Source organism: Saccharothrix sp. NRRL B-16348 (genome assembly GCF_001280085.1).
In the GTDB taxonomy this organism is placed as follows: domain Bacteria; phylum Actinomycetota; class Actinomycetes; order Mycobacteriales; family Pseudonocardiaceae; genus Actinosynnema.
Genome location: NZ_LGED01000046.1, coordinates 54133 through 169475, shown reverse-complemented (window position 1 = coordinate 169475; position 115343 = coordinate 54133). Strand labels below are relative to the sequence as shown.

Sequence of the window (115343 nt, the reverse complement as noted above, 5' to 3'; positions counted from 1 at the left end):
AGCCGGAGATCCCCAGCGTCGGCGATTACGGCATCCCCATCACCGACGAGCTCGACCTGGAACGTTGGGTCGCGCCGCGCTAGTTGTCCACAGGCCCCAGCCGGGCTGTCCACAGGTTGTGCACAGCCTGCCGCGTCATCTGCTGGGCAGCGGGCTGAACACCTCGTCCCACGCCGCCGCGACCTGCCGGGCGCAGGTGGCGGGCGCGACGCCGCCGACACCCGTGCCGAGGCCGGGCATGGCGATCGTGCGCACGACCCGGCGCAACGGGCGGCCGTCGTCCAACCGGCCGCCCAGCCACAGCCGCAGCACGGCACGCGCGGCCAGGTACGGGTGCACGGTGTCCTCGGGCAGCAGCTCGCCGGGCTGCCGCATGGTCGGCGCGCTGATCAGCCACTCGGGCTCGGACTCGCCGGTCGGCACGACCAACGCCTCGCCCACGGGCAGCTCGCCGCCGTGCAGGCCGAGCACGGCACTGCGGACGTTGCCCTCCACCAGCGGGAACGCACGCGCGTACACCGCGTCGATGCCCCCGCGCATCCAGCCGGAGGAGTTGGCGGGGCTCACCACGGCCTCGGCGACGATGTCGAGCACCGAGCCCCGGTGCACCTCGACGCCGCTCCGGCCGTCGGCCACCGCGAGCCAGGCACGGGCCAGCGGTTCGTCGACGGCGCACAACACCAGACGGGGAACTGCTACCGGAGCGTTGATCTCACCCTCCGTATCGGCGGCGGACACGTGACCAGCATTCCAGGAGAACCCGTTGGTGCGGAACGGGGGCGGGCACCCACCTGGCGGGTGATCCTCGCCTCAACGGCGGTCACTGGACGTGGTCCTCGTATCGTTGCGGCCGTGCTCGCCTACTTCGGACCGCAGGGAACGTTCACCGAGCAGGCCGCACGCGGCTTCGCCTCTCCGCAGCAGGAGCTGGTGCCGTTCGACACGGTGCACGCCGCCCTGGCCGCGACCCGCCGCGGGGAAACCCGGTCGGCGTGCGTGCCGGTGGAGAACTCGGTCGAGGGCGCGGTGCCGGCGACGATGGACGCGCTGACCGAGGGCGAGCCGCTGGTCGCGGTCGCCGAGGCGGTGCTGCCGGTGCGGTTCAGCGTGCTGGTGCGGCCCGGCGGCGAGCCGGTGCGCACGGTCGCCAGCCACCCGCACGCGCTGGCCCAGGTGCGGCACTGGCTCGCCGAGCACCTGCCGGAGGCGAACGCGGTCGCCACGACGTCCACCGCCGCCGCGGCGCGCGCGGTGCTCAACCACGAGTTCGACGCCGCGGTGAGCGCCCCGGTGGCCGTGCGGCACTACCCGCTGGAGGTGCTGGCCACCGACGTGGCCGACGTGCGGGACGCGAAGACCCGGTTCCTGCTGGTCCGCCCGCCCGGCGAGCTGCCCGAGCCGACCGGCCACGACCGCACGTCCGTCGTCTGCACGGCGCCGGACCGGATCGGCGTGCTGTCGGAGCTGCTGACCGAGCTGGCGCTGCGCGGCATCAACCTGACCCGCATCGAGTCGCGCCCGACGAAGGGCAGGCTCGGCGAGTACCGGTTCTACATCGACCTCGACGGCCACGTGGCCGAGCCCAGGGTGGGCGACGCGCTGGCCGCGCTGCACCGGCACTGCCCGGAGACCCGGTTCCTCGGGTCGTACGCGAAGGCCGAGCCGGGCGGCGCGGTGGCGGGCAACGAGGAGTTCGTGGCGGCGGCCGAGTGGGTCGACGCGATCCGGAGGGGGCGCGGCGCGTGAGGTTGATCCTGGTCAGACACGGCGAGACGGCGTCGAACGTGAAGATGGCGCTGGACTCGCTGCCACCCGGCCCGCCGCTGACCGACGCAGGCCGGGCGCAGGCCGCGGCGCTGGCCGAGCAGTTGGCCGGCGAGCCCGTGGCGGCCGTGTACGCCAGCCGGGCGGTGCGCGCGCAGGAGACCGCGGCGCCCGTGGCGGCGGCGCACGGCCTGGAGGTCGAGGTCGTGGACGGCGTGCAGGAGATCTTCTGCGGCGACCTCGAAGGGCGGCACGACCGCGAGGCGTTCGAGGTCTTCATCGCCACGGTGAAGCAGTGGGCCGAGGGCGACCTCGACGTGCCGCTGCCCGGCGGCGAGAGCGGTCGCCAGGTGCTCGACCGCTACCTGGCCGCGGTGGACGGGATCGCCGCCAAGCACCGCGACGGCGACACGGTGGTGCTGGTCAGCCACGGCGGGTCGCTGCGGATGGGCGCGCTCGCGCTGGCCCGGAACGTGGGTCCCGCGCTGGCCGAGGCGGGCCTGCTGCCCAACACCGGCCGGGTCGTGCTGGAACGCGCCGACAACGGTTGGCACTGCACGTCGTGGACCGGCGTGGACGTGGTCGGGACTGATCAAGGTGACTGATCAGGGGGACTGATCAGCGCGCCGCGGTGGCCAGGACCGGCTTGGTCAACGTGACGACGCCGTCGTGGGCGGCGCCGCGCCGGTAGCCCGAGCGCTCGTAGAGGGCGAGGTTGCGGTGGCTGCGCGCGCCGGTGTGGAGCCGGAACGAGCGCACCTCGGCCGGCGCCTGCTCCTCGGCGAAGCGGAGCAGCCAGGTGCCGAGCCCCCGGCCAGCGAGGTCGGGCGCGACCATCAGGCGCCCGATGTCCCACGCGTCGCCGTCGAGGCGTGCGCGGACGGCGCCCACGAGTCGGCCGTCGAGGTGCGCGCACCACACCTTCCAGCTCTCCGCCCAGGCCCGGACGTCGTCGCCCGTCTCGTGCAGCGCCGGGAGGTCCCAGTCCTCGTTGGCGATGGCCTCGGGGACCCAGCAGCAGCGCTGCAGGACGACGAGTTCCGCCGCGTCGGCGGCATCCCCGGGCCGCAGGGTCACACCCGGCAAAGGCGGCTGCGGGCCGGCCTCGGCGTCCGCTTCGCCGTCCGGTCGGTACAGCGGGCGAAGGACTCGGGCCAGGCGGACGAGCTCGCGGAGGGTGTTGTGCGCGGCTGCGTCCCGGGAGGGGTCGTCGAGCAGTAGCCCGTCGCTGACGTGGTCGCCGATGCGCAGGGCGACGGTGGCCCCGGTGGGCATCATGCGCAGGGTGGTGGCGACTTGCTTGGCCATGTGGACGCCGCGGGTGCCCGCCGAGGTGTTGCCGTACCCGACGAACGACACCGGCTTGTACGCCCACTCCTCGTGCAGGTAGTCCATGGCGTTCTTCAGGGCGGCCGGCATCCCGTGGTTGTACTCGGGGGTGACGATCACGAACGCGTCGGCGTCGGCGACGAGGCGGCTCCACGCCCGCGTGTGCTCGTGGTGGTAGTTGCCGGAGGAGGGGTGTTCGGGCTCGTCCAGGAGGGGCAGCCCGATCTGCCCGAGGTCGGCGATGGCGATCTCGGCGGCGCAGTCGACGGCGACGTGGTGGTTGATCCGGGTGAACCACTCGCCGACGGTGCGGCCCAGCCGACCCGGACGGGTGCTGGCGATGATCACCAGGACGCGGACCGCAGAGTTCTTTGACATGTCAACGAGGCTAGCCGGGATTTCATTGACATGTCAAAGGTGGCAGGATGGGCGAATGCCCGAGGTGCCGTGGTTGACGCCGGACGAAGACCGGGCGTGGCGCGCGTTCCGGCGCCTGCTCACCGTCCTGCCCGCGCGCACCGCCCGCGACCTCGCCGCGCTCGGCCTCTCCTCGACCGACTACGAGGTGCTGAGCACGCTGTCCGAGAAACCGGACCGGCGCTGGGGGCTGCGGGACCTCGCCGCCAAGATGCAGTGGTCGCGCAGCCGGCTCTCGCACCACGCGGCCCGGATGGAAGCCCGCGGCCTGCTCGAACGCACCGGGGACGTCAACGACGGCCGCGGCAGCATCTACCACCTCACCGACGACGGCTTCGCCGTGCTGGAACAGGCCGCGCCGGGGCACGTGCGGTCGGTGCGGAACCGGTTCCTCGACCACCTGTCCGCCGACGAGCTGAAGGCGCTGGAGATCATCGCCAACCGCATCGCCGACCTGCCCGACTGATCGGCCGGGAGCCGGGCGGCCCTAGCCCCAGCCCAGCTCGTGCAGCTTGGCGTCGTCGATGCCGAAGTGGTGGGCGATCTCGTGGACCACCGTGACGACGACCTGTTCCACCACGTCGTCCTCGTCGCGGCAGATGTCGAGGATCGCCTCGCGGTAGATGTAGATCCGGTCCGGCAGGACGCCGCCGTAGTCGGTGGTCCGGCTGGTCAGCGCGATGCCGTGGTAGAGGCCGAGCAGGCTCGGCACGTCCGGGTTGCGGTCCTCCACCAGCACCACGACGTTGTTCATCGCCGCCGCGAAGTCCGGCGGGATGAGGTCGAGGGCCTCGCTGACCAGGTCCTCGAACCGTTGACGGGTCATCTCCACCGGCATGTCGTCACCTCGACGTCGTCGTGGTCGTCGCTGTCGTGGTCGTCTCGTCCGACTTCGGCGTCTTCGAGCCCGACGAAGGCGGCGCGGCGGAGCTTGAACTGGAGTGCAGCGGCGCGCCCGTCGGCTCGTCCTGCTGCACGGCGGTCGTCTGCGGCGGGTTGGACGTGGTCAGCGGCGGCGCGTTCGGGTTGCGGACGCTGCCCTCCCACGCGATCAGGACGTTGTCCACGGGTTGCGCGCCGACCTTGCAGTTCGCCTGCCGGGAGCCGGCGGCCCAGCTCTCCGGCAGCCGCGTGTCCCAGGTGACGATCAGGCCGCGGGCCTTGAGGTCGGCGCCGCCGGTGTACTCGGCGGTGAGCTTGCCGCACTCGGCGAACAGGACGTCGTCCTGCTGGTCGGACGGCGGGAACTCGCCGGGCGGCAAGGTCACCACGCCGGTGATCTCGAACGTGTGCGGCTTCAGGCAGTCCACCGGGTCGGCCACGGACCCGGTGGCGGTGATGCCGAGGCACACGCCCGGGTCGTAGACGTCGGACTGGTCCTGGGTGCGCGCCGTGCCGTAGGACGGGAGCAGCCCGCCCGCCGGACCGGCCACCTGGAGGCCGCAGCGTAGCGTCCGCTGACCCTCGCGCCACAGCCGCTCGCCCGGGTTGAGGGGGCCGACCGTGTACTTGCCGAACGGGTCGAACTTGCCGCCGAGGTAGTCCAGCGACGTCTTGGCGCACTGCTCCTGGCTGATCTGCTGCCACTGCGCGTCGTCCGGGAACGGCGCCTGCGGCCCGTGAGCGGCGGAGATGTCCGCCACACCGGTAACCTCGAACAGGTGCTGGGCCGCGCAGTCGACCTTCTCGACGTCCGTCAGGTCCTGCTTGGTCCAGTTGAGGCAGTCGCCCGCCTGAGCTGCCATGACGGGGTTCACCGTGGTCGTGGCCGGGCTGCCCGCCCCGCCGGCGCCCACGGGCCACCCGGTCAGCGTGCTCAGGGCCAGCAGCACGAACGCGCCAGCCGACGCGCCGAGCATGACCAAGTGGTCACCTCGACGAAACCAGCGCGTGGTGGCGGACATCTACTCCATGATGCCTGTGTAGGCCGAGCAACCGTTCGGGCGGGTGGAGAGTGTTGCTTTTGGGACACTCGTCACCCATTCGGCGGCCGATCTCTGTACCGTCCCCGCCGGGAGTGGCTGATGACTGAGAACGACAACACCGGTAGCGCCGCGACGCCCGGCCAGGGTGGGCCGAGCGGACCGAACCAACCGAGCGGACCGGCGGCGCCGGGGCCGCAGAGCGGTGGCGCGTCGCCGCCGCCCTACGTGCCCCAGACGCCGCAGGGGCCGCCGCAGGGTGGCCGCGGCCAGATCCGCAGCCAGGAGGCGGGCCAGACCAAGCCCCGGCCGCCGACACTGGCCGAGCAGCGCGCCCGCGCCTCGGCGATCGAGCAGCAGCGGGAGCAGCAGCTCGCGATCGAAGCCGAGGAGGCGCGCCGCAAGAAGCTCCGCAAGCGGCTCCTCGTCGGTGGTGGCGTGGCCGTCGGCGTGGCCGGCGTGGTGGCCATCTGGTACGCCGCGTCCAGCCCCGACGACGTGGTCGCCCAGTGCGTCAAGGACGACGTCGTGGTCGAGGACCAGTACTGCGACGAGAGCTACGCGCGCAGCCACGGCGGTTACGTGAGCAGCGGGTTCATCTACATCGGCGGCAGCTCCTACCGCTACAACTACGGCGCGCCGAGCACGCCGGTCGGCCAGAAGATCAGCGGCGGCAGCTACACCATGCCCAAGGGCGCGAACATCTCCACCAAGTCGGGCACGGTCGTGCAGCGCGGCGGGTTCGGCGTGTCCGGCGGCAGCAAGAGCGGGGGCAGCTGAGTGCGTCGGGAGTCCTCCACGCCCCGGCCGAACTGGCAGCGCACGGTCTCCGAGCAGGGACTGGTGTTCGGCGCGCCGGCGAGGGCCGCGGACGGCAGCCCGCGCCCGTACTGGGACGAGTCGGCGCACTACGTGTTCGACATGAGCGACGTGCTGTCGCTCGAAGCCGACGTCGAGCTGCTGCACAACATGTGCCTGGAGGCCGTCGACAACGTGGTGCTCACCGAGCGCTTCCGCGACTTCGGCATCAACGAGTGGCTGTGGCCCGCGATCGCCGAGTCGTGGAAGCGCCGCGACCCCCACGTGTACGGGCGGTTCGACCTGCGCTACGACGGCAGCGGGCCGGCGAAGCTGCTGGAGTACAACGCCGACACGCCCACGTCGCTGCTGGAGGCGTCGGTCGTCCAGTGGAACTGGAAGACCGACGTCCACCCCGAGGACGACCAGTGGAACTCGATCCACGAGAAGCTGGTCGAGCGCTGGGCCGAGATCGGCGGTCGGCTGCCGTCCAACGAGCTGCACTTCACCTGGTCGGGCGCCGACCCGTCGGGTGAGGACCACGTCACCGTGGCCTACCTGCAGGAGACCGCGGCCGAGGCGGGCATGGACACCGTCGGGCTGGCGATCGAGGAGATCGGCTGGGACTCGCTGCTGAAGCGGTTCGTCGACCTCGAGGACGCGCCGATGGGCACGGTCGTGAAGCTCTACCCGTGGGAGTGGGTGGTCGACGAGCAGTTCGGCCGCTACGCGGTGGAGAGCCTGCCCGGCACCCTGTGGGTCGAGCCGCTGTGGAAGATGCTGCTGTCCAACAAGGCGCTGCTGGCCGTGCTGTGGGAGATGTACCCCGGCCACCCGAACCTGCTGCCCGCGTTCCTGGGCGAACCAGGCCTGCTCACCGAGTACGTGCGCAAGCCGCTGCTGGGCCGCGAGGGGCAGAACATCCAGATCGTCGCCCCCGGCTACGAGACCCAGACCGGCGGGGTCTACGGCAAGGAGGGCTTCGTCTACCAGCTGTTCGACCCGCTGCCCGAGTTCGACGGCTACCGGCCGGCGCTCGGCGCGTGGGTCGTCGGCGACGCGTCGGCGGGCCTCGGCATCCGCGAGACCGTCGGCCTGGTCACGGACGACGGCGCGGCGTTCGTGCCGCACAGGATCGTCGAATGAAACGCTCCCCAACCCCGAGCGCACCACACTCGTCACCGGCTCCTTCACCGGCGGCACAACCGATCAACCTGCACACCATGGAGGGTCAGTGATCTCCCAACTCGCGTTGGACCCCGGCTTCGGGTCCAGCATCGGCACCGGCGTCGGTGCGATCGCGCTCTACGCGATCGTCGGCCTGGTGCTGATGGTCGTCGGCTTCTACGCCATCGACTGGACCACGCCCGGCAAGCTGAGCGCGCTGGTGCGCGGCGGCGCCCCGAACGCGGTCATCGTGACCTCCGCGGGCCTCGTGAGCATGGCGCTGATCGTGGTCGTCGCGATCTACAGCGCGGCGGGCAAGCTGGACGAGGGCCTGCTGTCGGCCCTGATCTTCGGCTTCGTCGGCATCATCGTCCAGGTGCTCGCGGTCCGGCTGCTGGAGTGGGTGACCCGGCTCGACATCGGCTCGCTGATCGAGTCCGACCGCTTCGCCCCGGCCAGCGTCGTGGTCGCGTCCGCGCACGTCGCCCTCGGCCTTGTGGTCGCCGTCGCCATCTCGTAGCACCCAGCACTCACGAAGGGGGCGCGTCCGCCGGTCGGGCGCGCCCCCTTCGCCGTGCTCAGGCCACCGGCAGCCGCTTCTGCCAGGCCATCGGCCCGACCTTGATCCGGGTGTGCGCCGAGCCGTTCCACTCGACGGGCAGCCCGACCGCGGTGAGCGCCGCGACCACCTCGCGCGCCACGGCCTCGTCCGCCGCCGCACGGCCGGCGGGTTCGAGGTCGTCGGGTTCGACATCGTCGGGCTCGTGGTCGGAAGTCTCGTGGTCGGCCGGCTCGACGTCGGCGAGCTCGCCGAACGAGCCGTAGGCGAGCCACACCCCGTCGCCCACGACGGCGCTCTCGGTGTCCTGCCGGTGGAAGAACACGTAGCCCCGCGCGTCGTCGCCCGCTTCGTCGCCGATCTCCGCGTGCCCGCACGTCTGGCAGCACGTGAAGTCGGCGCGGGCCACGATCCCGTCGCGGTCGAGCGCCGCGAACACCTCGAACAGGCGGTCCACGTCCGTGCTCGCCGGCCAGCCCTCCTGCTCGGCGGCCCGCTCCCGCCACACCCGCTCCACCACCGGCCGCGCGCCCGCCGGCGTGATCGGGTGCTCGTCGGAGACGAAGTCGACCACGTCCCGCACCGTGTCATCCAACGAGGTCATGCCCGCGTGCACCAGCGTGCGCGCGTAGTCCTCGACCATCTCCCACGCCTCGGTCGGCAGGCCGGCGTCGTCGTCCGCTCGTTCAACCACACGGGCATCCTGCCCGAGGGGTCCGACACTTCGGGTGCGAAGGCGTTCGAAAGGGTTTCCACCCGGGTACTACCCTTCCCCTGTGATTGACCTCAAGGCACTGCGCGAGAACCCGGAAGCAGTCCGCGCGTCGCAACGCGCGCGTGGCGAGGACGAGACCGTGGTCGACGCGCTGCTGTCCGCCGACGAGCGCCGCCGGGCCGCCATCGCCCGCGCCGACGCGCTGCGCGGCGAGCAGAAGTCGTTCGGCAAGCAGGTCGGCCGCGCCAAGGGCGAGGAGCGCGACGCGCTGCTGGCCAAGGGCAAGGAGCTGGCCGCCGAGGTCAAGGCGGCCGAGGCGGAGCAGTCCGCCACCGAGGCCGAGCTGACCGAGCTGCACCGCGCCGTGCCGAACGTGATCCACCCCGACGCGCCCGCCGGCGGCGAGGACGACTACGTCGTGCTCAAGCACGTCGGCGAGAAGCGCGAGTTCGACTTCGAGCCGCTCGACCACCTCGACCTGGGCGTGCGGCTCGGCGCGATCGACATGGAACGCGGCGCGAAGGTGTCCGGCTCGCGCTTCTACTTCCTCACCGGCGTGGGCGCGCAGCTGGAGCTGGCGCTGCTGAACATGGCCGTCGCCCAGGCCACCGCGGCCGGGTTCAAGCTGATGATCACGCCGACCCTGGTGCGCCCGGAGATCATGGCCGGCACCGGGTTCCTCGGCGCGCACGCGAGCGAGATCTACCGCCTCGAAGCCGACGACCTGTACCTCGTCGGCACGTCGGAGGTGCCGCTCGCGGGCTACCACGCCGACGAGATCCTGGACGGCCCGAAGCGGTACGCGGGCTGGTCGTCGTGCTACCGGCGCGAGGCGGGCTCGTACGGCAAGGACACCCGCGGCATCATCCGCGTGCACCAGTTCAACAAGGTCGAGATGTTCTCCTACGTCAAGCCGGAGGACGCCGAGGCCGAGCACGCCAAGCTGCTGGCGTGGGAAGAGGAGATGCTGGCCAAGATCGAGGTCCCGTACCGGGTCATCGACACGGCCGCCGGCGACCTCGGCACGTCGGCCGCGCGCAAGTTCGACTGCGAGGCGTGGATCCCGACCCAGCAGGCGTACCGGGAGCTGACCTCGACGTCGAACTGCACCACGTTCCAGGCGCGGCGGCTCAACGTGCGCTACCGCGACGAGAACGGCAAGCCGCAGATCGCCGCCACGCTCAACGGCACGCTGGCCACCACCCGCTGGATCGTGGCGATCCTGGAGAACCACCAGCAGGCCGACGGCTCGGTCGTCGTCCCGCAGGCGCTGCGCCCGTTCCTCGGCCTGGACGTGCTCAAGCCCAGTTGATTGAGTGCGGCTGATCAAGCCCAGCTGAGCTGCCCGAACTCACCACCCACGGGCACCGACTCCGGCAGTTCGCTGCCGGAGTCGAGTGCTTCCAGCAGGCGCAGCACGTCCAGGGCCGCGTCGTCGTCCCCGAACTCGCCCAACGCCGCCTCCAGCAGCGCCCGCGCCTCCGTCGGGCGCTCCTCGGCCCAGCGGACGCACGCGAGCAGCACCCAGCACTCGCCGCACGCCATCCGCATCGACGGTTCGTCGGCCCGTTCGCGGTACAGCGCCACGGCACGGGTCAGCCGCGTGCCCGCCAGGGCGAGGTCGCCCGCCTCGATGGCCAGCACGCCCAGCTCCCGCAGCGCCCACGCCACGCCCGCCCGGTCGCCGTGGTCGTACTGCCACTCCACCACCTCGGCCAGGCACGCGGCGACGGCGGCGACCTCGCCACGCGCCCGGTGCACGCTCGCCAGCAGGTCGAGCGCGCTCACGTGCCCGGCGAGCGACTCGGGCGTCGGGTCGGCCTGGCACCGCGCCCGCCAGACGCCCAACGCCCGCCGCGCCAACTCCTCCGCCACCGGCAGCCTGCCCCGCTCGGCACTGGTCACGGCGGCGCGCCGCAGCACCTCGGCGGCCGATTCGTCCAGCGGGAACCGGTCGGCCAGCTCCAGGCTCGTCTCACGCAGACCGGCCGCGTCCGGCGTCTCCGACCACAGGTGGAGCAGCAGCGTCGCCGCGTTGTCCGCCCGGCCCCGCGTCATGCAGCTCCGCGCGCCCTTCAGCACTTTTTCCATGGTGACACTGTAGGGTTTGCAACACCCAAAACCCCTGTTCCCGAACGAGTGGTGTCGTGGTGACGGGTGACTACGGAGAGTCGCTAAGGTGAGCCAATGGCAGTAGGGACCACGCGCGGCAAGCGCAAGCTCGGCGCGCTCATGGAGCAGTACCGCGAGAAGTCGGGCCTCAAGGCCGACGCGATCATCAAGGAGGTCCGGACGTCCCGCTCGACGTGGAGCCGGATGATCGCGGGCGAGGCCAGGCCGAGGTGGGCCCTGTTCTTCGCGATCCTCTCGGTGATGAAGGTCAGCGACGAGGAACGCGAACGGGCCATGGCGCTCTGGGAGATCGCCGACGACGAGGCGGTGCCCATCGAGCACGCGGCCTCGCTCCCCAAGAGCTACCTGCGCTTCCGCCGCGACGAGTCCGAGGCCGTGGTCGAGCGGTCCGTGGACGTGGTGCTGATCCCCGGAATGCTCCAGACACCCGACTACGCGGCAGCCCTGGCGGTCGGGAACCAACACCTGTTGGCCGGCGAGAAGTGGGAGGAGCGGGCCGCGCCGGAACGGCGTGACCGCCAGGGGTTGTTGCGCCGGGAACCGCGGCCTCTCGTCCTGCACGCGCTGATCGACGAAGCCGCGCTGCGCCGGGAGATCGGAGGCCCAGAGGTGATGCGAGCCCAGTGGGACCACCTGCTCCACGCGGCCGAACTGCCGAACGTGACGATCCAGGTGATCCCGAACCGTGTCGGCGCGTACGGCGCGCTCTCCGCGAACATGATCATCCTGGAGTTCGCCGACGACCTCGGGTCGGTCTACTTGGAGAACCTCATCGGGGGCGATTCGGTGGAAGATGAGGATGGCGTCGCGAAACTGCGTGCGGTGTGGGACGACGCCGCCGCCCGTGCGCTCTCGGCCGGTGACACGGTGGAGTTCATCCGAGCGATGAGGGGATCATGAAGAAGCGAGTGGTTCGTGACGGACGGGTGTTCGTCACTTCGAGCGCCAGCAACACCGCCAACGCGTGTGTCGGGGTGTCGGTGGAGGTGACCGGCGTCGGGGTCTTGGACACCAAGAACCCCGGCGGCGATGTGTTGGAGTTCAGCCGGGGTGCGTTCGCGTCGTTCCTCAGGACAGCATCGTCCGCAGGGCGTGCACCGACTCGTTGAGCACCCTGCGCAGGCAACGCAGCTCGATGGCCGTCCAACGGGGCCGGTAGACGGTCTCACCGGCCAGCCACGGCACGTTGGCGGCGGTGAGCTTGCCGTGGCAGCGGAGTTCCACCCGTTTCTGAGCGGGCCATCCGCCGGTAGCGGTCGCCTGCACGTCCCAGTGGAAGTTCCACAGGTTCAGCGCCGAGCCGTGGTCGAGTGCGGCTCGCCCCCGCAGCCACGCCTGGGCCGGTTCGACGTCCAGGGTGGAGCGGCTGATGGTCCCGTCGTCCACGCCTGCCAAGCCGGTCCACCCCGCCCGCCGGGCGTGCTCCTCGCAGGCGTCGGCCGTGGGCCAGGTGAGGATCCGGCGGCCTCGGGCGGCGAGCCGGTCGACGTCGCCGTCAGGTCCCCACCACACGGCGACCTCGCGGCCGTCGAAGCGGAGCGTGACGACCTCGCCGCGCGGCGGCGCGCTGTCGCCGTCACCGGGGCGCTCACTCGGGTCCACGCTCAGGTCCAGCTGAGTTCCACCTGGCCGGCGACGTGCTTGCCGATCTCCAACGCCGACGTCGCGGCGGGCGAGGGCGCGTTCAGGACGTGCACCTGCCGCGGCGCGGTGTCGATCAGGAAGTCGTCCACCAGGGAACCGTCCGCGCGCATCGCCTGCGCCCGAACACCCGCCGACGAGCGCACCAGGTCGTCCTCGGTGATCGCGGGCACCAAGCGGGCCAGGCTGCGGGCGAAGCGCTTGCGCGACAACGACCGCAGGACCTCTTCGACACCGGTGCGGGCGAAGGTGCGCGCCAGCCGCCACGTGCCGGGGAACCGGGCGACGTCGAGCAGGTCGGAGGGGGAGATGTCGCGCCAGCGGTAGCCCTCGCGGCGCAGCGCCAGCACCGCGTTCGGGCCCGCGTGCACGCTGCCGTCCAGCATCCGGGTCAGGTGCACGCCCAGGAACGGCAGGGCCGGGTCCGGCACGGGGTAGATCAGGCCGCGCACCAGGTGCCTGCGGTCGTGCCGCAGCTCGTAGTACTCACCCCGGAACGGCACGATCGCCGCCGACGGCGTCACGCCCGCCAGCCGCGCCACCCGGTCGCTGTGCAGGCCCGCGCAGTTCACCAGCGCGTCCGCCCGCACGACACCCCTGGGCGTGGCCACCTCGACCCCACCGCCGCTCAACGCCCGCCGGATCGCCAACGCGGGCGTGTGCAGCCGCAGGTCGTGGCCGTTCAGCTCGCGCACGAGCGCCGCGCACACGGCCGGGAAGTCGATGATCCCCGTGCTCTCCACCCGCAACGCGGCCACCGCCGCCACCTCGGGCTCGTACTCCCGCGCCTCGTCCACGCCGACCCGCCGGGCGGGCACCCCGTTCGCCTCGGCCCGCTCCGCCAGCGCCTCCAGGCGCGGCAGCTCGTCCGGCGAGGTGGCGACGACGAGCTTGCCGCACACGTCCACCGGCACGCCGTGCTCCCGCGCGTAGGCGACGATCGAGGCGTTGCCCGCCACCGACATCCGCGCCTTCAGCGACCCCGGCTTGTAGTAGAGGCCCGCGTGCACCACGTTGCTGTTGTGCCCGGTCTGGTGCGCCGCCCAGTGCGGCTCCTTCTCCAGCACCACCACGTCGTGACCGCGCCGGGTCAACTCCCGCGCGGTCGCCAGCCCCACGATCCCGCCACCGATCACCACGACTCGTCGCACAGCCGGGAAGGCTAGCCGCCGACCAATTCGGGCAGCACGTCGGCCGCGACCCGCTCCAGCACGGCCTCGCTGCCCGCGTACACGCCGTCGGCCCGCGGCCAGTGCACGACCAGGTCGGTGAACCCCAGCGCCCGCGCCCGCCCGGCCACCTCGCGGAAGTGCTCCACGCTGGTCAGCGAGTACACCGGGCACGAGTCGGCGTTGAGGTGGAAGTCGATCGACTCCTTGGCCCGCCCGATCCCGGCCAGCACCTCCCGGAACCGCGCCGCCATCGCGGCCACGCCGTCCCACCAGGCCGCCTCGTCGTCGGTCTCCGGCCCGGTGGTGACCCAGCCCGTGCCGTACTTCGCCGCGACCGCCATCGCCTTGGGGCCGTTGGCCGCGACCACGAACGGCAGCCTGGGCCGCTGCACGCAGCCCGGCGCGCTCCGGGCGTCGCGGATCTCGTAGTACTCGCCGCTGAACGTGGTCCGCTCCTGCGCCAGCAGCATGTCCAGCGCGGCCACGAACTCCTCGAACCGGCCCTGCCTGCTGCGCGTGCCCTGCTTGGTGTCGAACGCGGTGGCGCCCATCACCTCCGTGTCGTATCCCACACCGCCCGCGCCGACGCCGAGCGTGAAGCGGCCGTCGGAGAGGTCGTCGAGGGCGAGCAGCTCCCGGGCGAACGGCACCGGGTGGCGGAAGTTGGGTGACGCGACCAGCGTGCCGAGCCGGATCGTCGCCGTCGCCGCGGCGGCCGCGGCCAGCGTCGGGACGGCGCCGAACCACGGCCCGTCGACCAGTGAGCGCCAGCCCATGTGGTCGTAGGTCCAGGCGTGGTGGAAGCCGTACTCCTCGGCGGCCTTCCACTTGTGTTCGGCCATCCACCAGCGGTGTTCGGGCAGGATCACAATCCCTGTGCGCACCCGGCGACGGTAGCCGAGAGGCACGATGGGGAGGTGCAGAGACCTTCCCTTGTGGCATCCGACGTCGACGGCACCCTGCTCACGCCCCTCGGCCGGGTCAGCCCGCGCACGGCGGGCATGGTCGGCCGGGTGCTGTCGGCCGACGTCCCGTTCGTGCTGGCCACCGGCCGCCCGCCCCGCTGGGTGCCCGACGTGGCCGCCACGGCGGGCCTGTCCGGCTACGCCGTGTGCTCCAACGGCGCGGTGCTCTACGACATCGGCGCGGACCGCGTCGTCACCGCCGAGCTGCTCACCCCCGAGCAGCTGACCACCCTGGCCGCCGTGCTGGACGAGGCGCTGCCCGGCTGCGCCCTGGCCTCGGAACGGGTCGGCGAGTCCGCCCGCGGCTCCACCGAGCCCGAGTTCATCGCCGACGAGCACTACCTGCACCCGTGGGACGAGGGCGCGCAGCCGCTGCCCGGGCACCAGCGGGCGCAGCTGCTCGGCAAGCCGGCGGTGAAACTGCTGGTCAGGCACCCGACCATGAGCTCGGACGAGATGGCGCGGGCCGCCGGGCCGCTGGTAGGCGACTCCGTGGCGATGACCTGGTCGACCAACGAGGGCCTGCTGGAGTTCGCCGCGCCCGGTGTGACGAAGGCGTCCGGCCTGGCCGCCGTCGCCGAACGCCTCGGCGTGCCCGCGAGCGGCGTGCTGGCGTTCGGGGACATGCCCAACGACGTGCCGATGCTCACGTGGGCGGGCCACGGCGTGGCCATGGCCAACGCGCACGAGGACGCCCTGGCCGCCGCCGACGAGGTCACCGCGGCCAACTCCGAGGACGGGGTCGCGCTGGTGCTGGAGCGGTGGTTCTAGGCTGCCGTGACAACCCGTCCCACTCGATCCACTCCCCGACCCACCCTGGAGAGACACCCGTGCGCGCACTCGTGACCGGCGGTGCCGGCTTCATCGGTTCAACCCTGGTCGACAGGCTCCTCCGGGACGGGCACGAGGTGCACGTCGTCGACGACCTCAGTCGGGGCAAGCGGACGGCGCCCGCCGACCCCGCCCACGCCGACCGCTACTCGTTCTCGCGGGTCGACATCACCTCGCCGGAGCTGGCCGACGTGGTGGGCTCGTTCGGCCCCGAGGTCGTGTTCCACCTGGCCGCGCAGATCGACGTGCGCGTGTCCGTGGCCGACCCGCTGCTCGACGCCACCAAGAACGTGCTGGGCACGGTGAACCTGGCCGAGGCCGCCCGTCGCGCGGGCGTGCGGAAGGTGCTGTTCGCCTCGTCCGGCGGCTCGATCTACGGCACGCCCGAGGTGCTGCCGGTCGCCGAGACGACCCCGATCAACCCCAAGTCGCCGTACGCGGCGTCCAAGGTGTCCGGCGAGGTGTACCTGAACACCTACCGGCAGCTGTACGGCATGGAGTGCACGCACCTGGCGCTGGCCAACGTGTACGGGCCGCGGCAGGACCCGCACGGCGAGGCGGGCGTGGTGGCCATCTTCGCGTCCGCGCTGCTCGCGGGCCGTCCGACGAAGGTGTTCGGCGACGGCGGCAACACCCGCGACTACGTGTTCGTGGAGGACGTCGTGTCGGCGTTCATCGCGGCCTCCGGCGAGGCGGGCGGCGGGCGGCGCTACAACATCGGCACCGCGCACCAGGTGTCCGACCGCGAGCTGCACACCCTCGTCGCGCAGGCGGCGGGCGTGGCCGACGAGCCGGAGTTCGCCCCGGCCCGGCTGGGTGACCTGCGCGCGTCGGCGATCGACCCGTCGCTCGCGCAGGCCGAGCTGGGCTGGAAGCCCGAGGTGGACATCGCCACCGGCGTGCGGCTGACCGTGGACTACTTCCGCGAGGTCTGACGGAAAAAGCGGCCGGCCGGTGACGAGAACCCTCTCGTCACCGGCCGGCCGCCGTTACCGACTACTTCTTCGCCACGAGCCCGTCGTCGGCCCGCTCGTGCTCCGTCCCGCAGGAGGGGCAGCGCAGGTCGTCGTCGAGCCGGGTCGCGCAGCGGCACACCCAGCCCTTCTGCTCGGCCGGGTTGCCCACCACGAACGCGTGCGCCGGCACGTCCCGGGCGACCACCGCGCCCGCGCCGACGAACGCGTTGCGCCCGATCGTCGTGCCGCACACCACGACCACGCCCGCGCCCAGGGTGGCGCCCTCGCGCACCAGGGTCGGCAGCAACTGGTCGCCGCCGAGCTTCTGGTGGGCGCGCGGGCGCATGTCGTTGGTGAACACCGCGTTCGGGCCGAGGAAGACGTTGTCCTCACACGTCACGCCGTTGTAGACGAGCACGTTGTTCTTGACCGTGACGTTGTCGCCGAGCACCGCTTCGTTCTCGACGAACGCGCCGTCGCAGATGTTGCAGTCCTTGCCGACCTTCGCGCCCTTGAGCACGTGCGCGAACGCCCACACGCGGGTGCCCGCGCCGACCGTGTCGCTCTCGCACAGGCCCATCGGGTGGACGAACACGCCGCTCAACGGACGGCCTCGGCCAGGACCTCGACCACCCGCTCCTGCTGGTCACGGGTGATGCCGGGGAACATCGGCAGGCTCAGGATCTCGCCCGCGACCCGCTCCGCGTTGGGGAACGAGCCCTCGCCGTGCGCGTCCGAGGCGAACGGCGCGGTCAGGTGGATCGGCGTCGGGTAGTGGATCGCCGCGCCCACCCCGTTGTCCTGGAGGTGCTTGAGCACCCGGTCGCGCTCGGCGACCCGCACCACGTACAGGTGCCACACGTGGTCGTTGCCGTCCAGCGTCTTCGGCGGCACCACGCCCGCGACGCCCGACAGCAGCTCGCCGTAGTACTCGGCGGCGGCGACCCGCAGCGCGTTCCACGCCTCCAGCCGGCGCAGCTTGGCCTGCAGCACCACGGCCTGGATCGTGTCCAGCCTGCTGTTGAAGCCCAGCGTGCTGTGCACGTACTTCTGCGGCGAGCCGTGCTGGCTCAGCAGCCGCACCCGGTTCGCCAGCTCCTCGTCCTGCGTGGTCACCGCGCCCGCGTCGCCGTAGGCGCCGAGGTTCTTGCCGGGGTAGAAGCTGGTGCCCGCCAGGTGGCCGAGCGAGCCGGACACCGCGCCGTGGCGGCGCGCGCCCTGCGACTGGGCGGCGTCCTCGACGAGGAACACGCCCTGCTCGTCGCACGCCGCCTTCAGCTCCTCGACCGGCGCCAACTGGCCGTAGAGGTGGACCGGCAGCACCGCCTTGGTGCGGTCGGTGAACGCCGCCAGCGCCGCCTTGGTGTCGATCAGGTAGGTGTCCGGGTCGCAGTCCACGAACACCGGCGTCGCGCCCGTGCGGGCCACCGCCTCGGCGGTCGCGATGAACGAGTTGGCCGGCACGACGCACTCGTCGCCGACGCCCACGCCGACCGCGCGCAGCGCCAGTTCCAGCGCGTCCGTGCCGTTCGCCACGCCGACGCAGTGCGCGACCTGGCTGTACTCGGCGTACGCGCGCTCGAACTCGCCGACGGCGGGGCCGCCGACGAACGCCGTCTTGGCCAGCACCGCGGCCCAGCCCTCGGCGACCTCGTCGGCCACCTCGGCGTGCTGGAACTTCAGGTCGACGGGGGGAATCGGGGCCGGGATCGTCATTCTGCTCATCCTCGTGAGATCGCTTCACCAGCAGCGCTGGTCTGACCGGGCGTGGTCTGGTCGAGCGCGCGCAGGCGCCGGGCGGGTGTGCCCGCCCACACCTCGAAGGGCGGCACGTCGGAGAGCACCACCGCCCCCATGCCGACGAGGGCGCCGGCGCCGATGGAGAGCCCTTCCCGGACCAGCGCGCCGCTGCCCAGGTAGGCCGCCTCACCGACGGTCACGCCACCGGCCAGGGCGACCCGGGCGGCGAACGTGACGTGGTCGGCGATCGCGTCGTCGTGCGTGATGGTGACGTGCGGCATGACCACCACGTGCGACCCGATCACCTGCGGCGCGGTCACCGCGACGAACGCGAGCAGCACCGAGCCGGCGCCGATCTCGACGCCCGGCGCGACGCTCGCCCACGGGTGCACCACGGTGGCGTAGCGCTCCGCGGGCAGGCCGAGCCGCGCGGCGATCTGCCGGCGACTGGCCTGGTTGCGGGTGCTGGCCGTGCAGATCAGGACCTGCGCGTCGGGGTGGTCGGCGACGGCCGCCGACGGCCCGAGCACGGGCACGCCGTCGATCACCTCGCCGTGCCGCGCCTCGTTGTCGTCCAGCAGGCCGAGCACGGACCAGCGCGGTGCGACGGCGTTGACCGCGGCGATCGCGGCCAACGCCTCCCGGGCCAGCCCGCCCGCGCCGACGAGCAGCAGCGGGGCAGCGGTCACTTCGACCCTCGGAGCACCGCGTCGAGCGCGCCGACGACGGTGTCCTGCTCGGCCTCGGTCATCTGGTGGAACAGCGGCAGGATCACCGAACGCCTGGTCAGGTGCTCGGTGACGGGCAGCTCGACGTCCCGCTGGTCGGCGTAGGCCGGCTCCAGGTGGGAGGCCATGATGCCCCGCCTGGCGGACACGCCGCGCTCGGCGAGGCCCGCCAGCACGTCCACCGAGGTGCCCTCGAACGCGTCCGGCAGCACCACCCAGAACGACTGGTAGTTGGTCGTGCCGTACTCCGGGTCGCCGACGCAGCGCAGGCCGTCCAGCTCGCCGAGCAGCTTGTGGTAGCGCCCGGCCAGCTCGCGCCGCTTGGCGATCACGTCGGGCAGCTTGCGCAGCTGGATCAGGCCCACCGCGGCCTGCATGTCGGTCATCCGGAAGTTGAAGCCGACCTCTTCGTACTGCTCCAGCTTCACGCCGCCGGCCGCGTGGCGGTCCGCGGCGGACATGCTCATGCCGTGCTCGCGCAGCTTGCGCAGCCGGGTCGCCCACTCGGCGTTCTCGGTGGTGACCATGCCGCCCTCACCGGTGGTGAGCAGCTTGCGCGGGTGGAACGACCAGGCGGCGAGCCCGGCGCCGGAGCTGACCGGCTTGCCGCGGTAGGTGGAGCCCGCCGCGCACGCCGAGTCGTGCACCAGCGCGATGCCGCGCTTGTCGCACAGCGCCTGCACCGAGTCCACGTCGAACGGCACGCCACCCTGGTGCACCGCGATCACGGCCACCGTGCGCGGCGTGACCGCGGCGTCCACGGTCTCCGCCGTGACGTTGCCGGTCTCCGCGTCGACGTCGGCGAACACGGGGGTCGCGCCCACGTACTTCACCGCGTTCGCGGTCGCGATGAACGAGAACGACGGCACCACGACCTCGTCGCCGGGGCCGACGCCGAGCAGGTGCAGCGACAAGTGCAGGCCGGTGGTGCAGTTCGACACCGCGATGCCCTGCGCGGCGCCCGCCGACTCGGCGAACGCCTGCTCGAACGCGGCGACCCGCGGTCCCTGCGCCACCCAGCCGGAGCGGACGACCTCGGCCGCGGCCAGGGCCTCCTCCTCGCCGAGGAACGGCCGGATCACCGGGATCATCGCTGCGCCCTCCACCACGTGACCAGGTCCGCCAGACCCTCGTCCAGCGAGATGGTCGGCTTCCAGCCGAGGTCGCGCTCGGCGGCGCTGATGTCGGCGAGGCGGCGCGTGACCGAGTTCACCGAACGCGCCGGGCCGAACTCCAGCGGCTGGGTGGACCCCATCACCCGCTGGAGGGCCTCGGCCAGCTCCAGCAGCGACGTCTCGGTCGAGGTCGCGATGTTGTAGACGGTGTCGGTGACGTCCGCCTGCGCGGCCAGGATGTTGGCGCGGGCGATGTCGCGCACGTCCACGAAGTCCATCGTCGCCTTGCCGTCGCCGAGGACCAGCGGCGGCTCACCGGCCTCGATCCGCTCCATCCAGCGGATCAGCACCTCCGTGTACTTGCCGTGCGCGTCCATGCGCGGGCCGTACACGTTGAAGTAGCGCAGCGCCACGTAGTCGAGGTCGCTCATCGCCTTGAAGCTGCGCAGCATGCCCTCGTTGAACGCCTTGGCGGCGCCGTAGAACGTGTCGTTGTTGTACGGGTGGTGACGCTCCGTGGTCGGGAACTCCTCGGCGAGCCCGTAGACCGACGCCGTGGACGAGGCGATGACCTTCTTCACGTCCGCCTCGACCGAGGCCTCGATGATGTTGAAGGTGCCGTCGACCAGCACTTCCAGCGCCACGCGCGGCTCGGCGGCGCAGCGGGTGATGCGCAGCGCGGCGAGGTGGAACACGACGTCCGCGCCCGCGATCGTCTGCTTGACGAGGGGGATGTCGCGGATGTCGCCCTCGACGAGCTTGACCTTGTCCGGTGCCTGCGCCAGGGCGTCGGCCAGGTTCTCCACCCGGCCGCGGCTCAGGTCGTCGATCACGACGACCTCGCGCGCGCCCGCGGCCAGCAGCTGGTCGACGACGTGCGAGCCGATCGTGCCGGCGCCGCCGGTCACCACGGCGCGCTGGTCGGTCAGGTCCATCAGAGAGCTCCTCCGTTCACGTCCGTCAGCGGCACGAACGTGCCACCGGCGGCAAGGCTGGCCGACGCCGCCTCCAACTGGGCCAGGACCCGGAGGCCCGAGCGCCCGTCGGTCAGCGGCGCCCGCTTCTCGATGATCGCGGCGGCGAACTCCGCCATTACTCCGCGCAGCGCCTCGCCGCCCGGCAGGGCGGGCGCGACCATGTCGCCGATGCGGTAGGAGACGCGCACGCTCTCGTCGTCCCGCTCGATGCCGCGGTCGTAGACGGCGAGCGGCTGCGTCGGGTCGAGGTCGTTCCACACGGCCGTCTTGTCGGAGCCGCCGACGATCATCGTGCGGATCTTGGTGGGGGACAGCCAGTTCACGTGCGCGTGCGCGATGGAGCCGTTGGACAGCTGCACCGACATGTACGCCACGCAGGCGCGGCCGACGCCCGCCGGGTCCGACCCGTGCGCCGCGACCGCCACCGGGTGCACGCCCTCGGGCAGGATCGAGTCCAGGATCGACAGGTCGTGGGGCGCGAGGTCCCACAGCACGTCGATGTCCGGCTGGACCAGGCCCAGGTTGATGCGCACCGAGTCGATGTACTGGATGTCGCCCAGCTCACCGCCGCGCACCAGCTCGCGCAGCCTGCGCACCACCGGCGTGTAGCAGAACGTGTGGTCGAGCATCAGCGTCAGGCCGCGCTCCTCGGCGGCCGTGACCAGCTTCAACCCGTCCGCGTACGACGAGGCCAGCGGCTTCTCGACGAGCACGTGCTTGCCCGCCTCGAGCGCGGCGAGCGCGACCCGCAGGTGGGTGGCCGCCGGGGTGGCCACCGCCACCGCCTCGACCTCGGGGTCGGCCAGCACCTCGTCGAGGGATGACGTCGCCCTCACGGTGCTGTACCGGCCCAGGACGTTGCGCGCGCGCTCGACGTCGAGGTCGCACAACGCGGTCAGCCGTAGTTCCGGGGTCGCCTGGACGTTGCGCACCAGGTTCGGCCCCCAGTAACCGGCACCGATGACGGCCACACCAACCATCGAAATCCTCTCCGAGTTTGGGAAGCGCCAGCACGGCCGCGCGCGGCGTCGACTGCGAACACTTGTCGTGCGGCGGCTGGGCGTACCCGAGGCAGTGTAGATGTCCGGGGTTGCAGTACTCTTCGAGCCACCTTCGTCCATCTTGCAGTGGTATCTGGAGACCTCTTGTGACCGACTGGTCGGAAGTGTGGCTCGTCGTCCCGGTCTACAACGAGGGACAGGTCATCGAGGACGTCGTGCGGCACGCGCGGCAGACGTTCCCCAATATCGTGTGCGTGGACGACGGCAGCCGCGACGACTCCGCGGCCGGAATCAAGGCCGGCGGCGCCCACCTGGTGCAACACCCGGTGAACCTGGGTCAGGGCGCGGCGATCCAGACCGGCATCGAGTACGCGCGCAAGCAGCCCGGCGCCGAGTACTTCGTGACGTTCGACGCCGACGGCCAGCACCGCGTCGAGGACGTGCTGTCGATGCTGGAGCGCCTGCGGTCCGAGCCGCTCGACATCATCGTCGGCACCCGGTTCCACGGTGACACGGCGCACATCCCGTGGATCAAGCGGGTGGTGCTCAAGACGGTCGTGATGCTGAGCCGCCGGACGCGCAAGCTCGGGCTTACCGACGCCCACAACGGGCTGCGGGTGTTCAACCGCGCGGTCGCCGAGCAGATCAACATCACGTTGAACGGCATGGGCCACGCGTCGGAGATCGTGGAGATGATCGACCACCACAAGTGGCGGGTGGCCGAGGAGCCGGTGACGATTCTCTACACCGAGTACTCGATGGCCAAGGGCCAGTCGCTCATCAACGGCGTGAACATCCTGTTCGACACGATGCTCAAGAGCAAGGCGCACTGATCATGCTGATCCAGTACATCCTGGTCGTGTTCTCGTTCGCCGTCCTGCTGCTGTTCCTGCGCAAACGCGGAACCACCAAATCGGCGGCGAGCGTGAAGCTCGCGTTCATGTTGTTCGTGGTGTTCGGCATCTACGCGGTGCTGCGCCCGGGTGACGTGACCGTGGTGGCCGGGTGGCTCGGCGTCGGCCGCGGCACCGACCTCTTGCTGTACGCGCTGGTCGTGGTGTTCACGTTCACCACCCTGAACGCCTACCTGAGGTTCAAGGAGCTGGAGCTGCGGTACGCGCGGCTGGCGCGGGCGATCGCCCTGCGCCAGGCCGAGCCCCCGGTTTCCGCTGGTCAAGGTCCTGCAGGTGCGGAGCGTTCATGAGCATCCACTTCGTCGTCCCCTACTACCTGGACCCGCGGTTCCTGATCGAGCTGGTGGACAGCGTCCGCAAGCAGACCAGTGACCAGTGGCGGCTGACCATCGTCGACGACCGGTACCCGGACACGACGGCGGAGGAGTACGTGCGCGGGCTGGGCGACCCGCGCATCGAGTACGTGCGCAACGAGCGCAACCTCGGCGCCACCGGCAACGTGTGCAAGTGCATGACGCTGGGCAAGGAGGAGTACCTCGTCGTCATGGGCGCCGACGACGCGTTGGAGCCCCGGTACGTCGAGGTCGTGCTCGACGCGTTCAAGCGGTACCCGGACGCCGTCATGGTGCACCCCGGCGTGATCGTGGTCGACGGCGAGAGCCGGCCGACCGACAGCCTGGCCGACAAGATCAAGCGGGTGGCCGCCCGGTCGGCGTGGAAGGAGCGCGAGCTGGACGGCCCGGCCGCCGCGCAGAGCCTGATGAACGGCAACTGGCTGTACGTGCCGGCCATGGCGTTCCGCAACGACGCCGTGCCCAGGATCACGCGGCTCGGCGAGTTCGGCTCGATCGCCGACCTGGCGTGGTCCATCGACATGCTCATCGGCGGCGGCACGCTGGCCTTGGACCCGACGCCGGTGTTCCGCTACCGCAGGCACGCGGCGAGCCACTCGTCGATCGGCGCCCACAGCGAGCGGCGGTTCGAGGAGGAGCAGCGGTACTACGCCGCAGCGGCCAAGCAGCTCAGCGCGGCCGGCTGGCACAAGGCAGCGCGCGCCGCGCGGCTGCACCTGCTCTGCCGCGGCCACATCACCAAGTCGGCGCTCGACGCCGCCGTGTCGCTCGACCTGAAGCTGGCCAAGTCGCTGGCCGGACGGGCGATCCGCCGGGTGTGAACCACCGGCCGGGCCCCGTGCCCGGCCGCCCGGTGTCACCCTTCGAGCGAGACCCAGGGTCTCAGCAGCTCACGACGCCTCGGTGGTCCGCCGGTCGTCCGCCGGCTCGGCGGTGACGCCCGTGGACGCCCGGCGGAGCGCGGCCCTCAGCCCCAGCAGCATCACCAGCAGGGTCAGCAACGGGCCGACGGTCTGCGCCAACGCCGCGATGAACGGCGGGTCACCCGGCAGGGTGACCATCGCCAGCGTGGCCGCCGAGCCGACCGCCCAACCGAGCGTGATGGTCTTGTCGCGACCCAACGCGACCAGCGCGGGCTGCGCCACGAACGCCCCGATGAGGATGACCGTGCTGACCGCGAGCAGCATCGTGACCACGGTGGCCGGATCGACCTTCGTGCCCATGAACGTGCGCAGCACCCACGGCCCCACCAGCGTGAACACCACGGCGTACACCATGCCGAGCCCGCAGAGCACGGCGAGCGCGAGCTTGATCCGCCGCGTGACGAACCCGTGGTCGCCCTTCGCGGCCGCCGCGGTCAGGCTCGGCAGCAGCATCGTCTGGATCGGGTAGAGCAGCAGCAGCGGGATGCGGGCGACCACCACGGCCTGGCCGAACGCCAGCGCCACCACGCTGTCCAGCGGCAGCCGGGAGTTGACCGCGAGCGGCGCCAGGTTGGGCAGCAGCTGGGAGAGCAGCGTGGCCGCCGCCAGCGCGGCGAGCGCCTTGCCCATCGGTGGCACGACGGCCGCCGGCGACGTCGACGCGGACCGCGCCTTCGGCAGCCAGAGGAGCCCCACCAGCGTGGCGAGCACCGATCCGCCCAGGTAGGCGAGCCCGAACAGCCACGCCTCGGACGCCTGCAGCACGACCAGCAGCCCGCACAGCCCGAGCCGCACGCCGCCCTCGACGGTCAGCGTCATCGCGTAGCCGCTGAACCGCTGCAGACCGGCGAGCAGACCGCGCACGACGCTCAGCGCGGCGATCAGCGCCGGTGTCGCCAGCACCTCCGCGAACAGCGCCCAGTCGCCGCCGAGCGTGCGGTCGACCGCGAACGGCGAGAGCAGCAGGAGCACGGCGACGACCACCGCGGCCAGGCTCCCGCCCGACGCGCACACCCGGCGGACCACCGACCGGATGGGCTGCCCGGAGGCGACGGCGCGGCTGGTCACCTGCTCAAGTGCGGCGAAGATGCCCGGCCCGATCACGTTGACCACGAAGTACAAGGTCACCGCCAGGTTGGCCTGGTCGGTGGTCAGCGTGTGACCCGTCAGCGCCACGAACAGGTACCCGGCCAGCCCGAACACGCCCAGGCCCACGGCCATCTGCACGGACGGGCTGAAGAACCGCCGAAGGGTCATCGAGGTCGACACCCGGCACACGGTAGGGGGCCGGGTCGCGCCGTCGCCCGACCGGGTCCGGCTGCGGTCCGCGGTGCGGCGTTCAGCGGTGCGGCGTTCAGCGGGACGTCACCGTCTGCCCGGCGTCGCACGCGGCCAACCGGTACAGCTTGACGGTGCCCGCCTGGGCCAGCAGCTCGAACGCCGGGTCCGAGGCCGAGACCCGCAGCCCCGGGTAGTCCAGGTTGCGCGCGTCGTGCGGCCAGAACGTCCGGTTGGCCATCAGCAGGTGGTGCACGCCCAGCCGATCGGCCGCCCGGCACACCTCCGGGTCGCGGCCCGCCTCGTCCAGGTTCGCCGCCAGGTACTTCTGGTCGTCGCTCCACGGGATGTTGGCGTGCGGGAACAGCGCCCGGCGGCCCACCTCGGCGAGCATCACCGTGCTGCCGTCCCACGGGTTGTTGGCCACCAGGGCGTCCTCGGGCAGCTTGGCCTCGAGGTCGTCCAGGAACGCCTGCTCGGTCCGGTCGACCAGCGTGCTGTTCTGCGGCACGGGCTCGATCGCGTACGTCCCGGCCACGATGGCCGTGTTGGTGCCGACGTAGAAGAACTTGGTCAGCGGCGCCATCGCGAGCAGCACCACCAGGCTCAGCACGGTCGGCGTGCGCAGCAGGGACCGGCGGCCCGCGGGTTCGGCGCCCTCGGGCTGGTCGGCGCCCGCCACCACCATCCCGGGCGGCACGGTCGCCGCCGGCGCGGGCGCCTTGGCGAGCAGCGCGCCCAGCTGGTCGGCCAGCCGCGTGATGCCGAGCACGGCGAGCGGCACGGCGGTGAGCGGCAGCATCGCGGCGAGCCGGAACGAGTCGTTGTACCAGTAGCCGGTGATGAACTGGGTGCTCGGCCGGTTGATCGAGGCCGTCACCACGTAGAGGAACGCGGTGCCGGCGAACGCCGCCACCAGCCACCGGCTGGTCCGCAGCCGCCACGCCACCACGGCGCCGATGACCGCCACCAGGGACAGCGCCCACAGCGCGGGCTTGCCGTTCGGCGCGCTGAGCAGCGCCTCGCCGACCGCGCGGGCAGGCGTCTCGAACGGCGGCCAGACGTGGCTGCGCACCTCGGCGAACATCGGCGCGCGCGCCACGTACCCCCACGCGCCCAGGAAGAGCAGCGCGGCGGCCGACACTCCGGTCACCGCGCGGCCGGTTCGGCCGGCACGACGCAGCCGCAGCGCCCACCGCAGGATGCTGGTGGCGATCGGGAACAGGCACACCACGATCAGGCTGAACACGGTGTTCGGGTGGGCGAACGCGCAGGCCACGACCACCAGCGGGGCCAGCGCCATGGCGCGGCGCCTGCCGATGACGTCCTCCCTGGCCAACGACGTGGCGGCGAGCACCATGGCGACGCCGGCGGGCGCCATGGCGATGCCGAGCAGGTTCGGCCACAGCACGCCGAAGCCGAGCAGGCCCCACGGGAACGCGGTGAACGCGACGCTGACCGCGCCGGTCACCGCCATGGCGGCGGTCGACCGGCCGATGAGCTGGCGCACCAGCACCATGCAGCTCAACGGCCACACGAGCATCGCGATGACGCCCGCGACGACGTTCGCGGCGACCGCGATCGGCACGCCCGTGCTCAGCACGACCAGCGACGTCAGCCCGTGCCAGCCCGCCGGGTAGAACGTGGTCGGGGTGGCGACGTTGCCCAGCGTGCCCATCGCCATGGACGAGGCGTTGCCGGAGTCGAGGATGTGGGAGAGCGCGCTGTAGTGGAAGATCGCGTCGTAGGTCTGGGACAGCTGGTCGGGCTCTCCCATGCCCTCGACCATCACGTACCAGCCGATCGCGAACGCGGGCAGCAGGCCGAGGGCCGCGCCGGCCAGCACCCGGCGCGGGTCCGTCCGACGTGGTGGCGCGATCCGGCGCAGCAGCAGCGACACGGCCACGGCGAGCGCGACGACCACGGCCGTGGCGACCAGCACGACGACCGGCGACCACCGCACGCCGAGCTTGTCCGCCAGCACCGCGGTGATCGGCACGATGAGCATGCTCAGCGTCGGCGCCATGCCCCAGGCCGACAGCCCGCGCAGGCCGATCGCGTACGAGAGCGCCGCACCCGGACCGACCAGCCACGCCGCGGTGACGAGCGCGACCGGCACAACGTCCAACCAGCTCATGTCCCTGCTACCCCACCGTCGTAGAGATGCGTGAGGCACTTCACCGGTGGCGTGCGCACGCGGACACCGGACAGCGCGAACGTGCCAGGCGCACGGTGCTGTGACATTGTGATAAGGCCTCGCGGCGAAGTGTACCGACGCGGGCCCGCCGACCGGCGTCCAGGCTGGTCGACCGGCGCGCCGGCCGGCTCCGGGTGGGTACCCGCCGGCCCGATCGCCCGGCGCGACTATCCTCGGCGCGTGAGCTTCGCTGGATTTGACCTGATCGTCGTCGGTTCCGGGTTCTTCGGCCTGACGGTCGCCGAACGCACCGCATCACAGCTCGGCAAGCGCGTGCTCGTCTTGGAACGCCGTGCGCACATCGGTGGCAACGCCTATTCGGAGGCCGAACCCGAGACGGGTATCGAGGTCCACCGGTACGGCGCCCACCTGTTCCACACCTCCAACAAGCGGGTGTGGGACTACGTCAACCAGTTCACCGAGTTCACCGGGTACCAGCACCGGGTGTTCGCGATGCACGCCGGCCAGGCCTACCAGTTCCCCATGGGCCTCGGCCTCATCTCGCAGTTCGTCGGCCGCTACCTGAGCCCCGAGGAAGCCCGCGCGTGGGTGACGGAGCACGCCGCCGAGATCGACTCCAAGGACGCGAAGAACCTGGAGGAGAAGGCGATCTCGCTCATCGGCCGCCCGCTGTACGAGGCGTTCGTGCGCGACTACACCGCCAAGCAGTGGCAGACCGACCCGAAGGAGCTGCCCGCGGCGGTCATCAGCCGCCTGCCGGTGCGCTACACCTTCGACAACCGCTACTTCAACGACACCTACGAGGGCCTGCCCGTCGACGGGTACACCGCGTGGCTGGAGCGGATGGCCGACCACCCGAACATCGAGGTGCGGCTCGACACGGACTACTTCGACGTCCGCGACGAGATCCCGGCCGGCACGCCCGTCGTCTACACCGGACCGCTCGACCGCTACTTCGACTACAGCGAGGGCTGGCTCGGCTGGCGCACGCTGGACTTCGAGCAGGAAGTCCTGCCGGTCGGCGACTTCCAGGGCACGCCGGTGATGAACTACAACGACGCCGAGGTGCCGTACACCCGGATCCACGAGTTCCGGCACTTCCACCCCGAGCGCGAGTACCCGTCGGACAAGACGGTGATCGTGCGCGAGTTCTCCCGCGCGGCCGAGAAGGACGACGAGCCGTACTACCCGATCAACACCGCCGAGGACCGCGCCAAGCTGGAGCGCTACCGCGAGCTCGCGCGCGCGGAAGCCGCCGAGCGTAACGTCGTCTTCGGTGGTCGACTGGGCACCTACAAGTACCTGGACATGCACATGGCGATCGGTTCCGCGCTGAGCGTGTTCGACAACAAGATCGCCCCGCACCTGGCCTCCGGTCGGGCGCTGGACGGTTCGCTGGAGGACTGATTCGGTTATGTCGGGCAACTCCACCCTCGTCGAGCACGAGGCACCGGAGAAACTGCTGGCGCAGCGCGGCCTCTTCGCCGGGCCGTCGCAGATCGTCTCGGAGGACCTCTACGCCGAGATCTCCCAGGGCATCGCCGACCGCGAGCGGCACCGCATGGTCGTGCACCCGCACGCCACGGTGTCGATGAACACCTACTTCGGCCGGTTCCCGGCCACCTACTGGCAGCGGTGGTGCGTCAGCGCCGAGGTGGAGCTGAGCCTCACGCTGACCGGTTCCGGCACCGTCTCGGTCGTGGCCTCCGACGCGGAGGGCGAGTCCCGGATCATCGTCGCCGAGCAGGTCACGGGCGCGACGGGCCAGGTCGTCACCCTGACGGCCAAGATCGACAAGTTCACCGACGGCGGCGCGCTCTGGTTCGACGTCGTCACCGGCGAGCACGAGCTGGTCGTCGAGCACGCCCGGTGGACCGTCGCGCCGCCCAAGCGGGTCCGGCCGACCGCGATCGTCATCTGCACGTTCAACCGGGTCGAGGACTGCCTCAACACGATGGCGGCCCTCGCGTCCGACCCCGAGCCGCTCGGCCTGGTCGACGCGGTGTACGTGGTGGACCAGGGCAGCGACCCGGTCGAGTCGCGGGCCCGGTTCGCCGAGGTCGCCGCGGCGCTGGGCGACAAGCTGCGCTACATCCGCCAGCCCAACCTCGGCGGCGCCGGCGGCTTCACCCGCGGCCTGTACCAGGTCATGGAGGTCGACCACGCCGAGCACGCCAACGTGCTCTTCATGGACGACGACGTGCTGTGCGAGCCGGAGATCGTGGTCCGCACGACCGCGTTCGCCAACCGCACCGCGCAGCCGGTCATCGTCGGCGGCCAGATGCTGTACCTGCTGCACCCGAACCACCTGCACGTGGGCGCGGAGTACGCCAACCTCGACACGCTGGCCCCCGGCCAGGTCGTGGAGGGCGCGCTGCACGACGCCGACCTCACCGGGTACGACGAGGAGACCGGCAAGCGCAACGTGCAGGACCGCCGGGTCGACGCGGGCTACAACGGCTGGTGGTCGTGCCTGATCCCGTCGGAGATCGTCAAGGCGGTCGGCTACCCGCTGCCGCTGTTCTTCCAGTGGGACGACATCGAGTACGGCTACCGCGCGCGGGCCCACGGGTTCGCCACGGTCACGCTGCCCGGCGCGGGCGTGTGGCACGCCGACTTCCACTGGAAGGACTGGGACGACTGGCACCGGTACTTCAACCTGCGCAACGCCCTCATCACGTCGGCGCTGCACAGCCAGTTCGACCCGAAGCGGATCTGCCGGTCCATGGCCGCCCAGCTCGCCACCTACCTGGTCGGCATGCAGTACGGCCTGGCGGCGACCCAGCTCAAGGCCATCGAGGACTTCCTCAAGGGCCCCGAGATGCTGCGTGACGGCGGCGTCCAGGCGGCGGCGGACATCCGCAAGCTGCGCGCCGAGTACCCCGAGACGGTCAAGCACCCGGCGTCGGAGGTGCCCGGCATCTCGTCCGGCGACCTGCCGCTGATCTCGGCGCCGCCCGCACCGCGGCTGTTCGCGCCGGTGCTGGCCAAGCGCGTGGTCAACCAGCTGCTCGGCCGCAGCGTGCACGACGTCGGCGCGGTGGCCGCGGGCGACTCCGCCTGGTGGCACGTGTCGCTGTTCAACACCGCCGTGGTCACCGACGCGTCCCAGGAGGGCGTGCGGGTCCGGCGGCGCGACCGCGAGCTGGCCATCCGGCTCGGCAAGCAGGGCACCAAGCTGCTCAAGGAGCTGTACCAGCGGGCTCCCGAGATGCAGCGCGCCTATCGCGACGCGATGGACGAGCTGACCAGCCGCGAGAACTGGCGGCGGTTGTACGACCTGTGAGCGGTGGAGCGGGGCGGCCCTGAGTGGTCGCCCCGCTTCCGTTCACCCACTTCTCTCTCACGCGCTTCTCACCTGGGGACCTTCAGTGGACGCAGTGCACCGGATCATCCTGCCGAGGGACGACGACCCGCTCGACGTCCGGCCGATGTACCTGGACGAGCCGGAGAACGTGCACTGCCAGGTCGACTCCCGGCGCGGGCTGACCGTGCCCGAGCACGCCAAGGTGTCGTTCGCGACGTACTTCAACGCGTTCCCGGCCAGCTACTGGAAGCGGTGGACGGTCGTCGACGAGGTCGTGCTGCGGATGCGCGTGCGCGGCTCGGGCCGGGTCGACGTGTACCGGTCCAAGCCGAGCGGCGACGTCGTGCACCTGGAGGGCTCGTTCGTCCGGGACGCGGCGGAGTGGACGTCGCTGGAGTTCCCGGTGTCGCTGCGGCCGTTCGAGGACGGCGGGCTGATCTGGTTCGACGCGTTCACGCACGAGGCGCCGCTGGAGATCCAGGACGCCGAGTGGGCCGTGCGGTCGCCGTTGCCGGTGAAGAAGGTCGCGGTCAGCATCACCACCATGCGCCCGCACGACGCGGCGGAGGCGTTGCGGGCGCTGGGCAGCGACCCCGCTGTGCTGGATGTCGTGAGCAACGTGTTCGTGGCCGACCAGGGCGCGGTGAAGGTGCGCTCGGTGGCCGGTTTCGCGGAGGCCGAGGCCGGGCTCGGCGGCCGGCTGGAGGTCATCGAGCAGGACAACCTGGGTGGTGCCGGCGGCTTCACCAGGGGCATGTTCGAGGCGGTCGAGCACACCGACGCCGACCAGATCATGCTCATGGACGACGACATCCGGCTGGAGCCGGAGGCCGTGCTGCGGTCCAACGCGTTCGCGCGGGCGGCGGCGTCGCCGGTCATCGTCGGCAGCCACATGCTGAACCTGCAGGCCAGGACCAGGATCCACAGCACCGCCGAGATCGTCGACCTCGGCACGTGCTTCTGGCGGGCCGCGCCGGGCGCGGTCACCGACCACGACTTCGCCGTGTCGTCGCTGCGCGAGACGCCCGAGCTGCACCCCCGGGTCGACGCCACCTACAACGGCTGGTGGATGTGCCTGTTCCCGCGCGAGGTGGTGGAGCGGACCGGCTACCCGCTGCCGCTGTTCATCAAGTGGGACGACGCCGAGTACTCGTTGCGGGCGTTGGAGCACGGCTACCCCACGGTGTCGTTGCCGGGTTCGGCGGTGTGGCACATGCCGTGGACGGACAAGAACGACTCGACCGACTGGCAGGCCTACTTCCACACCCGGAACCGCCTGGTCTTGGCCGCGCTGCACAGCCCGTACGACGTGCGGTCGGGGATCGTGAAGCACGGGTTGAAGCTGTCGCTGCGGCACCTGCTGTCGATGGAGTACTCCACGGTGGCGTTGCAGCAGAAGGCGATCGAGGACTTCCTGGACGGGCCCGCCGGCTTGTTCGACTCGCTGCGCACGGCGTTGCCGATGGTGCGCGCGATGCGCGAGGAGTACAGCGACGCCCGACGCCTGGACTCGGCCCGCGAATTCCCGCCGCCGACGTTCGACATGGTGCGCGCGGAAGCGCTGCTGCGCCCGTCGAAGGGCAAGGCGACGATCGCGGTGCGCGCGGCCAAGTCCGTCCTGCACAACCTGCGCCCACCACAGGCCTCCGCCGGCGACCGGCCGCAGCTCAACGTGCCTGCCCTGAACGCCCGTTGGTTCCTGCTCGGCAACCTGGACAGCGCCACGGTGTCCACGGCGGACGGCACCGGCGTCGCCTTCTACAAGCGTGACCCCGACCAGTTCCGTTCGCTGATGGCTCGGGCGGTCCGCAACTACCGGCGGTTGGGCAAGGAATGGCCGAGGCTGCGTCGGCAGTACCGCGACGCCCTGCCTGAACTTACTTCGGCCGAGCAGTGGCGGAAGGCTTTCGAGAACCGCTGACAAGCGGTGGCAAAGCGGAAAAGATTAAAGCTTAAAAGCATGTCCTCGCCGGACGGGCAGATCAGCAGGATGACCCCCACTGCCCTGGTCATGTGTCCGGGTCCGTTGTTGGTCCGGGTTTCGTGTCATCCCACCGAGTGGACAGGCGCCCCCCTTGACACGCGCGGTAGGGCTGCGCCAGGTCGGCGGGATGACACGAAGCCCTGCTTTTGAGGAAAGACCTGCCAGTGGAGTGGGTCGGGGGTCGCCGGTCGGGCGCGGTGCCGGGCCCGACCCGCGCGGTGCGGCCGCCGACTGCCCTTCCTCCCCAGAGGGAGGGCTTCGTGTCATCCCGCCGACCTGGCTTTGCCCTACCGCGCGTGTCAAGGGGGCTGTGTGTCCAATACCCGCGGCTTCGACTGTTGGCTGCCCCCTTGATACGTGTGGTAGCCCGGAGGGAGGTCGGTGGGATGACACGAAACCCGCACCAACGACGGACCCGGCACAGAACCAGGCAGTGGGGGTCATCCTGCTGATCTGCCCGTCCGGCGAGGACATGCTTTTAAGCTTTTAATCTTTTCCTTCGGCAAGCGACAGTACATCCGCCTACTCGAAATGGGCAGCCACGACGTGGCTGAAGTTCACCACGAACTCGTTACCGTCAATGGTCTGGATGGCCTGGGTGTGACCATTCCGCACAACCTGGATCAAACGGGATCCGAGATCGACGGCGGTCTCCGGGGAGACTTTGATCGTAATCGGGTTCGAGTTCGCGGCCAGGTGCAGGACCAGTGCCGTCTTACGCGCTTCAGAAGTCATGCCGCACAGCCCACCAGCACGAGCCTGACCAGGCAAGACGGGTTCGCCGTCAGCGATTCCGCGTCAAGCTGAACCCAAGCCGAACCCAACCTGAGCCCAAGCTCAACCCAGGCCGGCCAGCCCCCGGCTCACTTCCGGAAAAAGCGTTCCCGTTGGCCCAGACGCACGAGCTTCAACCACTCGAGGAACGCCTTCGGGTCACGACGCACGCCGATGAAGTACAGGCCGAACCGGAATGCCTCCAGCAGCCCCAGCTTGCGCATCCCCGGCTGGGACAGCAAGTAACCGCGGTTGCGGTAGGTGTAGTAGCGCTTGATCGCGTTCTCCGGGTCCTGCGCGTGGAACCGGCCGCCGAGCATCGGCTTGAACTCGTCCGAACCGTCCGGGTGCAGGTAGGTGACCTTCAGGGACGTGCCGAACGGCAGGCCGGTGCGGACCAGCCGGCGGTGGATCTCCACCTCGTCGCCGCGGAAGAACAGCCGGTAGTCCGGCACGCCGATGACGTCCACGGTGGACGCCTTGAACAGGGCGCCGTTGAACAGCGACGCGATGCCCGGCAGGAAGTCGGTGCCCAGCTCGGCCGCGTTCCGCTTCCACGTCAACCCGCGTCGCAGCGGGAACGCGAGCTTCTCCGGGCGCTCGATGTTCGCCACCACCGGCGAGATCGCGGCCAGCTTGCGCCGTTGCGCCTCCTCCAGCAGCACGGCGAGCACCGTCTCGTCCGCGGGCCGCCCGTCGTCGTCGGCCAGCCACAGCCAGTCCGCGCCCAACGACAGCGCGTGCAGCATGCCGAGCGCGAACCCGCCCGCGCCGCCGAGGTTGCGGTGCGACGCCAGGTAGGTGGTCGGGATCGGGCACTGGGCGACCAGGTCGTCCACCGGCTGGTCCGGCCCGTTGTCGACGACCACGAGGTGGTCGAGCGGCCGGGTCTGCGACGCCAGCACCTTCAACGAGTCGGCCAGCAGCTCGCGCCGGTGCCGGGTCACCACGACCCCGACGACGGAGCCCTGCGGCAGTGCGCCCACGACGCTCACCTACTCGCCACCATTCCCGCTCAGCACCCTCGGTTGACCGAGCCGCTCCAACGTCTCCGAGGTCATGTTCTCGAAGGGGTCGCGCCCCTTGTAGGTGGTGAGCACCTCGCGCAGCCCACCCTGCATCTTGACCTTGCCCTCGTCCATCCAGATCGCGGTGGTGCAGAACTCGGCGAGGAAGTCGTCGGAGTGGTTCGCGAACACCAGGATGCCCGACCGCTTGACCAGGTCGTTCATCCGGTCCCGGGCCTTGGCCATGAACGCCGCGTCGACCGCGCCGATGCCCTCGTCCAGGATCAGGATCTCCGGGTCGATCGACGTCACGATGCCCAGCGCCAGCCGCACCCGCATACCCGTCGAGTAGGTGCGCAGCGGCATCTGGAGGTAGTCGCCGAGTTCGGTGAACTCGGTGATGTCGTCGACCCGCTTCTCCATCTCCTTGCGGCTCATCCCGAGGAACAGGCCGCGGATCATGATGTTCTCGTACCCGGAGATCTCCGGGTCCATGCCGACCCCGAGGTCGAACACGGGCGCGACCTTGCCGACGACGCGCGAGCTGCCCCGCGTGGGCTCGTAGATGCCCGCGAGCAGTCTCAGCAGCGTGGACTTGCCGGCGCCGTTGTGGCCGACGAGGCCGACCCGGTCACCGTGGCGCAGCGAGATGTTGATGTCGTGCAGGGCTTCGATGATCGGGACACGGCCCTCGGAGCCGATCTTGCCGCCGACCTTGCCCAGCGCGAGCTTCTTCAGCGACCTCGACTTGGCGTCGAAGATCGGGAAGTCGACCGAGGCGTTCCAGACGTCGATGCTGACCATGATGTGTTTGCGGCCTCACTCAGACCCAGTAGGAGACGCGGGCACGGTAGTTCCGCATCGCGATCAGCGCCAGTCCCCAGCCCACGACGGTGAACGCGCCGACGACCACCCAGTGGTGCCAGTCCTGCACGTGACCGAGCATGGGGGCGCGGACGATCTCCACGTAGTGGTAGATGGGGTTCAGCTCGGCGATCAGCATGCGCCAGTCGCCGTTGTCACCGCTGTTTTCGCTGCCGGTGACCTTGTTGAGCACGCCGACGTGCCACACGATCGGCGTCATGAAGAAGATCAGGTTGATGAAGCTGCTGATCACCGGGGGGATGTCGCGGAAGCGGGTGCTGATGATGCCGAACAGCAGCGCCACCCACACCGCGTTGACCACGACGAGGGCGAGCGCGGGGATCGTCATCAGCACCCCCCACGACAGGCCGGGCTGCAGGATCGGGTCGCCCTCGTACATCCGGTACTCGTTGGACAGCGTCGGGAAGAAGATCGCGACGACGACCAGGTAGACGACCAGGTTGTGGAAGAGGAACAGCGTCTGCCGCCACACCATGCGCAGCACGTGCACCGTTATGGGCGCGGGCAGGTGCTTGATCAGGCCCTCGTTGGCGATGAAGACCTCGGTGCCCTCGGTCACCACACCCAGCACGAAGTGCCAGATGATGAACCCGGCCGTGACGTACGGCAGGAACGTGCCCAACTCCTGGTTGAACAGCTGGGAGTAGAGCAGGCCGAGCGCGAGCGCCGTCGTGCCCATGGAGATGGTGATCCACAGCGGCCCGATGACCGACCGGCGGTATCGCTGCTTGATGTCCTGCCACCCCAGGTGGCCCCACAGCTCCCGCTGCCGCCAGGCGTCGCGCACGTCGCCGAACGCGCGCGCGAAGGTGCGCGAGTTGGGTGCCAGGGGAGCGGGTGGTCGCTCGACCGTACTCGTGGGTTGCACGAGTAAGGAGACTACCGGCGACGGGGTGGCGGCCCTGTCGCCGGGCTGTCACGGTGCGGTCACCCCTGCTGCGAGGCCTCCGGCACCCCGGTTACCTTCATGATCACCTGTTCGTGATCGTACGTGTACCCGCAGTAGTCGAACTCGATGCCGGTGAGGTCGACGTACTCCGACCAGGCCTTGTGCTCGTGGTCCTGCCACCCCGGGTAGTTGAAGTACTCGTCGAAGACGATCACCGTGCCGGGCACCAGCCGGGGGCCGACCAGCTCCAGCACGGTCTTGGTGGACGAGTACAGGTCGCAGTCGACGTGCAGGAACGACACCGGGCCGGGGTGCTCGTCGAGGAAGCCGGGCAGGGTGTCGTCGAACCAGCCGACGACCAGCTCCGCGCCGTCCACGTCGGGCAGGCCGTCCATGCCGAACAGGCCGGCCGGGAAGCCGTTGCGCCAGTCCTCGGGCAGGCCCTCGAACGAGTCGAAGCCGTACACGTCCCGGCCCTCGTACGCGGTGGCGATCAGCTTGAGGGTGGAGCCGGTGTAGACGCCGAACTCCAGCGCCATGCCCTCGGTCGAGACCAGGCCGAGGGCGTGCTCCAGCGTGGCGTGCGGGTGGCCGAAGTGCGGCGCGGTCGGCAGGTGCCTGCGCACGAACCGGGCGCTCTCCTTGGCCGCCTCCTGCTCGCCGGCGAACACCAGGTCGCGGCGCGCCCGGATCTCGTACTGGACGGTCGCGTCGACCGCCCGGTCCGCCTGTCTCCGCAGCTCCTCCACCTCGTGCTGGAGCTTGGCGATCCGCTCGGCCTGCTCGCGGTGGTAGGGCCGCACAGCCTCGTCGATGACCCGCAAGATCTTGCCGCGCACGCGCTTGCGCACCTCGTCGACGATCTGGCTGTGCCGGACTTTGTCGAGCACCTGTCGGCTCCTCTCGCGGGTGTGGCGGTGAACACGGTCGGGCAGCGCGGTGCCCGTTGTCCAGCCCCGCGACCTCAACGCCGCACAGGAACGTTACAAGTACTGACCAGTGCCCCGGATCTGCGGACCGCCCTCGTGGTCGGCGTGACCCGACCCGGCGGGCAGGGCACGGCCGCGCATCTGCTCCAACTGGACGCGCGCTGCCATCTGTTGGGCGAACAAGGCCGTCTGGATGCCGTGAAAAAGACCCTCCAGCCAGCCTACGAGCTGTGCCTGGGCGATCCGCAGCTCCGCGTCGGACGGGGTGCCCTCCTCGGTGAACGGCAGGGAAAGCCGCTCCAGCTCGTCGCGCAGCTCCGGCGCCAAACCGTCCTCGAGCTCGTCGATGGACCGCTTGTGGATCTCCTTGAGGCGGTTGCGGCTGGCCTCGTCCAGAGGAGCCGCGCGCACCTCCTCCAGCAGCTGCTTGATCATCGTGCCGATGCGCATGACCTTCGCCGGCTGCTCGACCAGGTCGGCCACGTCCTGGCCGCCCGCGTCGTCGCCGGACGGCACCCGTGCGGTCCCCACCGGCGTGCCGTCCGGGCCGACCACGACCACGTGCCGCTCGTTCTCCAGCTGATCTTCTCGGGGTGCCTCGCTCATGCCTCCCATCCTGGCCCGATCGGGTGGCGGACGCCGAACCGGGTCACAGATCGGGTGGCAAACCCGCGGCCCCTGCTGTCGCTCGTGCCGGCGTCCTCCGTACGGTGTGCGGCATGGCGTTCGACGTCGCCCGGGTCCGTGGGCTGTTCCCCGCGCTCGGCGACGGCTGGGTTCATCTGGACGCTCCTGCGGGGATGCAAGTACCCGAACAGGTGGCCACGGCCGTCTCCACCGCGCTGCGCGCACCCGTCTCCGGGCCGGGTGGCATATTCCCCGCTTCACAACGCGCCGAGGCCATCGTCGACGCGGCCAGGCGCGCGGTGGCCGACCTCGTCGGCGCCGACCCGGCGGGCGTCGTGCTCGGCCCCAGCTCCGCCGTGCTGCTGCAACGGCTCGCCGACGCGCTGTCCGAGGGCTGGTTCCTGGGCGACGAGGTCGTGGTGTCGCGGCTGGACCACCCCGGCAACATCGCGCCGTGGCAGCGGGCCGCGCAGCGCACCGGCAGCGTCGTGCGGTGGGCCGAGGTCGACATCGAGACGTGCGAGCTGCCCGCCTGGCAGTACGACGACCTGGTCACGCCCAAGTGCAAGCTGGTCGCCGTGACGGCCGCGTCCGGCTCCGTCGGCACCCGCCCGGACCTGCGCAAGATTGCCGAGGCCGCCCGTCGCACGGACGCGCTGGTCGTGGTGGACGCCTCCTCCGCCGCGCCGTTCGTGCCGCTCGACATCACGGCGATGGACGCCGACGTGGTGGCGGTGTCGGCGAACAACTGGGGCGGGCCGCCGGTCGGCGCGCTGGTGTTCCGCGACCCGTCGATGCTCGACCTGCTGCCGTCGGTCGCCGTCGAGCCCGGCGCGCGGGGTCCCGAACGCTTGGAACTGGGCCCGCACGCCTACCCGCTGCTGGCCGGTCTGGTCGCGTCGGTCGAGTACCTGGCCGGTCTGGACGACGCCGCGGTGGGTCCCCGGCGCGAGCGCGTGCTCACCTCGTTGGGGTCGGTGAAGGCGTACCAGGCCGGACTTCTCGCTAATCTCATCAACGAACTGCGATCGCTCCGTCACGTCATGGTGATCGGCGACGCCATGCGCCGGGTGCCGGCACTGGCGTTCACGGTGGCCGGCGTGAAGGCGACCGACGGCGTCGAGCACCTGTCCGAGCGGGGCGTGTGCGCGTTCGCCGACTCGGGGCAGCACGGCGTGTTCTCGGTGCTGGGCGTCGGTGAGGTCGGCGGGGCGATCCGCGTCGGCCTGGCGCACTACACCAACGCGGTGGAAGTGGACGAGCTCGTGCGGGCGGTCGCCGAGCTCGGCTGAGGTCGGTGGCGCGGAGACCGGGGGGCTGGGTGGACGACCTGCTGTCACGGGAGCTCGCCGACCTCGCCGCACTGCACCGGCTGGCGCCCCTGATGTCGGAGTACCTGCCCAACACGGCGCACGAACTGCGCCCCGCGGCGCTCGCGGCGGTGGTGGACGAGGTGCTGCTCGGGTCGCGGACGGTGCTGGTGGAGTGCGGGTGCGGCGCGTCGTCGGTCGTGCTGGCGCGGTTGCTGGCGCGGCGCGGGTTCGGGCACCTGCTGTCGGTGGAGCACGACGAGCGCACGGCGGCGTTCGTGGCGAGCCAGTTGCGGCGGGAGGGGTTGGGGCATGTGGCGCGGGTGGTGCACGCGCCGTTGACGCCTCATCCGGCGGCTTTGGGGAACGGGCAGTGGTACCACCCGCAGTTGGTGCACGACGAGGTGTCGGCGTTTGTGGAGCGGTACGGGTTGGTGGATTTGTTGTTGGTGGACGGGCCGTTGTTGGGTGATGCGCGGTATCCGGCGTTGCCGGTGTTGCGCGGGGTGTTGGCGCCGGGGGCGGCGGTGTTGGTGGACGACGCTGAACGGCCTGGGGAGCAGACCGTGCTGGTGAGGTGGGCGGAGGAGTTCGCCCTGCGGTTTCGGACTACGCCGCGGACGTTTTTGGCGACGGCGATGGCGTTGGAGTGAAGTAAGGGCTTGGCGTAAGAGCTTGAGGTAAGAGCGTCAAGCCAAAGAATAAAAGAGTCCTCGCCGGACGGGCAGATCAGCAGGATGACGCCGGGTTTGGTGGTTAAGCGCCGGGTCCGTTGTGGTGCGGGTTTCGTGTCATCCCACCGACCTCCCTCCGGGCTACCACCCGCGTCAAGGGGGCGGTCATCAGTGGAAGCCGCGGGTATTGGACCCACAGCCCCCTTGACACGCGCGGTAGGGCAAAGCCAGGTCGGCGGGATGACACGAAGCCCTCCCTTTTGGTGGGGAAGGGCGTGGTGGTGAACGGGGTTGTCAGAGCTTGAGGATCAGTTTGCCGAAGACGTCGCCGTTCTCCAGTTGGTGGTGGGCGTCGGCGGCTTGTTCGATTGGCAGTACGTCGTGGACGATTGGTTTGACGTGGCCGGATGCGATCAGTGGCCATAGGTGTTCGCGCACTTCGGCGACGACGCGGCCCTTGCTGTTCGGTCCTTCGACAGGTCGGAAGCGCAGGCCGGTGGCGGTGATGCTGGCGCGTTTGGACAGCAGTTTGGCGATGTTCAGCTCGGCCTTCACGCCGCCTTGCAGGCCGATGATCACCAGGCGGCCGTCGGGTGCGAGCACGTCGACGTTGCGGTCCAGGTAGGCGGCGCCCATGTTGTCCAGCACGACGTCCGCGTGGCCGACCTCGGTGACGAAGTCCTGTTCGCGGTAGTTGACCAGGATGTCCGCGCCCAGGTCGGCGCAGCGCTGGAGCCGTTCCGCGGAGCCCGCGGTGACGGCGACGCGGGCGCCGAGGGCCTTGGCGACCTGGATCGCGTGCGTGCCGATGCCGCCCGCGCCGCCGTGCACGAGGAACGTCTCGCCGCTCCGGAGGCCGGCGACCATCACGACGTTGGACCACACCGTGCACGCGACCTCGGGCAGGGATGCCGCGGTGACCAGGTCGACGCCGTCCGGCACGGGCAGGAGTTGGGCGGCTGGGACGACGACCTGTTCCGCGTAGCCGCCGCCGGCGAGCAGGGCGCACACCTCGTCGCCGACCTGCCAGCCGGTGACGCCGTCGCCGAGCGCCGCGACCGTGCCCGAGCACTCCAGACCGGGTGACTCGGAGGTGCCCTTCGGCGGTGGGTAGTGGCCTTGGCGTTGCAGCAGGTCGGCGCGGTTCACGGCGGTCGCGGCCACGGTCAGGAGCACCTCGCCGGGGCCCGGTTCGGGGTCCCGAACCTCCGTCCAGGCCAGCACGTCCGGTCCGCCGGGTTCACGAATGGTGATCGCGCGCATGGTCCGACGGTAATCCGGTCGCACACCGGACGCGCGGTCGCCACCATCGACCGGCATGGACCACTGGCCGTTCCGCGACCTGGTGTTGAGCACGCCGCGGCTCGAACTGCGCCCTGACGACGACGAGAGCCTGGTCGAACTGGTGGAGTTGACGCTCGACGGCATCCACCCGCCCGACCGGATGCCGTTCGGCGTGGAGTGGACCGACGCGCCGCGCGAGCAGCTCGGCCTCAACACCCTCCAGCACTACTGGCGGGTGAGGTCGACGCTGTCGCCGCAGCGGTGGACGGTGAACTTCGTCGTGCGCCTGGACGGCCGCGTGGTGGGGGTGCAGTCGCTCGGCGCCGACGACTTCCCGGTCCTGCGCGAGGTCACCAGCGGGTCGTGGATCGGGTTGCGGCACCAGGGGCGCGGCATCGGCACGGAGATGCGGGCCGCTGTGCTGGCCTTCGCGTTCGACCACCTCGGCGCGGTGGCGGCGCGGTCGAGCGCGTTCACCGACAACCTCGCTTCGCACGGTGTGAGCCGCAAGCTCGGCTACCGGCCGGACGGCACGTTCACGCAGGTCCGGCGAGGCGAGCCGGCCGAGCAGATCCGGCTGCTGGTCACGCCGGGCACGTTCCGGCGACCGGACTGGACCTTGGCGGTGCGCGGTGTCACACCGTGCTTGCCTCTCCTCACTGGGTGACAACCCACCGAGTGACGGATTGCGTTCACCTCCACGACTTGTGAGGGTTCGGCATCCGAGTGAAGGGGAACTCGCTCATGTCAGCTAGAACCGGGATTCGACGCGCGGCCATCCTCGCAGCGTCCGCGTCCCTCGCACTGGTCTCCGTGCCGGCCGTCAACGTCGCTTCGGCGTCGACCCTCGACGGGCCGAAGCTGGCCAGGAACCTCACCAAGAACGTCACCGCCGACGGCGTCAACCGGCACCTGATCGCCTTCCAGCGCATCGCCGACCGCAACGGCGGCAACCGCGCCGCGGGCACGTCCGGCTACGACGCCAGCGTGGAGTACGTGGCGGGCAAGCTGCGCGGCGCGGGCTTCGACGTGACCACGCCGGAGTTCACCTACCCCGTGCAGATCACGGACGCCGCGACCGCGAAGGTCGGCACCACGACGTACGAGAACATCCCGCTGGAGTTCTCGCCCCAGACGCCGGTCGGCGGCGTCACCGGCCCGCTGCGCGTCGTGCCCGAGGACGAGACGCCGGGCTGCGAGGCGGCCGACTTCGCCGGGCAGGACTTCACCGGCGGCATCGCGCTGATCCGCCGCGGCGCGTGCACGTTCGACGTCAAGCACCGCAACGCCGCCGCCGCGGGCGCCATCGCGGTGATCATTTCCAACAACCGCGAGGGCACGCTGGCGGGCGTCACGCTCGGCGCGCCGGGCGTCGTGCCCACCGGTGGCGTCACCCAGGCCGACGGCAACGCGCTGGCCCTGCTCGGCGGCCAGGCCGTGACCGTCGACCTGCGCTACCACGAGGAGGAGCGCGTCTCGCGCAACGTGATCGCGCAGACAAAGACCGGCCGCACGGACAACGTCGTGATGGCGGGCGCCCACCTCGACAGCGTCGAGAACGGCGCGGGCATCAACGACAACGGCACCGGTTCGGCCGGCCTGCTGGAGACCGCGCTGAAGCTCGGCGGCTCGCCGAAGGTCAACAACGCGGTCCGGTTCGGCTGGTGGGGCGCGGAGGAGCTCGGCCTGGTCGGGTCGACGAAGTACGTGCAGTCGCTGACGTTCGAGCAGCAGCTCGACATCGCGCTGTACCTGAACTTCGACATGATCGGCTCGCCGAACGCGGCCTACTTCGTCTACGACGGCGACAACTCCGACGGTGTCGGCGCGGGCGCGGGCCCGTACGGCTCGGGGCAGATCGAGCAGGCGTTCGTGGAGTACCTGACGGTGGAGAAGGGCGTGCAGACCGAGGGCACCGACTTCACCGGCCGTTCGGACTACGGCGAGTTCATCCTGCAGGGCATCCCGGCCGGCGGTCTCTTCACCGGCGCCGAGGGCGTCAAGACCGAGGCGCAGGCGGCGAAGTGGGGCGGCACGGCGGGCATCGCCTACGACCCGAACTACCACGGCTCCGGTGACACCCTGGGCAACGTGGACCGCGTCGCCCTGGACCGCAACGCCGACGCGTTGGCGTGGGTGACGGCGTCGTACGCGATCAGCACGGAGAGCGTGAACGGCGTGCCGGCGCGGTCGCAGCGCGCCGCAGCGCGTGCGGCCTCGACCCGTTCGCTGCACGTGGAAGAGCACCACTCGCACGCCGACGTGGCGTAGGTTGCCGACAGGCGAGCAACAGGAGCCGGCCTTCCCACTCGGGAGGCCGGACCCGCAACCCACCGCAGAGGCCCGATTGACATGGGTTCGGGTGCTTTAGGCTGGTCGAAGCCGGGCAGGCTTGGCGGACGCTCTTCCCGCCAGGCCTGCCCGGCTTTGGCCTGCCTGGTGTGCCCGTAAGGGCCCATGTCAAATCGGGCCGGGCTTGACCACCGACCCGACCCGAGCGTGACCACCGGACGGAACTCAACCACCGAGCCGCGACTGCCCACCGAGCCAAACCCAACCACCTGTCGTTCCACCGCGACTGTCCGCAAAGGACGGATAGGTGCGGTGATGATCGAGGTCGGTTAGGTTGCCGCCACCCGAATCCACCACTCAGGGGGCCTGGTCTTGACCACCTCGAAGCGCGTCGTCGCGCGAAGATCCCTTGCCTTCGTCGCGGCGCTCGCGGTCACCGCGACCCTGTCCGCCGCGGCCCGGGCCCAGGAGCCCGCCGGGACGTCGCCGGCCACCGCGGCCGAGCCCGTCCGGGCGACCACCGCCGAAGCGCCACCGGTCCAGACCCGGCCGGTCGTGGCACCGGTCGCCGCTCCCGCGGCCTCGTCCCCGACGGCCGCCGCCGCGAAGCTCGCGATCTCGGCCACCGTCGGCGCGGGCCCGTTCCTGGTCGGCGAGCAGGTCCCGGTCGAGGTGACGATCTCCAACACCGGTGACGCCGACGCCGCGGGCGTGATGGCGGAAGGGCGCTCGACCAGCGGGTCCACCTTCTTCGTCCAGTTGTCCGAGTGGGGCGACCTGGCCACCTGGCCGGGCCCCGGCATCACCCTGCCCGCCGGGCAGCAGCGCGTCCTCACCGTCCGCGGCGAGGTCCAGGGGTGGAGCGGCGCGCCCCCGGTGGCGAAGTTCTCCATCCGGCAGGGCAACGCCTCGGTCGCCGACTTCACCCTGCCGATCCCGGTGCGCGACCCGAACTCCGCCACGGACACGCTGGCCGGCCTCGTCTACGGCGACCGCAACGGCAACGGCGCGCCGGACGCCGGCGAGGCCCTCCAGGGCGTCCGGGTGACCGCCACGACGAGCGGTTCGCCTTCGCCGGGGCTGGAAGCGATCACCGGCGCCGACGGCCGGTTCCGGTTCGCGGACCTGTCGGTGCAGGTCTACGGGCTGCGCGTCGACGACGCGCCGGACGGCTGGGTCGTGGCGCAGGCGAACTCGCACGTCGCGGTGGACGGGAGCGGCTCGGCCGCGAACCTGGTGGTGCGCGCCACGCGGCCGGTGACCGACCACCTGACCGCGGCCATGCGGTTCACCCGGGACCTCTACCAGGTCGGCGACCGCGCCGAGGTCGAGGTGACGTTGACCAACATCGGCACCGCGGACCTGACCGGCGTCAAGGCCCTCTGCGACCGCGTCGGCGGCGGGGGTCCGGAGCTGCGTGACGTCGACTTCGGGGACCTGGCCTGGGCCGCGTCCGGCGTGACGGTGCCCGCGGGCCAGTCGCGCGTGGTCACCATGACCGGCGGCGTCTCCGCCGCGACGGCCGAGTACGGCGCGGTGAAGCACGTCTGCGACTTCGGTCCCGAGCCGGACTCCGAGGGCCGTGCGCAGGCCTACGCGCTGGCCAAGGTGCCCGGTCCGGCCGTGACGTTGCGCCTGGCGTTCCACCACGACCGCAACGGTGACGGGAGGGGCGATCCGGGCGAGATGGCCGCCGGCGCGGTGATCGTCCTGCGGGACGCGGTCACGGGCCAGGTCGCGGGCGAGGGCCGGACCGACGCGCAGGGTCGCGTGCGCTTCGAGAACCTGCCCTCCGGTCCGTACCGGGTGCGCGTCTACGGCCCGTGGCAGCACCGCGGTGAGGGCGTCCTCTTCGCGGGCACCTGCCACAACTGCCAGGCGGAGTCCTGGCTCCACGTCCTGCCCGGACCGGACCTGACGAACGCCCGCCGCGTCAGCGGGTGACCGCCTGACCTGGTGGTGCGACCCCTGTCCCGCCCGGCGGGACAGGGGTCGACGGCACCGGATCCCGCGCTGGTGGTGGCAGGGGTCTCAACGTCGGCTACCGTACGACGGTGGACAAGACTGACGGTCAGGACTACACCGACCGGCTCGCGCGCCTGCAGAACCTGCCCTGGAAGCGTGTCCTGAACGTCCAGGCCCCGTACCGCTGGAACGTGCGCCGCATCTTCGGCGACCGGGAGGTGCTCGACGTCGGCTGCGGCATCGGGCGCAACCTCAAGCACCTGGAGCCCAACGGCGTCGGCGTCGACCACAACCCGCACTCCGTGCAGACCTGCCGGGACATGGGCCTGACGGCGTTCACCACGGACGAGTTCTTCGACACCGAGTACGCCAAGCCGGGCCGCTTCGGCGGCATCCTCGCCGCGCACCTGGTCGAGCACATGCCGCGCCCGCAAGCCGTGGAGATCCTGCGCGGGTACGTCGACTTCCTCGCGCCGGGCGGCCTGCTGGTGCTCATCTGCCCGCAGGAGCGCGGCTACGCCTCGGATCCCACCCACGTGGCGTTCACCGACCTCGACGGCCTCGCGGACGTGACGTCGCAGCTCGGGCTGGTCGAGCGCGACCGCATGTCGTTCCCGTTCCCCCGGTCGGCCGGGAAAGTCTTCACGTACAACGAATTCGTGCACGTCGCGGTGAAACCCGAGAACTGAGAAGCCGACCGCATTTCGCTTTCCGCTGTCGTACCCCTGAGGTAGTGTCCGGCCCGTTCGGTCGAGTCGGGGGCTCGTCCCACAGGGGGGTCGCGCTGTGCGCGCCAACGTCCGCGTGTCTCTGTCACGGACTGGCTGGTAGACCGACGCCTTTAATTCACTTTGCAGTCAGGAAAGAGGATCAATGCGTCGTTCCGCAGCGCTGCTGGTCGCCACCGCGGCGACCGCCGCCGTGGTCGCGGTCGCGGTTCCGGCCAACGCCGAGCCCGTGACCGCCAACAACGGTGACCAGGTCGCCCGCACCGAGCTGTCGCTGGACCGGGCCAACCGCCCCACCCGGCCGTACGGCACGAAGGCGGCCGAGGTCAACGGTCAGGACGTCGAAGCCGAGGACTACCTGGGCACGCGGTTCATCCCGTCCGCGCCCAGACGCATCCTGGACACCCGCAGCGGGCTCGGCCGCGGCGGCATCACCACGCCCGTCGGCGCGGGCGGCCGGATCGAGGTGCCCGTCACCGACTCTCCGGCGTACACCCTGGCGGTCGTGCTGAACGTGACCGGCACGTCGCCGACCGCGAACACGTACGTGACGGTGTGGGAGGGCGGCGCCGACGTCGCCAAGCCGGGCGTGTCGACCCTGAACCTGGTGCCCGGTGAGACCCGCGCCAACTCGGTCACCACCTGGATCTCGCTCGACGACACGATCAACCTGTACAACAACGCGGGCAGCACCCACCTGATCGCCGACATCGCGGGTTACTACGTCTACGACAACCCGAACGCCGGGGTCACCCCGGGCCGGTACTTCGCCACCGGCCCGACCCGCGTGTACGACTCCCGCAACACCGGCGGCGCGTTCGGCGGCGGCGAGTCCCGCGCGGTCGACTTCAGCTCCTACGGCGTGCCCTCGGGCGCGACGGCCGTGTCGCTGAACATCACCGGTGTCGACGCGACCGCGAACACCTACGTGACCGCGTGGCCGTCCGGCTCGACCCGGCCGACCGCGTCGAGCCTCAACCTCGTCCCGAACGTCGCCACGCCCAACGGCGTGACGGTCGCGCTGGGCTCCGACCGCAAGGTCAACCTGTTCAACCACTCGGGTTCGGTGAACCTGATCGTGGACATCGCCGGCTACTACCTGCCGACCGAGACCGGTGGCGCGGACTTCTACCCGCTCACCCCCGGCCGCGCGTTCGACACCCGTGACGACCAGGACCCGATCCGGTCGGGCGGGACGCTGGCGCTGATCTACCCGGCCGAGGACCTGGCCGCGGGCGACAGCCTGCTGCTCAACCTGACCGGCACCGAGCCGACCAACCACACCTTCATCACGCCGTTCCCGACGGGCCAGACCCGGCCCGGCACCTCGGCGCTGAACCTGGCCCCCGGCCAGACCTCGCCGAACATGGCCACGGTCCGCCTCGGCACCTGGACCGACGGCAGCCCGGCGCACTCGTTCTACAACAACGTCGGCACCACGCACCTGGTCGTCGACGTGTTCGGCATCTTCTCCTGATCGCAGCACCCGCCGGGTGACCACCCGGCACCGCATTAGGACGTGCGAGGTCCCGGCTGCCGGGGCCTCGCACGTTCGTCTTCCGGGAGCGGGGCCCGGTGCTCGACTGCCCGTCGGCGACGCCCGTCGGCTAGGCTCCTCCAGCGAGGTAGCGTGCCCGAGCGGCCTAAGGGACACGTCTTGAAAACGTGCGAGGGTTGATCCCCTCCGTGGGTTCAAATCCCACCGCTACCGCGGTCCACGCAGCGCCCCCACGCCCTTCACCGGGTGCGGGGGCGCTGTCGCGTCGAGGGGCGGCTACCCGTTCAGGTCGCGCAGGTGGGCGATGAGCCGCTCGAACACCTTGGCCACCACCTCCTGCTCCTCGCGCGACAGCAGGTCGATCATGTGGTCGCGCACGCCCTCGACGTGGGTCGGCGCGGACGTCTCCAGCAGCGCCATGCCCACGTCGGTCAGCTCGGCGAACACGCCGCGGCCGTCCTCGGGGCACTCCCGCCTGCGCAGCAGCCCTTCCCGCTCCATCCGCGCCACCTGGTGCGACACGCGGCTCTTGGACGACGCCACCTCGTCCGCGAGCTGCGACATCCGCATCCGCCGCGCCGGCTGCTCCGACAGGCGCACGAGCACCTCGTAGTCGGCCAACGACACGCCGTGGCCGTCCTGCAACTCGCGGTGCAGGCGGTCGGCGAGCATCGACGCCCCGACCACGTAGTTGCGCCAGGCGCGCATCTCCCCATCGTCGAGCCAACGCGGCTCCTGCTCAGTCACCCCACAAGGTTAGGCCGCACATATCCGTTAACGGACGATCCACCGCCATGTCTGGTGCCGGTCAGCTCCGCCAGGCAAACTCCTGCGCCGTACCGCGCCCTCCTACCGGGGCGCCGCAGGGAGGAACCCACCCCATGACCTCGTTCAGACGCACCGCGCAGCGCTCCGCCGCGCTCGCGGTCACCGCGGCGGCAGCGCTGGCGGTCACGCTGGTGCAGAACCCCGCCGTGGCCGACAAGGACGACCGGCCCGCGCGCACCGTCGACGTCCGCCTGATCGGCATCAACGACCTGCACGGCAACATCGAGCCGCCCTCGGGCTCCTCGGGCCGGGTCACGCTGTCGGACGGCACGCAGGTCGAAGCGGGTGGCGCCGCCTTCAACGCGACCCACATCCGCAACCTCCAGGCCGAGGCGCGCCACTCGGTGATCGTCGGCCAGGGCGACCTGATCGGCGCGTCCCCGATCGTGTCGGCGCTGTTCCACGACGAGCCGACGATCGAGGTGCTCAACCAGGTCGGCATGGACACGACCGCGGCGGGCAACCACGAGTTCGACGAGGGCTACCAGGAGCTGCTGCGGATGCAGCGCGGCGGCTGCCACCCGGCCGACGGCTGCCAGTTCCGCGAGACCTACGAGGGCGCGGACTTCCCGATCCTCGGCGCGAACGTGACGCTGGCGAAGAACGACCGGCCCGCGCTGCCCCCGTTCTGGGTGGAGTTCCGCGACGGCGTCCCGATCGGGTTCATCGGCATGCCGCTGAAGGACGTGCCGATCCTGGTCGACCCGAACGGCATCAAGGAGCTGGAGTTCGGCGACGAGGTCGCCGCCGCCAACCGGTACGCCGACCTGCTGAACTGGCTCGGCGTGAAGTCGATCGTGCTGCTGATCCACCAGGGCGACAACACCTCGGGCGGCGGTCCGGACGAGTGCCGCACGGTCGCCGGCGGCCCCGGCCGCAAGATCGCCGAGCAGGTCAGCCCGAAGATCGACGCGGTGTTCTCCGGCCACAGCCACCAGCACTACAACTGCACGGTCACCGACCCGGCGGGCAACCCGCGCCCGTTCATCGAGGGCCTGGCGTTCGGCCGCGAGCTGTCCGTGGTCGACCTCAAGATCGACAAGCGGACCCGCGAGGTCGTCCGCTCGGCCACCGTCGCCCGCAACCACGTGGTGACCCGGAACGTCACCCCGGACCCCGAGGTGCAGGCGATCATCGACCTGGCCAAGTCGAAGTCCGGCCCGATCGCGAACCGGCCGGTCGGCACCATCGCCCGGGACATCCCGCGCGCGCAGAACCCGGCGGGCGAGTCGCCGCTGGGCAACCTGATCGCCGACTCGCAGCTGGCCGCCACCGCGGACAACGGCGCGGTGCTCGCGCTGATGAACCCCGGCGGCGTGCGCGCCGACCTCTCCCACGCCTCCTCGCCGGCCGGTGAGGGCGACGGCGTGGTGACCTACGGCGAGGCGTTCACCGTGCAGCCGTTCGGCAACATCCTGCAGACGGTCACGTTGACCGGCGCGCAGCTCAAGGCGGCGCTGGAGCAGCAGTGGCAGATCGTGAACGGCGCGCAGCGGCAGATCATCCTGCAGCCGTCGGCCGGCCTGACCTACTCGTGGTCGGCGTCCGCGCCGATCGGCTCGAAGGTGTCGAACATCGTCCTCAACGGAACGCCGCTGGACCCGGCCGCGAGCTACCGGGTCACGATCAACAGCTTCCTGCAGGGCGGCGGTGACGGCTTCAGCGCGTTCACCGCGGGCACGGAGATCACCGGTGGCGGCATCGACCTGGACGGCTTCACGGCCTACCTGACCGCCAACCCGAACACCGTCCCGCCGGCGCTCGGGCGCATCACCACCACGCCGTGACGACACGCGCTGTGAGCGGGCCCCTTGTGCCCGCTCACAGCGCGCAACCACTGTCCTACTGAGCCGGATGAATCTCATTTCACCAGTTCAGGGGCCTCTCTTCGGGTTGTGCATCGGGCCGAACAGGCGCATCCTCGAAGCAGGACCTGCCACCGGCGGAACCCGAGCTGACCCGCCGGCGGCACGCCCGGAAGGGGTAGGTGGTGCGGTGCAGGTAAGTCCTCGCGGTGACGAGCCGCGTTCGAGCCGCAACCCCGCGGGCGGAGCGGTCATGAGACCGGCCCGATCGCGAACGTGAGCGGCTCCGACGGGGTTTCGAGCGCACGGCGCCCCTGGCGCCATCGCCGCGCTTGACGATGTTGACCCGGTAAGTCATCAGGGTGCCGTCTCCACCGTCGGCGCCGACCGTGGTCCACGCCGACCCCGTCACGCAGGTTTCGTCACTTCCACATGGGAAAACCCCGGGTGCGGTGCCCCGACGTCGGGCCCCGCACCCGGGGCCTCGTCTTGTCCGGGTTCGGTGCTTGGCTGGGAGGACGCGCGGTGCAGTTCAACGAGAACGCCGAGCTGGACACGTCACAGGTCTCCGACCAACGCGGTGTCGGCGGGCGGGTCGCCGTCGGCGGCGGCGGGCTGGGGATCGTCGGCCTGATCCTGTACTTCGTGCTGTCCCAGATCGGCGGCGGCGCGCAGCTGCCGTCCGGCTCGGGGTTCGGCGACGTGGGCCGGGACCAGCAGGTGGGTTCCGAGGCCATCAAGGAGAAGTGCCGGACCGGCGCGGACGCCAACCGCGAGTCCGACTGCCGCGCGGTGGCGTTCATCAACTCGATCCAGGCCTACTGGTCAGACCAGTTCGCCCGGTCGGGACGCACGTACCAGGCCGCGCAGACGAACTTCTTCTCCGGCGGCGTGTCGACCCGGTGCGGCAGCGCGTCGTCCGCGGTGGGGCCGTTCTACTGCCCGGCGGACGCGCAGGTGTACATCGACCTGGGGTTCTTCCAGGAGATGCAGCAGAAGTTCGGCGCCACGGGCGGCCCGTTCGTGGAGGCGTACATCCTGGCGCACGAGTACGGCCACCACGTCCAGAACCTGCTGGGCACCTCGGACCGGGTGGGCTCGGGGTCCGGGCCGACGTCCGGCTCGGTGCGGCTGGAGTTGCAGGCCGACTGCTACGCGGGCGCCTGGGCCAACCACGCGGAGACCGTGCCGACGGCGTCGGGCCAACCGCTGATCAGCGGCGTCACGCAGGACGACGTGAACGCGGCGCTCGACGCGGCGGCCCGCATCGGCGACGACTTCATCCAGGGCGAGCTGGGCGGCGGCCAGGTCGACACGACCAAGTTCACCCACGGCACGTCGGCGCAGCGGCAGAAGTGGTACACGACCGGCTACGAGACCGGCGACCCGGCGCGCTGCAACACCTTCGACACCGACAACCTCGGCTGAATTGGATCGCGCCGCCTCCGGCGTCGCGGGCGGCTCGTCAGGGTTGACCGTTCAGTGCCTTCGAGCACCGTGCCAGCAGGGCGCGGAGGGTGTCCCGCTCGGCCGCGCTGAACTCGTCGGCCAGCTTCCGCTCGACGGCGGAGGCCCGCTCGTCGGCCATCTCGAACGCCGCGCGCCCCGCCTCGGTCAGCCGCGTCTCCAGCACGTTGCGGTGCACCTCGTGCGGCACGCGGGCGATCAGCTCGGCCGCCTCCAGGTTGCGCAGGATCGTGGTCATCGTCTGCGGTGTCACGCGGCAGCGGCGGGCCAGTTCGGCGGCTGACACGCCGGGGTGGTCGTGGAGCACCAGCAACGTCGCGTACTGGGCCACGGTCAGCCCGGCCGGCCGCACGGCCTGCTGCTTCACCAGCATCAGCTCGTGCTCGACCCGCTTGATGTCGCCGCCAAGGCGCTCCTCGATCGGCATGCCCATGTCCCGATCGTAAAGCGCGTTGACGAGCATCAGTGCTCTGATCTACTTTCGTGTACGTACTTACACAAGTGGACGGAGCGTCATGCGTTTCCTGATGGTTCTCGTGCTGGTGATCCTCACCGCCACCCCGGCCGCCGCCACGGCCGCGCCGGACGTGATCACCGGCCGATCCGCCGCACTGCACCCCGAGGGCATCGCCTGGGACCCGCTGCGGCACGCGTTCCTGCTCGGCTCGATCCGCCGCGGGACCGTCGAGGTCGTCCGCGACGGCACCACGACGACCCTGATCAGCGACCCCCGCATGGTGTCGGCGTTCGGCGTGCACGTGGTGCGCGACCGCGTCTACGTGGCGTACGGCGACATGGGCGCCGGCGCCCGGTCCACGCCGGAGACCACCTACCGGTCCTCCGGGCTGGGCGTGTTCGACCTCGCCACCGGACGGCCGGTGCACGTGGTCGACCTGGCCATCGGCCCCGGCAGGCACAGCGCCAACGACGTCGCCGTCGACCACGCGGGCAACGCCTACGTCACCGACCCGGCCTCCGACGCGCTGTACCGGGTCGACCGCGCCGGCCGCGCCACCGTGCTGGCCCGGGACCCGCGGTTCCGCAGCGACACCATCGGCCTGAACGGGATCGTCTGGCACCCCGGGGGTTTCGCGCTCGCCGTCCGCTACGACACGGGCGCGTTGTTCAAGATCACCCGATCGGGTCGGGTCTCGGAGGTCGCCCTCGACCGGCCGCTCGTCGGCGGCGACGGCATGGACCTGCGCCCGGACGGCTCCCTCGCCGTGGTGACCAACTCCCTCGGCGCACCGGGCGAAGCGGCCGTCACCGTGCTGCGGTCGGGCGACAACTGGGGCGCCGCCCGCACCGCCCACCGCGTCGCGCCGTGGGGCGACGACGAGCCGACCACGATCGCCCGTTCGCCGCACGGCAGCTACGTGGTCGACGGCGACCTGGGCGTGCTCGTCGGCGGCACGGGCCTGTCGGACGGGTACACCTTGCGGAAGTTCCGCGAAAGCCGGGGACGGCACGCCGGTGAAGCGGTAGCTTCCGGCACGATCGTGTAAGGGCCCTGCCCGGCGGCGGCTCGGGGGACGTCGGCAACCCGCGGTGGGCAAGGACCTACTTACGGGGGACACCCGATGTCCAGGAGCACCGTCGCGCGCGCGAACAGCGCGGGACGCATCACGCGGGCGGTCACGGCGGGCGCGGTGGCGCTCGCCGTGACGCTCGGCGGCCCGATCGCGTCGGCGCCGGCGTCAGCGCAGGAAACCACGACCACCACACCCGCCGCGACGACGACACCGTCCGCGCCGGAGCCTCCGACGGAAACGCCCGTCGAGACCACGACGCCGACCACGGCCGAGCCGCCGGTGGAGACCACGTCGCCGCCGGCCCAGCCCGAGCCCACCACCCCGCCGGCCGAACCCGACCCGGTGCCGCCGGCCGAGCCCCGCGTCGAAGCGGCGCCCGTGCCGCGGGCCGACCTGAAGGTCTCCCTGGCGTTCGACCGCGACGAGTACCCGCCGGACTCCGACATCGGCTTCACCGTCACGGTCCGCAACGCCGGCGCCGCGCCCGCGGTCGACGTCCGGTTCACCCACTGGGGCGATCTGCGGCTCACGACCGGCGCGGGGGAACTGCGCCACTTCCCCGGCCCGACCATCGCGCCCGGCGAGACGAAGACCTACCGGCTCGCCGGGCGGCAGTCGATCCCGCTCTACGACCGCGTCGAGTACAGCCTGACCGCGTACACGGGCAGGCAGTCGCTCCCGGACATGGACCCGACGCCGGAGGACAACACCGGCAGGGACAGCACCCGCGTGCCGCTGACCTGGGGCGCCGCCCGCGGCGTGCTGTACCGCGACGCCGACGGCGACGGCGCGTTCGACGAGGGCGAGGGCGTGCCGGACTCGCCGGTCTACGCCGACGGCGGCCTGCCCGCGACCTGGCTGAACGGCCGCACGGACGCCACCGGCCGGTTCACCTTCGGACCCGACGTGCCCACCGGCCGCTACCGCGCCTACCTGATCGAGCACGGCAACCCGTTCGTCATCGCGCCGGGCCACGCCGAGTTCACCGTCGAGCAGGGCGTCACCACCGAACTCGCGCTGCCGATGGCCTCGCCGGTCCTGGAAGTGCTCCGGCCCAAACTGGAGTTCGACCGCGAGTCCTACCGGCCCACCGACCCGGTCGGCATCGCCGTGACCCTCACCAACACCGGCGCGACCGCGTTGACCGGGGTCGTCGCGGTGTGCGACGAGGAGCCGGACGAAGGCCGGCTGCCCGGCAACGGCCCCGCGTGGGCCGCGCTGAGCCCGGACGGCCCCGGTGTCACGCTCGCCGCCGGCGAGACGAAGGTGCTGACCATCACCGAGACCGTGCCCGAGGACGCGGCGGCCGTCGGCCGGATCGGCGTCGCCTGCCACTTCGGCAACAGCGGTCGCAGCACCGCGGGCTACATCGGCTCGTCGGACTTCGCCGAGGTCGGCTGGTTCGGCGCGGTCGAGGGCACGGTGCGGCACGCCGACGGCGCGCCCCTGGACGACGCGCGGCTCGTCGCGCTCGACCAGCGCAGCGGCCTGCCGGTCGCCGAGACCCGGTCGCACGACGGCGGCGAGTTCTCGTTCGCCAAGCTGCCGGCGGGCCGCACGAAGGTCCTGGTGCTCGGCGAGTACCGGGACGCGGCCACCGGCGACGGCTGGTTCACCGTCGACGTCGTCGCCGACACGACCACGCGGGTGGAGTTCGAGGTCGCGTCCGGCCCGGAGGTCACCGAGCCGGTCGAGGTCGACAAGCTGGAGGTCACCGCGTCGTTCGACAAGACGGAGTACGACATCGCCGGGACCGTGACGGCTCGGGTCAAGGTCACCAACGCGGGCGTCGGGCCGCGCAGCCCGGTCCGGTTCGTGCCGGAGTGGGTGCCGTCCACGATGAGCTACAACTGGGACCAGTGGGGCCCGCTGTACCCGTTCCAGATCCCGACCGAGGGCCTGTACCTGTGGCCGGGCGAGTCGTACGAGGTCACCCTGGTCGGCGAGCCCCGGCCGTGGATCGGCGACCTGGTCTCGCTCAAGGGCCGGATCACGGTGGGCACGCACGGCGCGTCCGTGCCGCTCGACCTGTCCGCCGCGGTGAGCCACGGCGTCGGCGACGCCACGATCCTGGTCTACGGCGACGCCAACGCCAACGGCGTGTTCGACGCCGGCGAAGTGCTGCCGCACCTGGACGTGACCGTCGAGGGCGGCCTTCCCACGGAGTTCCACCGGGGCATCACGGACGCCGCCGGCCGCTACCGGCTCCAGGACGTCCCGGCGGGCAACTACCGGGTCCGCGCCTCGCACTCCTCCAGCTGGGCGCTGCCGATCGACTTCTACGACCGGTTCACCCTCGCCGCGAACGGCGACCTGACGTTCGAGATCGGCCTGGTCCGGCCCGCGAAAACGCTGACCGCCGTGATCGCCTGGGACAAACCCGCGTACCAGCCGGACGAACGGCCCAGGCTGAACGTCACGATCACCAACAACAGCCTGGCGGACGTCACCGTGCACGCGGTGTGCGGCGGCCTCGGCACGCCGTACCAGATCGAGAACGGCGAGGAGTGGGGTCCGCTGAACGAGGTGGGCGAGGGCCTGCCGCTCGCCGCGCGCAGGTCGTGGTCGACCACCGTGGAGGAGACCATGCCCGTCGGGTCGCCCGACCACGGGCTGATCACCGCGACGTGCGCGTTCGGCACGCGTGACGCCGACGGCCGGTTCCGCGAGCTGGCGCCGATCGCCCGGGCCAAGGCCAAGGTGCCGGGCGCGGTGTGGACCACGACCGGCCGGGTCGTCGAGTGCTGCGGCAGGCAGTCGGTCGGCGTGCCGAACGTGACCGTGCTCCTGCTCGACCCGGACACGAACGAGACGGTCGCCCGCGCCACGGCGGACGCCCACGGCATGCTCACGTTCCCCGACTTGGCCGTCGGCCACTACACGCCGCTGGTCCTGGGCCCGTGGCGGGTGGTCAGGTTCCACGAGGGCCCGCTGTTCGCGGCGGTCCGCGGCGCCACGGAGCCCGAGCTGATCGCGGTCGAGCCGGGACCGGTGGTCGTCGACCCGGACGCCACCCCACCGGGTGACACACCGGCCGGCGGCGGTCCGATCGGGGACGACGCCCTGGCGACCACCGGCGCGAGCGTGCTCGGACTCGGCCTGATCGGCTTGGTGCTGCTGGCGTTCGGCATCGGCGCGCGGGCGTTGGGACGGCGCCCGGTCTAGCCCTCCGGTCCGACCGCTACGTTCGGACGGGTGCGCCAGGACTGGTACTGCGACGAGGTCATCCCCGGTCGGGTCGAGGTCGAGGTGGTGGTCGAGACCGCGACGGTCCTGGCGTTCCGCCCGCCCCGGCCGGGGTTCGGCCGCGAGCACGTGATCGTGGTGCCCAAGGCGCACGTGGATTCCCTGCTCGACCTCACGCCCGCCTTGGGCGCCGAGGTGCTCGCCGTGCTCCAGCGGGCCGCGGCCCAGGTCGTCGCCCGGCACGGCGGGTGCCAGGTGCTCACCACGCTCGGCGACGAGCAGCACAATCGGCACCTGCACTGGCACATCGCGGCGGGCGAGGGGGTGGCCCGGTTCGTCACGGCCGCGGTGCTTTCGGGGTGAAACGCCGTGCGCTGTTCGTCCGACGCAGTAGCTTGACCTGAATACACAGGCCCTGCCCGGCGGCGGCTCGGGGGACGCCGGTTTTCCGCGGTGGGTGAGGACCTAGCTTTGGGGGGACTCCTTGTCCAGTAGTGCTGTCGCGCGCCCGAACGGCGCGAGACGAATCCTTCGCGCGGCGACCGCGGGCGTGCTCGTGCTCGTCGTCGCGCTGAGCGGTCCGCTGGCGTGGGCTCAGGAAACCGAGCCCACGACCACCACGACGGAGGCGGCACCGCCGCCGGAGACCACCGCGCCGCCGGAGACGACCGCGCCCACCGAACCGACCGAGACCCCGGTGGTCACGCCAACGGAAACCTCGGCCGAGCCGACCACCGAGACGACCGAGCCGCCGGCCGAGCAACCCGCCGAAGCCGACACCGACACCGACACCAGGGCGCCGGTCGAGTCGCGGGTCGGGCCCCTTGCCGTGCCGCCCGCCACCCGGCCGGACCTCCGGGTGTCGATCGCCTTCGACCAGGCCGAGTACGCGCCCGACTCCGACATCGGCTTCACGGTGAGCGTCCGCAACGTCGGCAACGCGCCCGCCGTGGACGTCCGCTGGCGGGAGTACGGCTCGCTCACCCTCAAGGCGGGCGCCGCGGACCTGCGCCGCGTACCCGGCCCGACGCTCGAACCGGGCGCGAGCAAGACCTACCGGCTCGTCGGCAGGCAGAACGACGCGCGCGCCTCATCGGTGACCTACGCCGTCGAGGCCCGCACGGGCCTGCAGGACAACGGCCCGACGACCGACCCGACACCCGCCGACAACCGCGCCGAGGCCACCGCCACCGTGCCGCAGGGCCGCGGTTCCGCCGCGGGTCTGGTCTACCGCGACGCCAACGGCAACGGCCGGTTCGACGAGGGCGAGGGGTTGGCGGACCTGCCGGTCTACGCCACCGGCGGCGCGCCCGCCACGTGGCTGGACGGCCGCACGGACGCCACCGGCCGGTTCACCTTCGGCGACGACATCCCCACCGGCACGTACCGCGCCTACCTCCAGAGCTGGCCCGACCCGGGCGGCGTCATCGCGGCGGGCCGCGCCTGGTTCACCGTCCAGGCGGGCGTCGCCGCGAACCTGGAGTTCCCGTTGGCGCCACCGGTGTCCACGGTGCTGCGCCCGCGTCTGGAGTTCGACCGCGACACCTACCGGGCCACCGACCAGGTCGGCATCCGGGTCACCCTCACCAACTCCGGCACGAACCCGTTGACCGGCGTCGTCGCCGTGTGCGACGAGTCCTGGTCCGACGGCAGCCTGGACGGCCGGTCGGCCGCGTGGGCCGCGCTGAGACCGGAGGGGACCGGCATCTCGCTGGCCGCCGGTGAGACCAAGGTCGTGACCGTCACCGAGACCGTGCCGGAGGCGGCCGTCCTCTCCGGCACGATCTCCGTCGCCTGCAACTTCGGCGACAGCGGCCGGGCCACCTCCGGTTACATCGGCTCGTCGGACTCCGCCGAGGTCGGCGCGTTCGGCGCGGTCGAGGGCACGCTGGCGCTCGACTCCGGCGACGGCGCGCGGCCGCTCGACGGCGCCCTGCTGGTCGCGCTGAGCCGGCGCACCGGCCTGAAGATCGCCGAGGCCGTGTCGCACGACGACGGCTCGTTCACGTTCGACAGGCTCCCGGAGGGCCCGACGAAGGTGCTCTTGCTCGGCGACTACCGGGACAAGGCCACCGGCAACGGCTGGTTCACCGCGGACGTCGTCGCGGACGGCACCGCGCGCGTGGCGTTCGTCGCCACGGCCGGTCCGACCGTGGCCGAACCGGCGTCGCACGAGAAGCTGGAGGTCACCGCCTCCTTCGACAAGGCGCACTACACCGTCGACGAGCCGGTGACCGCCAAGGTCAAGGTCACCAACGCGGGTGCCGGTCACCGGACCGAGGTGCGGTTCGAGAACGACTACGGGACCAGCCTCAACTACGACCTGAGCCAGTGGGGCCTGCTCGACCAGAGCTACCGACCGGGCGGGCCGCCGCCGAGGCTGTTCCTGTGGCCCGGCGAGTCGTACGAGGTCACGCTGGTCGGTCACGCGATGTCCTGGCGGCTCGAGAACACCGTCACGCTCAAGGGGAAGATCGTCACCTGGAGCAGCACCTCCGTGCCGATCGACCTCAGCGCCTCGGTGACGCACCCGACCGGTGACGCCACCGTCGGGGTCTTCGCGGACACCGACGGCGACGGCGTGCGCGACGCCGGCGAGAAGGCGTTGTCGGACGTGGAGGTCACCGTCAGCGGCGGCCTCTCGGGCAACGCGTGGCACACCGGCCGCACGGACGCCGACGGCCGGTTCCGGCTCGAGGACGTCGGGATCGGCCGCTACTCGGTCTCCACGCGGCACGCGGACGGCTGGATCGAGGCCGAGGACTCCTACCAGGTCCTCACGGTCACGGCGGACGGCGACGCGACGTACGAGACCGGGCTGGTCCGGCCGATCTCGGACGACCTGACGGCGGAGCTGTCGTTCGACCAGGACTCCTACCTGCCGACCGACTCGCCGAAGATCAAGTTCGAGATCACCAACAAGACCGGAGGCGCCCTCACGGTCTTCGCGTTCTGCAGCGGCTCCGGCGAGGGCTACGAGATCCACAACTCCACCGAGGGGTGGGGTCCGCTCGCCTACGACGGCGCCGGTGTGGCGATCGCGGACGGCGAGACGTGGACCGCTGACGTGACGGCGGCGATGCCGGAGCGGGCGGCCGACCACGGTCGGGTCACCGTGAACTGCGACATCGGCCCGCGTGCCGCCGACGGCACCATCGTCGTCGGCGCACCGCGCGACGCCGACGAAGCCGTGGTGCCGGGCGCGGTGTGGACCACGACCGGCCGGGTGCTGACCGGTGACTGGCCCTACCAGCCGGTGCCGAACGTGAAGGTCGTGCTGTTCGACCGCGGCACCGAGCGGTACGCGGGCGCGGCGACGGCCGACGCGTCCGGCACGTTCACGTTCACCGACCTGCCCGTTGGTCACTACACGCCGGTGGTGGTCGGCCCGTGGAAGGTCCGCACGAACACCCAGTACCCGTTCCTGCGCGTCGTCCGAGGGAACCCGTACCCGCAGGACATCCACGTGGAGCCGGGCCCGTACGTCGCGGACCCGACCCCCGTGCAGCCGGGTGAGGCGAACCCCACGCCGCCGGCCGTCGGCGGCGGTGCCGGCGGTTCGACCCAGGACGCCCTCGCCAGGACCGGCGCGAGCCTGCTCGGACTGGGGCTGGTCGGCGTGCTCCTGCTGGCCTTCGGCATCGGTGCGCGCGCGGTCGGGCGTCGCACGACCTGATGACCGACGGGTGAAACCCCTGACCGGCGGGGCGCGGTGTCGCGATCACCACACCGCGCCCCGCCGGACGCGGTGTTAGCGTCGCTGACCAACCGCGAGAACCAGGGGAGAGTGGCCGTGACGACGCTGGAGGCGATCGTCGTCGTCCTGGCCGGTGTGTTCGCCGGTGGGATCAACACGGTGGTGGGTTCCGGCACCCTGGTGACGTTCCCGGTGCTGATGGCCGTCGGCTACCCGCCGGTGGTGGCCAACGTGTCCAACAGCCTCGGGCTGGTGCCCGGCTCCCTCAGCGGCGCGTGGGGCTACCGGCGCGAGCTGAGCGGGCAGGCGGCCCGGGTGAAGCGGCTGCTGCCCGCCTCGGTGCTGGGCGCCGTGGTCGGCGCGATCCTGCTGGTCGTGCTGCCGGAGGACGCGTTCTCGGCGATCGTCCCGGTGCTCATCGCCATCGCGCTGGTGCTGGTGGTCGCCCAGCCGTGGCTCAACCGCAAGCTCGCCGAGCGGGAGCGGCACGAGCACGGCGGCGTCGGCCTGTGGATCGGCGTGTTCTTCGCGGGCATCTACGGCGGCTACTTCGGCGCGGCGCAGGGCGTGCTGGTGATGGGCCTGATGGGTGTGCTGATGAGCGAGCACATCCAGCGGATGAACGCCCTGAAGAACGTGCTGACCGCGTTCGTGAACCTGGTCGCGGGCGTGCTGTTCATCTTCATCGCCGACGTGGCGTGGCTCGCCGTGCTGCTGCTGGCGGTCGGCTCGGTCGTCGGCGGCCAGCTCGGCGCGAAGGTCGGCCGCCGACTCCCACCGGCCGCGTTGCGCGCGGTGATCGTGGTGGTGGGAGTCGTGGCCATCGCTCAGATCCTGACCCGCTGAACGCTCACCCGCCGAACGACTTCGCGGCGGCCAGGAACGCGTCGTTCTCCTCGGGCTCGCCGATCGTGACGCGCGCGCCGTCGCCGACGAACGCCCGCACGACCACCTTGTGCGCCAGGCAGTGCTCGTTGAACGCCGCGGTCCGCTCGCCGAGCGGCAGCCACACGAAGTTCGCCTGCGACTCCGGCACCTCGAACCCGGCGGCCAGCAGCTCGCCGCGCACCCTGGCCCGCTCGGCCACGATCGCCCGGCACCGCGCCATCAGCTCGGCCTCGGCGTCCAGCGACGCCAGCGCGGCGACCTGCGCCAGGGCGTTCACGCTGAACGGCACGTAGACCTTGCGCAGCGTCTCGGCCACCGCGGGCGACGCGACCGCGTACCCGACGCGCAGCCCGGCCAGCCCGTACGCCTTGGAGAACGTGCGCAGCACGGCCACGTTGTCCCGGCCCGCGGCCCACTGCGCCTTGGCCAGCTCCACGCCGTCGGGCACGTCCGGGTCGTCCACGAACTCCTTGTACGCCTCGTCGATGACCACGAGCACGTCCGACGGCACCCGTTCGACGAACCGCTCGATCTCCGCCGCGCGCAACGCCGTCCCGGTCGGGTTGTTCGGGTTGCACACGAACACCAGGCGGGTGGCCGGCGTGATCGCGTCGGCCATCGCGTCCAGGTCGAGCCCGTGACCGGACGTCAGCGCCACCCGGTTCTGCCGCGCGCCGACGACCGCGGTGATGATCGGGTACGCCTCGAACGAGCGCCACGGGAACAGCGCCTCGTCGGCCTCGGTGCACGTCGCCTGCACCAGCTGCTGGCACAACGTCACCGAGCCGCAGCCGACGGCCACCTGGTCGGCGGGCACGCCGAGCTTGTCCGCCAGGCGTGCCACGAGCTCGGTGGCGGCGGTGTCGGGGTAGCGGTTCACGGCGGTGGCCGCGTCCGCGATCGCCCGCACCACGCTGGGCAGCGGTCCGGCCGACACCTCGTTGCTGGCCAGCTTGATCGCGCCGGGGATCGTCTTACCGGGCACGTATCCGGGCAGCGCGACGAGGTCGGCGCGGGTTCGCACGGTCATCCAAGGACTCCCTTCAGGGTTCTGAGCTGGACGTTATCCGGTGAAAGAGCCGGATGGGGCATACCTGCCGTACGGATGCTCACGTTGACTGCCGTTCACCCCCACGTGGAAGGGTTGGGACATGACTGCTACCCGCACCGAGACGCTCTCCCTCACCGACGGCCGCGAGCTGCGGTTGACCGTCGCCGAGCCGGAGAACGCCGTCCGCGGCGGCCTGGTCGTGCTGCACGAGGCGCGCGGCGTGACCGACACCGTCCGCGGGTTGGTGAGCAGCCTGGCCGCCGAGGGGTGGTTGGCGGTCGCGCCGCACCTCTACGACGAGGTGTCCGGCGACGAGGCGCCGGCGATGGTGAGCGGGTTGTCCGGCGACGCCGTGCTGGCCGACACCGACGTCGCGTTCGTCTGGTTGGCCCAGCAGGGCGTCAGCCAGGACCGGATGGGCGTCATGGGCTTCGACCTGGGCGGATCGGTCGCGATGGTGGTTGCGGGAAGCCGAACCGTCGGCGCCGCGGTGACCGTCGGTGGCGGCGGGATCCTGGAACCGCTGGCCGAGGGGCTGCCGTCGCTGGTGGAGGTCGCGGAGGAGCTCACCTGCCCGTGGCTCGGCCTGTACGGCGACGACGACGCCGAGATCCCGTTCAGCGACGTGGAGAAGTTGCGCGACGCGGCGGCGGCGGCGCCCGTGGCGACCGACGTGGTCCGGTTCTCCCACACCAGCCACCGGTTCGACACCACGCCGGAGGCCAGCGCGGAGGCGTGGCAGCGGGCGTTGAACTGGTTCGACTCACATCTTCGCTAAGCCTCTGGTCGGCGGCTTGGAACCGAACCGGGTTCCCGGTACATCTAAGGGAGGCGTCCGGAACGCCTGATTTCGGTCGTCGTCGGCTAACGCGCGGTAGGCCTGCGGCGAATCGCAGTGCAGGGGGTAGTGATGAGCGACGGGAACATGGTCCCACTCGCGGGTTCGCAGACGGTGCGGATCCCGCCCGGCTTCACGCCGTCCGCGGCGGCCCAGCCCGCGGTCGCGGCGGACACGTCGGTGGCGGACGCGCCGGTGGCCGCGGTGCCATCGGTTGCCGCGCCACCGGTTTCCACGCCGGCTCCACCGGTTGCCGAGCCCGTCGCGCCACCGGTCGCCGCGCCGCCGGCCACCACCGCGCCACCGGCCACCGACGCCACCGTCACCCTGCCCGCCGCGGCCTCCCCCGACACCGACGTGGCCAAACCCGTGGTGGCGGAGAGCTTCGCGAAGGCCGCGCAGACCGACCTGGACAAGGCCACCACCGCGTTGGGCGCGGTGGACAAGGAATCCGTTCAGCTCGACCTGGACAAGCAGGGCGTCGACGACCTGCTCAAGCTGGTCTCGCAGGCCCGCGACCTGGTCGACACCGTGCACGGGCGCGCGGTCAACAACCTCGACGTCGAGTTGAAGTTCGGCAACAACTGGGTGAGCGACGCGATCAGCAGGCGGCTGCGCGAGGTGGCCGTCGGCAACGAGGAGTCCGCGGTCAACGTGATCGGCGACTTCATGCAGGTGCTCTTCGAGGTCGAGGAGACCATCCGCGAAGCGGCGCGGAACCTGGAACGGGCCGACGACGAAGCTGCGGACGCCTTCGGATCCGCGGGGGAGGCCAAGGGCTGATGGGCGACAACATGCACGGCGGCAACCACGGTGGCCAGGGTCACGGCGGCGGCCAACACGGCGGTCAGGGTCACGGCGGCAACCACGGTCAGGGTCACGGTGGCGGCCACGGCGGCGGCCAGGGCCACGACAAGCCCACCGACCTGGGCCAGAAGGTCGACTGGATGACCTACACCCACCAGCAGCTGTGGGAGATGATCAACACCGGCGTCGACCTCAAGGCCGCGAGCAGCGCCCAGACCGACTGGGCGACGGTGAGCAAGTCGCTCGGCGAGGTGCAGACGCTGCTGGCCAAGGCGATCGGCCAGTCCAGCCAGGCGTGGACGGGCGAGTCGGCCGAACGCGCCCGCGAGGCGCTGGAGTCGGTGGAGAAGTGGGCGCTGAACACCAGCGAGCACGCCGACAACGTGGCCAAGTGCATCGCCACCGAGATCGACCACGTGCAGACGGCGCGCGAGATGATGCCGCCGCCCGCACCCGCGCCGCCGGTCGTCACGCCGGTCGGTGACGCGCCGTCGACCCCGGTCGCCACCCCGACCCCGCTCGCCACGCCGCGCTCGCCGTTGGCCGGCACCCGGCTGGTGGAGGACGCGGGCTACCGGACGCCGTCCCTCACGTCGCAGGACGGCCTGGCCGCGGGCTCGACCCCGCTCGTCCGCTCGCCCGGCGCGTTCACCGGCATCGACACCATCGCCGGGCCCGCGATCGACTCGGTCGTCACCGCGGACGCGACGCACCGCCAGGCCGCCGAGGTCATGGCGATGTTCCAGCAGAACTCCTACGAGGTCGACCGCACCGTGCCGTCGTTCAGCCCGCCGACCAACCCGGTCGCGCCGCCCCCTCCGCCGCCCGTCGTCGTCACGCCCAACCCGCCCGGCACCGACGGCAGCGGTGGCGGCAGCGGCGGTGGCGGCAGCGCCGTGGTGAACAACCCCGGCGGCAGCACGCCGAACCAGCGTCCCGGCGGCACGTCGCCCCAGTTCGGTCGAGGCGGCTTCGCCGGTGGCCGCGGCGGCTTCGGCGGCCGTGGCGCCATGCCGACGCCCGTCGGCGCGTCCGGCGGCGGTGGCGGCGGTCCCCTGGCCGGTCCCGGCGCCGCCACGGGCGCGCTCGGCCCCGACCGCGGCTCCGCCAACCCCGGCAGCGTGACCAGCCAGTTCCAGGCGCCCAAGTCGGTGACGCCGCAGTCCGGCATGATCGGCGCCGCGCCGATGGCCGCGCCGCCGCCCGTCGCCGGCGGTGGCGAGAAGGACCGGAACCGTCCCGGTTACCTGGAGGACGACGACAACGTCTTCGGCGTCGACCGCAAGGCCGCACCCCCGGTGATCGGCCTGTGACCGAGCGCGTCTTCCGGCTCAGCGAAGTGGAGTTCTTCCTGCTCTGGCAGGCGGTCCACCGCGACGCCCACCCGGTCCCGCTCGGCACCAGGCACTTCGGGCACACCCAGCGGGAGCGGGACGCGTTGATCGAGACCGCGTCCCGCGACCTGGCGGCACGCGGCCTCGGCACCGTGCGGCGGCCGGACGAGGAGCTGTACGGGCTGCTGCGCGGCCTGGCCGAGTTCGAGATCGGCCTGGAGGTGTTCTTCACCGTGCGCGGCGCCCAGGCGCGCGGCCTGGCCACCGCCGCGTGGCACGGCGCGTTCGCGGGCAGGCTCGGCAACCAGGTGCAGGTGGCCGGGTTCCGGCCGACCGCGCTGGCCGCCACCACGGTCAACACCCTGCCGCCCGCGCCGCCCGGCAGCGGCCGGTCGGTGAACGTCCGCTGGGACGACTACCTGGCCGCGGGCAAGGCGGGGCAGGACGACGGCAGCGAGGGGTTCCTCGACGCGCTGCGCGCCGTCGGCCTGCGCGAGCCGGAGGCCAACACCCTCATGCGCGCCGTGACCACGCGCAGCGGCGGCGGCCAGGTCGGCGTGATCGCCCGCAACCGGGCCGGCTACCTGCACCCGACCGGCGCGGCCGTGTCGTGGCTGGACACCGCCGAGGGCCGGTACCTCGTGCGGCGGGACGACGGGTGGCTGGTCGTCGCGCCGACGGACGCGCCGAGGCTGATCTCCGCGGTCGAGGGACTGGTGGCGAGCGCCGGCCGGAACTGATCCGGTGTGTGGACGCCCCCTGTGGTTCCGGGCCGTCCGATCGGCTAGGAACTTCAGGTATGACCGAGATGCGTGCCGGCGCCGCCGCCGGCGAGGCGGAAGTCCTGTGGCGTCCCGACCCCGACCGGGTCCAGGACACCAGGATGGCCGCGTTCCGCTCCTGGCTCGCCTCGACGAAGGGCCTCGACCTCCCCGACTACGAGTCGCTGTGGGAGTGGTCCACCTCCGACCTGGAGGGGTTCTGGGGCGCGATCGCCGAGTTCTTCGAGGTGGTGTTCCACAGCCCGCCCACGCGCGTGCTGGAGGCCCCCGTGATGCCCGGGGCGTCCTGGTTCCCCGGCGCCACGCTCAACTACGCGGAGCACGCCCTCAGGGGCCCGGACGGCGACCTGGCGGTCGTGTTCCACCGCGAGGACGGGCTGTCGTCGCAACTCACGTACGGCGAGCTGCGCCGCCGCGTGGCCGCCGTGCGGGCCGGCTTCGTGTCGCTGGGCGTGCGGCCCGGTGACCGCGTGGTGGCGCTCGTGCCGAACTCGCCGGAGGCGCTGATCGCGTTCCTGGCGGCGGCGTCGCTCGGCGCGACCTGGTCGTCGTGCTCGCCGGACTTCGGCGCGCGGGCGATCGCCGACCGGTTCGCCCAGATCTCGCCGACCGTGCTGGTGACGGTCGACGGGTACCGGTACAACGGGCGGGCGTTCGACGTGCGGCCGACGGTGGAGAGGCTGCGGTCGGAGATCCCGTCGCTGCGCGCCACCGTGATGATCGACTACGTGGGCGGCACCCCGTTGCCCGGCGCCGTGACCTGGGACTCCCTGCTGTCCGACCACGCCGACGCGCCGATGGCGTTCGAACCGGTGCCGTTCGACCACCCGCTGTGGGTGCTCTACTCGTCCGGCACGACAGGCCTGCCGAAGGGCATCGTCCAGGGGCACGGCGGGATCGTGGTCGAGCACCTGAAGATGCTGGCGCTGCACAGCGACCTCGGCCCGGGCGACCGGTTCTTCTGGTTCACCACCACCGGCTGGATGATGTGGAACTTCCTCGTCTCCGGCCTGCTGGTGGGGTCGACGATCGTGCTGTTCGACGGCAGTCCCGCCCACCCCGACCTCGACGTCCTGTGGCACCTGGCCGAGCAGCACCGCGTGACGTACTTCGGCACGTCCGCGCCGTACATCCAGTCGTGCCTGAAGGAGGGCGTCCACCCGGCCGAGCGCTACGACCTGACGGGCCTGCGCGTCGTCGGTTCCACGGGCGCGCCCCTGACCCCGGAGGGCTTCCGCTGGATCGCGTCCGCCGTCGGTCCGGACGTCCAGATCGCGTCGGTCTCCGGCGGCACCGACCTGTGCACCGCCTTCGTCGCCGCCGCCCCCGACCTGCCGGTCTGGCTGGGCGAACTCTCGTGCCGTGCGCTCGGCGCCGCCGTGGAGTCCTACTCGGAGTCCGGCGAACCCGTCGTCGAGGAGGTCGGCGAACTGGTGATCACCCAGCCGATGCCGTCGATGCCGGTGTACTTCTGGGGCGACGAGGACGGCTCGAAGCTGCGCGAGGCGTACTTCGGGACCTTCGAGGGCGTCTGGCGGCACGGCGACTGGATCAGGATCACGAGGCGCGGCTCCGCCGTCATCTACGGCCGCAGCGACTCCACCCTGAACCGCGGCGGCGTCCGCATGGGCACCAGCGAGTTCTACCGGGTCGTAGAGGGCCTGCCGGGCGTCGCGGACTCCCTCGTGATCGACACGTCGGGCGCCGGCCAGACCGACGGCGAACTCCTGTGCTTCCTGGTCCTGGACCCGGACGTCACCCTGCCCGACCTCGAACCGCGGCTGAGGTCGGAACTGCGGACCAACCTCTCGCCGCGGCACGTGCCGAACAGGTTCGTGGCCGTCGACGAGATCCCGAGGACCCTCAACGGCAAGAAGTGCGAGGTCCCGGTGAAGAAGATCCTGGCCGGCACACCGCCCGAGCGCGCCGTCAGCCTGGACGCCCTGCGCAACCCGGCCGCCCTGGACCCATTCCTCGCCCTGGCCCGAGACCTACCTCACGTCACCACCCCCTGAGGCCGCCTCAACGCCCCCCTCTACCCCCTCTGACCAGCACGGATGCGGTAAAGAGGGGGGCGTTTTGCTAGAGCGGCGGGGGCATGTGTAATCTATGCGTCGTAGCCGAGGGCTCCGGGAGGCTTCGCCTAGTCTGGTCTATGGCGCCGCACTGCTAATGCGGTTTGGGTTTATCGCCCATCCCGGGTTCAAATCCCGGAGCCTCCGCAACACCCGGCTTCGGCTGGGTGACAACTGAAGAACGATGCGCTCGTAGCTCAACGGATAGAGCATCTGACTACGGATCAGAAGGTTGCAGGTTCGAATCCTGCCGAGCGCACCAGCTCAGAGGCCCTGTGGAGAACGTTCCACAGGGCCTCTGACCGCATTTGTGACCGCAGTTCACTTCTCGGCGGCCTCATCGAAGAGCAAGCCCATCCGGTTGACCGCATCCTGCTGCGCGCTCTCGATCACCTCGATGTACGTGCCAGTCGTCACACTGATCGAGCTGTGTCGCAAGATCCGCTGAACCGTCGCCGCGTCGACCCTTCATGGCGAAGAGGATCGTCGCCGCCGTGTGGCGCATGTCGTGCACCCGGATCACGCGGACGCCTGCCCTCACGCACAGCGCCTCGAACGTCCGGTTGATGTTGCGCGGCTCGATCGGCGTGCCGTGCGGCGTGGTGAAGACCAGGCCCGTGTCCACCCAGCGCTTGGCCGCCAGCTTGTCACCGGCCTGCACTGCCCTGTGCCGCCTGAGGACCGTGACCAGGGGAGCGGGCAACGGGATCGTGGCCGCTGACGCTTCGGTCTTCACGTCATCCAAGGTCAGCTTGCCGTCTACCCGGTGCAGCGCCTTGGTGATGGTGGGCTTGCCGCCCACCAGGTCGACGTCCTCCCACCGCAGACCCAGCGCATCACCACGTCGCAGGCCAAGCGCCAGCCCGACTGCCCACAGCGCGTAGAGGCGATGCTCCTTCGCCGTGGTGAGGAACTGCTGAGCCTCCTTCACGCTCCAGGCGCGATGCTTCCGCTTGCCCGAGCTGGGCAGCTTCACGAGCGTGGCGACGTTCCGCGCCAGGACGTCCTCTTCCACCGCGTCCTGAAGCGCTGCCCGCAACAGCCGCAGCAGGTAGCGGATGCTCGCGGGAGCCGGGAACGACTGGCAGCACTCCTTCGGTTGCTTGGCACAGCATCGCGGCTTGCGACCCGGCTTCTCGGCCCATTTGGCGTCTTTGCCTTGGGCGCAGCACTGACAGGTCTTGCCGACCGTGTTGAGCTACGTCCGAATGTGCTGGGCGGTCAACTCCTTCAGCCTCCTTGCCCAGACCGGGGACGATGTAGAGCCGGGTGAGCCCTTCATACGAGCTGAACGTGGTTCGTCTGACGGACGGCTCCGCGACCTCGTGCAGCCAGTAGGCGAAGTAGTCCTCGACCGTGAGCTTCGTAGTGGCGACCGGGACATCGCGCCGGTTGGCGTCCTGAAGCTCGATCTTCTTGTTGTTGCACTCCTCCCAAGTCTTCCCGTAGACGCTCTTGCGCTTCCACCGCGTCTCGAGCCGCCCGCCGGTAGTTGTACGAGTCCGGGTCGACCGGTGTGCCGTCGTCACGCACCCGCCCGTAGGTGTCGAGGGTGAGCGTGACGAACATCGAGGGCCGGAACCCCCTGCGTACTCCCGGCCCACCGTTCGCTTCTCGACGCGCCGTCGAGGCAGGTTCGGTGCGTCCTGACGCCGCCTGGTCGACCGCTTGACGGGTCGCTTGGCAGGTGCGTCGGGTGAGGGGAAGCGACCCCGGACGCCGAGTTGCCGAAGTTCCCTGTCGACAGAGTGGATCTCCTCGCGCAACTCGTCAGCGTCACCCGCCTCGCCAGCCTCGACCGCCTCCCAGAACGCCTTGACCAGATCGGCCCGGAACGTCAACAGCGCCTTCTGGTCCTCAGTCGGTGGGGTCGGAGTGAAGTCGGGTTCCTCGGCCATGTGCCAGCCCTCACGACACTGAGCCATCCGCAGCGCCTTGGCCTTCTTGGCACACGGCTTGCAGGCGCTCCCCACCGTCGACCCACAGGGCACGGCGACGTAGCGCACTTCGTACGTCGCTCGGTCCTCGACTTCCAGCGTGAACGGCCGCACGGACACCCCGTGCTGCTCAGCCGCAGCCTTGGCCACGTCCAGCGCCATCGGCTGACGCATCCGTTCAGCCCGCGTACCGCCCGTCATGCCGCCACCCCCCAGCACCGTCGGGCGTGGTCGGGAACGGCCTCACCTCGGCAGGCCGGAAGTACTCCCGCAGCACCGCCAGGGCCGCGTCTGTCACGTGGAAGGCCCGAGCCCGGTCCGGCTCCCGCTGGCCGTCCTGCTTGACCCACGCGACGCCGGGCGTGTTCTCGGCGATCTCGTGCGCAGCCGCTCCGAGCTGCCAGACGCCGTCACCAAGCACCATGTTTACCTGCTGCGGCTCGTCCAGGCGCAGGGCAACGCGCGTGGTGAAAAGGTGTCGGAAGGACACGACCTTCTAGCGCGGATCCTGGACCAGGCCGACGAGCACGTAACCGGGCGCACGACCCTGCGAGGTGATCGTCTGCACTGCCCGCACCGCGCGATCCCGAAGCTGCCTGTCCGGTTGGTAGGCGATCACGTCCGCCAACTCGTTCCACCACGAGCACGGTCAACGGCTCACCGGTCTCCCGAGCCCACAGCCGCCGAATGCCCCGATACCGCGCCGCACGCTCCTTCACCTCAGCTGCGATTTCCTCCAGCAGCTCGACCGCCTCAATGCCGTTGCCGAACACCCAGCGGTCAAGGCTTCCCTGCGAGCGCTCGAGGTTGGGGCTGTAGTCACCGCCACGCCGACGCCTGACGCTCATCGGCTCGTGCGCGGTTGGCACGGAACTGGCCGCAAGATGGGGGTCGCAAGTAACAACTCTGTAGCCGCGATCGACCTATATCTAGGCATGCAGGACTTGACTCGCTACGTTGACGCTGTCGCGGGGCGAGAGGGAGCAGATCCAACGTTGCTCAACCCTTCTCCGTACATCATCACCAGGGCATGCGACGTGCTTGGTGTCCAAGCAGCAAGCTGTGTCCTGATCGGAGATTCCACGGCAGATGTTCACGCGGCGCTACGTGCAGGTTCGACGATCATTGGGCTTGCCCAGAAACCAGGAAAGCTGGAAGAACTGGTGCGTGCAGGCGCATCGATGATCGTCAGCTCCACGTCCGAGCTGCTTCGGTACGTCGAGAAGTAGTCGAACGTGTGTGCCCCTGAAGGGTCGCCGCAGTCCACCGTGAGCGAACCGGACGCCTCCAAGTCTCAAGATTTGAACACCTGAAACTACTTGAACGTAGGTTTGAGTGATGGTCAGACGTTACGTCACAGTACGAATCGTTACTCACGGTAGTCAAAACGTGAAAATTCGTCCCACTTAACTCGGCAAACTAGGCCGAAAGAGTGATTTGATCAGTCAATCGCAACTCTCCGTACAACTCCACGACCGAACCGGTGAACACGCACCACCATCGAACGATCCACCATTTCGCTGTGTCACTTCGGTCGTTGGCTCTATATCCTGCAGACACGCCAACCTCGGAGGCTGACGTCATGACGACCGTACGGTTCACGCAACCCCCCGTGAGGGAGGTGTCTCTGACTGTGCTGTTCGACCCAGTAGAGGGCGTTCTGGCGGCGGACGTCGGAGACCTGCTAGGTCGGCTGCGTCCAGAGTATCCGAAGGTTGCAGAGCGATCGGCGATGCCACCTTGGAATGAAATCAATGTCCCTGGCATCAAAATCATTCCGGATAATGAAGCGCCTCCTTATTGTTGGTGGATCAGTAATGAAAAAAACGATCGTTTGATTCGCTTTCAGTTTGACCGACTAATCTGCTCATGGCGGTACACGCCTGGCGGTAACCCTTATCCGGAATATCGTGCGCTTTTAGCAGAGCTTCAGGGCCTTCTCAACGTAGGAAACGATTGGCTTGAATCTAGAATAGTCGATAGCGATTTGGTGCGCTCAATTCGGCGAGTTCAGATTGATTATATCAATCAGATCGATCTACCGCCTGCAGATCTGCTTCATGGTTTGATAACTGAATGGTCGCACGAAAGAGGTCATACGAAATTTTCGGAGAGTTCGCTTGTGGCTGCACAGTGGGTCGTTGACGACGACATCGCTGTAGGTCAGCAGACGACAATGAAGGTCGATCCTGACGGGGTGGAAGGATCTAGGCTTTCTCTCATCTCAACAACCGACATCCGTGATGATGAGTCGTATGTAGGCGGTTTCGACAGAATTCATGACCGCGTTGAGCAACTCTTCTTGTCGGCGACATCCGAAGACATGCATCTTAAATGGGGGAAAAGATCATGACGGTTTCGGTAGAGTCCGCAAACAGGATTGCGTACATTCCGCCAGCTTGGCAGGAAAGAAAAGCCCTTCCTGCAAAAGCCATTCCTTTGGCGACCAATACTAGGCCCGAGCGGTCAGTCACTATTTCGACCGACGAAGGGCGCTCCTGGTTTAGGTCGATAATCAAAGAAACGTATAATCTGGTTCGACTCGGGCCAAACTGGAATGGTCCTGGTTCTTATCCGATCGCGCTCGACACTGTTGCAAAGCTTCTACGAGTTCTGATTGACCTACGCGCTCAAGAGATCCCTGCTCCAAATCTCGTTCCGTTGTCCTCCGGTGGAGTGCAGGCCGAATGGCACTTTGCCGATCAATCCATCGAGATCGGCATTGAGGTCGGTGGTGAAATCTTCGCCTATGCTACGGATCTGCAGGGTAAGGTCATCGTTGAGGTAGAAGATACGTGGTTCATTCCGAACTATCAGGGCGCGCTGCTACGGCATGCCTTGCAAGTTCACGCTCAGTCGGCCAGGGGGCGCGGTGGCAGATAGTGCGGACTTAACGTGGGATGACTCATCGGTGGCAGATGAAGAAACCTTGTATCGGCATTTACATCCGACGCATTGGGTTCGCGATGAAGGTACGGGAGGCTATAGAGTTTCTAGCGCCTTCATGTCCATTGAGGCAGGCCAGGACGGGTTATCTTCGTATGCGGAGTCGTTGCTGAAGGAGCATGGTGTAAGGCCAGACGAGATTCTTCCTGAGCCGGAGTACGGTCTTGTATCAATAACGGCCGGTCAAGCGCGCTCGGAATCCTGCGGGGTCGTATTCGATCCTAATGACGAGCTTCCCATTAATTTCGCACACATGTTAGTTAAAGGTCCGAACGGTGTTTTGAGTCGCGGTCAGCGGCGTAAACTCAGCGGAGCACTCACTCGTCATTTAGCGATGCTCAAGCTACCTGAACGAGATCCTGAATGATGTCTAGGGCAAAATCATTCCATTGTACTGGATTACTATAGGCGATCTACTTCGTCGTAAGCGAAATTTTGCCGAACTTGGCTCTATGGGATCAAGGCGCGCCGCCGTCGGCGGCGCGCACGGTGCCTGTCCTGCTGGCACCGGAGCGGCATCCATCCCGGCACGCCGGGCTCCCGCTTCCCTCACGCCCGGCGGCCGAGCGGCGCGGCCCGCGCTGTACCAGGCAGCGCACCGCCGACGGCGGGGGTGAGCCATGGACTACCAGCGACCACGACTCGTGACGATCGCGCGGTGGGTCACCGCGGACCGGTGGGCCCGGCGATCGACGCCCGCCTACGCTCCGCGCCAGCGGCCAACGGGAGATGTGTGTGCAGTTCCGGAGCTGGCTCACTACTGGCTTAGGGCGGGTGGCTGGGGAGATGTAGTAGCCCGAGGCCGACCGCAGTTGTGACCGCAACGGGATGCCATCGAGGGCTACTTGTGCACCATCTGCACCGAAGGGCAGATGAGGAGGAACGCCTGGTCAGCGCGTTGACCGGTTCCTACGGATCAGAAGGTTGTAGGTTCGAATCCTGCCGAGCGCACCAGAGTAAGTCTAGGTCAGGGCCCCTGTGGGAGAATCTTCCACAGGGGCCCTGACCGCTTCGCGACGGAAGTTCACTTCTCGGCGACGGCGTAGCGAAGAGGACGTTCATCCGGTCGAGCGCATCCGACCGCACGCTCTCGCCGCCTCTGCGCATCCCCGGTCGTCACCCTGACCAGGGCTGTGGCGCACGTTGTGCGCACGATCACGCAGAGACTCGCCTGCGCGCACAGCGCATCGAAGGTCCGGTTGATGCCGAGCAACTCGATCGCCGTGGCGTGGTGGAGACCAGCTACCTGTCCTTCGGCGCCGGCTGCCAACTCATTTACCTGGACCTGGTGGTTGAGCCCGGTGCGCCGAGGTCGCGACCACGATGAGGCGGTGTGGGTCACCGCGCCGAATCCGACTCAGGGAGTGAGTGTGATGGCCTCGGTCGCCGCGGCTTTGAGGCGATTGGTCGACAGCGTGCTGCCGGGAGCTTGCTCGGCTTGGGCTATGACGACAGTGGTGCCGTCGGCGAGGGAGTCGTAGTGGTACCCGGAGAAGCGGATCCCGTCCTTGGTGAGCTCGGTGATGTTGCCTGTTCCGTGGCGGTCGACGAGAACCTTGAACTCTGCGGCTCGGACGGTGTCGGGCATCGTCACCCATGCCACGGCGACACGCGCTGTGCCCGTGCCGTCGGAGGCGTCGTAGAGGGCACGGGTGAGCCTGGCGCAGGGGTGGGTGGCGAGGTAGTCGTGGACCTGTCCGTAGGACGACTCAGCGCACGAGCCGCCCTCGGAGCGGTCCAGGCGGGTGTGGGTGAAGGTCGTCGCGGTCGAGGCGTCGGAGCTCGCGGCGGCGCCGAGTCCGCCACCCGCGACCACGAGGACGGCGGCCAAGAGCAGGCCCACCACGCTGTTGTCCGCACCGCCGCCGGTGCGGGTGGGAGCGGACCGGTGGTGACCCTTGACCCTGATGCCACTGCGGAAGTGAGGTCGAACGCGAACCATGTGCCACTCCTTCGGTAGTGGGACGGAGACACCACGATTGGCCTTGTAGATCCGATCCGAGAGCAGTTCCATAAATCGAACGGACATTGGGTGGTGTAGTGGAATTGCACTCGGTGGAAGCACTAAGTGGTGTCGTGCTCAACGATGATCAGTGGGGTGGGCCGATCCGGTGCAGAGACACCGGATCGGCCCACCCGTTACCGGGGCACTGGGTTCCGGGCCTTTTCCAGGGTTGCCGCCAGATGGTCGATCTGAGCGTCCACCTCCATCCGGCGACGTGCCTTGGCGGTCCGGTCCTCGCCGCCGATCTCCTCGATGCCCGTCCTCAGCTTCTGCCGGAAGCGGAGTTCCTGAAGCTCGAAGTCGACCGAGTCGCGCTTCTCGCTGGCCTTCAGTTGCAGATCGTGCAGCCGGCCGGAGACGTCGAGTTGACGGCGCACCCGGGAATCGTACTCAGTGTTCGCGCTCATCATCTTGCTGAGCACCGGCAGGCAGTCGAGCGCAATGAGGAGCAAAGCCAACAACACGTGCGCCATCAACACCGAGAAGTGCGTGGACGATAGGCTGCCCAGTGCCTCGAACTTGTCGAGCAGACCGCGTTCGGCCAGGTTCTTCCGTTTTTCGTCGATCTTCGCGTTGATGGCGGTGTTGATCTCGCGCTCCGTCTGGCTCGAGGCGTTCGAGACCTTCTCCGTCAGCTCCGAGACCTGCCGATCGGCCACCACGAGGTCTGCGTGCAACTGCTCGACCTGGCTGTCACGGCGGAATTGGTCCGCTTTGTCCCGGTTGCGGGTGCACTCCGGTCCTTCACCGGGCACGGCCGTCAGACCTGGACCGCCGCGTCCCGCGCACTCGTCACGGGCCAGGCGCTCCAACTCGGCCAACTGGGCGTCCACGTCGCCGACGCGGGCGGCCAGCCCGTCGCGGTGTGCCGTGGCTCGCGCCAACTCGTCCACCGCGCTTTGCGGGCGCTCGCTTATCACCACGAGAAACCCCGCGCAGGACGGGTCGGTCGGAATTTCACCGGTCGGAGGGTTGCACCGCTTCACCGTGCTCCCGTAGGCGTCGATGTCCGCCTTGCGCGTCTCGCTGATCTCGTTGTCGATCGACTGGTGGAACACCGCCAGCACCAGCGGTTCGGCGATGACAGCTCCCAACAGCACGGACAGCAGCAGTCGGGGCAGGTAGGTGCCGAGCAGCGACGTCCGCGCCGCGCCGTGGGTGCTGGAGATCAGCCAGCTGTCGGCAGTAATGATGATCACGGCCCAGATGAGGTCGGCGAACACCAGCCACCAGTGCCCGCCCAGCACGCTCGCGAGCGCCATGTGCATCGATACCGCCGCCAGCAGGCCCGTGTTCAGCACGATCAGGCCGAGGCGCGTGTAGCGGGGTCGTTCCTCCGGCACCCAGTCGAGCACGTCCTCGTTGACCCCGATGACGCGCCGCAGCAATCGGGGCACGCCGCGCTGCGGCATCACCGGGCGGAGGGCACCGATCGCGACGTCGTTCGGCAGCGACACCCGGACGGGACGTTCGACCGGCGGTGTGCTGACCGGTGGTGCGCCGGCCCTCCTCCGAATCGGCGGCTGCTCGTCGACGGACGGGCGTTCGTCGAGCGTCGTCATTCCTCCACCTTCGTGCTGCGGTCGTCGTCGACGGCGAGGTCCTGGTCGTCGGTCAGTTCCGGTTGCTCCGCCGGCGCCGTGATCGCAAGGTCGTCACCGGAGGGAGCAGTCGTCTCGACTTCCCTCGCGCGGCTGCTGAGCACGTTGTTGATCATCTTGGTCAGGCCCGGTCCGAGGTTGGCGGTGTCGAGATGTCCCTGCGCGGCGAGCGCCTTGATCACGTTCAGCTGCGCGACCAGCTGCTGCATCTCCTCGGACCGCGCCAAGTGCCGGTCCTCGCGTTCCCACTCAGCCAGGCGCAGCGCGTCGGCGCGGTCGGCCTCCCGCTTCGCGCGGGACTGCTCCAGCTCGGTTTCCTGCCGGTGCTGCACGTCGGCCCGTTCCGCGTCCCATCGGAGCCGGTCCCGTGCACGCTCGTCCTGGATCGCCAGCCGCAGGTCCTCGCGGTCCTGCTCGACCTCGCGTTCGTGCAATCGGCGCAGCTCGTCGGCGACCTCCCTCGTGCTCACTTCGCCGGCAGCGTGGGCGAGGTACAGCGCGGCGATCGGGTCCGCCCCCACTACCTGGGTGGTGTGGTCGAGTTCCCGCCGGGCGTGCGCACGCCGCAGCGCGTCGAGCGAGCTCGCGTGCTCAGTGTCCTGGAACTCGACGGACTGCCTGTGGAACTGCTCCAAGTCGTGCAGTCGGTGGTCGTGGCTGAGTTGTGTGGTCCTCACGACGTGCGTTCCCTCGGCCTCCCGCAACCTCGTCTTCAACTCGGCAACCTGCTCGGGCGTCATGACTTCGACGCTGGCGAGCGTCACGGCCAGCCCGGCGAACTCCGGCGGTTCGATCGTGTGGTAGGCCCGAACTTGCGCATCAAGTTTGCGGCGCACGTCGTTGATGTCCGCGAGGTCGTAGTCCAGGCCGAGCTGGAAGATTCGCTGGTGGCCCTTGAGGTAGCCGGTCAGCAGGGAGGCCGCGTCGCTGCCGCCGGCGCCGACGACCGCGACCGGGTCCACCGCGGTGCACAAGAACGCCACGCGGAGTGTGAAGTTCGCCGCGTCACGGGAAGGGATGACCAGCTCGGCGACTACCTCGATGTCCGCGGTGACGTCTACGACAGACACGTGCGAGGCGTCCACCACGGTCGGCGAGTCGAGGGGCAGGTCGTTCGTGTCCAGCACGAGTTGGTTGCGCGTGCGGTACACCAACTGCTGCCCGGCCAGCACGAGTGGCACCTCCGCTCGCAGGCGGCCGCGGCTCCGGCTGAACAGCCGCTTCGGCGGCAGCGGTTCGAGCACGCGCTCGGTGATCACCGGGTACGACTTCTTCTCCATGTGTCGTGGCTCCAAGTCAGGAGACGCGTCCCTTGAGCGCGTCGAGAACGGCGTCCACGAGGGACCTGATGTCGGTGTCCTGTCGGCGCGCCGCCACTACCCGGAAATCCGCGTCCAGCGCTTCGTGCTCCCAGACGGGCAGGGTGGAGTGCAGCAACACGCCCAACCTGTGCGCGTTCGCCCTGGCACGGGGGTCGTTCTCGGCCATGTCCTCCAGCAGCGCGTGCAACGCCTTGATCGCCCGCAGCCGCAGCGGCCGGAAGACCAGCACGCTCGCCAGCAGGCGAACTACCACGTCGCCGCCTTCCGGGTGTTCTTCCAGGTGGAGGAGGACGGCGGATCGCTTGGCGTCCGACTTCCGCGACTCGAGCACGGCGAGCGCGGTGCGCATGGCTACCGCGCGGCTCGCCGGTCGCGCGCCCGGAGCGTTGAAGCGCGTCACCTTGTCTCGCAGGTAATGCAGGACGAGATGCGCGTTGTCGGTGTCGCGAACCAGCGTGGCGAAAAGCTCGCCGAACACGTGCTCGACGTCACCGTGCACGGTGTGCGACTGAGTGCACACCGTCCAAAGGCGGCGGCGTGCGTCGTGGGGGTATCGGGCGCCGAGCCCGCCGATGAACGCCATCGCCGCGACCCATCGCTGCTGTGGCGTGCCCCGCTCGACCCAGCCGGCCGCGATCTTCAGCGCCGCGGGTGCCAGCACCTCGTCGTAAGCCATCAGGTGCAGGACGTAGACGGCCACCCGTCGTCCCGCCGCACGACGTGTGCCGCGTGCCCACCGGTCGAGCACACGCACCACCTCGTCCAAAGCGATGGTGGCGAGTTCCGCCAGGCCGACAGCGACCGGCACCTCGTACCGCGAGTCCGTGACGATCTCGTCCAGCCACTCGACGACCGCGTCCCAGAACACGACGTCCATGCGCTGCCACAGCTGCGCCAACACGGGTCGGTGGTGCCCGGCCCTGGCGAACCGCAACGCGCCACGCGTGCCCAAGTCGGTGTGCAACGTCGAGGTGGCCACCAGCTCGTTGGTCAGCAGGTCTCGCCGTAGCTGTGGCAGCCGGTCGGGCTCCACCGCCTCGTCCGAGGCGGTCGGCACGTCCCGATCCAACACTTGCTGCAACAGCCGCATCGCGCTCTCGAACGTCCTTTCATCCACGCCGGTGGCGAACGCGAGCGCGGTGACCTCCAGTACCTGACGCCGGTCTGCCTCCTCGAACCACTCCTCCACCTCGACCCGGATGCGCGCGTCGAGGTGCTCGAGTGCCTGGTCGAGAGGCAGCCCGCGAGCGAGCCACTCGGCCAGCCCGACCACGTCGCGGACGCTGTCGATCGACGCCAGCGCCTCGTGCAGCACCGGTTCCTCGTCAGCCGGCAGCGTGCCGTCCCAGTACGCCCGCAACACGCGCTCGGACGCCGGCGCGTGCCAGGCGACGTGGCAGGTGCGGTCCACGACGATTGCCGGCGGTTCGGTGATGACCAGGTAGCAGTCGCGGTCGCGGGCACGGTCGCGCACGACCCGCCATTCGAAGTCCGGCTCGCCGCCGTACTCGGTGACGCGGTCGATCACGAGGTAGCCGCAGCCGGACTCGTACTCGTACTCCGCCAGCTCGGCCGGTGACACGTGCGGCGACATCAAGTAGAGCGACTGGTCGGTGACCTGGCGCAGCAGAGCCAGCGCGGACGAGCGCTTACCGGTGCCCGGCGCGCCGCACAGGACCAGCAGCCGGTCGGCGGCGAGCTGTTCGACCGCCGGTCCGAAGCCCTCCGGGCTGACGAACCGGCTGAGGGCGGCGATGTCGCCATCGTCGACGCGGCCCGTGGCCCGGGTGAGAGGCCGCGAGGACCAGCCGCCCACTGTCTGCGCGCCGAGCACCGCGCGCTCGAAACGAGGGCTGTAGAGGTTGACCTGCACCTCGTTCAGCGTTCTCCGGTCGTACCGCGGTTCTGGACCCTCCGCCGGCTCGTCGGTCGGCGTCGAGGCGGCTTCCTGCGCCTGCTGCACGGTCATCGCCCGAACCTGTTCTGCACACCGATGACGACGTTGCGGCCGTGCACGCCGCCATGCACCGTTGTGCTGTGGCCGGTTGGCGCCGGCGGTGCTTCCGGCGTGGACACGGACACGGCTTCGGCGGTGGGCCGCTGGACCAGGTCGAGGGCCAGCGCGCGCACGTCGACGCCCGGCACGTGCAGCCAGGCAGTGCTGTTGAACTTCTTGGCAACCACCGGCACTTCGCGGAAGTCTCGCGGTGACAGCCGGGTGTGACCTTGCACCACCAGGTCCAGGTAGAGCGGCGGTGACAGCAGGAGCACCAGGTCGGTGGTGGGGCACGCGCGCAATGCGAGCCGACCGGGATCGCTGTCGAGGATGCGGCTCACCATCACCACGCCCGTTCCGGCGTGGCCGTACGGCGTCGCGCGCACAAGTCCCTGGTGCACCGCAACGCGCAGCCGCAGCTTCAGCTCGTGCGGCGCATCAACGTTGTGCGCGGCCAGCGACTCGGCCAACGCCGAGGGCAGGTGGTCGACGACGCGCTTCTCGGGCGTCTCGACGGGCAGCACCGAGAGCTCTCCGTCACCGGAACCCTGGACCAGCCACCGGGACCGGTCGAGGCCTGCCCGCTCAGCGGTGACCCGCATGACGTTCGCCAAGGCGTGCTGTACCCGTTCCTGATCGACGTCGCGGCGCGAGCTGTAGTTCTCCACGTCCAGGCTGAGCAGGACGCGGCGGGTGAAGTGGTCGTCCACGGTGGCTTCCTCCGCGTCGTGGTGGTGTAGCGAGGAGTCTGCGCGGCGGTCGCACCGCACACTTCGGGAAAATCCGGGTTTCGGAGAAGTCGGCATCAATCGTCGTCCGCGGTGCGGCGCAAGGACTCGAGATCCCGGATGCGGACGCCCCGGTAGCGCGCCGTCACCAACCCCTTGGCTTTGAGCGCTTTCAGTGCCACGCCGACCGCGTCCGGCTTCGCGCCGATCAGCCTGCCGAGCTCCTCCTGCGAGACGGCCACGCCGAGGTCCACCCCGAGTGGACCGGGCACACCATGCGTCTCGGCCAACTCCAGCAGGACCCGCACCAACCGCACCTTGACGTCGTACGCGGCGAAGTCCGCGCGCCTGCGGTTGGCCCAGTCGAGACGGTCGGTGATCAGCGCGCACAACGCGTGCCACGCCTCGGGGTTGCGATCGAGGTACGCGAGGAACTGCCGTCGTTCGATGACCTGCACCAGAAGGTCGGTGCAGGCCGTCACGGTGGCCGAGCGGATCAGGTCCTGTCGCAGCGCAGCGCCTTCTCCGATCACGTCGCCGGCTACGCGTACGCCGATCAGCGCCTCGGAGCCGTTCTGCGCCACTCGCGTGACCTTCGCGCACACAGCGCTGCCGGAGACCGCCGACTTGAGCAGGAATACACCCATCTCGCGATCGCCTTGGCGGGTCAGGTGCTCGTTCGTCCGTATGACGCGTTGCCTGCCGAGTGAAAGCAGCCCGCTCCGCACGTCACCGCTGAGTCGGGCGAGGTACGTTCCGGGCAGCCACGCATGTTGGCTCGATGCTTGGGACAACGCAATCTCCCGTCGCCGTTCTGCAGCGAGAACCGCACCTTGATCAACCCTGTGAGTGACGGTTCATACCTTCGGTCGCCCACTCTTGCGTCCGATCCGGTGTTTATCGGATTGGTGTTACCGCCGTGGGTGAGCGGAAGGTTACATGGTCGCCGAAGGTGTACGCATCCGGGTGGCGCTCTGGTTCTAACCGGTGAAGATCCACTTCTCGGTGCGGTCATGGGCCGCGAGTGTAAGGATTGTTTGCGCTGGTAGATCCCTTGGCGACGGCCCGTGGAAGTAATTCATATTCCGGTTCACTGCGAATTTTGATCGATCGGTCTGCGATTCGACACACTGTCGAAGAACGTTGTTCGGAAACGGGGTCCATGTGCCGGATGTTTCCGGTGGTGGACGCGCGACCACTGCGTCGAACCTGTGCGCGTCGCCGATCCCGTACGGTCCGCGGGATTGAGCTTCTCGGTGTCGCACGGCCGCTTTCGCGTGATCGAAGCCGCGAGTCCGCTGCGCCTCACTAGCGCATTCGGGCGCGACAGGCACTGTCGCTGCCTCCGGCACGACTGACAACGTCGCGGGGCGTCGGGCCACCTCGTCCGACGGTCCGTCGTGGTTCAATCGCGAGTACCGCCGCGTGGTCACCGAGTCGCTCCGCCGTGACGCGGCACGCCTGTGCGCCGAAGAAAGTCCGGCCGGCGTGACAACCCGGTCGGGTGGGAAGACGTTCATCCTGGTTGTGTTCTTCAGACGGAGTACCGGTGGGCTGCCCGACGCCCGCTTCGAGGAGTTCGTGCGCGCGCAGTCGCCCGGTCTGCTGCGCCTGGCGTTCCTGCTGGTCAACGACCGCGGGTACGCCGAGGACCTGGTGCAGACCGCGTTGCTGAGAACCGCGCTGCGCTGGCACCGGGTACTCGAGCACCCCGAGGCGTACGCGCGGCAGGTTCTGGTCAACCTCGCGAGGGATCGTTGGCGGAGGGTGAAGCGGCGGGTCGTCGAGCAGCCGCTGAACGACGTGGTGGCGCCGCCCGACCCCAGTGATCACGCCCGCAGCGTGGTGAACCAGCAGGCGGTGCGGCAGGCCGTGGCGGCGTTGCCGCAGCGGCAACGCGAGGTGGTCGTGCTGCGGTTCTTCGCCGACCTGTCCGTCGCCGAGACCGCGCAGACGATGGGCATCACCGAAGGAACGGTGAAGTCCCAGACCCACCGGGCCCTCTTGCTGCTGCGGCAGTCGCTCGACGGCTCCGAGACCTTCCAGGAGGCCAACGATGTCCACTGACGACCGGCTCGACGACACCTTCGTGCACGAGTTGCGCCTCGCACTGCGGGCGGGCGAGGAGGAGGTGCCGCCCGCACTGCTGCCGTCACTCGCCAAGCGCTACGGCCGCCGCATCGCCCTCCGCCGCGCGGGGCTCGTCGCGGTGCCGGTCGTGCTCGCGCTCGCGGTCGGGATCGTGGCCGTGAGACCGGGTTCGACCCCGCCGGACGAGGGCCACGCGTCGTCGACCGCCCTGGTACCGAGCGTGGACATCGCGCTGGTGGCGCGGGAGGTGACGACCGCGCTCGACGGCGTGGACGGTTGGGTCGTGCGCAGGACCTCGACCGAGGAGTCCGGCAAGTACGGCAAGCCGGGCAGGCCCGCCGTCCACGACAACCACAGCCTCGGCGACGGCACCGCCTTCCGGTCGTCGGTCCTGGTGGACGGCAAGCCCGTCATCGACACGAGCATCGAGCGCGACGGCACCACCACCGTGGTCGACCACGTGAACCGGACGTGGCGGCGCACTCCTGGGTACCACTCGCCGGGGCAGGCCGTTGTGGACACCGACGTGCTGACCCCGGCGCGGATCAAGCAGGCGCTCGCCGACGGACGCCTGCGCGTGGTCGCCGAGGGGGAACTCGTCAACGGCAAGCCGACCGTCCACCTGGAGGGCGACCTCGGGCTGAAGGCCACCCCGCCCGTGGCCCTGTGGGTCGACCTCGGGTCGTGGCTCCCGGTGCGGCAGCAGCACCTGCAGGACGACGCCCTGCCGCCGGCGGACCTGGCGTGGTTGGCGCCCACCCCGGAGAACCTGGACAAGCTCGTCGCTCCCGTGCCGGCCGGGTTCACCGAAGTGCGGTGAGCCCCGCGGTGTCAAAGATGCTTGACATCATGTCAAGCGAACCTTACCTTCAGGGTGTCAAGTTTCTTTTACATCGGAGCGTGGTGCCATGTCGTACGAGGAGAAGGGGATCTGGGTGTACCTGGTGGTCAGCGCGCTGACCTACCTCGGGTACGTCGTGGTCGTCCTGGGGCGGGCCGGTGACGGGCCGGTGGCCGAGGTGCCCTACGTGTCGCCCATGTTGTGGGCCGTCGGGATCGCCGTGGGGCTGGCCGTGGTCGGCCGGGTCGCGCTGGAGATCGCCAAGCCGAGCGAGAGCCACCGGGCCGACGCCCGCGACCGCGACATCAACCGGTTCGGTGAGCACGTGGCCGGCGTCGTGCTCGGCGTGGGCATGGTGCTGCCCTTCGGGTTGACGCTGGCCGAAGCGCCGCACTTCTGGATCGCCAACGCGATCTTCCTGGTGTTCAACGCGTGGGCCGTGTTCGGCGCCGCGGTCAAGCTGGTCGCGTACCGCCGGGGGTTCTGAGTGGGCAAGCCGACCAGGATCACCAACTCGATCCGCGCACTCCGCTTCGCGCACGGCGAGATGACGCAGGCCGAGCTGGCCCGCCGCCTCGACGTCACGCGCCAGACCGTCATCGCCATCGAGCAGGGCCGCTACTCGCCCTCGCTGGAGATGGCCTTCCAGATCGCGCGGGTCTTCCAGGTCCCGCTCGGCGACGTGTTCCAGTACCCGGAGGACGACTCATGAGAGCGATCACCCAGGACGCGTACGGCGTCCTCGAAGAAGTGCTGCGGCTGAACGACATCGACAAGCCGTCGGTCGGGGACGGTGAGGTGCTGGTGCGCGTGCGGGCCGCCGCGGTCTCCGGCTCCGACTGGCACATCCTGCGCGGCCTGCCCTACGCGGCACGGCCGGTGGTCGGGGTGCGGCGACCGCGCAACCGGGTGCCCGGCCTAAAGTTGGCCGGCACGGTCGAGGCGGTCGGCCGGGGCGTGTCCCGCACGAAGATCGGCGACGAGGTGTTCGGGTGGTGCTCCGGCGCGTTCTGCGAGTACGCCGCCGTGCCCGAGGGCCAGGTGACGGCCAAGCCCGCCAACCTCACGGCGGAACAGGCGGCGGCCGTGCCGATCGCGGGGTTCACCGCGTTGCAGGCGGTCCGGGACGCGGGTCGGGTCGCAGCCGGGCAGAAGGTGCTGGTGCTGGGCGCTTCCGGCTGCGTCGGGGTGTACGCCGTGCAGATCGCCAAGCACTACGGCGCCGAGGTGACCGGGGTGTGCAGCGCGGCGAAAGCGGACCTGGTCACGGGGCTCGGCGCGGACCACGTGCTCGACTACGCGGCCGGACCGTTGACGGCGAGCGGCTTCGACGTGGTGATCGACCTCTACGGCAACCCGTCGCTGCGCACCTTGAAGCGCCTGCTGAAGCCGGGTGGGACGGTCGTGCTCGCCGGCGGCACGGGCGGGCGGTGGCTGATGGGCATGGACCGGTGGGTCCGCGGGCTGGTCGCGGCGCCGTTCCTGGGGATCAAGGCACGGCCGCTCGTGCACAAGGATCGCCTCGACGACCTCGTGCTGCTCCGCGAGCTGATCGAAGCGGGTGAGGTCGTGCCCGCGCTGGACCGCACGTACCCGTTGGCCGAGGCCGCCGCCGCGATCGAGGACGTGCGGCGTGGCCGGGTGCGCGGCCACGCCGTCGTCACGCCCTAGTCACCACCGCGACGGCGCCGGTGGCGGGACGACCCGCGGGCGGTCGTCGCACGTGATCGTGTTCGGCAGCAGCCACGGCGCCAGCCAGCCGTCGTTGCCGCCGCCGTCGGCCAGGGCGAACTCCGAGCCGGTGGCCGGGAAGTGGAACGAACCGCAGTTGTTCACCGGCACCGCGCCGACGTTGCGGGCGTCCACGTTCGCGAACGTCGCCGACCCGGCCGCCCGCGCGCTCACCACCGACGTGCCCGTGCCGTCGACGTGGACGTCCTCGAAGCGCACGTTGGTGATCGAGTGCAGGTCCTTCACCGACCACTCGCTCACCAGCATGATCGCGTTGTAGGTGTTGTCGAGGAAGTGGTTGCCCACCACGCGCACGTCCGCGTCGATGTCGCCTTCCAAGGCGTAGAACCAGATCGCGCCGAGCCCGACCTTCCAGTTCAGCTCGAACGTGCCCGCCCGGACGGTGGTGTTGTCGGTGATCAGGACCTGCCCGGTGAACGGCTGCGCGCCGAACCGCGACCCGAGCTGGATGCCGCTGCCCTCGCGCACGGGGTCGGCGACCAGGTTGCCCGTCACGGCGTTGTCCGTGCCGCCGTACAACGCGATGCCGTTGGCCAGCACGGGCGACTGCACGGTGTTGCGCTCGAACCGGTTGCGCGCGTCCTGCCGGTGCTCCGACCACATGGCGAGGCCGTCGTCACCGGTGTTGCGGATGAAGTTGTTGCGCACCAACGAGTCCGTGACGCCGGTGTGGAAGTTCAGCGCGTCCGCGACCTGGTCCACCACGATGTTGTCGGTGACGGAGACGTTCGACATCGGACCGTCGAACCACAGGCCGACCTTGGTGTGGCGCAGGTGCAGGCCGCGGATCGTGGAGTCGCTGAGCGCGCCGCCGATCCCGTTGACCTGGTCGGTGTCGACCCGCTCGCGCACATCGCCCTCGATGGCGAAACCGCGCAGGTGGACGTCGTGGCTGCCGCCTTCGGCCGCGGGCTTGCCGTAGAAGCCGACCCCGGTGTGCACGGAGCCGTCCGGCGCGGGGGTCGGGAGGGTGACCTCACGGCCTTTGACCACGGTGTGCCAGTTGCCCGCGCCCTCAATGGTCACGTCGTCCACGACGATGTGCCGGTTGACCTGGAACGTGCCCGGCGGCAGGTACACGGGGAGCCGGTGGCGCCTGGCGAACGCGATGGCGCGGTCGAGGGCGTCGGCCGAGTCGCGCCGGCCGGTCGGGTCCGCGCCGAACAGCAGCACGTTCGCCGCGACCGGGTTGACGTGCGGCGGTGCGACCAGCTCCGAGTCCAGCAGGTCGATCACGGTCCACGCGGCGTTCGTGCCGGCGGGTGCGGTGAGGCGGACGCGGTCGCCGGCGCGGTGGGTCCTGCCGAGCTTGAGGCGCTGCTCGTCGTAGAAGTGGCTGGGGCGGAACGGTTTCGTGATGACCGGGGCGGGCGTGGTCTGGGACGGCACGCACGCGCACTCGGTGATCCACCAGTCCGGGTGCAGCAGGTCGGCGTTCGGGTCGTTGCTGAAGGGGTACTGGTTGTAGAGCCACGCGTACTGCGAGGTGAGCGTCATCGTCTTGCGGTGCTTGCCGTTCACGGTCACGTCCAGCGGCGCGGTGATGCCGCCGCCGGTCGGCGCGTCCGGGACGCTGTAGCGGACGGTGATCGCGTTGGCGGCGGCCGGCAGGGTGAACTCGACGTGCTCGCCGGGCGCGAGCCGGACCGCCATCCGACCGGACGCCTCGGACGGCAGCGTGTACGCCGTCCGGTCGGGTCCGATGACCGTGCCGTTCGTGGTGGCGTTCTCCGCTTCCTGCTCGACGAACGCGACGTCCGCGCCCCGGCCCGCGACGAGCGCGGGGTCCAGCGCGGCCCGGGTGACGACGGGCGCGGGCGCGGCTTGGGCCGTGCCGGGCACTCCGAGCCCCGCGACCACCACCGCGACCGCGACGAACCTGACAGCCATCCGCAACATCGAGGACTCGTTTCTCTCAAGGCCGGGGACGCGACCTTAGGCACGCTGTGGCGTGCCTCACAAGAGAGTGGCGAGTTTTTCCTAGAATCTGTCGACTACTTGCGCGAATCAAGCACTGGCTTGCGCAGGCTGACGTCAGCCCCGACCCAGCTCCGCCAGCACCCCGTCGGTGAACGCGGGCCAGGCCGCCGCGGCCCACTCGCCGAAGTTCCGGTCGGTCAACGTCACGCACGCCACGCCGGCGTCCGGGTCGACCCACAGGAACGTGCCGCTCTGCCCGAAGTGCCCGAACGTCCGCGGCGAGCTGGCCGTGCCCGTCCAGTGCGGCGACTTCCCCGCCCGGATCTCGAACCCGAGACCCCAGTCGTTCTCCTTCTGCGACCCGAAGCCCGGCAGCACCCCGCGCAGCCCCGGAAACGCGACCGTCGTCGCCTCCGCCACCTGCTCGGCCGACACCAGCTTCGGCGCCTGCACCTCCGCCGCGAACCGGACCAGGTCCGACACCGTGGACGTGCCACCCGCGCCCGCCGAGCCGTCCAGCGTGGACGACGCCATGCCGAGCGGCTCGAACACCGCTTCCGCCAGGTACCGCGCGAACGGGATCCCGGTCGCCTCCGCCACGAAGTCCGCGAGCACCTGGAACCCCGTGTTGGAGTAGATCCGCCTGGTGCCCGGCGCGGCCTGGACGTCGGCCGAGTCGAACGCCAACCCGGACGTGTGCGCGATCAGGTGCCGCACCGTCGACCCGGCGGGCCCGGCCGGCTGGTCCCACTCGACCGCGCCCTCCTCCACCGCCACCAGCACCGCGTACGACGTCAGCAGCTTGGTCACCGACGCCAGCGGGAACCGGCGGTCGACCGGCCCGTGCGTGCCGAGCACCTCGCCGCGCGCGTCGACCACGGCCGTCGCCGCGGTGTCCACCGGCCACGACGACACCGCCTGCAAGCTCTCCATGCCGCAGACTCTGCCATGTGTCACCACGAGAGCTGGTCGTGCTCGGCACCGCGAGCCAGGTGCCGACCCGCACCCGCAACCACAACGGCTACTTGCTGCGCTGGGACGCCGAGGGCTTCCTGTTCGACCCGGGCGACGGCACGCAGCGGCAGATGGCGCGCGCGGGCGTCGCGGCCACCGACGTCACCAGGCTCTTCATCACCCACTTCCACGGCGACCACTGCCTCGGCGTGCCGGGCGTCGTCCAGCGGATGTCCCTCGACCGGGTGGCGCACACCGTGCACGCGCACTTCCCCGCGGAGGGCGCGGAGTACTTCGAACGGCTTCGGCACGCGAGTTCGTTCCACGACGTGGCGGACGTGCGGGCGCAGCCGGTCACCGAGCCGGGCGTGGTCGCCGAGGGGCCGTTCGGCCGGCTGGAGGCACGGCGGCTCGACCACACGCTGCCCGCCTACGGCTACCGCCTGGTCGAGTCGGACGGCCGCACGATGCTGCCCGAACGGCTGGCCGAACGCGGCATCCGGGGTCGCGCCATCCGCGACCTCCGGCCGCCGCTGCTGGACGAGGTGAGCGTGCCGCGCCGGGGCCAGCGGTTCGCGTTCGTCATGGACACCCGGCTGTGCGACGGCGTGTTCGAGCTCGCCGACGGCGCCGACATGCTGGTGATCGAGTCGACGTTCCTGCACGAGGACGAGGCGCTGGCCGCGGAGTACGGCCACCTCACCGCGCGGCAGGCGGCGAAGGTCGCGGCCGAGTGCGGCGTGCGCAAGCTCGTCCTCACCCACTTCTCGCAGCGCTACACCGACCCCCGGCTGTTCCACGACGAGGCCGCCGAGGTCTTCGACGGCGACATCGTGGTGGCCGCCGACCTGGAACGCGTCCCGCTGCCCCGCCGACGCGAGACCACCGACTTTGTCGGACCCGGCCGGTAAGATCACTACAAGGGTTCCCCTTGGCGGGGACCCTCGCGAAGCTCTGACGGCCGGCTACCGGCTCTCGGTCGCCCACTGGTCGCGGACCACGGTGTCGAGGTCGGAGCAGGTCGGTTCCCAGCCCAGCGCGCGCAGCCTGGTCGTGTCCGCGCGCAGCACGGGCACCTCGTCGGGGTTCGCGGGCCGCCGCACGACCGGCACCTCCCGACCGGTCACCCGGGCCACCGAGGCCAGCACGTCGGCCACGCTCGCGGGCGTCGCGCCCACGTTGAGCGCCACGTACCCCTCCTCCGCGCACTCCACCGCCGTCACGAACGCCCGCGCCACGTCGCGCACGTGCACGAAGTCGCGCACCGCCGACCCGTCGCCGAACACCTCCATCGACGGCAGCCGCCCGGCCGCCACCCCGCACGCCCTCGTGATCACGCGCGTGTCGTCGACGTCCCCCTCACCGGCGACGTTGAACAGCCGCAGCGCCACCCCGCGCACCCGACCCGCGGCGGCGGACCACGACAGCACGTCCTCGGCGGCGGCTTTGGAGGCCGCATAAGGACTGGCCGGCGCACGCGGGCAGGACTCGTCGATCGTCGCGACCCCGGCCGACCCGTACACACCCGCCGTGGACGCCAGCACGAACCGCGGCGGCGGCGAGCGCAGCAGGTTCACCGTGCCGCCCACGTTCACGTCGTAGTACCGCACGGGATCGCCGAACGACTCGCGCACCCGCCCCAGACCCGCCAGGTGCACGACCGCGTCGACCGGCCCGTCGAACGACCCGACCCGGACGTCACCCGAAAAGGGGATAGGTGTGTGGCCCGCGGCGGACAACTCCGCCGACACCACCCGTCCGACGTACCCGGTGGACCCGGTGACCAGAACGCGCATGGCGACATCACAGCACGTCCACCGCACCGTCCACGTCTCTGAACTCGGTGCAAATTCACCCTAAAGGTCGGGACAGGTGGGGCCGATACAACCCAAGTGAGTTACCCGCATCCAGCCATGCACACGAGCATCGAGGGCGTTCTCGCCGAGCACGCCGTGCAGGAGGCCAAGCGGCAGCGGTTCCTGGAGACCGCCGCCGCGATCGTGGCCGCCGCGCCTCCGTCGCTGGACGACACGCTGCTGGGCCTGCTGCTCCCGTTCCCCAAGGCCCAGGGTCCGCGCGCCTTCCTGAACCGGGTTGACCAGGTACTTCGCCACGCCGCTCGATGATCTCGCGCAGCCGCCCCTGATCCCATCGGCAAGTTTCATCCGGTCGTTGCCGGACCGTGCTAGGCCGATCCCATCGCCTGCCTCTACAGTGCGTGACACCGGCGCTCGCCGGCTGTCTCGTCTGCTTCTCATAAAGCGAGTTCTCGGCGATGGATGACGTCCTTTCCGCGCTTCAAGCGCGCCTCGGCACCCTGTTCGGCGACCGGTTGGTCGTGCTCGCGGGCGGCACTCGGCTGAGTAGTCGCGCCGGCGAGCTCCACCAGCTCGGTGCCCGCCATACGCTCGTGCTGTCGACGGACGACCACGCGCCGCTGCACGACTCGGAAGTGGCCCGCTGGGTGCCGCTCGGCATCGCGGGCGGCTTCGTCGCGGTCGAGCAGAACCGGCTCACCAGGCTGCTCACCTCGCCCGACCGCCGGGTCCGCGCGGTGCTGGAGGACTTCGACCCGCGCGGCGAGGCGCTGGTGATCAGCACGCCGTACGTGCACACCCCGGAGTTCGCGGGCCGGCCGGTGCTCAACGCCCGCCGCCCCGAGTGGGTGGAGCTGGAGAACAAGACGACGATCGACGGCCTGTGGGACGAGCTGTCCGCGCCACGCGCGCCCGCCGTCGTGCTCGGCCTCGACTTCGACGGCCTGTGGGAGGCGACCGGACGCCTCGACCGCGGCGCGGGCGTCGTCTGGTCCGGCGACGGCCCGGCGATCAACGGCGGCGCGAACTTCGTCCGCCGCGTCCGCGACCGGCAGGAGGCCCAGGAGGCCTTCGACGTGCTCGCGGCCAAGTGCGAGTTCGTCCGCGTGATGCCGTTCCTGGAGGGCATCCCGGTGAGCGTGCACGGGATCGTGTTCCCGGACGGCACCGCCGTGCTGCGGCCGATCGAGATGGTCGTGCCGCGCCGCGCGGGCCAGGCCCGGTTCCTGTACGCGGGCTGCGCGTCCTACTACGACCCGCCCGCGTGGATCCGCGAGGAGATGCGCAACCTGGCCCGCCGGGTCGGCGAGCGGCTGCGCGAGACGGTCGACTACCGCGGCACGTTCACCCTCGACGGCATCGCCACCGCCGACGGCTTCCTGCCGACCGAGATCAACACCCGCTACGGCGGCGCGATGGTGTGCTTCGAGGACGCCCTGCCGCAGCTGCCGCTGGCGCTGGTGCAGGTCGCGCTGGTGGCCGGGCACGACCTCGGCGTGTCGTCCATCGAGTTCGAGGAGCTGCTGGTCTCCGCCGCCGACGACTACCGGCACGGCTCGGTCGGCGCGAACGTCCGCGCGGTTCACCCGACGGAGGCCGTGGAACGCTCGATCGTGTTCACCGAGTGGTCGTGCCGGTTCGCGCACCCCGAGGAGACGCCGCACGGCGTGCTGCGCCTGCGCCCGTCACCGCTCGGCGCGCGGCTGGAGCTGGACTTCTACGCCGAGCAGCTGCCGCCGGCCCGCCCGGTGGTGGCGCTGACCGTGGCCGCGTTCGCCCTGGCCGACCAGGAGTGGGGCACCGGGCTGGGCCCGCTGGAGCCCGCGGTGCCGGTCGCCGACGACGAGGCCGCCGCCGCGGTCGTGGAGCCGACCGCCGTCACGGCGTGATCGTCACGCCTTCCTCGCCATTGGAGGGATCGGAGTCTCCGTAGGCTGTTCCTTCATATGCCGCGAGGAAGGCGTACCGGTAGCCCATCAGCTGCAACGTCACGTACGGCGGCTGGTTGGGCGGGTAGGCCTTGTCCCGGTAGGCGCGCAGCAGGTCGGGGTTGCACTGCGCGGTGGCGCGCAGCAGCCCCGGCGTGATCGGCGTGTCGCTCACCAGGTGCAGCGCGACCCGTGCCGCCAGCGCCAGCAGCCGCGGCGAGCGGTCGGCGGAGGCCAGCGCCTCGGCCACCGCCGCCACGTGCCGCGGCACGACCTCGGGCACCGCGATGGCCAACGCCATCGAGCAGGCCACCTCCGCGCCCGCCAGCGCCTCGAACACCTTCGGCGCGCCCTTCGCCACCTCGTACCGCGTCTGCGTGATCCAGTCCGGCGGCCGGCGCGGCAGCTCGCGCCCGAGCGCGTTCCACCGGCGGCGGGTGCGCTTGCCGTCGTCGGTGAACCCGGCGCTCGCCAACGCCATCGCGGCCAGCAGGAAAATCACCCGATCGCGGCTGTCCGCGGGCACCCGGTAGCTCGCGCCCATCTCCACCAGGAAGGGCACGGCCCACACGCTCGCCTCGGACACCGTGTCGTCCACGAGCAACCGGCCGGCGAGGGCTTGGCAGGCGACCTCACGCGTCACGCGCTCACCGTGCACGACGCGGCGCAGGAGGTCGTCCACGCCCGCCCCGTGGGCCAGCACCGACCAGGGCATGTCCTCCAGTCCACGCAACGGATCCGGCCGTTGCCACGCAGGTGGGAGCTCCATGGCGCGCAACGTACGCGATCGCGGGCATCGGTACCGGCGGGATCACTCGCCTGTGGGTGGTGCCACCACCGTACGATCACGCGGTGCGCGGACCCACCTTCAAAGTCGTCGACCTGTTCTCCGGCGCCGGTGGCATGAGCCTCGGCTTCCAGGCGCACCGCGACTTCACCATCGTCGGCGCGGCGGACGCGCAGATCGGCAAGCCGTCGTCGCGGCTGGGCTCGTTGCGCTGCAACGGGATCTACCGGGACAACATCGGCGTCGACCCGCTGCAGGTCGACCTGGGCCGGCTCGACCCGGCCGTGCTGCGGCAGGTGTGGAACCTGCGGCGCGGCGAGCTGGACGTGCTGGTGGCGTGCCCGCCGTGCTCGGGCTTCACCCGGATCGCGCCCGCCAACCACCTGCGCGACGACCCGCGCAACTCGCTGGTCGGCCGGGTCGCGGCGTACGTGGAGGAGTTCCGGCCGCGGGTGCTGGTGCTGGAGAACGCGCGCGAGCTGGTGAAGGGCAAGCAGCGGCACCACCTGGACGGGTTGGCCGAGCTGCTGCTGGAACTCGGGTACGAAGTGGACGCCAGCACGCACATGCTGTCGCGCTTCGGACTGCCGCAGCTGCGCGAGCGGGCGATGGTGGTGGCGGTGGACGCCGGCGTGCCGCTGCGCACGCTGGAGGACCTGTGGCAGGGCTGGGAGGTCCGGCCGGGCGCGGTGACGGTGCGGCGGGCGATCGGCAAGCTGCCGCCGGTGGAGGCGGGCGAGGCGCACCCGGAGGACGAGATGCACGTGTCGCCGTCGTTCCGGCGCGACCGGTCGCTGGACCGGATGCGGGCCATCCCGGCCGACGGCGGGTCGTGGGGAGACCTGGTCGGCTCGCCCGCGGAGCAGCTGCTGAACCCGGCCCAGCGCAAGATCATCGAAGAGGGCAAGTGGGGTTCCCACCCGGACGTGTACGGCCGGCTATGGTGGGACGAGCCGGCGCGCACGATCAAGCGGGAGTGCGGGCACGTCGGCAACGGCCGGTACGCGCACCCCGAGCAGCACCGGTTGTGCACGGTGCGGGAGATGGCGCTGCTCCAGGGCTTCCCGCGCAAGTTCCGGTTCGACGTGTCGGTGATCGGCAACGCCTACCGGCACCTGGGCGACGCCGTGCCGCCGCTGATCTCCTACCAGCTGGCGTCGCTGGTGAAGTGGATGCTGACCGGCCGGCCGCCGACGGCGCGCGACCTGTGCCTGCCGGGCACGTCGCTGCGGGTCGGCGACATCCGCCCGGTCACGCCGTCCGCCCTGGTCGCGTAGATCACCGTTTGGCAACGGTGTGGCGTCGAAAGCGGGTCGGCAGCTATTACGTGCAATCCACTGTGGACCGTCTGAGCTGCGGGAATGACGTCACTGCGGGAATCCGTGTCCGTTTCGCGGTCCGTCGAAACAGGTGCCCGGTGATCGATCGTCGACGGGCCGTCGATTATGCTTGATCATCCACTGTGGAGGGACGGACGCCGTTTCCGCTGCTGGGGGCTGTTCTACTCACGGTGGCACCCGTCCTCGATCGAGTGAAGGCAGATCGGCTAGTGTTCGGCTGATTCCTGTCGTTTCGGTGTCGGAGCGCTCTGCCGAGTAGCTCCCCGAACGACACGGACCGCCGCCTTGAACCACACCAACGGGCTACCCTCGCGAGCCTCAAGGAGACAAATGGCATCCCGGTTGAGTCCGAAGCGTCTCGGGGCCGCGGTCCTCGGCGCCTCGCTCGCGCTGATGACTGCGGCGCTGCCCGCCGCCGCCGACGCGGTCGTCGTGAAGCCTCACCGCCCGGCGAACGTGCAGGGCATGGGCATCTTCCTCGATGGCAAGGACAAGGAGATCAACACCGAGTTGATCGGCCTGAAGATCATCGAGGGTGGTGACGACCAGACCGCCACCGCGTACTGCGTCGAGCTGCCGACCCCGCTCGAGGACAACACGCCGCTCGAAGAGGTGCCCTGGAACGAGCACCCCAACGACGACACCAAGTTCAAGACGAACGCCAAGTTCGTGAACTGGATCCTGCACAACAGCTACCCGACGCTCAGCGTCGAGGCCGCGGGCGAGAAGTTCGGCCTGGACGGCGTCAAGGAGAGCTCGCTCATCGCGGGCACCCAGGCCGCCATCTGGCACTACAGCGACGGCGCCGACCTGCGCGAGAACAACTCCACCGTCGAGGGCTCGGACGTCGACGCCGACGTGCTCGCCGTCTACAAGTACCTGACCGGCGAGAAGAACGTCGGCATGGACCAGGAGCCCGCGCCGACCCTGACGATCGACCCGTCCGAGCTGGAGGGCAAGGCGGGCACGCTGATCGGCCCGTTCACCGTCACCACGACGGCCGAGGGCGGTCTGGTGCTCGAGGCGGAGGTGCCGCAGGGCGTCACCTTCACCGACAAGGACGGCAACGAGCTGCCCGTCTCGCAGGAGGGTGACCTCGGCGCCCAGGCCGAGACCCGCGTCGGCGAGGTCTTCGTGAAGGTGGACGAGGGCGTCGAGCCCGGTGAGGTCAAGTTCACCGTGCACACGACCGCCACGCTGCACCACGGCCGCTTGTTCGTCGCCCAGGACAAGCAGAAGAAGACCCAGTCGCTGGTCATCGCCAAGCCGGCCAAGGCCGACGTGAAGGACACGGCGAAGGCCAAGTGGGTGGAGGCCCCGGTCACCACGACGACCGCGCCGACCACGACCACCGCGCCGACGACGACCACCACCACGACCGAGGCGCCGGTCACCAGCACCACGGTCCCGGCCGGCGGCGGCAGTGACGACGACCTGGCCAACACCGGTGCGTCCATCTTCGTGCCGCTGCTGATCGGCATCGGCCTGCTGGGCGCGGGCGCCGGGGCGCTGCTGTTCCTGCGTCGCAAGCGCACTGCCTGATCTTGATCCGCGGAACGGCCCCCTGGGACTCCCAGGGGGCCGTTCCCGCGTGTGGGGGTCCGGTTTGCCGCTGGGTGCGAGCGGTCGATTCGGGTAGCCTGCGTCAGGAGTGCGAAGGAGCACGATGAACTTCGAAGAGCAGGTCGAATCGGTGGCCGCGCAGGCCAAGGACATCGTTCCGGGTGGAGAGTGAACTCGTTCAACACGGCTGAGCAGGCGACCCCGTCCGGGGAAGGCAGCCGCTCCGCCGCCGCGCAGATGGTGACCTGGCAGGGCTACGACGTGCCCAGGCTGGAGCAGGTGCGGTTCCTGCTCTCGGAGCGCAAGCTCCGCGCCTCGGGCAGGTTGGTGACCGCCGGTCCGGCCGAGCAGTTCAGCGGGTCGTTCGAGGTGTCGGTCGGCGAGACCGGCGCGGTGAAGCGGCTGCTGCTGCGGACCGCCACGGTGTCGGAGGAGCGGCAGATCTCGGTCAGCCGCTCACCGGAGGGCCTCTGGCTGGTCGACTCGGGCCAGGGCGCGGAGCGCGCCGACTTCGACGGCGCGGTGGACGTGGACGTGCAGTTCGCGGTCCTGTTCAACGCCATCCCGATCCGCCGGCTCAACCTCCAGCAGGAGGAGGGCGAGCACGAGATCCCGGTGGTCTACGTGACCCTGCCCGACCTGTCGGTCCAGCTGGTCCGCCAGCGCTACCGCACGGTGTCGATCGGCGAGGACCGGGCGGTCGTCTCCTTCACCCACGGCGAGTTCGAGCAGGACATCACCGTCGACCGGACGGGCCTGGTCGTCGACTACCCGCGCATCGCCTACCGGATCTGACCCAAGGGGGCTCCGACCAGCGCGAACGGGCGAGTTCACACCCGAACGGCGATCGCCATGCCCTGACCCACGCCCACACACGCCGCCGCCACGCCCAAGCCGCCGCCCCGCGCGCGCAAGTGCCGGCACAGGTCCACGATCACGCGCGGGAACGAGGCGCCCAGCGGGTGGCCGTACGCGATCGCCCCGCCGTGCACGTTCACCTTCTCCCGCTCCACCTCCGGCAAGTGGTGCAGCACCGACAAGGCCATCGCCGCGAACGCCTCGTTGATCTCCCACAGGTCCACGTCCGCCGACTCGATCCGCAGCCGCCCCAGCAGCTTCCGGATCGCCGACACCGGGGCCAGGGTGAACCGCTGCGGGTCCTCCGCCGTCACGGCCGACCCCAGGAATTCCCCCAACGGGGTGATCCCCAACGAGGTCGCGACCTCCTCCGACCCCATCAGCACCGCCGCCGCGCCGTCGTTCAACGGCGACGAGTTGCCCGCCGTCACCGGCCCGCTCTCCGAGAACGCCGACTTCAGCTTCCCCAGCTTGTCCGCCGACGTCTCCGGCCGCACGGACTCGTCCCGCCGCACCGGCGCGCCGTCCCGCAGCTGCACGGGGAACGCGAACCCGTCGTGCACCCCGGCGTCCCAAGCCGCCGACGCCCGCCGGTGCGACCGCAGCGCGAACAGGTCCATCTGCTCCCGCGTGATGCCCAACGACACCGCGACGTCCTCCGCCGCACGCCCCAGCGGCACGGTCCACTCGGCCTTCATCCGCGGGTTCACCAGCCGCCACCCGAGCGCCGTCGACACCGACTCCAACCGGTCCGCGAACGGCTTGTCCGGTCGCGGCACGACGAACGGCGCCCGCGTCATCCCCTCCACCCCGCCGGCGACGAGCAGCGAGGCGTCACCGAGCGCCAACGCCCGCGCCGCCTGCACGATCGCCTCACCACCGGACGCGCACAGCCGGTTGATCGCCACCCCCGGCACCGACGTCGGCAGCCCGGCCAGCAGCGCCGCCATCCGCCCGATGTTCCGGTTCTCCTCGCCCGCGCCGTTGGTGTTGCCGAGCAGCACGTCGTCGATCGACGCGGGGTCGAGCGAGGGGTGCCTGCGCAGCAGCTCCACGATGGGCAGCGCGGCCAGGTCGTCCACGCGCACACCGGACAGCCCACCGCGGTAGCGGCCGAACGGCGTGCGGGCGGCGTCGAGGATGAGGGGACGCGACATGCGCCCCATCCTCTCACCGGCCGACGAAGAACGGGATGTAAGCCGAGGTGGGACGGGTCTCACCGGACGTGCCGAACAGCCGGACCTCGATCATGTGCGGTCCCAGCGACATGTCGCCGGTGCTCAGCGCGAACCGGTACCGGCCCGTGATCCCCGGCCCGCCGGCCGCGGTCGGCACGACGGCCACCCGGTCGTCGTCCACCCGCACGCTGAACCCGGCCAGCCCCGCCAACCGCGCACCGGCCCGCCCCTCCAGCGCCAGGTCGAACACCATCCGCCCGCGCTGCACCGCCGCGCCCTCCGGCACGGTCTGGCCGCTCGCGTCGAGCACCGCGCCGGTCACGCGGGCCAGCTCCGGCTCGCGGTCGATCAACGGCACCTTCAGCGTGCTCGGTGGCGGGCCCGAGGGCGACCCGGTCAGCTCCAGGTCGACGTGGGTCGCCTGGGCCCGGAGCCCGGTCACCACCGTGACCGTCAGCTTCCCCGTCGCGCCGACCCGCACCGCCTCCGCCGGCAGGTCCGCCACCACCGGGTACGCCACCCCCGCCCGCCACGGCGCACCGGCCGCCGCGGGCCGCAGCGGCACCACCACACCGGCCACGGACAGGGTGAACGGCGGCGCCTCCGGCGACGCGTCGGTGTGCAGCAACGCCATCCGCAGCTGCCCGCCCGTCACGCCCGGCAGCGCTTGCAGCGGCCCGGTCTCGGACGCCGCGACCGCGACCTGGACACCGACCTCGGGCCCCGGCACCCACGCGGGCGTCGTCGCCTCCGCCGCGCCGAACGCGATCAGGCTGATCGCCGCGCGCTGCCCGGTCGGCCCGGCCACCGACACCAGCGCCGTCGCCTCGAGCCACGCGGGCACCGCCGGGCTGGTCGCGACCACGTCACCGTCGAGCAGCACCCGCGCGCCGTCCCGCCGCAGCACCAGCTCCCACCGGTGGCTGAGCCCGGTCTCCAACGCGGGCACCGCGCGCAACGCCTCGGTCGGCGTCCCGGCGGGCACGACCACCTGCACGGACGTCGTGCCCGCGCTCGTCGCCACCCGCAGCCGCACCGCGTCCGGCGGCAGGAGGTCGCCGCTGACCAGCGACACCGGCCCCGGCACGAGGTCCAGCATCAGCTCGCCGTCACCGCCGGGCGCGTCGGTCTCCACCACGAACCGGCCGAGCTCGTCCGCATCCCGCAGCACGAACGGCGTGCGCGACCGCAACGTCGCCGGAGCCGCCGCGCAGTTGCTGCTGAGCACCAACCGCCGGCCGTCGTCGTCCTGGCCGGGCGTGGCCCGCGCGCAGTTGCCCCGTGACGCCAACCGCCACCGGGTCGGGTCGGGGGCGTCCGGCTGGTCGAACCGGTCCTCCAGGGCGTAGTCGCCCGAGGGTCGCGCGTGCGGCGTCCCGGTGGACCTCGCGGGCGCGGAGCGCTGCCCGAACGCGTCCACGGCGTACACCGCGACCTCGTACATCCGCTCGTCCTCGAGCCCGTCGAGCTGGGTCACCCGCTCGGTGATCAACCGCGAGTGGTCGAGCCGGCCGGGCTCGCCCCACCGCACCTCGTAGCCGGGCGCGTCACCGGTCCACCGCACCTGCAACCGGCGGGGTCCGGACGACACGACCACGTCGCGGGGCACGTCCGGCAGCGGGCCGGCCGTCGGGACCAGCACGCCCTCGGCGGCGTACGGCTCCAGCGACGTGGGCGGCGGCGCGGACACGCTCGTCGCGGCGACGGGTTCGCCGACGCCCGCGGTCCGCAACACCGTGATCACCCCGGCGAACAGCACCACACCGACGGCGATGAGGGCGACCCGGCGACGTTCCATTGAGTCAAGCTAGGTCGCGTGGTGACCGCCGTCACCACGTCGTTGCGCACCCGAGACCAAGAAAGGACTAGAGCGGCCGGAGCTCGAACGTCTGCTCGTACGACTGCACGCCCTGCCGTTCGTCCACTGGGAGTACCCGCACGTCCAAGGCGTGCCGGCCGCTGGACAGGGTGGCGAGGTCGATCAGGAACTCGTGCCGCCCGCCCGCCGAGCCGTTCGTCGGCAGCACGACGATCCGCTCGCCGTCGAGGTCGACCTCCACGCCCTTGACGGCGGCGACCGCGCGCGCCCTGGTGTCCGCCAGCTCGACCGTCAGCCGCACCCTGCCCTGGTGCGGGAACCGGTGGAACGCCGAGTCGTCCGCCGACTCGTGCACCACGGACACCGCCGGCGGGGGCACCAGCGGGTCGGGCAGCGCGCGGTGGACGAGCCGGGGCAGCGGGTGGCGCGCGTCCGGCCCGTCGGCGACGACGAGGTGCGCGTCGTAGGCGGTGAGGCCGCCGTCGGAGCTCAGCCTGACCCTGGGGTTCGAGTCCGGCGACGGCAGCGGGAAGTCGGCGTACACGACGGTCGAGCGGTGGGGGTGGAGGCCCTGGTCCGGCTGCATGAACACCGCCGGCGCGGACCGCGTGCCCAGCTCCACGGTGATGGGCGCGTTGCGTTCGGCCACCACGGACGCCACCACGCGCACCGAGGACGCGCCCGCCAGCTGCGAGTTGGCCACGTTGCTCAGCGACACGCCGCCGTCGTCCTTGCCGCTCACCCCGAGCGGCGTCACCGAGCCCGGCGCCGGCATGCCCGGCGCGCCGCCGATGCCGAACGTGTCCAGGTGGGTGCCCTGCGCCTGCCGGAACGCCAGGCGCACCCGCGCGGACGTCCACGGCAGCCCGACCGGCGCGGACGCCACCTCGACCCCGTCGCGCAACGCCACCACGGCGCCGGGCAGCACGCGCAGCTCCCAGCGGTGGCGGACACCCGGCGTCGGCGGCGGGTAGGTGCCGAACGTCTCGCCGAGCGGCGGGCCGCCGCCCAGGACGAACTGCGCGCCGAACGGCGTGATGCGCAGGACCAGGGCGCCCGGCGGGAACGGTTCGTCCAGGTGACCGAGGTCGTGGACCGGCTCGGGCAGCAGCGCGATCAGCACCGCGCTCTCGTCCGGCCGGTAGCCGATCGGGCCGTCGGTGGTGAACGAGACCCGGGCGATCGCGCCGTCCGGTGCGGGCGCGCTGAACCGCAGCGGCACGTTGGACTGCAGGTCGACCCGTTCGCAGTCGATCTCCAGCCGCTTGCCGTTGAGCGGGCGCAGGCAGAGGCAGTCGGTGTTGCCGCGGTCGAAGAGCCGCCAGCGGCGCGGGTTGAGCGCTTCCGGGCCGTCGAACAGGTCGACAGGCGCCATCAGGCCGGCGAGCCACGCGTCGTCGTACGCGAGCCTCGGCACGGCCTTCGCGGTGGCCGGGGCGGACCGGTTGCCCAGCGCGTCCAGCGCGCGCACCTCGACGGCGACCTCGGCGTTGGCGTCCAGCTCGGCCAGCTCGGTCTCGGTGCCGCGGACCAGGCGGGTCCGGCCGTTCCAGCGCACCTCGAAGCCGCCGTGGCCGATGCCGTCGGTGGCCGTCCAGGTGGCGCGCAGGCTCGTGCGGTCCAACGCGGTCAGCACCAGGTCGGTGGGCGTGGCCACGCGTTGGGTGTCGGGGACGTACTCGACCTTCTCGTCCAGGAATCGTTCGAAGGCCTGCGGGCGAGGGGGAGCGGATTCGCTGCGCAGGACCACCACCGCGCCGCCGAGGAGCGCGAGACCCCCTACGACGGCGATGAGCTTGCGACGCTCCACCGGTGAACCCTATGGGGTGCGTGCGAGCGCGGTTGTGCCGTTCAGCGCAACGACCCGGCCTCCGCGTGAACCCAGGGCACGCAGGGCGTTCAGGGCGTCGGGCGCGGTCAGGTCGATGGTCAGGTCGGTGTGCGGCGGCTGGTTCTGCAGCGCCAGGCGGGCGGCGTGACCGGCGTCGATCGTCTTGGCCAGGCCACCGGTCGAGGCGAGCGAGCCGCGGGCCGCGCCGAGCCGGCCCAACGCGTCGTCCACGGCGGCGAGCAGCGCGCTCCGGTTGCCCTCGCACATCGCGCGGACCAGCTCGGGTCGGCTGCCCGCGACGCGCGTCCCGTCGCCGAACGAGCCCGCGGCCAGGGAGAGCGCGAGCGGTCCGCCGTCCGCGCCGACGCTGGCCAGCACGGCGGCGAGCAGGTGCGGCAGGTGGGAGATGCGGGCCACCGCGGCGTCGTGCTCCAGGGCCGTGGTGGGCACGACGTGCGCTTTCGCCGCGAAGGCCAGCTCCATGACGTCGGTGAGGACGTCCGGGTCGGTGTCGTCCTCGGCGGTGACGACCCAGGCGGCGTCGTGGAAGAGGTCGGCGCGGCCAGCGGGCCAGCCGGAGGAGGAGGTGCCCGCCATGGGGTGGCCGCCGACGTAGCGCGCGTGCGGTGCGACCCGGCGGACCAGGTCGGCGACCGGGCCCTTGACGCTGACCACGTCGGTGAGCCGGACGCCGTCGGGAAGGGCGCGGAGGACTTCTTCCACAGCCGGGAGCGGAACGGCCACGACGACGAGCGCGTCGTGCAGGCGTGCGCGTTCGAGCGCATCGGTGAGGTCGACGACGTCGTAGCCGTCCTGCCGGGCCGCCTCCGCGTCGGCTGTCGAAGCGGTCGCGCCCCAGGTCACGCGCCCCGCGGCGGCTGCCGCGCGCAACACCGAACCACCGATCAACCCGAGCCCGACCACGCAGACGCTTCGCACGGCGCTCATCCTGCCGGCGCGGACCGGCAGCCCCTAGTTGTCCACAGGTCAGGAGTTGTCCACAGATCGCCGATCGACCCTCGCCCCACCCTGCCCGCGACGGCAAAGTCGAGGCCATGGACACCACCACAGCCCCGACCCCACCCGACGCCCGACCTCGACCAGCCGCCGCGCGCCCTACCGCCACCGCTCCGACCGCAGGGCGCGCCACCTCTTCTGACGCAGGGCGTGGCACCGCCGCGGGTCCTACCGCAGGGCGTCCAGCGCGAACGCGGTGTAGACGACGACTCCGTGCTCCATGGCGGCTTCGTCGAAGAGCACCCGGTTCGAGTGGTTCGGCTCCGCCCGGTCCAGCTCGACCCCGCGCGGGCAGGCGCCCAGGAAGGCGATCGCTCCCGGCACCCGTTGCAGCACGTACGAGAAGTCCTCGGCGCCCATCAGCGGGTCCTCCATGGGCGTCGCCCACCGTGCGCCGAGGGCCGCCGCGGTGATGTCGAGGACGTGCGGGCCGACCGCGTCGTCGTTCACCGTGACCGGGTAGCCGGAGACGATCTCGACCTCGACCGTGCAGCCGTGCGCCGCGGCGACGTGCGTGACGACCTGCTGGAGCTCGCGGTGCACCAGGGCCCTGGTGTCCTCCGAGAGCGTCCGGATGGTGCCCTCGACCAGCGCGGTCTCCGGGATGATGTTGGTCGTCGTGCCGGCGGCGATGCGGGCGATCGTGACGACGGCCGGGTGGTGCACGCTGACCCGCCTGGCGACCATCGTCTGCAGCGCGCCGACCATGGCGGCGGCGGGCGGCACGGGGTCGATCGCGTCGTGGGGCATGCCGCCGTGCCCGCCGCGGCCCTTGACGGTGATGTGGAAGGTGTCCGCCGAGGCCATCGTCGGCCCGGGGCGACTGACGACGACGCCCGATTGCAGAGTGGAGGTGATGTGCAGGGCGAACGCCTTCTCCGCCGGTGCGCCCGCCGCGTCGAGCACGCCCTCGTCGAGCATGTGCCGCGCGCCGTGCTGGCCCTCCTCGCCGGGCTGGAACATGAACACGACCTGACCGGCCAGCGCTTCGCGGCGTGAGGAGAGCAGGCGGGCGGCGGAGGCGAGCATCGCGACGTGCGTGTCGTGGCCGCAGGCGTGCATGGAGCCGTCGATCTCGGAGGCGTACGCCAGGCCCGTCTCCTCCTGCAGCGGCAGCGCGTCCATGTCGCCGCGCAGCAGGACGGTCGGCCCCGGCTTGCCGCCGCGCAGCACCGCGGTGACCGAGCTGCTGGACTCGCCGGTGGTCACCTCGACCGGCAGGCCGGACAGCGCGTGCTGGATCGCGGCCTGGGTCGCGGGCAGGTCCAAGCCCTGCTCCGGGTGCCGGTGCACCTGCCGTCGCAACGCCACTGTCCTGGGCTGGAGGGCTCGGGCGGCCTCCACCAGCCCGGTGAACCGGGGCTCGGGGGCGGTCGTCCGTGCGTTCGGCAGAGTTGTGCTCATCCCTCGATAGTGGCATCGCTCAGCCCCCCGTGCCCGTGGCCGAGGCCCCCGTGCTACCGGGTGCCGCGGCGTGGCCCTACGGTGTGCACATGGCACACCAGGAGCCGGTCAACGGCTTCGCTGTCGCGGTGGTTCGTGAGGACGGCCGATGGCGGTGCAGCAAGATGGACAGCTCGGCGCTGTCCGAGCTCGACGCGGCGATCACGGAACTGCGCCAACTGCGTTCGACGGGTGCCGTCTTCGGACTGCTGGCGGTGGACGACGAGTTCTTCATCGTCCTGCGCCCGGTGCCGGGAGGGGTGTCCCTCCTGCTGTCCGACGCCGCGGCCGCGCTCGACTACGACATCGCCGCCGACGTGCTCGACCTGCTCCGGGTCGACCCGCCGGACGAGGAGGACGACGAGCTCTGGCCCGAGGGCGACCTCGCGGTGCTCGCCGACCTCGGCATGCCGCAGCACGAGATGCAGGTGATCGTGGACGAGGTCGACCTGTACCCGGACGAGCAGCTGCAGATGGTGGCGCAGCGCTGCGGGTTCGGCGACGAGTTCACCAAGCTGCTGGACAGCCTCCAGGCGTGACGGCGTGATCAGCCACGCGTCCGACGAGGCGATGGTCGAAGCCGCCCTGGAGGTCGCCGCCGAGGCGCCCAGGACGGGCGACATCCCCATCGGCGCGATCGTCTACGGCCCCGACGGCGCCGAGCTGGCGCGCGCCTGCAACGCCCGCGAAGCCCTGGGCGACCCGACCGCGCACGCCGAGGTCCTGGCCCTCCGCGCCGCCGCCGCGGTCCACGGCGACGGCTGGCGGCTCACCGGCTGCACCCTGGCGGTGACCGTGGAGCCGTGCACGATGTGCGCGGGCGCCCTCGTCCTGGCCCGCGTGGACCGCGTGGTCTTCGGCTGCTGGGAACCCCGGACCGGCGCCGCCGGCTCCCTGTGGGACGTCGTCCGCGACCGCCGCCTCAACCACCGCCCGGAAGTGGTCGGCGGCGTCCTGGCGGAGCGCTGCGCGGCCCTGCTGGAGTCGTTCTTCGCCGACCTCTGACCTCACACCGCCCTGACCAGCGCAGATCCCGCCGACCACCCCCTGTTGGGCCGGAGCCCACCGGTCTTGTATTGTTCTCGGCGGTGGCGTGTCCGAGCGGCCGAAGGAGCACGCCTCGAAAGCGTGTGAGGTGCAAGCCTCCGTGGGTTCAAATCCCACCGCCACCGCTGCTCAGAGCCCCGGTTGCCGATCATGGCAACCGGGGTTCTGACGTTCAGTGGCATTGCAGGTTGCAGCGGCCGGTACGGGTGCTTGGTGGCCGGTCTCCCTCGTCACCGTCGTCTGTCGTCCCGCACGGCCCGCCGCGCCCGAGCCGCCGCGTCCGGCCGCAGGTGGTTGTCGGCGGTGCGGTCCTGGTGTTCGATCGCCGGTGGTGTGGTGCCGGCGAACCCAGCGGAGATCCGGAGCCGACGACGTGAAGGGTGATCGACTTGACCTTGCCGCCCATCAACCCGGCGTTGGGCATCGACCTGGTCGCCGGTCGGACGTTGCGGCGCAGGGTGGCCGATGTCAGCGTGGTCATTCCCGCTCACAACGAGGAAGAGACGATTGCCGAGGTCGTCTCGGAATCGGCGCGTGGCCTGGAGATGCTGGACGTGCCGGGGCAGGTGATCGTCAGCGCGAGTGGCTGCACCGATCGAACGGCAGCGGTGGCGCGGTTGGCCGGGGCGGTGGTGGTCGAGGCCGGTATAGGCAAGGGCGCGGCGATCGTGGCGGGCGTCAAGGCGAGCACCGGTGACGTCATCTGCCTGGTGGATGGCGATCTCCGGTATTACGGCGACCCTCCACTGGTGCCGTTGCTGGTGGGGCCGATCTTGAACGGGATCGCCGACGCGACCGTGTCCGACCTGTACTGGCGTCCGCTCTACCCGCAACTCTGGCTGTGCGGCTTCTTCGCGCCGCTCGCGGGGACGCTGTTCCCCGAACTGCTGCCGAAGGTCGGTTCGACGCCGTGGACGGGACAGCGAGCGGCCGTGCGCGAACTCTGGCCCGACACCCTGCCCGGCGGGTTCACGGCCGACCTCGCCCTGCTGCTCCACTGGAACAACCGCGCGCTGCGGATGCGCCCGGTCCTGGCGGACGACTGGATGAACCCGCAGCGGCCGAAGCCTGAACTGATGGCACAGGAGTTCAGCCTGCTCGTCGAGCACGCGGTCAGGCGTGGTCGGGTCGAACCCGACGAGGTGGCGCACCTCAAGGGCTGGTTCGAGTCCGCCCATCGACTGATGGCGGAGTACGAGCCGGAGAAGCACGACCCGCGGGCGTTCGAAGCGGACGTCCTCGACCGTTCCCTCGCGGAGTTGCGTGACCGGCTCCGACCGACTCGATCGGCAGGCCGCCGACCTGCGTGAGACGCCGCACCGACCGGGTGCGGGCCGTCAGCTCGTCGGCGCTGCGACGCGCACGGGCGCCGATCCGGGCCTCGTCAGGTCCGGGCCGGCGCCCCTGTTGTGCGTGTCGTGTCCGGGCCGGCGCTGGGAGGGCCACCGGCGGGGCACGGCCATGACCCTACCCTACGTTCGAACACACGTTCGAGGTCAGGTAATGGTCAACCGTTAGTGACGGTGTCTTCCGCCGTTCACTCGATCCGGGGAGGATGCGCGCACCCGCCAACTACCGGAGGACCCGTTGAGACCTACCCCGCTCCGCGTCGGACTGGCGGTCACCGCCGCCTCGGCCGTGACGTTCGCCCTCGCCACGCCGATCCACGCGGCCCCGAGCCAGGACGCCCTGATCGCCGAGGTCTACGGCGGTGGCGGCAACTCCGGCGCCACGCTGACCCGGGACTTCGTCGAGCTGGCGAACGCGGGCGCCACGCCGGTCGCCGTGGACGGCTGGAGCGTGCAGTACCTCCCGGCAAGCGCGAGCGCGTCCAGCCAGTGGCAAGTCACCCCGCTGACCGGCGCGATCGCCGCAGGCGGGCGGTTCCTGGTCGCCCAGGCCAAGGGCACCGGCGGCACGGTGGAGCTGCCCGCGCCGGACGTCACCGGCACGATCGCCATGGGCGGCTCCGGCGGCACGATCGCCCTGGTCACCGAGACCTCCGCGTTGACCTGCAAGACCGCCGCCGACTGCGCCGCCGACCCCCGCGTGCGCGACCTGGTCGGCTACGGCTCGTCGACGGTGGTCCGCGAGACCACGCCGACCGCGAACCCTGGCAACGCCACCTCGGCCGCCCGCCCCGCGTTGACCGACACCGACGACAACTCGGCCGACTTCGCCATCGGCGCGCCGACCCCGGTCAACTCCCACGGCCAGGGCCCCGGCAACCCGGACCCCGACCCGGAGCCCGAGCCGGGAGACAAGCGCGTCCGCGACATCCAGGGCACGACCCGGATCTCGCCGCTGCTCGGCCAGAAGGTCAGCGGCGTGCCCGGCGTCGTCACCGCGACCCGCGCCACCGGCGACCGCGGCTTCTGGATCCAGGACACCGCGCCGGACAACGACCCGCGCACCAGCGAGGGCGTGTTCGTCTACACCGCGGCCCTCGCCCCGACCGTGGAGCCCGGCGACGAGGTGCTGGTCTCCGGCACCGTCGCCGAGTACCGGCCGGGCGGTGACGCGGCGAGCAACGCCAACCAGACGCTCACCGAGATCACCGGCGCCACGGTCACCGTGAAGTCCAAGGGCAACGCCCTGCCGACCCCGGAGGCCCTGACCCCGCCGGCGGGCTACCTGCCCACCGCGAACGGCGGCTCGATCGAGTCCCTGCCGCTCGACCCGGCGACCTACGGCCAGGACTACTACGAGTCCCGCGAGGGCATGTACGTCCAGGTGGCCGACGCCCGCGTGGTCGGACCCACGAACAGCTTCGGCGAGACGTGGATCACCACCAACCCGACCCAGAACCCGACCGCCCGCGGCGGCACGATCTACCTCGGCTACGACCAGCCCAACAGCGGCCGGATCAAGGTCAAGCCGGGCGCGGCGGCGCCGCAGGTCAGCAACGTCGGCGACGTGTGGCGCGGCGCGACCGTCGGCAACGTCGAGTACACCAACTTCGGCGGCTACACCCTGGCCACGAAGGCGGTCGGCGAGCACGTCCCGGGCGGCATCACGCCGGAGGTCACGGACGCGCAGCGCTCCTACGAGCTGTCGGTGGCCACGTACAACGTGGAGAACCTGGCCGCCACCAACGACCAGGCGAAGTTCGACCGCCTCGCCGCGGCCGTGGTGGGCAACCTGAAGAACCCGGACGTGGTGGTGCTGGAGGAGATCCAGGACAACAACGGCGCGACCGACGACGGCACGGTGGCGGCGGACGCGACGTTCGCCAAGTTCACCGACGCGATCGTGGCCGCGGGCGGCCCGCGCTACCAGTGGCGCCAGATCGACCCGGTGAACAAGGCCGACGGCGGCGAGCCGGGCGGCAACATCCGGGTGGCGTTCCTGTTCAACCCGGCCCGGGTGTCCTTCGTGGACCGCGCGGGCGGCGACGCCACCACGCCGGTGTCCGTCGTGAAGCAGCACGGCCGCGCCGCGCTGTCGGTGTCGCCGGGCCGCGTCGCGCCCGCCGACCCGGCGTGGAACAGCAGCCGCAAGCCGCTGGCCGGCGAGTTCAAGTTCCGCGGCCGCACGGTGTTCGTGGTCGCGAACCACTTCAACTCCAAGGGTGGCGACCAGGCCATGCACGGCCGCTACCAGGAGCCGGTGCGCAGTTCGGAGGTGCAGCGCGCCAAGCAGGCCGCGCTGCTGCGCGGGTTCGTGGACCAGGTCAAGGCGGTCGACAAGGGCGCCAACGTGGTCCTCGCGGGTGACATCAACGACTACCAGTTCTCCCCGGCGGTCGGCACGCTGACCGGCAACGGCGACGTGGTGGCCCTGATGGACACCCTGCCCGCGACCGAGCGGTACAGCTACGTGTTCGAGGGCAACTCGCAGACCCTCGACCACATCCTGATCAGCGCGAACATCACGCGGTACCGCTACGACGTGGTGCACGTCAACGCCGAGTTCGCCGACCAGGCCAGCGACCACGACCCGCAGGTCGTGAAGCTGCGCCCGAGCACCGGCAACGCCCACGTCGACCAGTTGGTGTTCGTGCTGGAGGACATCGTGGAACACCTGCCCAGGCACTGACCCCGGCAGCGGACAGGCCCCCTCGGACACGTGGTCCGAGGGGGCCTTCGCGTTTCGCGGCGATCAGCCCCCGGCGGGCGCGGACCTGGTCGTGGTCACGTAGGTCGTGCTCGGTGCGGTCGGGGTGGACGGCCTGGTGGTCGTCGTGGTCGGGCGGGGCGTGGTCGAAGGGCTCGGCCGCGTAGTGGTGGTGGGCGCAGCCGTGGTGGTGGTCGGGCTGGGCCGCGTGGTCGTGGTGGGCGCCGGCGTGGTGGTCGGGCCGGGCTTGGTGGTGGAGGTCGGCCTCGGGGTGGTGGTGGGCGGCTGGGGCGAGTCAGCGCAGTGCGCTTCCTTCGGCAGGTTGGCGAACTCGTCGCCGACGAAGTAGATGGCGCTGGACCACTGCGTGCCGCCGTCCTGCCTGCCGATGTTCAGCCACACGTCGTTGGTGTAGCCGAAGTCCGTGACCGACTGGCCGTGCACCCAGCAGTACACCCCGACCGTCGAGCTGGCCGGGATCGGGCTGCCCGGCGCCTGCGTGCACGACGTCGAAGGGCAGTGCCGGACGTTGACCTCGTGCCACGTGGTGGCGGAGTACTGCGGCGGCCCGCTCGCGCCGACCTCGGCCGCGGCCGTGGCGACACCGCCGGCGAACAGGCCGGTGGCGGCAGCGGCGACCGCGGCGGCCGTCGTGACGATCCTCATGTGCGTGTCCTCCCAGTAATCAGTCGATCACTGGTTAAACGCTCCGAGGTGCCCGCGGCGTTGCATCCGGCAATGACAGAACCCCGGTCACCTTGGTGGTGACCGGGGTTCTGGTCTGCGGAGGATACGGGATTTGAACCCGTGAGGGGGTTAACCCAACACGATTTCCAGTCGTGCGCACTAGGCCACTATGCGAATCCTCCGTGGTGGAGTCTAACGGAGGGTCCACGCGTCCCCCAAAACGGGTGGTCGACTCCATCGCTCGCCGATGGGTTCGGTTAGCCTTGCCTAATGAAGCGTGGTCTCGTGGTCGTCCTGTCCGCCCTGCTGCTGGCCGCCTGCGGGGGAGGGGGCGGTGGCGCCGAGCCGACCTCGTCCGGTGTGACGGTCGACACCCGGTTCGGTCCCGTGACGATCGACCAGCCGCCGACGCGGGTCGTGGCGCTGGGCTGGTCGGACGCCGAGACCGCCCTCGCGCTCGGCGTGCGGCCGGTCGGGGCGAGCGACTGGCTGGCGTTCGGCGGCAAGGGCGTCGGGCCGTGGGCGGACGGGCTCTACCAGGAGGCGCCGACGCTGCTGGGCACGACCGAGATCGACTACGAGGCCGTCGCCGCGCTCCAGCCCGACCTCATCCTCAACACCCGGTCGGACAACGACGAGGCGAAGCACGCGACGCTGTCCAAGATCGCGCCCACCATCGGCGCGCCGAAGGACGTCATCCCCTACGGCACGTCGTGGCGGCAGCAGGTCGAGCTGGTCGCGAAGGCCCTGGGCAAGGTGTCCGAGGGGGAGAGGATCGTCGCCGACCTCGACGCCAAGTTCGCCGCCGGCCGGAAGTTCGAGGGCCGGACCGCCGTGGTCGGCGCGTACTTCGACGGCAAGTTCGGCGCGTACGTCTCCGGCGACCCCCGCGCGGACTTCCTGAAGGCACTCGGCTTCACCCTGCGCGAGGACGTCGAAGCCCTCGCCTCGGGCACGTTCTACGTCGACATCTCCGCCGAGCGGCTGGACCTGCTGACCGCCGACCTGAGCGTGCTGTTCCCCATCGGCGGCGACGCGACCGCGCTCAAGGCCAACCCGCTCGTGCCGCGGCAGGCGCTGGTCCTGGAGGACGAGAACCTGGTCAACGCCTTCTCCAGCGGCTCGTCGCTCGGCATGGCCTACGCGCTGGACCACGCCGTGCCGCTGTTCGCGACCGCCCTCGGCTGACGGCACCGGTGGGTGCGGGCAGAGCCGGGGGAGACGACCGGTTACACTGGACTCGGACCTCGTGCGGCACACATCTCGCGAACCTCCCCAGGGCCGGAAGGCAGCAAGGATAAGCGGGCTCTGGTGGGTGCACGGGGTCCCCTTTCGTTGTCGGACCCTCCCGGTAAGGTCGCCGACGTGGCGCTCGCCCTCTACCGCAAGTACCGTCCGGCGACCTTTGGCGAGGTCGTCGGCCAGGAGCACGTCACCGAACCGCTGCGCACCGCCCTGGCGGCCGGTCGGGTCAACCACGCGTACCTGTTCTCGGGGCCGCGCGGGTGCGGCAAGACGTCCAGCGCCCGCATCATGGCGCGCTCGCTGAACTGCGTGCAGGGCCCGACGCCCGACCCGTGCGGCGAGTGCAACTCGTGCGTGGGCCTGGCGCCGAACGGCCCGGGCAGCGTGGACGTGGTCGAGCTGGACGCGGCCAGCCACGGCGGCGTGGACGACGCGCGCGAGCTGCGGGACAAGGCGTTCTACGCGCCGGCCGAGTCGCGGTACCGGGTGTTCATCATCGACGAGGCGCACATGGTCACCACGCAGGGCTTCAACGCCCTGCTGAAGATCGTGGAAGAGCCGCCCGAGCACCTCATCTTCATCTTCGCCACCACCGAGCCGGACAAGGTGCTGCCCACCATCCGCTCGCGCACGCACCACTACCCGTTCCGGCTGATCCCGCCGAGCTCGATGCGCGCGCTGCTGGAGCGCAACTGCGCGGCCGAGGGCGTGGCGGTCGACCCGTCGGTGTTTCCGCTGGTGATCCGCGCGGGCGGTGGGTCGGCGCGGGACACGCAGTCGGTGATGGACCAGCTGCTGTCCGGCGCAGGCCCCGAAGGGGTGCGCTACGACCGGGCGATCGCGTTGCTCGGCGTGACCGACGTGGCGTTGATCGACGACGTGGTGGACGGCCTGGCGAACGGCGACGGCTCGGCGGTGTTCGGCACCGTAGACCGGCTGGTCGAGGCCGGGCACGACCCGCGCCGGTTCGCGTCCGACCTGCTCGACCGGCTGCGCGACCTGGTGCTGCTGCACGCCGTGCCGGACGCGGCGGAGCGCGGCCTGGTGTCCGCGCCCGACGACGAGCTGGCCAAGATGACCGCGCAACGGGACGCGACCCGGCCCGCGACGGTCACCCGTTGGGCGGAAATCCTGCACCAGGGGTTGACCGAGATGCGCGGCTCGACCGCGCCCCGCCTGCTGCTCGAACTCGTGACCGCGCGGATGCTCCTGCCGTCGGTCGGGGACGTCGAGTCCGGCCTGCTGCAACGCGTCGAACAGCTGGAACGCCACGGCCCGCCGGCGGGCGGCGCACCGGCGGGGTCCGCACCGGACACCCGCTTCCAGCGCCCTTCGCAGCGTGCCGCCGAACCCGCCGCGCCCGCGACACAAGCTGCCGCGCCGCAGGCTCAGGCCGCCGCGCCTGCCAGGCCCGCCGAGACCACGCCTCCGGCTGCCGCGCCGAGCGCCCCGCCCGGGCTGCCCACGCCGCCGGTGCTGCGGTCGGCGGCGATGAGGTCCGCCGGCGGAGACCAGGGCACGCCCGCTCCGGCGCACGCCGGTGGGTCGGACGTGGACCAGAGCGGCCGTGTCGCGCCACCGCCGGACGAGCCGCAAGGCCGGCCGAGCGCCGCGCCGCCCGCCGCCCCACCGTCAGCCGGCGCGCCGTCGCCGGACGAGCCGCAGGGTCGGCCGCCCGTTGCCGCGCCGCCCGTCGCCGCGCAGTCGCCGGACGTCCACCCGCCCGCCGGGAACGCGGGCGTGCCGTCGCCCGCCGCGGACCAGCCGGCCGCACCGGCGGCGTCCTCCGGCGGTGTCGACGCGGTCGAGGTGCGGAGGCGCTGGTCGGAGCTGCTGGGCGTGGTCCGCGGCACGAGCCGGAGCACCGAGGCGATGCTCACCAACGCCACCGTCGCCGACGTCGACGGCACCACGGTCACCCTCACCCACACCTCCGCGCCGCTGGCCCGCAGGCTTGCCGAGCCGCGCAACGCGGACGCCATCGCCGCCGCGTTCGCGCAGGTCCTCGGCGGCACGTGGCAGGTGCGGTGCGTGCACGGCGACGCGGCCTCCGCACCGGCCCGCCAGGCGGCGCAGAAGCCGCAGCGCCCCGCGGTGACCAGGCCGAGCCAGGCGCAGCCGGCGGGCCAGACCAGGCAGCCCGAGCCGACCCGCCCGGCGCCGTCCGGCCGGCCACCGGCCGACGACGTGCCGCCGCCACCCGAGCCGCCGGAGCCCGATGAGCCCCTCCCGCCGGAGCCGGTGGACGAGGAGGAGATGCTGGCCGAGGCCGCGCTGCCCGGCGACGCGGACGACCAGCGGCTCGACCCGGAGGCCGTCGTGCTCAAGCTCCTCGCCGACGAGCTTGGCGCTCGGCCGTTGAAGGGCTGATCGACGCGACTACGCTGGTGAACGGCGGCAGACCCCGAAGAGAGGAACCCGCGGTGCAACCCGGTGGGCCCAACATGCAGCAAATCCTCCAGCAGGCTCAGAAGATGCAGCAGCAGCTCGCTGAAGCCCAGCAGGAGCTGGCCGAGGCCGAGGTCACCGGCACCGCCGGCGGCGGTCTGGTGACCGCCGTCGTGTCCGGCGGCGGCGAGCTCAAGAGCCTGGACATCGACCCGAAGGCGGTCGACCCGGACGACGTCGAGACGCTGTCCGACCTGGTCGTCGCCGCCGTGCGCGACGCCAACCGCGCCGCGCAGGAGCTGGCGGCCCAGAAGATGGGCCCGCTCGCCAGCGGCATGGGCGGGATGGACGACCTCGGCGGTCTCGGGAAGCTGTTCGGCTGATGTACGAGGGGCCCGTCCAGGACTTGATCGACGAGCTCGGCAGGCTGCCGGGCGTCGGTCCGAAGAGCGCGCAGCGCATCGCCTTCCACCTGCTCGCCGCGGACCCGGCCGACATCGGCCGGCTCCAGGACGCGTTGCAGAAGGTCAAGGACGGCGTGGTGTTCTGCGACGTGTGCGGCAACGTCTCGGCCGAGGCGACCTGCCGCATCTGTCGCGACCCGCGCCGCGACCTGACCCTGATCTGCGTGGTGGAGGAGCCGAAGGACGTGCTCGCGGTCGAGCGGACCCGCGAGTTCAAGGGCCGCTACCACGTCCTGGGCGGCGCGCTCGACCCGTTGTCGGGCGTCGGGCCGGACCAGCTGCGGATCAGGCAGCTGCTCACCCGGATCGGCACGGAGGTGTCGGAGATCATCATCGCCACCGACCCGAACACGGAGGGCGAGGCGACCGCGACGTACCTGGTCCGGATGCTGCGCGACTTCCCGGGCCTCACCGTCACCAGGCTCGCGTCCGGCCTGCCGATGGGTGGCGACCTGGAGTTCGCCGACGAGCTCACCCTCGGCCGGGCCCTGTCCGGCCGGCGCAGCATGTGAGGCTCGTCGCGGTGGACGGGCCCTCGGGCTCGGGCAAGTCGACGTTCGCGGCGCGCCTGGCGTTGAAGCTGGGCGCGACCGTGGTGCCGACCGACCACTTCGCCACCTGGACCGACCCGGTGTCGTGGTGGCCGCGCCTGGTCGCCGAAGTCCTCGACCCGCTCCGGCACGGCCGCGACGCCCACTACCGGCGCGTGGAGTGGCCGGGCGGCCTGCCGCGCCTCGGCGACCTGGTGCACGTGCCGGTGCCGGACGTGCTGATCATCGAGGGCGTCTCGGCGGCCCGCCGCTCGATCGCGCCACACCTGGACGAGGCGATCTGGGTCGAGGTGCCGGACCCGGCCGAACGGCTGCGCCGGGCCGTCGAACGGGACGGCGAGGCGAGCCGCGCGCACCTGCGGCGCTGGCAGGCGTTCGAACGCGGCTGGTTCGCCGTGGACGGCACGAAGGACCGCGCCGACCGGATCGTCACGCCCGACTGATCAGGCGACCGGCCACGAGCCGCCGGCGGACGTCCCGTCGTCGAACCGCACGGTGCGACACCCGTCGGACCGGCGTGGCCGACGTCAGTCCGACCCGTCGAGCGCCGCCCGCACCGCGTCCTCCTCGGGCGACCCGGTGGCGGCGAACCACTCCAGCGCCGTCCGCCAGTGCCGCCGCGCCGCCGTGCGGTCGCCGGTGGCGGCCAGGACGTCGCCGGCCAGGTGCGCGGCCCGCGCGTGCACGCACCGCTGCCCCGTGGCGGCGCTCAGCTCCAGGCACCGCAGCGCCAGGTCGAGCGCCTGCGCCGGGTCGCCCTGGTCGAGCCTGATCCGCCCGAGCACGGCCAGCACGTCCACTTCGGCGATCCGAAGCCGGTACCGGACCGCGCTGTCCAGCGCCTGGCTCGCCGAGTAGCGCGCCTCGTCCAGCCTGCCCGCCGCGTGGTGGGTCAGCGCCAGGCTCCGCCGCGCCGCGCAGATGCCCAGCGGGTAGCCGGTCTCCTCGGCGATCCGCAGCGCCTCGGTCGTGCGCTCGACGGCCTCCTCCAGCCTGCCCAGCCCGCACAGCGCCTCACCGAGGGCGTTCTTCGCGTCGCACAGCCCTTTCAGGTTGCCCAGCTCCTCCGCGATGCCCACCGCCCGCCCGGCCTCGCGCGCGGCGTCGGCCCAACGGCCACGCATCACGTGCGCCAACGCCAGGCCCTCGTGCGAGAAGTGCGCGAACCCGCGTGCGCCGGCCCGTTCGTACAGCTCACCGCACTTCTCGTACAGCTCGGCGGCACGCTGCGG

107 protein-coding genes, 5 tRNA genes, 1 other RNA gene and 2 pseudogenes (2 of these 115 only partly in view) are annotated in these 115343 nt (G+C 71.0%); 66 read left to right on the top strand and 49 right to left on the bottom strand.

From position 1 onward, the window contains the following. Positions 1-83 carry the 3' end of a GNAT family N-acetyltransferase gene (locus tag ADK67_RS08045; protein ID WP_053715746.1) on the top strand. 400 nt of this gene lie to the left of the window's left edge, so 83 of the gene's 483 nt are visible here — the last part of the coding sequence; its start codon lies off the left edge, out of view; the stop codon is at positions 81-83. 52 nt (positions 84-135) lie between these two features. Here ADK67_RS08045 and ADK67_RS08040 read toward each other — a convergent pair whose 3' ends face one another. Next, the gene (locus tag ADK67_RS08040) at positions 136-738 is read right to left on the bottom strand and encodes a macro domain-containing protein (protein WP_053715745.1); all 603 of its coding nucleotides are present in this window, start codon (positions 736-738) and stop codon (positions 136-138) included. A 114-nt stretch (positions 739-852) separates the two neighbouring features. On the opposite strand from ADK67_RS08040, the gene pheA reads away from it, so the two are divergent. Beyond that, the gene (pheA, locus tag ADK67_RS08035) at positions 853-1746 is read left to right on the top strand and encodes a prephenate dehydratase (protein WP_157620001.1); all 894 of its coding nucleotides are present in this window, start codon (positions 853-855) and stop codon (positions 1744-1746) included. Further along, positions 1743-2369, top strand: coding sequence for a histidine phosphatase family protein (locus ADK67_RS08030; protein ID WP_053715766.1), 627 nt, complete (start codon positions 1743-1745; stop codon positions 2367-2369). Before pheA ends, ADK67_RS08030 begins: the two co-directional genes overlap by 4 nt. Before the next feature lie 13 nt (positions 2370-2382). On the opposite strand, the gene ADK67_RS08025 is transcribed toward ADK67_RS08030, so the two are convergent. Next, entirely contained in the window at positions 2383-3471 is a 1089-nt protein-coding gene (locus ADK67_RS08025) for a bifunctional NAD(P)H-dependent oxidoreductase/GNAT family N-acetyltransferase (RefSeq protein WP_053715744.1), read from the bottom strand. A 55-nt stretch (positions 3472-3526) separates the two neighbouring features. Between ADK67_RS08025 and ADK67_RS08020 the strand changes: the two genes are divergently transcribed. Beyond that, positions 3527-3976, top strand: coding sequence for a MarR family winged helix-turn-helix transcriptional regulator (locus ADK67_RS08020; RefSeq protein ID WP_053715743.1), 450 nt, complete (start codon positions 3527-3529; stop codon positions 3974-3976). 21 nt (positions 3977-3997) lie between these two features. Here ADK67_RS08020 and ADK67_RS08015 read toward each other — a convergent pair whose 3' ends face one another. Both ADK67_RS08015 and ADK67_RS08010 read right to left on the bottom strand, forming a co-directional pair. After that, a complete protein-coding gene (locus ADK67_RS08015) occupies positions 3998-4348 on the bottom strand; it encodes a metallopeptidase family protein (protein WP_053715742.1) in 351 nt (116 codons plus the stop codon). A 4-nt stretch (positions 4349-4352) separates the two neighbouring features. Next, positions 4353-5414, bottom strand: coding sequence for a septum formation family protein (locus ADK67_RS08010; protein ID WP_231648068.1), 1062 nt, complete (start codon positions 5412-5414; stop codon positions 4353-4355). A gap of 120 nt (positions 5415-5534) precedes the next feature. Here ADK67_RS08010 and ADK67_RS08005 point away from each other — a divergent pair, with 120 nt between their 5' ends. The 3 genes from ADK67_RS08005 to ADK67_RS07995 all read left to right on the top strand — a co-directional run bounded on the left by ADK67_RS08005 (position 5535) and on the right by ADK67_RS07995 (position 7917). Beyond that, complete coding sequence (locus tag ADK67_RS08005; RefSeq protein WP_082403298.1) at positions 5535-6212, top strand: hypothetical protein; 678 nt, start codon at positions 5535-5537, stop codon at positions 6210-6212. After that, on the top strand, positions 6213-7376 hold the full coding sequence (locus ADK67_RS08000; RefSeq protein ID WP_053715740.1) for a glutathionylspermidine synthase family protein: 1164 nt from the start codon (positions 6213-6215) through the stop codon (positions 7374-7376). An 88-nt stretch (positions 7377-7464) separates the two neighbouring features. After that, positions 7465-7917 carry a DUF350 domain-containing protein gene (locus ADK67_RS07995; protein ID WP_053715739.1) on the top strand — a complete coding sequence of 151 codons (453 nt, stop codon included), beginning with the start codon at positions 7465-7467 and terminating at the stop codon, positions 7915-7917. Between the two features lie 58 nt (positions 7918-7975). Here the strand turns inward: ADK67_RS07995 and ADK67_RS07990 are convergent, their stop codons facing one another. Continuing rightward, entirely contained in the window at positions 7976-8650 is a 675-nt protein-coding gene (locus ADK67_RS07990; protein WP_053715738.1) for a DUF6891 domain-containing protein, read from the bottom strand. Positions 8651-8732: 82 nt separating this feature from the next. On the opposite strand from ADK67_RS07990, the gene serS reads away from it, so the two are divergent. Then, positions 8733-9983, top strand: coding sequence for a serine--tRNA ligase (serS, locus tag ADK67_RS07985; protein ID WP_053715737.1), 1251 nt, complete (start codon positions 8733-8735; stop codon positions 9981-9983). Positions 9984-9997: 14 nt separating this feature from the next. On the opposite strand, the gene ADK67_RS07980 is transcribed toward serS, so the two are convergent. Further along, the gene (locus ADK67_RS07980) at positions 9998-10762 is read right to left on the bottom strand and encodes a hypothetical protein (protein ID WP_157620000.1); all 765 of its coding nucleotides are present in this window, start codon (positions 10760-10762) and stop codon (positions 9998-10000) included. A gap of 96 nt (positions 10763-10858) precedes the next feature. Between ADK67_RS07980 and ADK67_RS07975 the strand changes: the two genes are divergently transcribed. Both ADK67_RS07975 and ADK67_RS48765 read left to right on the top strand, forming a co-directional pair. Further along, positions 10859-11704, top strand: a complete 846-nt coding sequence (locus ADK67_RS07975; RefSeq protein ID WP_053715735.1) for a helix-turn-helix domain-containing protein — start codon at positions 10859-10861, stop codon at positions 11702-11704. Continuing rightward, positions 11701-11913, top strand: coding sequence for a DUF397 domain-containing protein (locus ADK67_RS48765; RefSeq protein WP_082403297.1), 213 nt, complete (start codon positions 11701-11703; stop codon positions 11911-11913). The genes ADK67_RS07975 and ADK67_RS48765 overlap by 4 nt, the downstream gene beginning before the upstream one ends. Here ADK67_RS48765 and ADK67_RS07970 read toward each other — a convergent pair. The 3 genes from ADK67_RS07970 to ADK67_RS07960 are packed head-to-tail and all read right to left on the bottom strand — an operon-like array spanning position 11873 to position 14501. Beyond that, entirely contained in the window at positions 11873-12406 is a 534-nt protein-coding gene (locus tag ADK67_RS07970; protein WP_053715734.1) for a hypothetical protein, read from the bottom strand. The two genes, ADK67_RS48765 and ADK67_RS07970, sit on opposite strands and share 41 nt — an antisense overlap. Before the next feature lie 2 nt (positions 12407-12408). Beyond that, positions 12409-13596 (bottom strand): L-2-hydroxyglutarate oxidase, encoded by a 1188-nt coding sequence (lhgO, locus tag ADK67_RS07965; RefSeq protein ID WP_053715733.1) that lies wholly within the window; start codon positions 13594-13596, stop codon positions 12409-12411. An 11-nt stretch (positions 13597-13607) separates the two neighbouring features. After that, complete coding sequence (locus ADK67_RS07960; protein WP_053715732.1) at positions 13608-14501, bottom strand: LLM class flavin-dependent oxidoreductase; 894 nt, start codon at positions 14499-14501, stop codon at positions 13608-13610. Positions 14502-14534: 33 nt separating this feature from the next. Between ADK67_RS07960 and ADK67_RS07955 the strand changes: the two genes are divergently transcribed. Both ADK67_RS07955 and ADK67_RS07950 read left to right on the top strand, forming a co-directional pair. After that, complete coding sequence (locus ADK67_RS07955) at positions 14535-15353, top strand: HAD family hydrolase (protein WP_053715731.1); 819 nt, start codon at positions 14535-14537, stop codon at positions 15351-15353. A 59-nt stretch (positions 15354-15412) separates the two neighbouring features. Next, positions 15413-16348: an NAD-dependent epimerase/dehydratase family protein gene (locus ADK67_RS07950; RefSeq protein ID WP_053715730.1), complete on the top strand. Its 936-nt coding sequence runs from the start codon at positions 15413-15415 to the stop codon at positions 16346-16348. A 61-nt stretch (positions 16349-16409) separates the two neighbouring features. On the opposite strand, the gene ADK67_RS07945 is transcribed toward ADK67_RS07950, so the two are convergent. The 6 genes from ADK67_RS07945 to ADK67_RS07920 are packed head-to-tail and all read right to left on the bottom strand — an operon-like array spanning position 16410 to position 21909. Further along, a complete protein-coding gene (locus ADK67_RS07945; protein ID WP_231648067.1) occupies positions 16410-16964 on the bottom strand; it encodes an acyltransferase in 555 nt (184 codons plus the stop codon). A 5-nt stretch (positions 16965-16969) separates the two neighbouring features. Further along, positions 16970-18085 carry a DegT/DnrJ/EryC1/StrS family aminotransferase gene (locus ADK67_RS07940; protein ID WP_053715729.1) on the bottom strand — a complete coding sequence of 372 codons (1116 nt, stop codon included), beginning with the start codon at positions 18083-18085 and terminating at the stop codon, positions 16970-16972. A 5-nt stretch (positions 18086-18090) separates the two neighbouring features. Beyond that, positions 18091-18798: a NeuD/PglB/VioB family sugar acetyltransferase gene (locus ADK67_RS07935; protein ID WP_053715728.1), complete on the bottom strand. Its 708-nt coding sequence runs from the start codon at positions 18796-18798 to the stop codon at positions 18091-18093. After that, entirely contained in the window at positions 18795-19928 is a 1134-nt protein-coding gene (locus ADK67_RS07930) for a DegT/DnrJ/EryC1/StrS family aminotransferase (RefSeq protein ID WP_053715763.1), read from the bottom strand. The genes ADK67_RS07935 and ADK67_RS07930 overlap by 4 nt, the downstream gene beginning before the upstream one ends. Beyond that, positions 19925-20887, bottom strand: a complete 963-nt coding sequence (locus tag ADK67_RS07925) for an SDR family NAD(P)-dependent oxidoreductase (protein WP_053715727.1) — start codon at positions 20885-20887, stop codon at positions 19925-19927. Before ADK67_RS07925 ends, ADK67_RS07930 begins: the two co-directional genes overlap by 4 nt. Then, entirely contained in the window at positions 20887-21909 is a 1023-nt protein-coding gene (locus tag ADK67_RS07920; RefSeq protein WP_053715726.1) for a Gfo/Idh/MocA family protein, read from the bottom strand. The genes ADK67_RS07925 and ADK67_RS07920 overlap by 1 nt, the downstream gene beginning before the upstream one ends. 167 nt (positions 21910-22076) lie before the next feature. Between ADK67_RS07920 and ADK67_RS07915 the strand changes: the two genes are divergently transcribed. The 3 genes from ADK67_RS07915 to ADK67_RS07905 are packed head-to-tail and all read left to right on the top strand — an operon-like array spanning position 22077 to position 24018. Next, entirely contained in the window at positions 22077-22763 is a 687-nt protein-coding gene (locus ADK67_RS07915) for a glycosyltransferase family 2 protein (RefSeq protein ID WP_082403296.1), read from the top strand. Between the two features lie 2 nt (positions 22764-22765). Then, a complete protein-coding gene (locus tag ADK67_RS07910) occupies positions 22766-23134 on the top strand; it encodes a DUF2304 domain-containing protein (RefSeq protein ID WP_053715725.1) in 369 nt (122 codons plus the stop codon). Then, complete coding sequence (locus ADK67_RS07905) at positions 23131-24018, top strand: glycosyltransferase family 2 protein (RefSeq protein WP_053715724.1); 888 nt, start codon at positions 23131-23133, stop codon at positions 24016-24018. The genes ADK67_RS07910 and ADK67_RS07905 overlap by 4 nt, the downstream gene beginning before the upstream one ends. Before the next feature lie 69 nt (positions 24019-24087). On the opposite strand, the gene ADK67_RS07900 is transcribed toward ADK67_RS07905, so the two are convergent. Beyond that, the gene (locus ADK67_RS07900) at positions 24088-25389 is read right to left on the bottom strand and encodes a hypothetical protein (RefSeq protein ID WP_053715723.1); all 1302 of its coding nucleotides are present in this window, start codon (positions 25387-25389) and stop codon (positions 24088-24090) included. Between the two features lie 85 nt (positions 25390-25474). Continuing rightward, on the bottom strand, positions 25475-27535 hold the full coding sequence (locus tag ADK67_RS07895; RefSeq protein ID WP_053715722.1) for a DUF6541 family protein: 2061 nt from the start codon (positions 27533-27535) through the stop codon (positions 25475-25477). A 240-nt stretch (positions 27536-27775) separates the two neighbouring features. On the opposite strand from ADK67_RS07895, the gene glf reads away from it, so the two are divergent. The 3 genes from glf to ADK67_RS07880 all read left to right on the top strand — a co-directional run bounded on the left by glf (position 27776) and on the right by ADK67_RS07880 (position 32784). Then, positions 27776-28963 (top strand): UDP-galactopyranose mutase, encoded by a 1188-nt coding sequence (gene glf, locus ADK67_RS07890; RefSeq protein WP_053715721.1) that lies wholly within the window; start codon positions 27776-27778, stop codon positions 28961-28963. A 7-nt stretch (positions 28964-28970) separates the two neighbouring features. After that, positions 28971-30842, top strand: a complete 1872-nt coding sequence (locus ADK67_RS07885) for a glycosyltransferase (RefSeq protein ID WP_053715720.1) — start codon at positions 28971-28973, stop codon at positions 30840-30842. An 85-nt stretch (positions 30843-30927) separates the two neighbouring features. After that, positions 30928-32784, top strand: a complete 1857-nt coding sequence (locus tag ADK67_RS07880; protein WP_053715719.1) for a glycosyltransferase — start codon at positions 30928-30930, stop codon at positions 32782-32784. A 585-nt stretch (positions 32785-33369) separates the two neighbouring features. On the opposite strand, the gene ADK67_RS07875 is transcribed toward ADK67_RS07880, so the two are convergent. From ADK67_RS07875 to ADK67_RS07850, 6 genes are all read right to left on the bottom strand, one after another. Then, entirely contained in the window at positions 33370-33582 is a 213-nt protein-coding gene (locus ADK67_RS07875) for a hypothetical protein (RefSeq protein WP_053715718.1), read from the bottom strand. Positions 33583-33710: 128 nt separating this feature from the next. Beyond that, a complete protein-coding gene (glfT1, locus tag ADK67_RS07870; RefSeq protein WP_197289334.1) occupies positions 33711-34607 on the bottom strand; it encodes a galactofuranosyltransferase GlfT1 in 897 nt (298 codons plus the stop codon). Positions 34608-34616: 9 nt separating this feature from the next. After that, a complete protein-coding gene (gene wzt, locus ADK67_RS07865; RefSeq protein ID WP_053715716.1) occupies positions 34617-35432 on the bottom strand; it encodes a galactan export ABC transporter ATP-binding subunit Wzt/RfbE in 816 nt (271 codons plus the stop codon). Positions 35433-35451: 19 nt separating this feature from the next. Continuing rightward, complete coding sequence (gene wzm / locus ADK67_RS07860) at positions 35452-36381, bottom strand: galactan export ABC transporter permease subunit Wzm/RfbD (protein WP_053715715.1); 930 nt, start codon at positions 36379-36381, stop codon at positions 35452-35454. Between the two features lie 59 nt (positions 36382-36440). Beyond that, positions 36441-37292 carry a class I SAM-dependent methyltransferase gene (locus tag ADK67_RS07855; protein WP_053715714.1) on the bottom strand — a complete coding sequence of 284 codons (852 nt, stop codon included), beginning with the start codon at positions 37290-37292 and terminating at the stop codon, positions 36441-36443. Positions 37293-37385: 93 nt separating this feature from the next. Beyond that, positions 37386-37937, bottom strand: coding sequence for a bacterial proteasome activator family protein (locus ADK67_RS07850; protein WP_053715713.1), 552 nt, complete (start codon positions 37935-37937; stop codon positions 37386-37388). Between the two features lie 113 nt (positions 37938-38050). Between ADK67_RS07850 and ADK67_RS07845 the strand changes: the two genes are divergently transcribed. Together ADK67_RS07845 and ADK67_RS07840 are read left to right on the top strand one after the other, a co-directional pair. Then, positions 38051-39250: a cysteine desulfurase-like protein gene (locus ADK67_RS07845; protein WP_053715712.1), complete on the top strand. Its 1200-nt coding sequence runs from the start codon at positions 38051-38053 to the stop codon at positions 39248-39250. Between the two features lie 5 nt (positions 39251-39255). Continuing rightward, complete coding sequence (locus ADK67_RS07840; RefSeq protein ID WP_231648066.1) at positions 39256-39921, top strand: class I SAM-dependent methyltransferase; 666 nt, start codon at positions 39256-39258, stop codon at positions 39919-39921. Between the two features lie 315 nt (positions 39922-40236). On the opposite strand, the gene ADK67_RS07835 is transcribed toward ADK67_RS07840, so the two are convergent. After that, positions 40237-41205, bottom strand: a complete 969-nt coding sequence (locus ADK67_RS07835) for an NAD(P)H-quinone oxidoreductase (RefSeq protein WP_053715761.1) — start codon at positions 41203-41205, stop codon at positions 40237-40239. Positions 41206-41260: 55 nt separating this feature from the next. Here ADK67_RS07835 and ADK67_RS07830 point away from each other — a divergent pair, with 55 nt between their 5' ends. From ADK67_RS07830 to ADK67_RS07805, 6 genes are all read left to right on the top strand, one after another. Beyond that, the gene (locus ADK67_RS07830) at positions 41261-41893 is read left to right on the top strand and encodes a GNAT family N-acetyltransferase (RefSeq protein ID WP_053715710.1); all 633 of its coding nucleotides are present in this window, start codon (positions 41261-41263) and stop codon (positions 41891-41893) included. Positions 41894-41970: 77 nt separating this feature from the next. Beyond that, the gene (locus tag ADK67_RS07825; protein WP_082403303.1) at positions 41971-43497 is read left to right on the top strand and encodes a M28 family metallopeptidase; all 1527 of its coding nucleotides are present in this window, start codon (positions 41971-41973) and stop codon (positions 43495-43497) included. A 393-nt stretch (positions 43498-43890) separates the two neighbouring features. After that, a complete protein-coding gene (locus ADK67_RS07820) occupies positions 43891-45462 on the top strand; it encodes a SpaA isopeptide-forming pilin-related protein (protein ID WP_053715709.1) in 1572 nt (523 codons plus the stop codon). 110 nt (positions 45463-45572) lie between these two features. Next, positions 45573-46172 (top strand): class I SAM-dependent methyltransferase, encoded by a 600-nt coding sequence (locus ADK67_RS07815; RefSeq protein ID WP_053715708.1) that lies wholly within the window; start codon positions 45573-45575, stop codon positions 46170-46172. A gap of 184 nt (positions 46173-46356) precedes the next feature. Then, entirely contained in the window at positions 46357-47688 is a 1332-nt protein-coding gene (locus tag ADK67_RS07810) for a hypothetical protein (RefSeq protein ID WP_053715707.1), read from the top strand. Positions 47689-47835: 147 nt separating this feature from the next. Beyond that, positions 47836-47922: transfer RNA gene (locus tag ADK67_RS07805), tRNA-Ser, on the top strand. 63 nt (positions 47923-47985) lie between these two features. Here the strand turns inward: ADK67_RS07805 and ADK67_RS07800 are convergent. Beyond that, positions 47986-48417, bottom strand: a complete 432-nt coding sequence (locus ADK67_RS07800) for a MarR family winged helix-turn-helix transcriptional regulator (protein WP_053715706.1) — start codon at positions 48415-48417, stop codon at positions 47986-47988. Positions 48418-48590: 173 nt separating this feature from the next. Here ADK67_RS07800 and ADK67_RS07795 point away from each other — a divergent pair, with 173 nt between their 5' ends. After that, positions 48591-50324 (top strand): bifunctional metallophosphatase/5'-nucleotidase, encoded by a 1734-nt coding sequence (locus ADK67_RS07795; protein WP_053715705.1) that lies wholly within the window; start codon positions 48591-48593, stop codon positions 50322-50324. Between the two features lie 543 nt (positions 50325-50867). After that, entirely contained in the window at positions 50868-51770 is a 903-nt protein-coding gene (gene ypfJ, locus ADK67_RS07790) for a KPN_02809 family neutral zinc metallopeptidase (RefSeq protein ID WP_053715704.1), read from the top strand. 37 nt (positions 51771-51807) lie between these two features. Here ypfJ and ADK67_RS07785 read toward each other — a convergent pair whose 3' ends face one another. Next, the gene (locus ADK67_RS07785) at positions 51808-52242 is read right to left on the bottom strand and encodes a MarR family winged helix-turn-helix transcriptional regulator (protein ID WP_197289330.1); all 435 of its coding nucleotides are present in this window, start codon (positions 52240-52242) and stop codon (positions 51808-51810) included. Positions 52243-52324: 82 nt separating this feature from the next. Between ADK67_RS07785 and ADK67_RS07780 the strand changes: the two genes are divergently transcribed. The 5 genes from ADK67_RS07780 to ADK67_RS07760 all read left to right on the top strand — a co-directional run bounded on the left by ADK67_RS07780 (position 52325) and on the right by ADK67_RS07760 (position 61070). Beyond that, complete coding sequence (locus ADK67_RS07780) at positions 52325-53314, top strand: SMP-30/gluconolactonase/LRE family protein (RefSeq protein WP_053715703.1); 990 nt, start codon at positions 52325-52327, stop codon at positions 53312-53314. A gap of 75 nt (positions 53315-53389) precedes the next feature. Then, positions 53390-56506, top strand: a complete 3117-nt coding sequence (locus ADK67_RS07775) for a carboxypeptidase-like regulatory domain-containing protein (RefSeq protein WP_053715702.1) — start codon at positions 53390-53392, stop codon at positions 56504-56506. Positions 56507-56536: 30 nt separating this feature from the next. Further along, positions 56537-56890, top strand: a complete 354-nt coding sequence (locus ADK67_RS07770; RefSeq protein ID WP_053715701.1) for an HIT family protein — start codon at positions 56537-56539, stop codon at positions 56888-56890. Positions 56891-57011: 121 nt separating this feature from the next. Next, on the top strand, positions 57012-60203 hold the full coding sequence (locus tag ADK67_RS07765; RefSeq protein ID WP_157619999.1) for an SdrD B-like domain-containing protein: 3192 nt from the start codon (positions 57012-57014) through the stop codon (positions 60201-60203). A 117-nt stretch (positions 60204-60320) separates the two neighbouring features. Further along, complete coding sequence (locus ADK67_RS07760) at positions 60321-61070, top strand: sulfite exporter TauE/SafE family protein (RefSeq protein WP_053715758.1); 750 nt, start codon at positions 60321-60323, stop codon at positions 61068-61070. Positions 61071-61074: 4 nt separating this feature from the next. Here ADK67_RS07760 and hisC read toward each other — a convergent pair whose 3' ends face one another. Continuing rightward, positions 61075-62142, bottom strand: coding sequence for a histidinol-phosphate transaminase (gene hisC, locus ADK67_RS07755; RefSeq protein ID WP_053715699.1), 1068 nt, complete (start codon positions 62140-62142; stop codon positions 61075-61077). Positions 62143-62263: 121 nt separating this feature from the next. Here hisC and ADK67_RS07750 point away from each other — a divergent pair, with 121 nt between their 5' ends. The 7 genes from ADK67_RS07750 to ADK67_RS07720 all read left to right on the top strand — a co-directional run bounded on the left by ADK67_RS07750 (position 62264) and on the right by ADK67_RS07720 (position 68261). Continuing rightward, the gene (locus ADK67_RS07750) at positions 62264-62941 is read left to right on the top strand and encodes a dienelactone hydrolase family protein (RefSeq protein WP_053715698.1); all 678 of its coding nucleotides are present in this window, start codon (positions 62264-62266) and stop codon (positions 62939-62941) included. A gap of 132 nt (positions 62942-63073) precedes the next feature. After that, entirely contained in the window at positions 63074-63784 is a 711-nt protein-coding gene (locus ADK67_RS52280; RefSeq protein WP_197289329.1) for a hypothetical protein, read from the top strand. Further along, complete coding sequence (locus ADK67_RS07740) at positions 63784-65121, top strand: PPE domain-containing protein (protein ID WP_053715696.1); 1338 nt, start codon at positions 63784-63786, stop codon at positions 65119-65121. The genes ADK67_RS52280 and ADK67_RS07740 overlap by 1 nt, the downstream gene beginning before the upstream one ends. After that, positions 65118-65882: an ESX secretion-associated protein EspG gene (locus tag ADK67_RS07735; protein WP_053715695.1), complete on the top strand. Its 765-nt coding sequence runs from the start codon at positions 65118-65120 to the stop codon at positions 65880-65882. Before ADK67_RS07740 ends, ADK67_RS07735 begins: the two co-directional genes overlap by 4 nt. Positions 65883-65941: 59 nt before the next feature. Next, on the top strand, positions 65942-67939 hold the full coding sequence (locus ADK67_RS07730; RefSeq protein ID WP_053715694.1) for an acetoacetate--CoA ligase: 1998 nt from the start codon (positions 65942-65944) through the stop codon (positions 67937-67939). Positions 67940-68056: 117 nt separating this feature from the next. After that, a tRNA-Ser gene (locus tag ADK67_RS07725) sits at positions 68057-68146 on the top strand. A 39-nt stretch (positions 68147-68185) separates the two neighbouring features. Further along, positions 68186-68261: transfer RNA gene (locus ADK67_RS07720), tRNA-Arg, on the top strand. 75 nt (positions 68262-68336) lie between these two features. Here ADK67_RS07720 and ADK67_RS52275 read toward each other — a convergent pair. The 4 genes and pseudogenes from ADK67_RS52275 to ADK67_RS55045 all read right to left on the bottom strand — a co-directional run bounded on the left by ADK67_RS52275 (position 68337) and on the right by ADK67_RS55045 (position 70564). Next, a complete protein-coding gene (locus tag ADK67_RS52275) occupies positions 68337-69014 on the bottom strand; it encodes a tyrosine-type recombinase/integrase (RefSeq protein WP_053715693.1) in 678 nt (225 codons plus the stop codon). 449 nt (positions 69015-69463) lie between these two features. Continuing rightward, positions 69464-70137 (bottom strand): annotated as a pseudogene (locus ADK67_RS53445) (replication initiator); the annotation flags it as partial. Beyond that, positions 70115-70360, bottom strand: a complete 246-nt coding sequence (locus tag ADK67_RS55050; RefSeq protein WP_331459257.1) for a hypothetical protein — start codon at positions 70358-70360, stop codon at positions 70115-70117. The gene ADK67_RS55050 and the pseudogene ADK67_RS53445, both read right to left, overlap by 23 nt. Positions 70361-70432: 72 nt before the next feature. Next, complete coding sequence (locus ADK67_RS55045; RefSeq protein ID WP_331459256.1) at positions 70433-70564, bottom strand: hypothetical protein; 132 nt, start codon at positions 70562-70564, stop codon at positions 70433-70435. On the opposite strand from ADK67_RS55045, the pseudogene ADK67_RS55295 reads away from it, so the two are divergent. The 4 genes and pseudogenes from ADK67_RS55295 to ADK67_RS50560 form a co-directional block, all read left to right on the top strand. Beyond that, positions 70551-71012, top strand: a pseudogene (locus tag ADK67_RS55295) (HAD family hydrolase); the annotation flags it as partial. The gene ADK67_RS55045 and the pseudogene ADK67_RS55295 overlap by 14 nt on opposite strands. Before the next feature lie 557 nt (positions 71013-71569). After that, a complete protein-coding gene (locus tag ADK67_RS48750; protein ID WP_197289327.1) occupies positions 71570-72289 on the top strand; it encodes a TIGR04255 family protein in 720 nt (239 codons plus the stop codon). Next, positions 72271-72819, top strand: a complete 549-nt coding sequence (locus ADK67_RS50565; protein ID WP_157619998.1) for a hypothetical protein — start codon at positions 72271-72273, stop codon at positions 72817-72819. Before ADK67_RS48750 ends, ADK67_RS50565 begins: the two co-directional genes overlap by 19 nt. 28 nt (positions 72820-72847) lie before the next feature. Then, positions 72848-73249 (top strand): hypothetical protein, encoded by a 402-nt coding sequence (locus tag ADK67_RS50560; RefSeq protein WP_157619997.1) that lies wholly within the window; start codon positions 72848-72850, stop codon positions 73247-73249. A 990-nt stretch (positions 73250-74239) separates the two neighbouring features. Here ADK67_RS50560 and ADK67_RS07700 read toward each other — a convergent pair. From ADK67_RS07700 to ADK67_RS07675, 6 genes are all read right to left on the bottom strand, one after another. Next, entirely contained in the window at positions 74240-74824 is a 585-nt protein-coding gene (locus ADK67_RS07700) for a hypothetical protein (RefSeq protein ID WP_157619996.1), read from the bottom strand. A gap of 197 nt (positions 74825-75021) precedes the next feature. Next, positions 75022-76449: a DUF4407 domain-containing protein gene (locus tag ADK67_RS07695; protein ID WP_082403294.1), complete on the bottom strand. Its 1428-nt coding sequence runs from the start codon at positions 76447-76449 to the stop codon at positions 75022-75024. Continuing rightward, positions 76446-77768 carry a hypothetical protein gene (locus ADK67_RS07690; protein WP_053715690.1) on the bottom strand — a complete coding sequence of 441 codons (1323 nt, stop codon included), beginning with the start codon at positions 77766-77768 and terminating at the stop codon, positions 76446-76448. Before ADK67_RS07690 ends, ADK67_RS07695 begins: the two co-directional genes overlap by 4 nt. 16 nt (positions 77769-77784) lie before the next feature. Next, positions 77785-79779, bottom strand: a complete 1995-nt coding sequence (locus ADK67_RS07685; protein WP_053715689.1) for a hypothetical protein — start codon at positions 79777-79779, stop codon at positions 77785-77787. Continuing rightward, a complete protein-coding gene (locus ADK67_RS07680) occupies positions 79776-80516 on the bottom strand; it encodes a hypothetical protein (protein WP_053715688.1) in 741 nt (246 codons plus the stop codon). The genes ADK67_RS07685 and ADK67_RS07680 overlap by 4 nt, the downstream gene beginning before the upstream one ends. 95 nt (positions 80517-80611) lie before the next feature. After that, the gene (locus ADK67_RS07675) at positions 80612-81262 is read right to left on the bottom strand and encodes a Crp/Fnr family transcriptional regulator (protein ID WP_157619995.1); all 651 of its coding nucleotides are present in this window, start codon (positions 81260-81262) and stop codon (positions 80612-80614) included. A gap of 799 nt (positions 81263-82061) precedes the next feature. On the opposite strand from ADK67_RS07675, the gene ADK67_RS07670 reads away from it, so the two are divergent. From ADK67_RS07670 to ADK67_RS07650, 5 genes are all read left to right on the top strand, one after another. Further along, entirely contained in the window at positions 82062-82601 is a 540-nt protein-coding gene (locus tag ADK67_RS07670; RefSeq protein ID WP_231648065.1) for a SigE family RNA polymerase sigma factor, read from the top strand. Then, on the top strand, positions 82591-83445 hold the full coding sequence (locus tag ADK67_RS07665; protein WP_053715686.1) for a hypothetical protein: 855 nt from the start codon (positions 82591-82593) through the stop codon (positions 83443-83445). Before ADK67_RS07670 ends, ADK67_RS07665 begins: the two co-directional genes overlap by 11 nt. 88 nt (positions 83446-83533) lie before the next feature. After that, complete coding sequence (locus tag ADK67_RS07660; protein WP_053715685.1) at positions 83534-83953, top strand: hypothetical protein; 420 nt, start codon at positions 83534-83536, stop codon at positions 83951-83953. After that, entirely contained in the window at positions 83954-84178 is a 225-nt protein-coding gene (locus tag ADK67_RS07655) for a helix-turn-helix transcriptional regulator (protein ID WP_053715684.1), read from the top strand. Further along, a complete protein-coding gene (locus ADK67_RS07650) occupies positions 84175-85137 on the top strand; it encodes an NAD(P)-dependent alcohol dehydrogenase (RefSeq protein WP_053715683.1) in 963 nt (320 codons plus the stop codon). The genes ADK67_RS07655 and ADK67_RS07650 overlap by 4 nt, the downstream gene beginning before the upstream one ends. On the opposite strand, the gene ADK67_RS07645 is transcribed toward ADK67_RS07650, so the two are convergent. Further along, on the bottom strand, positions 85138-87108 hold the full coding sequence (locus tag ADK67_RS07645; protein WP_082403300.1) for a glycosyl hydrolase family 28-related protein: 1971 nt from the start codon (positions 87106-87108) through the stop codon (positions 85138-85140). It lies immediately after the preceding gene. 144 nt (positions 87109-87252) lie between these two features. Next, the gene (locus ADK67_RS07640; protein WP_053715681.1) at positions 87253-88071 is read right to left on the bottom strand and encodes a serine hydrolase domain-containing protein; all 819 of its coding nucleotides are present in this window, start codon (positions 88069-88071) and stop codon (positions 87253-87255) included. A gap of 17 nt (positions 88072-88088) precedes the next feature. On the opposite strand from ADK67_RS07640, the gene ADK67_RS07635 reads away from it, so the two are divergent. After that, complete coding sequence (locus ADK67_RS07635) at positions 88089-89003, top strand: ribonuclease Z (protein ID WP_053715680.1); 915 nt, start codon at positions 88089-88091, stop codon at positions 89001-89003. Positions 89004-89057: 54 nt separating this feature from the next. Here ADK67_RS07635 and ADK67_RS07630 read toward each other — a convergent pair whose 3' ends face one another. Beyond that, positions 89058-89888, bottom strand: a complete 831-nt coding sequence (locus tag ADK67_RS07630) for an NAD-dependent epimerase/dehydratase family protein (RefSeq protein WP_053715679.1) — start codon at positions 89886-89888, stop codon at positions 89058-89060. 117 nt (positions 89889-90005) lie between these two features. Here ADK67_RS07630 and ADK67_RS07625 point away from each other — a divergent pair, with 117 nt between their 5' ends. Both ADK67_RS07625 and ADK67_RS07620 read left to right on the top strand, forming a co-directional pair. Then, positions 90006-90218 carry a hypothetical protein gene (locus ADK67_RS07625; RefSeq protein ID WP_053715678.1) on the top strand — a complete coding sequence of 71 codons (213 nt, stop codon included), beginning with the start codon at positions 90006-90008 and terminating at the stop codon, positions 90216-90218. Positions 90219-90367: 149 nt separating this feature from the next. Then, positions 90368-91798 (top strand): hypothetical protein, encoded by a 1431-nt coding sequence (locus ADK67_RS07620; RefSeq protein ID WP_053715677.1) that lies wholly within the window; start codon positions 90368-90370, stop codon positions 91796-91798. Here ADK67_RS07620 and ADK67_RS07615 read toward each other — a convergent pair. Next, entirely contained in the window at positions 91788-92606 is an 819-nt protein-coding gene (locus ADK67_RS07615) for a hypothetical protein (RefSeq protein ID WP_053715676.1), read from the bottom strand. The genes ADK67_RS07620 and ADK67_RS07615 overlap by 11 nt on opposite strands. Positions 92607-92689: 83 nt before the next feature. Between ADK67_RS07615 and ADK67_RS07610 the strand changes: the two genes are divergently transcribed. From ADK67_RS07610 to ADK67_RS07600, 3 genes are all read left to right on the top strand, one after another. Next, positions 92690-93901: a DNA cytosine methyltransferase gene (locus tag ADK67_RS07610; RefSeq protein WP_082403291.1), complete on the top strand. Its 1212-nt coding sequence runs from the start codon at positions 92690-92692 to the stop codon at positions 93899-93901. Positions 93902-94294: 393 nt separating this feature from the next. Continuing rightward, positions 94295-95506, top strand: coding sequence for a thioester domain-containing protein (locus ADK67_RS07605; protein WP_053715675.1), 1212 nt, complete (start codon positions 94295-94297; stop codon positions 95504-95506). A gap of 189 nt (positions 95507-95695) precedes the next feature. Next, entirely contained in the window at positions 95696-96322 is a 627-nt protein-coding gene (locus tag ADK67_RS07600) for a putative glycolipid-binding domain-containing protein (protein ID WP_053715674.1), read from the top strand. Positions 96323-96357: 35 nt separating this feature from the next. Here the strand turns inward: ADK67_RS07600 and ADK67_RS07595 are convergent, their stop codons facing one another. The 5 genes from ADK67_RS07595 to ADK67_RS07575 form a co-directional block, all read right to left on the bottom strand. Then, complete coding sequence (locus ADK67_RS07595; protein ID WP_053715673.1) at positions 96358-97542, bottom strand: thiolase family protein; 1185 nt, start codon at positions 97540-97542, stop codon at positions 96358-96360. 13 nt (positions 97543-97555) lie between these two features. Continuing rightward, positions 97556-99361, bottom strand: coding sequence for a fibronectin type III domain-containing protein (locus ADK67_RS07590; RefSeq protein ID WP_053715672.1), 1806 nt, complete (start codon positions 99359-99361; stop codon positions 97556-97558). A 67-nt stretch (positions 99362-99428) separates the two neighbouring features. Then, positions 99429-101192 (bottom strand): hypothetical protein, encoded by a 1764-nt coding sequence (locus tag ADK67_RS07585; RefSeq protein WP_053715671.1) that lies wholly within the window; start codon positions 101190-101192, stop codon positions 99429-99431. A 9-nt stretch (positions 101193-101201) separates the two neighbouring features. Then, positions 101202-102152, bottom strand: coding sequence for a prephenate dehydrogenase (locus ADK67_RS07580; RefSeq protein WP_053715754.1), 951 nt, complete (start codon positions 102150-102152; stop codon positions 101202-101204). A 246-nt stretch (positions 102153-102398) separates the two neighbouring features. Further along, on the bottom strand, positions 102399-103634 hold the full coding sequence (locus tag ADK67_RS07575; protein WP_053715670.1) for a M20 metallopeptidase family protein: 1236 nt from the start codon (positions 103632-103634) through the stop codon (positions 102399-102401). Between the two features lie 89 nt (positions 103635-103723). Between ADK67_RS07575 and ADK67_RS07570 the strand changes: the two genes are divergently transcribed. The 5 genes from ADK67_RS07570 to ADK67_RS07550 all read left to right on the top strand — a co-directional run bounded on the left by ADK67_RS07570 (position 103724) and on the right by ADK67_RS07550 (position 108758). Next, a complete protein-coding gene (locus ADK67_RS07570) occupies positions 103724-104212 on the top strand; it encodes a tRNA adenosine deaminase-associated protein (protein ID WP_053715753.1) in 489 nt (162 codons plus the stop codon). Between the two features lie 31 nt (positions 104213-104243). Beyond that, positions 104244-104678 (top strand): nucleoside deaminase, encoded by a 435-nt coding sequence (locus ADK67_RS07565; protein ID WP_053715752.1) that lies wholly within the window; start codon positions 104244-104246, stop codon positions 104676-104678. A gap of 82 nt (positions 104679-104760) precedes the next feature. Beyond that, positions 104761-104845: transfer RNA gene (locus tag ADK67_RS07560), tRNA-Ser, on the top strand. Positions 104846-105109: 264 nt separating this feature from the next. Next, the gene (locus ADK67_RS07555; RefSeq protein ID WP_053715751.1) at positions 105110-106030 is read left to right on the top strand and encodes a glycosyltransferase; all 921 of its coding nucleotides are present in this window, start codon (positions 105110-105112) and stop codon (positions 106028-106030) included. Between the two features lie 277 nt (positions 106031-106307). After that, positions 106308-108758 carry an endonuclease/exonuclease/phosphatase family protein gene (locus ADK67_RS07550; RefSeq protein WP_053715669.1) on the top strand — a complete coding sequence of 817 codons (2451 nt, stop codon included), beginning with the start codon at positions 106308-106310 and terminating at the stop codon, positions 108756-108758. Positions 108759-108821: 63 nt separating this feature from the next. On the opposite strand, the gene ADK67_RS07545 is transcribed toward ADK67_RS07550, so the two are convergent. Both ADK67_RS07545 and ADK67_RS07540 read right to left on the bottom strand, forming a co-directional pair. Then, positions 108822-109442: a hypothetical protein gene (locus ADK67_RS07545; RefSeq protein ID WP_053715668.1), complete on the bottom strand. Its 621-nt coding sequence runs from the start codon at positions 109440-109442 to the stop codon at positions 108822-108824. 118 nt (positions 109443-109560) lie between these two features. Continuing rightward, positions 109561-109645: transfer RNA gene (locus ADK67_RS07540), tRNA-Ser, on the bottom strand. Between the two features lie 88 nt (positions 109646-109733). Between ADK67_RS07540 and ADK67_RS07535 the strand changes: the two genes are divergently transcribed. The 6 genes from ADK67_RS07535 (at position 109734) to ADK67_RS07515 (ending at position 114554) form a co-directional block, all read left to right on the top strand. Beyond that, entirely contained in the window at positions 109734-110651 is a 918-nt protein-coding gene (locus ADK67_RS07535) for an iron-siderophore ABC transporter substrate-binding protein (RefSeq protein ID WP_053715667.1), read from the top strand. A 51-nt stretch (positions 110652-110702) separates the two neighbouring features. After that, an RNA gene (gene ffs / locus ADK67_RS48155) (signal recognition particle sRNA small type) lies at positions 110703-110797 on the top strand. Between the two features lie 31 nt (positions 110798-110828). Then, positions 110829-113078: a DNA polymerase III subunit gamma and tau gene (locus ADK67_RS07530; protein ID WP_053715666.1), complete on the top strand. Its 2250-nt coding sequence runs from the start codon at positions 110829-110831 to the stop codon at positions 113076-113078. A 74-nt stretch (positions 113079-113152) separates the two neighbouring features. Continuing rightward, a complete protein-coding gene (locus tag ADK67_RS07525; protein WP_053715665.1) occupies positions 113153-113479 on the top strand; it encodes a YbaB/EbfC family nucleoid-associated protein in 327 nt (108 codons plus the stop codon). Next, positions 113479-114072, top strand: a complete 594-nt coding sequence (gene recR, locus ADK67_RS07520) for a recombination mediator RecR (RefSeq protein WP_053715664.1) — start codon at positions 113479-113481, stop codon at positions 114070-114072. Before ADK67_RS07525 ends, recR begins: the two co-directional genes overlap by 1 nt. An 11-nt stretch (positions 114073-114083) precedes the next feature. Continuing rightward, entirely contained in the window at positions 114084-114554 is a 471-nt protein-coding gene (locus tag ADK67_RS07515) for a uridine kinase family protein (RefSeq protein ID WP_331459254.1), read from the top strand. Between the two features lie 84 nt (positions 114555-114638). Here the strand turns inward: ADK67_RS07515 and ADK67_RS07510 are convergent, their stop codons facing one another. After that, positions 114639-115343, bottom strand: partial view of an AfsR/SARP family transcriptional regulator gene (locus ADK67_RS07510; protein ID WP_053715662.1) — the end only. 2562 nt of this gene lie beyond the right edge of the window; the window shows 705 of its 3267 coding nt (coding positions 2563-3267); the start codon falls outside the window, past its right edge; the stop codon is at positions 114639-114641.

Coding starts and splice junctions, on each gene's coding strand:
- ADK67_RS55050 (WP_331459257.1), bottom strand. CDS start 70,360: ATGGTGCTTGGTGACGGCGTCTGGCAGCTCGGAGCGGCTGCGCACGAG.
- ADK67_RS07910 (WP_053715725.1), top strand. CDS start 22,766: ATGCTGATCCAGTACATCCTGGTCGTGTTCTCGTTCGCCGTCCTGCTG.
- ADK67_RS07590 (WP_053715672.1), bottom strand. CDS start 99,361: ATGGAACGTCGCCGGGTCGCCCTCATCGCCGTCGGTGTGGTGCTGTTC.
- ADK67_RS07595 (WP_053715673.1), bottom strand. CDS start 97,542: ATGTCGCGTCCCCTCATCCTCGACGCCGCCCGCACGCCGTTCGGCCGC.
- ADK67_RS07650 (WP_053715683.1), top strand. CDS start 84,175: ATGAGAGCGATCACCCAGGACGCGTACGGCGTCCTCGAAGAAGTGCTG.
- ADK67_RS07875 (WP_053715718.1), bottom strand. CDS start 33,582: ATGACTTCTGAAGCGCGTAAGACGGCACTGGTCCTGCACCTGGCCGCG.
- ADK67_RS07605 (WP_053715675.1), top strand. CDS start 94,295: ATGGCATCCCGGTTGAGTCCGAAGCGTCTCGGGGCCGCGGTCCTCGGC.
- ADK67_RS07800 (WP_053715706.1), bottom strand. CDS start 48,417: ATGCGCGCCTGGCGCAACTACGTGGTCGGGGCGTCGATGCTCGCCGAC.
- ADK67_RS48765 (WP_082403297.1), top strand. CDS start 11,701: ATGAAGAAGCGAGTGGTTCGTGACGGACGGGTGTTCGTCACTTCGAGC.
- ADK67_RS07940 (WP_053715729.1), bottom strand. CDS start 18,085: ATGACGATCCCGGCCCCGATTCCCCCCGTCGACCTGAAGTTCCAGCAC.
- ADK67_RS07830 (WP_053715710.1), top strand. CDS start 41,261: ATGGACCACTGGCCGTTCCGCGACCTGGTGTTGAGCACGCCGCGGCTC.
- ADK67_RS07535 (WP_053715667.1), top strand. CDS start 109,734: ATGAAGCGTGGTCTCGTGGTCGTCCTGTCCGCCCTGCTGCTGGCCGCC.
- ADK67_RS07835 (WP_053715761.1), bottom strand. CDS start 41,205: ATGCGCGCGATCACCATTCGTGAACCCGGCGGACCGGACGTGCTGGCC.
- ADK67_RS07620 (WP_053715677.1), top strand. CDS start 90,368: ATGGATGACGTCCTTTCCGCGCTTCAAGCGCGCCTCGGCACCCTGTTC.
- ADK67_RS07730 (WP_053715694.1), top strand. CDS start 65,942: ATGACCGAGATGCGTGCCGGCGCCGCCGCCGGCGAGGCGGAAGTCCTG.
- recR (WP_053715664.1), top strand. CDS start 113,479: ATGTACGAGGGGCCCGTCCAGGACTTGATCGACGAGCTCGGCAGGCTG.
- ADK67_RS07690 (WP_053715690.1), bottom strand. CDS start 77,768: ATGGAGAAGAAGTCGTACCCGGTGATCACCGAGCGCGTGCTCGAACCG.
- ADK67_RS07885 (WP_053715720.1), top strand. CDS start 28,971: ATGTCGGGCAACTCCACCCTCGTCGAGCACGAGGCACCGGAGAAACTG.
- ADK67_RS07975 (WP_053715735.1), top strand. CDS start 10,859: ATGGCAGTAGGGACCACGCGCGGCAAGCGCAAGCTCGGCGCGCTCATG.
- ADK67_RS07785 (WP_197289330.1), bottom strand. CDS start 52,242: ATGGGCATGCCGATCGAGGAGCGCCTTGGCGGCGACATCAAGCGGGTC.
- ADK67_RS07930 (WP_053715763.1), bottom strand. CDS start 19,928: ATGATCCCGGTGATCCGGCCGTTCCTCGGCGAGGAGGAGGCCCTGGCC.
- ADK67_RS07545 (WP_053715668.1), bottom strand. CDS start 109,442: ATGAGGATCGTCACGACGGCCGCCGCGGTCGCCGCTGCCGCCACCGGC.
- ADK67_RS07695 (WP_082403294.1), bottom strand. CDS start 76,449: ATGACGACGCTCGACGAACGCCCGTCCGTCGACGAGCAGCCGCCGATT.
- ADK67_RS07920 (WP_053715726.1), bottom strand. CDS start 21,909: ATGGTTGGTGTGGCCGTCATCGGTGCCGGTTACTGGGGGCCGAACCTG.
- ADK67_RS07625 (WP_053715678.1), top strand. CDS start 90,006: ATGCACACGAGCATCGAGGGCGTTCTCGCCGAGCACGCCGTGCAGGAG.
- ADK67_RS07570 (WP_053715753.1), top strand. CDS start 103,724: ATGGCACACCAGGAGCCGGTCAACGGCTTCGCTGTCGCGGTGGTTCGT.
- hisC (WP_053715699.1), bottom strand. CDS start 62,142: ATGACCGTGCGAACCCGCGCCGACCTCGTCGCGCTGCCCGGATACGTG.
- ADK67_RS07630 (WP_053715679.1), bottom strand. CDS start 89,888: ATGCGCGTTCTGGTCACCGGGTCCACCGGGTACGTCGGACGGGTGGTG.
- ADK67_RS07740 (WP_053715696.1), top strand. CDS start 63,784: ATGGGCGACAACATGCACGGCGGCAACCACGGTGGCCAGGGTCACGGC.
- ADK67_RS08010 (WP_231648068.1), bottom strand. CDS start 5,414: ATGTCCGCCACCACGCGCTGGTTTCGTCGAGGTGACCACTTGGTCATG.
- ADK67_RS07845 (WP_053715712.1), top strand. CDS start 38,051: ATGGCGTTCGACGTCGCCCGGGTCCGTGGGCTGTTCCCCGCGCTCGGC.
- ADK67_RS07645 (WP_082403300.1), bottom strand. CDS start 87,108: ATGGCTGTCAGGTTCGTCGCGGTCGCGGTGGTGGTCGCGGGGCTCGGA.
- ADK67_RS07685 (WP_053715689.1), bottom strand. CDS start 79,779: ATGACCGTGCAGCAGGCGCAGGAAGCCGCCTCGACGCCGACCGACGAG.
- ADK67_RS07810 (WP_053715707.1), top strand. CDS start 46,357: ATGCGTCGTTCCGCAGCGCTGCTGGTCGCCACCGCGGCGACCGCCGCC.
- ADK67_RS07775 (WP_053715702.1), top strand. CDS start 53,390: ATGTCCAGGAGCACCGTCGCGCGCGCGAACAGCGCGGGACGCATCACG.
- ADK67_RS08020 (WP_053715743.1), top strand. CDS start 3,527: ATGCCCGAGGTGCCGTGGTTGACGCCGGACGAAGACCGGGCGTGGCGC.
- ADK67_RS07925 (WP_053715727.1), bottom strand. CDS start 20,887: ATGGACCTGACCGACCAGCGCGCCGTGGTGACCGGCGGCGCCGGCACG.
- ADK67_RS07750 (WP_053715698.1), top strand. CDS start 62,264: ATGACTGCTACCCGCACCGAGACGCTCTCCCTCACCGACGGCCGCGAG.
- ADK67_RS07640 (WP_053715681.1), bottom strand. CDS start 88,071: ATGGAGAGCTTGCAGGCGGTGTCGTCGTGGCCGGTGGACACCGCGGCG.
- ADK67_RS07780 (WP_053715703.1), top strand. CDS start 52,325: ATGCGTTTCCTGATGGTTCTCGTGCTGGTGATCCTCACCGCCACCCCG.
- ADK67_RS07895 (WP_053715722.1), bottom strand. CDS start 27,535: ATGAGCTGGTTGGACGTTGTGCCGGTCGCGCTCGTCACCGCGGCGTGG.
- ADK67_RS50565 (WP_157619998.1), top strand. CDS start 72,271: ATGGGGGAAAAGATCATGACGGTTTCGGTAGAGTCCGCAAACAGGATT.
- ADK67_RS07525 (WP_053715665.1), top strand. CDS start 113,153: ATGCAGCAAATCCTCCAGCAGGCTCAGAAGATGCAGCAGCAGCTCGCT.
- ADK67_RS07905 (WP_053715724.1), top strand. CDS start 23,131: ATGAGCATCCACTTCGTCGTCCCCTACTACCTGGACCCGCGGTTCCTG.
- ADK67_RS07700 (WP_157619996.1), bottom strand. CDS start 74,824: ATGGTTCGCGTTCGACCTCACTTCCGCAGTGGCATCAGGGTCAAGGGT.
- ADK67_RS07665 (WP_053715686.1), top strand. CDS start 82,591: ATGTCCACTGACGACCGGCTCGACGACACCTTCGTGCACGAGTTGCGC.
- ADK67_RS07660 (WP_053715685.1), top strand. CDS start 83,534: ATGTCGTACGAGGAGAAGGGGATCTGGGTGTACCTGGTGGTCAGCGCG.
- ADK67_RS08005 (WP_082403298.1), top strand. CDS start 5,535: ATGACTGAGAACGACAACACCGGTAGCGCCGCGACGCCCGGCCAGGGT.
- wzt (WP_053715716.1), bottom strand. CDS start 35,432: ATGGTCAGCATCGACGTCTGGAACGCCTCGGTCGACTTCCCGATCTTC.
- ADK67_RS07575 (WP_053715670.1), bottom strand. CDS start 103,634: ATGAGCACAACTCTGCCGAACGCACGGACGACCGCCCCCGAGCCCCGG.
- ADK67_RS08015 (WP_053715742.1), bottom strand. CDS start 4,348: ATGCCGGTGGAGATGACCCGTCAACGGTTCGAGGACCTGGTCAGCGAG.
- ADK67_RS07615 (WP_053715676.1), bottom strand. CDS start 92,606: ATGGAGCTCCCACCTGCGTGGCAACGGCCGGATCCGTTGCGTGGACTG.
- ADK67_RS07980 (WP_157620000.1), bottom strand. CDS start 10,762: ATGGAAAAAGTGCTGAAGGGCGCGCGGAGCTGCATGACGCGGGGCCGG.
- ADK67_RS07565 (WP_053715752.1), top strand. CDS start 104,244: ATGGTCGAAGCCGCCCTGGAGGTCGCCGCCGAGGCGCCCAGGACGGGC.
- ADK67_RS52280 (WP_197289329.1), top strand. CDS start 63,074: ATGAGCGACGGGAACATGGTCCCACTCGCGGGTTCGCAGACGGTGCGG.
- ADK67_RS07850 (WP_053715713.1), bottom strand. CDS start 37,937: ATGAGCGAGGCACCCCGAGAAGATCAGCTGGAGAACGAGCGGCACGTG.
- ADK67_RS07825 (WP_082403303.1), top strand. CDS start 41,971: ATGTCAGCTAGAACCGGGATTCGACGCGCGGCCATCCTCGCAGCGTCC.
- ADK67_RS08025 (WP_053715744.1), bottom strand. CDS start 3,471: ATGTCAAAGAACTCTGCGGTCCGCGTCCTGGTGATCATCGCCAGCACC.
- ADK67_RS07795 (WP_053715705.1), top strand. CDS start 48,591: ATGACCTCGTTCAGACGCACCGCGCAGCGCTCCGCCGCGCTCGCGGTC.